The 115,343-nt window shown below is 71.4% G+C and carries 89 protein-coding genes and 1 pseudogene (2 of these 90 running past the window's edge); 51 read left to right on the top strand and 39 right to left on the bottom strand.

The annotated features are described in order from the left end of the window. Window positions 1-584, top strand: partial view of an aldo/keto reductase gene (locus tag WME85_RS21955; RefSeq protein WP_437840669.1) — the 3' portion only. 406 nt of this gene lie to the left of the window's left edge; 584 of the gene's 990 nt are visible here — the last part of the coding sequence; its start codon lies off the left edge, out of view; the stop codon is at window positions 582-584. A gap of 78 nt (window positions 585-662) precedes the next feature. Here the strand turns inward: WME85_RS21955 and WME85_RS21950 are convergent, their stop codons facing one another. Continuing rightward, window positions 663-1,889 (bottom strand): SUMF1/EgtB/PvdO family nonheme iron enzyme, encoded by a 1,227-nt coding sequence (locus WME85_RS21950; protein WP_437840668.1) that lies wholly within the window; start codon window positions 1,887-1,889, stop codon window positions 663-665. Between the two features lie 126 nt (window positions 1,890-2,015). On the opposite strand from WME85_RS21950, the gene WME85_RS21945 reads away from it, so the two are divergent. After that, window positions 2,016-3,614 (top strand): metallophosphoesterase family protein, encoded by a 1,599-nt coding sequence (locus WME85_RS21945; RefSeq protein WP_437840666.1) that lies wholly within the window; start codon window positions 2,016-2,018, stop codon window positions 3,612-3,614. Here the strand turns inward: WME85_RS21945 and WME85_RS21940 are convergent, their stop codons facing one another. Further along, window positions 3,615-4,847 (bottom strand): amidohydrolase/deacetylase family metallohydrolase, encoded by a 1,233-nt coding sequence (locus tag WME85_RS21940; RefSeq protein ID WP_437840664.1) that lies wholly within the window; start codon window positions 4,845-4,847, stop codon window positions 3,615-3,617. It abuts the gene before it with no gap. A 519-nt stretch (window positions 4,848-5,366) separates the two neighbouring features. Here WME85_RS21940 and WME85_RS21935 point away from each other — a divergent pair. From WME85_RS21935 to WME85_RS21910, 6 genes and pseudogenes are all read left to right on the top strand, one after another. Next, window positions 5,367-6,599 (top strand): vWA domain-containing protein, encoded by a 1,233-nt coding sequence (locus tag WME85_RS21935; RefSeq protein ID WP_437840662.1) that lies wholly within the window; start codon window positions 5,367-5,369, stop codon window positions 6,597-6,599. Window positions 6,600-6,707: 108 nt separating this feature from the next. Beyond that, the gene (locus WME85_RS21930) at window positions 6,708-8,003 is read left to right on the top strand and encodes a BMP family lipoprotein (RefSeq protein ID WP_437840660.1); all 1,296 of its coding nucleotides are present in this window, start codon (window positions 6,708-6,710) and stop codon (window positions 8,001-8,003) included. A gap of 89 nt (window positions 8,004-8,092) precedes the next feature. After that, a pseudogene (locus tag WME85_RS21925) lies at window positions 8,093-8,524 on the top strand (ATP-binding cassette domain-containing protein); the annotation flags it as partial. Window positions 8,525-8,698: 174 nt separating this feature from the next. Continuing rightward, window positions 8,699-9,556, top strand: a complete 858-nt coding sequence (locus WME85_RS21920) for an ATP-binding cassette domain-containing protein (protein ID WP_437842341.1) — start codon at window positions 8,699-8,701, stop codon at window positions 9,554-9,556. Next, entirely contained in the window at window positions 9,553-10,647 is a 1,095-nt protein-coding gene (locus WME85_RS21915) for an ABC transporter permease (protein ID WP_437840658.1), read from the top strand. The genes WME85_RS21920 and WME85_RS21915 overlap by 4 nt, the downstream gene beginning before the upstream one ends. Beyond that, window positions 10,647-11,666: an ABC transporter permease gene (locus WME85_RS21910; protein ID WP_437840656.1), complete on the top strand. Its 1,020-nt coding sequence runs from the start codon at window positions 10,647-10,649 to the stop codon at window positions 11,664-11,666. The genes WME85_RS21915 and WME85_RS21910 overlap by 1 nt, the downstream gene beginning before the upstream one ends. On the opposite strand, the gene WME85_RS21905 is transcribed toward WME85_RS21910, so the two are convergent. From WME85_RS21905 to WME85_RS21895, 3 genes are all read right to left on the bottom strand, one after another. Continuing rightward, window positions 11,651-13,051, bottom strand: coding sequence for a DNRLRE domain-containing protein (locus tag WME85_RS21905; RefSeq protein ID WP_437840654.1), 1,401 nt, complete (start codon window positions 13,049-13,051; stop codon window positions 11,651-11,653). The genes WME85_RS21910 and WME85_RS21905 overlap by 16 nt on opposite strands. A 357-nt stretch (window positions 13,052-13,408) precedes the next feature. Continuing rightward, entirely contained in the window at window positions 13,409-14,248 is an 840-nt protein-coding gene (locus WME85_RS21900) for a hypothetical protein (protein WP_437840652.1), read from the bottom strand. Between the two features lie 323 nt (window positions 14,249-14,571). After that, window positions 14,572-14,793 carry a hypothetical protein gene (locus WME85_RS21895; protein WP_061614183.1) on the bottom strand — a complete coding sequence of 74 codons (222 nt, stop codon included), beginning with the start codon at window positions 14,791-14,793 and terminating at the stop codon, window positions 14,572-14,574. A gap of 410 nt (window positions 14,794-15,203) precedes the next feature. Here WME85_RS21895 and WME85_RS21890 point away from each other — a divergent pair, with 410 nt between their 5' ends. Further along, window positions 15,204-16,235, top strand: a complete 1,032-nt coding sequence (locus WME85_RS21890) for an STAS domain-containing protein (protein ID WP_437840650.1) — start codon at window positions 15,204-15,206, stop codon at window positions 16,233-16,235. A 76-nt stretch (window positions 16,236-16,311) separates the two neighbouring features. After that, complete coding sequence (gene gnd / locus WME85_RS21885) at window positions 16,312-17,295, top strand: phosphogluconate dehydrogenase (NAD(+)-dependent, decarboxylating) (RefSeq protein ID WP_437840648.1); 984 nt, start codon at window positions 16,312-16,314, stop codon at window positions 17,293-17,295. A gap of 136 nt (window positions 17,296-17,431) precedes the next feature. On the opposite strand, the gene WME85_RS21880 is transcribed toward gnd, so the two are convergent. Then, window positions 17,432-19,330 carry an inositol monophosphatase family protein gene (locus tag WME85_RS21880; RefSeq protein ID WP_437840647.1) on the bottom strand — a complete coding sequence of 633 codons (1,899 nt, stop codon included), beginning with the start codon at window positions 19,328-19,330 and terminating at the stop codon, window positions 17,432-17,434. Between the two features lie 56 nt (window positions 19,331-19,386). Beyond that, complete coding sequence (locus WME85_RS21875) at window positions 19,387-19,704, bottom strand: LysR family transcriptional regulator (protein WP_437311376.1); 318 nt, start codon at window positions 19,702-19,704, stop codon at window positions 19,387-19,389. A gap of 104 nt (window positions 19,705-19,808) precedes the next feature. Here WME85_RS21875 and map point away from each other — a divergent pair, with 104 nt between their 5' ends. Further along, the gene (gene map, locus WME85_RS21870) at window positions 19,809-20,558 is read left to right on the top strand and encodes a type I methionyl aminopeptidase (protein ID WP_437840645.1); all 750 of its coding nucleotides are present in this window, start codon (window positions 19,809-19,811) and stop codon (window positions 20,556-20,558) included. A 51-nt stretch (window positions 20,559-20,609) separates the two neighbouring features. Here the strand turns inward: map and WME85_RS21865 are convergent, their stop codons facing one another. After that, on the bottom strand, window positions 20,610-21,101 hold the full coding sequence (locus WME85_RS21865) for a hotdog fold domain-containing protein (RefSeq protein ID WP_437840644.1): 492 nt from the start codon (window positions 21,099-21,101) through the stop codon (window positions 20,610-20,612). 194 nt (window positions 21,102-21,295) lie between these two features. Next, window positions 21,296-22,921 (bottom strand): protein kinase domain-containing protein, encoded by a 1,626-nt coding sequence (locus WME85_RS21860; RefSeq protein WP_437840642.1) that lies wholly within the window; start codon window positions 22,919-22,921, stop codon window positions 21,296-21,298. Window positions 22,922-23,113: 192 nt separating this feature from the next. On the opposite strand from WME85_RS21860, the gene WME85_RS21855 reads away from it, so the two are divergent. Then, entirely contained in the window at window positions 23,114-24,370 is a 1,257-nt protein-coding gene (locus WME85_RS21855) for a dicarboxylate/amino acid:cation symporter (RefSeq protein ID WP_437311372.1), read from the top strand. 130 nt (window positions 24,371-24,500) lie between these two features. Further along, entirely contained in the window at window positions 24,501-24,857 is a 357-nt protein-coding gene (locus WME85_RS21850) for a nuclear transport factor 2 family protein (protein ID WP_437840640.1), read from the top strand. Here the strand turns inward: WME85_RS21850 and WME85_RS21845 are convergent. Beyond that, window positions 24,848-24,970, bottom strand: a complete 123-nt coding sequence (locus WME85_RS21845) for a hypothetical protein (RefSeq protein ID WP_437840638.1) — start codon at window positions 24,968-24,970, stop codon at window positions 24,848-24,850. The two genes, WME85_RS21850 and WME85_RS21845, sit on opposite strands and share 10 nt — an antisense overlap. A 133-nt stretch (window positions 24,971-25,103) precedes the next feature. Between WME85_RS21845 and WME85_RS21840 the strand changes: the two genes are divergently transcribed. After that, on the top strand, window positions 25,104-25,607 hold the full coding sequence (locus WME85_RS21840; RefSeq protein WP_437840637.1) for a hypothetical protein: 504 nt from the start codon (window positions 25,104-25,106) through the stop codon (window positions 25,605-25,607). Window positions 25,608-26,081: 474 nt separating this feature from the next. On the opposite strand, the gene WME85_RS21835 is transcribed toward WME85_RS21840, so the two are convergent. From WME85_RS21835 to WME85_RS21820, 4 genes are all read right to left on the bottom strand, one after another. After that, on the bottom strand, window positions 26,082-26,477 hold the full coding sequence (locus WME85_RS21835; RefSeq protein ID WP_437840636.1) for an SPW repeat domain-containing protein: 396 nt from the start codon (window positions 26,475-26,477) through the stop codon (window positions 26,082-26,084). Between the two features lie 474 nt (window positions 26,478-26,951). Continuing rightward, complete coding sequence (locus WME85_RS21830; protein ID WP_437840635.1) at window positions 26,952-28,058, bottom strand: alpha/beta fold hydrolase; 1,107 nt, start codon at window positions 28,056-28,058, stop codon at window positions 26,952-26,954. A gap of 16 nt (window positions 28,059-28,074) precedes the next feature. Beyond that, the gene (locus WME85_RS21825; protein ID WP_437840634.1) at window positions 28,075-29,100 is read right to left on the bottom strand and encodes a M23 family metallopeptidase; all 1,026 of its coding nucleotides are present in this window, start codon (window positions 29,098-29,100) and stop codon (window positions 28,075-28,077) included. Window positions 29,101-29,302: 202 nt separating this feature from the next. Further along, window positions 29,303-30,706, bottom strand: coding sequence for a DEAD/DEAH box helicase (locus tag WME85_RS21820; RefSeq protein ID WP_437840633.1), 1,404 nt, complete (start codon window positions 30,704-30,706; stop codon window positions 29,303-29,305). A gap of 459 nt (window positions 30,707-31,165) precedes the next feature. Between WME85_RS21820 and WME85_RS21815 the strand changes: the two genes are divergently transcribed. Then, window positions 31,166-32,380 (top strand): hypothetical protein, encoded by a 1,215-nt coding sequence (locus WME85_RS21815; RefSeq protein WP_437840632.1) that lies wholly within the window; start codon window positions 31,166-31,168, stop codon window positions 32,378-32,380. A gap of 516 nt (window positions 32,381-32,896) precedes the next feature. Next, entirely contained in the window at window positions 32,897-36,307 is a 3,411-nt protein-coding gene (locus tag WME85_RS21810; RefSeq protein ID WP_437840631.1) for a UvrD-helicase domain-containing protein, read from the top strand. Window positions 36,308-36,437: 130 nt separating this feature from the next. Here WME85_RS21810 and WME85_RS21805 read toward each other — a convergent pair whose 3' ends face one another. Together WME85_RS21805 and WME85_RS21800 are read right to left on the bottom strand one after the other, a co-directional pair. After that, window positions 36,438-37,808, bottom strand: a complete 1,371-nt coding sequence (locus WME85_RS21805; RefSeq protein ID WP_437840630.1) for a hybrid sensor histidine kinase/response regulator — start codon at window positions 37,806-37,808, stop codon at window positions 36,438-36,440. Between the two features lie 438 nt (window positions 37,809-38,246). Beyond that, entirely contained in the window at window positions 38,247-40,232 is a 1,986-nt protein-coding gene (locus WME85_RS21800; RefSeq protein WP_437840629.1) for an SEL1-like repeat protein, read from the bottom strand. A gap of 123 nt (window positions 40,233-40,355) precedes the next feature. On the opposite strand from WME85_RS21800, the gene mgtE reads away from it, so the two are divergent. After that, window positions 40,356-41,789, top strand: a complete 1,434-nt coding sequence (gene mgtE / locus WME85_RS21795) for a magnesium transporter (protein WP_437840628.1) — start codon at window positions 40,356-40,358, stop codon at window positions 41,787-41,789. A 33-nt stretch (window positions 41,790-41,822) separates the two neighbouring features. Beyond that, window positions 41,823-42,113, top strand: a complete 291-nt coding sequence (locus WME85_RS21790; RefSeq protein ID WP_437840627.1) for a SelT/SelW/SelH family protein — start codon at window positions 41,823-41,825, stop codon at window positions 42,111-42,113. Between the two features lie 156 nt (window positions 42,114-42,269). Here the strand turns inward: WME85_RS21790 and WME85_RS21785 are convergent, their stop codons facing one another. Together WME85_RS21785 and cysK are read right to left on the bottom strand one after the other, a co-directional pair. Further along, entirely contained in the window at window positions 42,270-43,259 is a 990-nt protein-coding gene (locus WME85_RS21785; RefSeq protein ID WP_437840626.1) for a serine O-acetyltransferase, read from the bottom strand. Between the two features lie 7 nt (window positions 43,260-43,266). After that, window positions 43,267-44,259, bottom strand: coding sequence for a cysteine synthase A (gene cysK / locus WME85_RS21780; protein ID WP_437311357.1), 993 nt, complete (start codon window positions 44,257-44,259; stop codon window positions 43,267-43,269). Window positions 44,260-45,059: 800 nt separating this feature from the next. On the opposite strand from cysK, the gene WME85_RS21775 reads away from it, so the two are divergent. The 7 genes from WME85_RS21775 (at window position 45,060) to WME85_RS21745 (ending at window position 54,425) form a co-directional block, all read left to right on the top strand. Beyond that, entirely contained in the window at window positions 45,060-46,361 is a 1,302-nt protein-coding gene (locus WME85_RS21775) for a hypothetical protein (RefSeq protein ID WP_437840625.1), read from the top strand. Between the two features lie 205 nt (window positions 46,362-46,566). After that, a complete protein-coding gene (locus WME85_RS21770) occupies window positions 46,567-47,499 on the top strand; it encodes a hypothetical protein (RefSeq protein WP_437840624.1) in 933 nt (310 codons plus the stop codon). 586 nt (window positions 47,500-48,085) lie between these two features. Next, complete coding sequence (locus tag WME85_RS21765; RefSeq protein WP_437840623.1) at window positions 48,086-49,288, top strand: IS110 family transposase; 1,203 nt, start codon at window positions 48,086-48,088, stop codon at window positions 49,286-49,288. A gap of 902 nt (window positions 49,289-50,190) precedes the next feature. Continuing rightward, on the top strand, window positions 50,191-52,278 hold the full coding sequence (gene ligD, locus WME85_RS21760) for a DNA ligase D (protein ID WP_437840622.1): 2,088 nt from the start codon (window positions 50,191-50,193) through the stop codon (window positions 52,276-52,278). A gap of 181 nt (window positions 52,279-52,459) precedes the next feature. Beyond that, the gene (locus WME85_RS21755; RefSeq protein ID WP_437840621.1) at window positions 52,460-53,092 is read left to right on the top strand and encodes a hypothetical protein; all 633 of its coding nucleotides are present in this window, start codon (window positions 52,460-52,462) and stop codon (window positions 53,090-53,092) included. Between the two features lie 152 nt (window positions 53,093-53,244). Beyond that, the gene (locus WME85_RS21750) at window positions 53,245-53,844 is read left to right on the top strand and encodes an RES family NAD+ phosphorylase (RefSeq protein WP_437840620.1); all 600 of its coding nucleotides are present in this window, start codon (window positions 53,245-53,247) and stop codon (window positions 53,842-53,844) included. A gap of 155 nt (window positions 53,845-53,999) precedes the next feature. Next, window positions 54,000-54,425 carry a hypothetical protein gene (locus WME85_RS21745; protein ID WP_437840619.1) on the top strand — a complete coding sequence of 142 codons (426 nt, stop codon included), beginning with the start codon at window positions 54,000-54,002 and terminating at the stop codon, window positions 54,423-54,425. Between the two features lie 57 nt (window positions 54,426-54,482). On the opposite strand, the gene WME85_RS21740 is transcribed toward WME85_RS21745, so the two are convergent. The 3 genes from WME85_RS21740 to WME85_RS21730 all read right to left on the bottom strand — a co-directional run bounded on the left by WME85_RS21740 (window position 54,483) and on the right by WME85_RS21730 (window position 58,419). Then, window positions 54,483-55,517 carry a hypothetical protein gene (locus WME85_RS21740; RefSeq protein ID WP_437840618.1) on the bottom strand — a complete coding sequence of 345 codons (1,035 nt, stop codon included), beginning with the start codon at window positions 55,515-55,517 and terminating at the stop codon, window positions 54,483-54,485. A 106-nt stretch (window positions 55,518-55,623) separates the two neighbouring features. Then, the gene (locus WME85_RS21735; RefSeq protein ID WP_437840617.1) at window positions 55,624-56,232 is read right to left on the bottom strand and encodes a DUF4360 domain-containing protein; all 609 of its coding nucleotides are present in this window, start codon (window positions 56,230-56,232) and stop codon (window positions 55,624-55,626) included. Window positions 56,233-56,574: 342 nt separating this feature from the next. Beyond that, on the bottom strand, window positions 56,575-58,419 hold the full coding sequence (locus WME85_RS21730) for a M14 family zinc carboxypeptidase (RefSeq protein WP_437840616.1): 1,845 nt from the start codon (window positions 58,417-58,419) through the stop codon (window positions 56,575-56,577). Between the two features lie 77 nt (window positions 58,420-58,496). Between WME85_RS21730 and WME85_RS21725 the strand changes: the two genes are divergently transcribed. From WME85_RS21725 to WME85_RS21700, 6 genes are all read left to right on the top strand, one after another. After that, window positions 58,497-59,522 (top strand): extensin family protein, encoded by a 1,026-nt coding sequence (locus WME85_RS21725; protein WP_437840615.1) that lies wholly within the window; start codon window positions 58,497-58,499, stop codon window positions 59,520-59,522. A gap of 489 nt (window positions 59,523-60,011) precedes the next feature. After that, window positions 60,012-60,983, top strand: coding sequence for an alpha/beta fold hydrolase (locus tag WME85_RS21720; protein WP_437840614.1), 972 nt, complete (start codon window positions 60,012-60,014; stop codon window positions 60,981-60,983). 90 nt (window positions 60,984-61,073) lie between these two features. After that, window positions 61,074-62,117, top strand: coding sequence for a hypothetical protein (locus WME85_RS21715; protein WP_437840613.1), 1,044 nt, complete (start codon window positions 61,074-61,076; stop codon window positions 62,115-62,117). A gap of 8 nt (window positions 62,118-62,125) precedes the next feature. Next, window positions 62,126-63,118 carry a zinc ribbon domain-containing protein gene (locus WME85_RS21710; protein WP_437840612.1) on the top strand — a complete coding sequence of 331 codons (993 nt, stop codon included), beginning with the start codon at window positions 62,126-62,128 and terminating at the stop codon, window positions 63,116-63,118. Between the two features lie 212 nt (window positions 63,119-63,330). Next, complete coding sequence (locus tag WME85_RS21705) at window positions 63,331-63,861, top strand: pyridoxamine 5'-phosphate oxidase family protein (RefSeq protein WP_437840611.1); 531 nt, start codon at window positions 63,331-63,333, stop codon at window positions 63,859-63,861. Window positions 63,862-64,292: 431 nt separating this feature from the next. Further along, window positions 64,293-65,408: an AI-2E family transporter gene (locus WME85_RS21700; protein WP_437840610.1), complete on the top strand. Its 1,116-nt coding sequence runs from the start codon at window positions 64,293-64,295 to the stop codon at window positions 65,406-65,408. 38 nt (window positions 65,409-65,446) lie between these two features. On the opposite strand, the gene WME85_RS21695 is transcribed toward WME85_RS21700, so the two are convergent. From WME85_RS21695 to WME85_RS21680, 4 genes are all read right to left on the bottom strand, one after another. Beyond that, window positions 65,447-67,069: a tetratricopeptide repeat protein gene (locus WME85_RS21695; protein WP_437840609.1), complete on the bottom strand. Its 1,623-nt coding sequence runs from the start codon at window positions 67,067-67,069 to the stop codon at window positions 65,447-65,449. Then, window positions 67,044-68,372: a hypothetical protein gene (locus WME85_RS21690; RefSeq protein ID WP_437840608.1), complete on the bottom strand. Its 1,329-nt coding sequence runs from the start codon at window positions 68,370-68,372 to the stop codon at window positions 67,044-67,046. Before WME85_RS21690 ends, WME85_RS21695 begins: the two co-directional genes overlap by 26 nt. An 81-nt stretch (window positions 68,373-68,453) precedes the next feature. After that, the gene (locus WME85_RS21685; RefSeq protein WP_437840607.1) at window positions 68,454-69,197 is read right to left on the bottom strand and encodes a hypothetical protein; all 744 of its coding nucleotides are present in this window, start codon (window positions 69,195-69,197) and stop codon (window positions 68,454-68,456) included. A gap of 76 nt (window positions 69,198-69,273) precedes the next feature. Beyond that, window positions 69,274-70,185, bottom strand: coding sequence for an Fpg/Nei family DNA glycosylase (locus WME85_RS21680; RefSeq protein ID WP_437840606.1), 912 nt, complete (start codon window positions 70,183-70,185; stop codon window positions 69,274-69,276). Between the two features lie 109 nt (window positions 70,186-70,294). Between WME85_RS21680 and WME85_RS21675 the strand changes: the two genes are divergently transcribed. The 3 genes from WME85_RS21675 to WME85_RS21665 all read left to right on the top strand — a co-directional run bounded on the left by WME85_RS21675 (window position 70,295) and on the right by WME85_RS21665 (window position 75,623). Continuing rightward, on the top strand, window positions 70,295-72,469 hold the full coding sequence (locus WME85_RS21675) for a type VI secretion system Vgr family protein (RefSeq protein WP_437840605.1): 2,175 nt from the start codon (window positions 70,295-70,297) through the stop codon (window positions 72,467-72,469). A gap of 32 nt (window positions 72,470-72,501) precedes the next feature. After that, complete coding sequence (locus WME85_RS21670) at window positions 72,502-73,575, top strand: DUF2169 domain-containing protein (protein ID WP_437840604.1); 1,074 nt, start codon at window positions 72,502-72,504, stop codon at window positions 73,573-73,575. 74 nt (window positions 73,576-73,649) lie between these two features. Beyond that, a complete protein-coding gene (locus tag WME85_RS21665; protein ID WP_437840603.1) occupies window positions 73,650-75,623 on the top strand; it encodes an SIR2 family protein in 1,974 nt (657 codons plus the stop codon). 9 nt (window positions 75,624-75,632) lie between these two features. On the opposite strand, the gene WME85_RS21660 is transcribed toward WME85_RS21665, so the two are convergent. Further along, window positions 75,633-76,387, bottom strand: a protein-coding gene (locus WME85_RS21660) for an IS5 family transposase (protein ID WP_437833949.1) whose coding sequence is annotated in 2 segments (ribosomal slippage) — window positions 75,633-76,063 and window positions 76,063-76,387 — 756 coding nt in all. Because the reading frame shifts where the segments join, the coding sequence is not laid out codon by codon here. Window positions 76,388-76,512: 125 nt separating this feature from the next. Next, entirely contained in the window at window positions 76,513-76,803 is a 291-nt protein-coding gene (locus tag WME85_RS21655) for a hypothetical protein (RefSeq protein WP_437842660.1), read from the bottom strand. On the opposite strand from WME85_RS21655, the gene WME85_RS21650 reads away from it, so the two are divergent. Then, window positions 76,769-77,191: a hypothetical protein gene (locus WME85_RS21650; RefSeq protein ID WP_437840602.1), complete on the top strand. Its 423-nt coding sequence runs from the start codon at window positions 76,769-76,771 to the stop codon at window positions 77,189-77,191. The genes WME85_RS21655 and WME85_RS21650 overlap by 35 nt on opposite strands. Window positions 77,192-78,234: 1,043 nt before the next feature. Then, complete coding sequence (locus tag WME85_RS21645) at window positions 78,235-80,994, top strand: Kelch repeat-containing protein (protein ID WP_437840601.1); 2,760 nt, start codon at window positions 78,235-78,237, stop codon at window positions 80,992-80,994. Between the two features lie 83 nt (window positions 80,995-81,077). Here WME85_RS21645 and WME85_RS21640 read toward each other — a convergent pair whose 3' ends face one another. The 3 genes from WME85_RS21640 to WME85_RS21630 form a co-directional block, all read right to left on the bottom strand. Further along, a complete protein-coding gene (locus WME85_RS21640) occupies window positions 81,078-81,380 on the bottom strand; it encodes a hypothetical protein (protein WP_437840600.1) in 303 nt (100 codons plus the stop codon). Between the two features lie 290 nt (window positions 81,381-81,670). Further along, window positions 81,671-82,839, bottom strand: a protein-coding gene (locus tag WME85_RS21635; protein WP_437840599.1) for an IS3 family transposase whose coding sequence is annotated in 2 segments (ribosomal slippage) — window positions 81,671-82,584 and window positions 82,584-82,839 — 1,170 coding nt in all. Because the reading frame shifts where the segments join, the coding sequence is not laid out codon by codon here. A gap of 484 nt (window positions 82,840-83,323) precedes the next feature. Next, on the bottom strand, window positions 83,324-83,479 hold the full coding sequence (locus WME85_RS21630; protein ID WP_437840598.1) for a hypothetical protein: 156 nt from the start codon (window positions 83,477-83,479) through the stop codon (window positions 83,324-83,326). A 279-nt stretch (window positions 83,480-83,758) separates the two neighbouring features. Between WME85_RS21630 and WME85_RS21625 the strand changes: the two genes are divergently transcribed. From WME85_RS21625 to WME85_RS21615, 3 genes are all read left to right on the top strand, one after another. Continuing rightward, complete coding sequence (locus WME85_RS21625; protein WP_437840597.1) at window positions 83,759-84,862, top strand: hypothetical protein; 1,104 nt, start codon at window positions 83,759-83,761, stop codon at window positions 84,860-84,862. 300 nt (window positions 84,863-85,162) lie between these two features. After that, window positions 85,163-86,839 (top strand): DUF2169 domain-containing protein, encoded by a 1,677-nt coding sequence (locus tag WME85_RS21620; protein ID WP_437840596.1) that lies wholly within the window; start codon window positions 85,163-85,165, stop codon window positions 86,837-86,839. Window positions 86,840-86,917: 78 nt separating this feature from the next. Next, entirely contained in the window at window positions 86,918-88,363 is a 1,446-nt protein-coding gene (locus tag WME85_RS21615) for a type VI secretion system Vgr family protein (protein WP_437840595.1), read from the top strand. A 72-nt stretch (window positions 88,364-88,435) separates the two neighbouring features. Here the strand turns inward: WME85_RS21615 and WME85_RS21610 are convergent, their stop codons facing one another. Continuing rightward, the gene (locus WME85_RS21610; protein WP_437840594.1) at window positions 88,436-90,367 is read right to left on the bottom strand and encodes a choice-of-anchor D domain-containing protein; all 1,932 of its coding nucleotides are present in this window, start codon (window positions 90,365-90,367) and stop codon (window positions 88,436-88,438) included. 72 nt (window positions 90,368-90,439) lie between these two features. Between WME85_RS21610 and WME85_RS21605 the strand changes: the two genes are divergently transcribed. From WME85_RS21605 to WME85_RS21585, 5 genes are all read left to right on the top strand, one after another. Continuing rightward, on the top strand, window positions 90,440-90,877 hold the full coding sequence (locus WME85_RS21605) for a hypothetical protein (RefSeq protein WP_437840593.1): 438 nt from the start codon (window positions 90,440-90,442) through the stop codon (window positions 90,875-90,877). A gap of 83 nt (window positions 90,878-90,960) precedes the next feature. Next, window positions 90,961-92,037 (top strand): pentapeptide repeat-containing protein, encoded by a 1,077-nt coding sequence (locus WME85_RS21600; RefSeq protein WP_437840592.1) that lies wholly within the window; start codon window positions 90,961-90,963, stop codon window positions 92,035-92,037. Window positions 92,038-92,077: 40 nt separating this feature from the next. Continuing rightward, window positions 92,078-92,776, top strand: coding sequence for a DUF3540 domain-containing protein (locus WME85_RS21595; RefSeq protein ID WP_437840591.1), 699 nt, complete (start codon window positions 92,078-92,080; stop codon window positions 92,774-92,776). A 61-nt stretch (window positions 92,777-92,837) separates the two neighbouring features. Next, on the top strand, window positions 92,838-93,209 hold the full coding sequence (locus tag WME85_RS21590; RefSeq protein WP_437840590.1) for a PAAR-like domain-containing protein: 372 nt from the start codon (window positions 92,838-92,840) through the stop codon (window positions 93,207-93,209). Between the two features lie 3 nt (window positions 93,210-93,212). Further along, window positions 93,213-95,294 carry a DUF2169 domain-containing protein gene (locus tag WME85_RS21585; RefSeq protein WP_437840589.1) on the top strand — a complete coding sequence of 694 codons (2,082 nt, stop codon included), beginning with the start codon at window positions 93,213-93,215 and terminating at the stop codon, window positions 95,292-95,294. Between the two features lie 296 nt (window positions 95,295-95,590). Here the strand turns inward: WME85_RS21585 and WME85_RS21580 are convergent, their stop codons facing one another. Then, window positions 95,591-96,214, bottom strand: a complete 624-nt coding sequence (locus tag WME85_RS21580) for a hypothetical protein (RefSeq protein ID WP_437840588.1) — start codon at window positions 96,212-96,214, stop codon at window positions 95,591-95,593. A 337-nt stretch (window positions 96,215-96,551) separates the two neighbouring features. Between WME85_RS21580 and WME85_RS21575 the strand changes: the two genes are divergently transcribed. Further along, window positions 96,552-97,847: an FG-GAP repeat domain-containing protein gene (locus tag WME85_RS21575; RefSeq protein ID WP_437840587.1), complete on the top strand. Its 1,296-nt coding sequence runs from the start codon at window positions 96,552-96,554 to the stop codon at window positions 97,845-97,847. A gap of 296 nt (window positions 97,848-98,143) precedes the next feature. On the opposite strand, the gene WME85_RS21570 is transcribed toward WME85_RS21575, so the two are convergent. Both WME85_RS21570 and WME85_RS21565 read right to left on the bottom strand, forming a co-directional pair. Beyond that, the gene (locus WME85_RS21570) at window positions 98,144-99,514 is read right to left on the bottom strand and encodes a hybrid sensor histidine kinase/response regulator (RefSeq protein WP_437840586.1); all 1,371 of its coding nucleotides are present in this window, start codon (window positions 99,512-99,514) and stop codon (window positions 98,144-98,146) included. Between the two features lie 279 nt (window positions 99,515-99,793). Continuing rightward, a complete protein-coding gene (locus tag WME85_RS21565) occupies window positions 99,794-101,077 on the bottom strand; it encodes a hybrid sensor histidine kinase/response regulator (protein WP_437840585.1) in 1,284 nt (427 codons plus the stop codon). Window positions 101,078-101,182: 105 nt separating this feature from the next. Here WME85_RS21565 and WME85_RS21560 point away from each other — a divergent pair, with 105 nt between their 5' ends. Next, complete coding sequence (locus WME85_RS21560) at window positions 101,183-101,797, top strand: response regulator transcription factor (RefSeq protein WP_437840584.1); 615 nt, start codon at window positions 101,183-101,185, stop codon at window positions 101,795-101,797. A gap of 113 nt (window positions 101,798-101,910) precedes the next feature. Here the strand turns inward: WME85_RS21560 and trxA are convergent, their stop codons facing one another. Next, window positions 101,911-102,228, bottom strand: a complete 318-nt coding sequence (gene trxA / locus WME85_RS21555) for a thioredoxin (RefSeq protein ID WP_437840583.1) — start codon at window positions 102,226-102,228, stop codon at window positions 101,911-101,913. Between the two features lie 193 nt (window positions 102,229-102,421). Here trxA and WME85_RS21550 point away from each other — a divergent pair, with 193 nt between their 5' ends. Beyond that, complete coding sequence (locus WME85_RS21550; protein ID WP_437840582.1) at window positions 102,422-102,940, top strand: peptidylprolyl isomerase; 519 nt, start codon at window positions 102,422-102,424, stop codon at window positions 102,938-102,940. A gap of 239 nt (window positions 102,941-103,179) precedes the next feature. Here the strand turns inward: WME85_RS21550 and WME85_RS21545 are convergent, their stop codons facing one another. The 4 genes from WME85_RS21545 to WME85_RS21530 all read right to left on the bottom strand — a co-directional run bounded on the left by WME85_RS21545 (window position 103,180) and on the right by WME85_RS21530 (window position 108,646). Next, window positions 103,180-104,934: an adenosine deaminase family protein gene (locus WME85_RS21545; protein WP_437840581.1), complete on the bottom strand. Its 1,755-nt coding sequence runs from the start codon at window positions 104,932-104,934 to the stop codon at window positions 103,180-103,182. A 444-nt stretch (window positions 104,935-105,378) separates the two neighbouring features. Beyond that, the gene (locus WME85_RS21540; RefSeq protein WP_437840580.1) at window positions 105,379-106,539 is read right to left on the bottom strand and encodes a hypothetical protein; all 1,161 of its coding nucleotides are present in this window, start codon (window positions 106,537-106,539) and stop codon (window positions 105,379-105,381) included. A gap of 234 nt (window positions 106,540-106,773) precedes the next feature. Further along, window positions 106,774-107,112 (bottom strand): DUF6209 family protein, encoded by a 339-nt coding sequence (locus WME85_RS21535; RefSeq protein WP_437840579.1) that lies wholly within the window; start codon window positions 107,110-107,112, stop codon window positions 106,774-106,776. A gap of 40 nt (window positions 107,113-107,152) precedes the next feature. Then, window positions 107,153-108,646: a vWA domain-containing protein gene (locus WME85_RS21530; protein ID WP_437840578.1), complete on the bottom strand. Its 1,494-nt coding sequence runs from the start codon at window positions 108,644-108,646 to the stop codon at window positions 107,153-107,155. A gap of 502 nt (window positions 108,647-109,148) precedes the next feature. Between WME85_RS21530 and WME85_RS21525 the strand changes: the two genes are divergently transcribed. The 4 genes from WME85_RS21525 to WME85_RS21510 all read left to right on the top strand — a co-directional run. After that, a complete protein-coding gene (locus WME85_RS21525; RefSeq protein ID WP_437840577.1) occupies window positions 109,149-110,795 on the top strand; it encodes a DUF2169 family type VI secretion system accessory protein in 1,647 nt (548 codons plus the stop codon). A 166-nt stretch (window positions 110,796-110,961) separates the two neighbouring features. Then, the gene (locus tag WME85_RS21520) at window positions 110,962-112,422 is read left to right on the top strand and encodes a type VI secretion system Vgr family protein (RefSeq protein ID WP_437840576.1); all 1,461 of its coding nucleotides are present in this window, start codon (window positions 110,962-110,964) and stop codon (window positions 112,420-112,422) included. After that, on the top strand, window positions 112,419-115,175 hold the full coding sequence (locus WME85_RS21515; RefSeq protein ID WP_437840575.1) for a type VI secretion system Vgr family protein: 2,757 nt from the start codon (window positions 112,419-112,421) through the stop codon (window positions 115,173-115,175). The genes WME85_RS21520 and WME85_RS21515 overlap by 4 nt, the downstream gene beginning before the upstream one ends. Before the next feature lie 57 nt (window positions 115,176-115,232). Beyond that, window positions 115,233-115,343, top strand: partial view of a DUF2169 family type VI secretion system accessory protein gene (locus WME85_RS21510; protein ID WP_437840574.1) — the 5' end (the start) only. It continues 2,253 nt past the right edge of the window; the window shows 111 of its 2,364 coding nt (coding positions 1-111); its start codon is at window positions 115,233-115,235; its stop codon lies off the right edge, out of view.

Raw genomic sequence — 115,343 nt, 5'->3', positions numbered from 1 at the left:
CGCGCGACCGCGACGGCGCGCTCCGTTTGCTCGATGACAGCCTGCGCCGCCTCGGGACAGACCACCTCGACCTGTGGCAGCTGCACGACCTGCGCGAGCTCGACGAGCTCGACGCGATCTTCGGCAAGCGGGGCGCGATCGAGGCCGTGGAGCAGGCCAGGGCGGACGGCCGCGTGCGCCACGTGGGGATCACCGGGCACCACGACCCGCAGATCCTCGTCGAGGCGATGCGGCGATATCCGGTCGACACCGTGCTCTGCGCGATCAACCCCGCGGATCCCGCGCGGCTGCCCTTCCTGACGACGGTCGTCGCGGAGGCGCGGCGGCGCGGCGTCGGCGTCATCGGCATGAAGATCATGGCCGCGGGCCGCCTGCTCCAGGATCGCGCCGCGAGCCCGGGCGAGCTCATTCGCTATGCGGCGAGCCACGCCGATACGGTGATCATCGGCTGCTCCTCGATCGCCGAGGTGCGCGAGAACCTCGGCGCGCGGTCCCTCCCCTTCCCCATGCCCCCCGCCGAGCGCGCCGCGCTGGAGGCGCGGGTCGCGCCGCGCGCCGGCCGCTACGACACGTTCAAGGCCTGATCGCCGCCCCGCTGCCCGGGCGTCCGCGACGGCGCGCCGATCGGCGAGGGCGAGCCGCGCTGGACGCCCGCGCCTTGGCTAGGGCGGCTCGACGTCCTTGCAGCAGCGGAATCCCAGGTGGTAGTTCGCGTGGCTGGCCTTGCTCATGAGCCGCGTCCCGTGCCAGTCGGGCGCGCGCCAGCGGCAGTCGTCGGCGTGGACATCCATCGACGAGAACGCGAACCAGCTGCCCTTCATCTCGGTGAAGCCCTTGTCGCCGCTCCGCGCGAGCTCCCCTGGAAGGATGGGCAGGCTCATGTGCTCGGCCACGTTGCCGTGCAGATCGAAGACGCCGAGGCTGCTGCGGCACGCCGGGAAGGCGCCGGAAGGATAGGTGTTGGAGCCGCAGCGGTCCCACCCGCCGCCCGGACAGCCCGGCGTGCGCGAGCTCTCGGTGCCGCAGAGGGCGTGGTTCTTCTCGGGACCATAGCTCCACACCCGCTCGCGCAGGAGGTTGTGGTGCCAGCTCGCCTCGTTCCGGGGCCGCTCCCACTCGTACTCGACGTCGGGCTCCCTGAGGGCGCCGGCGCACGCGCCCTCCCACTCGTGCGCATCGCAGATCCGCTTGCCGATCGCCCTGCACAGGAGCGCCGCCTCGCGCGCCCGGACGTGCACAACGGGGTACTCGCAAGGGATGTTCGGGAACTCGAGCTGATCGATGCAGACACTGGCGCTCTCCGCGGTCTGCCCGCGCGTCGGGTCGAAGAGGGGCACCATCCCCGGCGCGCCGCACGTCGGCTCGCGCGCGGGCTCGATGCCCGAGAGCGTCCGGACGCGGCGGCACTCGGACCGCGACATCGGATGGCGCGAGAGCGCGGGGTTGCCCTGGCCCAGCACGGCCGAGGCCGCGAAGATCGCCTCCACCTGCCGCATCGCCTCATCGGCGAGCGAGAGCTCGCGCCGCATCCGCCCGAACAGCCGGCGGCGCTGCTCGTCGAGCGTGCCTGGCTCGACGTCCTCGTCGTCCACCGTCAGCGTCACGCGCTCCGGCGCCAGCTGCGGCGCGCGCTCCCGCAGCGCGCCGGCGACGAGCGGCGCCGCGCCGCGCGCCGCCGGCATCGGCGCGAGCGCGCCGGTCCACGTGGCCCACGCGGCCACGGCCGCCCCGAGCGCGCCCGCGCCCGCGGCGACGGCCTTTACAGGCCCGCGCCCTCGCGCGAGCGCTGGCGCCGCGCGCACGCCGGTCGAGAGCGCCGGCAGCGAATCGCTCGGCGCGGGCGGTCGCGGTGTGGAGGCCGGCTCTCTCGGCGTCTCGGGGCAGGACATCGGCGCGCGATCTCGCGCTTACTGCTACGGGCATCCGTCGATTCCGGCAAATTTGATGACGCGCGCGGCCGCCTGCCCGCCCGAGCGGCGGCTTGACGGTCCTGCCCGGGGCACGTCAAATGGGCCATGGTGCGAAGGACGGCCCTCCGAGCCCTCTACCTGGTGCTCCTGCCGGTGCTCGTCCTGTTCGCGCTGCTCCTCGTCCCCGCCGTGGTCGTCGCGCGCCTCGGGAGCAGCGGCCGCGCGTGGCGGCCGGAGACATGGAAGAAGGTCTCCTACGGGAGTCGCTACTTCCGCTCGTCGTTCCGCGGGAGGCTCGGTGAGGTCATCGACGTCATCGACGTCGTCCGCGATGGCATGCTCCTGCTGTTCGGCGTCGTCGCCGTGGCGTGCCTCGCCGGCGGGCTGCTCGCGCTCCTGTTCGACATCGGGGTGCCGGGCTGGCTCTCTGCGTGGATGGCGGGGTCGCCCGTCTCGTTCCTCGCTTCCGATCTCGCGTGGTTCCCTGCGGGCGGCAGGCTCTCCTTCGGCGGCGGCGCCGCGCTCGCGCTCGTCGCTTGCGTCGCGCTCGTCGTGCTCGCCCTCGGGCTCTCGCTCTACGTCTGGCTCGCGTTCGCCCTCGGCGAGGCGACGCGCGTGATCCTGAGGTACGGCGGCGCGGCGACGCTCTTCCCCGACCCCGGGGACGCGATCCCCGGCGGGCGGCTCGTGCTGTGTCAGATCTCCGATCTCCACGTCACGGCGAACGGCCGCGAGCCCTACGAGATCGAGGAGGGCTCGTCCGCGTGGCCCGAGGGGGTCCCGCGCCCGGACACGGCCGAGCTGACAGGCCGTCTCCGGCGGCTCGTCGCGGAGATCGCCGCCATGAATCCGCCGCTCGTCGCGCTGACGGGCGACATGACGGATCTCGGGGAGGAGGCGCAGTGGGACGAGCTCGAGGCGGCGCTCTCGGGGATACCGGCCTCCTCGCGGGTGCTCATGGTGCCTGGCAACCACGATGTCGCCATCAACGTCGGCACGTCGCCCGATCCGTACCTCAAGAAGCGCGCGGAGCGCGAGCAGCGCTTCATCGACGTGCTCACCCGGGTGGAGCGCGGCCCCTTCCAGCCCCCCCTGCACATCCCGGCCCGCAAGCGGGCGCGGCGGCGGCTGCGCGCGATCGCCGGCCTGTACCCGCGGCGGCTCGAGCTCGAGGGCGGTATCCGGATCTTCGGGCTCAACTCCAACCGTTACCGGTCGCGGTTCGTGGGGTCGAACGCGATCGGGCAGATCGGCGGCGGCCAGCTCCGGCGGCTGGCGCGGGCGCTCCGGCGGGGATCCGGCCCCGTCGTCGTGCTCCTGCACCACCACGTGGCGCGCCTCGCGGGGCCGATCTCGCTGAACGACACGTTCATGATCGCCATGGATGGCCCGCGCCTCCTCGAGATGCTCGCGGCGTACCAGCAGAAGAACCCGAAGAAGAACAGCGCCCTCGTGCTCCACGGGCACAAGCACCTCGCCTTCTTCGGCCACTACCGCTCGAAGAGCGGCGGCCGCGTCAGCGTCTACGCCCACCCGTCGTCGACGCTGGGCCACGAGACGGACGGCCACCTCGACGGGGTGGCGCGGTTCGCGGCCATCCGGCTGACGGACGAAGGGATCTGGCGCGTCGAGACGCACCCGCTCCGCCCGGCGCGCGCGGCGACCGAGGCGCCGCCGGCCGCCGCCGAAGCGGCGGTGTCCTGATCACCGTTGCAGAGCTGGCCTGGCGCTGAGCCCGTCGCGATCCCAGAGCACCCGCCCGGCGCGCACGGTGAGCGCGCACTCGAGCCGCCGGTCGCCTTCGATGCGCGCGCCGCTCGTGTCGACATAGCCGTACCGCCCCGTCGCGAGGCGCAGCACCGCGATGTCGGCCGCCGCGCCCTCGCCGAGGGTGCCGAGCTCGGGTCTGCCGATGATCGCCGCGGGGGCCGCCGTGCTGCGGCGGACGAGATCGGGGAGCGACATGCCGAGATTCAGCATCTTGGACACGACGTTGACCATGTCCCCCATCGCTCCGTTCAGGCTCTGGAGGTGCATGTCGGTGCTGATCGAGCCCGGAAGGAAGCCCTGCGCGAGCGCCGGCGCGGCCTGCTCGAACACGAAGCTGCCGCCCCCGTGGCCGAGATCGAAGACGATGCCGCGCCGCGCTGCCTCGAGCACGTACGAGCGCACGCGGCCGCTGGCGTCGACGACCGGGGTTCGCCCCGGGATGTCTGCGTAGACATGCGTGAAGATGTCGCCCGGCCGGAGGTGCGTCAGCAGCAGCTCACGCAGCGAGAGCTCGGGCACGTGACCGCCGAAATCGACCATCACCCGCCCCCCTGACGCCCGCGCCGCCTCGACCGCCCGCAGCACGGGATCCCACGAGGGCCCGGCGTAGTGCGCGACCTTGACGCCGACGATCTCGTCGCTGTGCGCCCTCGCCGCCGCCGCCGTTCTGGCCGCATCCATGTCGCGGAGATCCTGCTCGGCGCGGCCGCCGCGCATGCCGCCGCCGACGATGTTGAGGAACGCCAGCACCCGGGTCTTCGAGTGCGCGATCGTCTGCGCCTTGAACAGCGCGACGTCGCGCCAGCCGGAGCTGCCCGCGTCCACCACGGTCGTCGTGCAGCTGCGCGGCGCGAAGCTGTCCGGCGCGACGGCCTGGTAGCTGTTGTTGAGGTAGGTGCCCTCCGTCGTCCCGAAGAACACGTGCGTGTGGATGTCGACGAAGCCGGGCACAACGATGAGGCCGGCCGCGTCGACCACGGCGTCCGCGCCCGCCGCGTCGATGTCCACACCGACCCTGACGATGCGCCCGTGGCTCACGGCGAGGTCCAGGACCCCGTCGCGGCCGTTCGCCGGGTCGATGACCCTCCCTCCCCTGATCAGCAGATCGTACTCCCGCGCTTGCGCGGGCGGGGCGGCGATGACCACCGCTCCGGCGACGGCGAGCACGGCAAGCGCGGATGCGCCCCGTGACCCGGAACGGCGCAGGCACGGCGGCGGATCCCGGCGCATCCCATTCACCTCCGCTCCGATCATGGTATCTCGGCCGCCGGCCACACAGTGGCAGGGTTCGATTTCTGACGGCCAGAGTTTGCCATCTGTCTGTGTTCCTGCTGTCGCCGAAATGGCGGGGATTCGACGGATAAACGGGAAAGGTCAGCGAGGGTCCTCCGCCTGCCCGGACCCCGGCGCTCCCGACTGCTCCCGCCCGCGCCCTGGGGTCGTGGACTGACGGCAGTGAGACAACGGACCACACAGCGCACCTGCTGGCGCCTTGCGACCACATCGCCCGGCAGCATCATTTCCGGACCACACGTAGACCAGCGGGCAGCTCCGTCAGCTATGCTACCCGGTCCACGCGATCATGACGCGCGCTTCGCGGCCGCGTTTGCTTTCAATGTCTCACGCACCATTGACGGCTCCGGCGCCCCATACTGCGCCGGACCGCGCTCATGGAGGATCCAGCTCATGAAATTACCCACGATAGCCTCTCTGTTGCTGACAGTGGGTGCGATCGGCGTCGCATGTGGGGGCAATGCGGCCAGCGACGGCGACGGGAGCTCGCAGGCCGGCTCCGGGAACGGGAGCGCGAGCACGGGCACGAACGGCGGCACGGGCGACGGGGGCGGGGGCGAAGGAAGCACGGGCTTCGGGGGCTTGCCGGACGTCGGCGGCGATCACACCTCGGGCGGCACGAGCAACGGCGGCTCCTCGGGCGCAGGCGGGGCGTGCGCCACCGAGACGGCCAGGGCCGACCTCGAGCCCGTCTACCTGGCCTTCGCGTTCGACGTGTCCGGCAGCATGGGTATGGGCGACGACCCCTGGCACGACAAGTCGCTCAAGTGGGATCCCGTCGTCGCGGCGACGAAGCAGTTCTTCGCGGATCCCCTGTCCCAGGGGCTCAACGCGTCGCTCAGGTTCTTTCCGAGCGAGGGCGACAACGACACGAAGTGCGACGCGGACACCTACTTGACCCCGGAGGTCCCGATGACGCCGCTGCCCTCGCCGGCCTTCGCCGAGGCGATCGACGCCGTCACGCCGGAGACGGCCGACGACTGGCGCGGCGGCACGCCCACGGTGTTCGTGATGCAAGGGACGATCTCGTACGCCACGGCGCAGCGGCAGGCGACGCCCGGGAGATACGCCATCGTCCTGGTCACGGACGGATATCCGGCGGGCTGCGGCTCGCGGTACAACCAGGTCTCGCTCGTGGCGGACGAGGCCGAGACCGCGCTCGCGGACGGGATCCCGACGTACGTCATCGGGGTCGCCAACCCGCCCATCGAGGGCGCGCCGGAGACCGTCGAGGACATGAACGATGTCGCCGTGGCGGGCGGGACCGAGCACGCCTACCTGATCGACACAGGCAACCCCGCTGCGACCGCGGCGGCCTTCAAGGCCGCCGTCGATGCGATCCGCGGCGCGGCCGTCTCCTGCACGGTCCCGATCCCGCCCGCGCCCGACGGGCGGACCTTCGACGCCCAGAAGGTCCGCGTGACGTACACGAGCGGCGACGACGAGGCGACCGCGCTCACCTACGATCAGGACTGCGCGACCGAGGAGGCCTGGCGGTATGACAGCGCCGAGAACCCGACGCAGATCGTGCTCTGCGACAGCACGTGCGCCGCGATCCAGGCGGACCCGGCGGCGGCCCTCGGGGTCGATTTCACCTGCGAGGACGTGATCACGATTCCACGGTGATCTCGGGGCGAACGCCGGTCGCCGCCCCGCGCGCCGCCGCCGGGGCGGCCCGGCCGACGCCACCGCAGTTTCTTGACACCCTGCGGCATTCCCGCCCACGATGCCGGGGTGACCCCTCGCCCGCTGAAATTGCCCGCGGCACACGCTGTCCCCCGCTCCGCCCCCGTCCTCGCCATTGCGCTGTCGCTGCTCGCCGGCGCCTGCAATCGCTCGTCGACGGGCTCCAGCCCAGCCGCCGACGGGTCCGCCGCCCCCGGCGCCCTGGCCCTGACAGGCGCTCCGACAGCCGAGGCCGCCCCGACCGCGGGGTACAAGGTCGGGATGGTGCTGGTCGGCCCCTACAACGACAAGGGGTGGAATCAGGCGCACTACGACGGCATTCGCGCGGTCCTCGCCAAGATGCCAGACGTCAGCTTCGAGTACGTCGACAAGGTGAACCCGGCGGACCGCCCGAACGTGAAGGGCTCCCAGGTCGCGGACGACCTCATCTCCCGCGGCGCCAGGCTCGTCGTCTACAACTCCGACGATTACAAGGACGACGCCCTCGAGACAGCGCGCAAGCACCCGCTGGTCACCGTCCTCCATGTCTCCGGCGACACAGCGTGGAAAGAGGGGAAGAACTACAAGTCCCAGGCGAACCTCGGCAACATCATGGGGCGCATCGAGACCGCCAAGCACATCTCGGGGTGCGCGGCGGCGCTCGGCACCGAGACGGGCAAGATCGGGTATCTCGGCCCCCTCGTGAACGACGAGACCCGCCGGCTCGTCACGGCGGCATACCTCGGCGCGCGGCACTGCTGGGAAACCTACCGGAAAAAGAAGCCGGAGGAGCTCACGTTCAAGGTCACCTGGATCGGCTTCTGGTTCAACATCCCGGGCGTCACCCTCGACCCCACCAAGGTGGCCGACGACTTCTACAGCAGCGGCTTCGACGTGCTCCTGACCGGGCTCGATACGCCAGAGGCCGCGCTGCAGGCGAAGAAGGCGAGCGGGGCCGGCAAGCAGGTCAAGTACGTCCACTACGACCACAAGGCCGGCTGCGATCTGGCGCCGGAGATCTGCCTCGGCGTCGCCTACTACAACTGGGCGCCGCTCTATCGCGACGCCATCGAGAAGTCGCGCGCAGGCAAGTACACGAGCGAGTTCGTCTGGCAAGGGCCGGACTTCCGCGACCTGAACGGCGAGGCGTCGGTCGTCGGCTTCGTGCCCGGCGACGCGCTGGGAGAGCGGAAGGCGCAGCTCGGCGCGTTCGTCGTCGCGCTCGCCAACGGGCTCGAGCTCTTCAAGGGACCGCTCAAGTTCCAGGACGGCACGGAGTTCCTGAAGGACGGCGAGGCCGCGACCCCGCAGCAGATCTGGTATCTGCCGCAGCTCGTCAAGGGGATCACCGGGCCGAGCAAGTAGGCCGGCCGCCCCCCGGGGGGTGCTCCATGCGGATCGAGATCGAGCGCATCACGAAGCGGTTCGGCCAGGTCGCGGCCAACGACGACGTGTCGCTGACGATCCAGGCGGGCGCCGTGCACGGCCTGCTCGGCGAGAACGGCGCCGGCAAGAGCACCCTGCTCCGCGTCCTGGGCGGGCTCCTCCGCCCCGACGCAGGCCGCCTGCTCTTCGACGGCCGCCCGGTCGCGCTCGCGAGCCCTGCCGACGCCCTCGCCGCCGGCGTCGGCGTGCTCCACCAGGAGCCGCTCGACTTCCCGCCCCTCACCGTCCTGGAGAGCTTCCTCGCCGCGAGGCCCCGCGCGCGCGCCGCGGGCCTCTTCCTCTCCCGTCGCGCCGCGCGCGAGGAGCTGCTCGCCCTCGCGGCGCGCTTCGGCTTCTCCGTGGACCCGGACGAGCAGGTCGGCCGGCTGACCCTGGGGGAGCGCCAGCAGATCGAGCTCCTGCGGCTCCTCTCGCTGGGCGTCCGCGCGCTCCTCCTCGACGAGCCCACGACGGGGATCTCCGCCGCGCAGCAGGACGCCCTGTTCTCCGCCCTGCGGCGGCTCAAGCAGGAAGGCAGGGCGATCGTCCTCGTGTCGCACAAGCTCTCGGACGTCGAGGCGCTCTGCGACCGCGTGACGGTGCTGCGGCAGGGCAAGGTGGCCGGGGAGGCGGAGATGCCGGCCGGGGCCGATCGGCTCGTCGCGCTGATGTTCGGCAAGGCGCTCGCGCCGCCGGAGCGGCCCCCGACGGCGGGCGACGGCGTCGCGCTCTCGCTCGAGGACGCCGGGGTCGGCGACCACCGGCTCGACCTCCGCGTCCCGCGCCTCGCCGTCCGACGCGGCGAGGTGCTGGGGCTCGCGGGCCTCGAGGGGAGCGGCCAGCGCCTGCTGCTCCGCGCCTGCGCGGGGCTGCTCCGGCCGCGGCGGGGCCTCGTCGCGATCGGCGGGGCCGACCTGACCGGCCGCCCCTACCCGGCCTTCCTGCGCGCCGGCGTGGGCTACCTGCCCGCGGACCGCCGCCGCGAGGGCCTCATCGCGGGCCTCTCCATCGCGGAGCACGTCGCGCTGCGCGCGCCCCGGCCGGGGCTCGTCCTGCGCGCGCTCGAGGTGCGCCGCGCCGCCGAGCAAGCCATCGAGGCGTTCCGGATCCGGGGGCGGCCGGAGACGCCGGTGGAGCTGCTCTCGGGCGGCAACCAGCAGCGCACCCAGCTCGCGCTCCTCCCTGCCGATCTCACGCTGCTCCTCCTGGAGCACCCGACCCGCGGGCTCGACATCGAGTCCGCCCGCTGGGTGTGGGAGCAGCTCCTCGCGCGGTGCCGGGCCGGCACAGCGCTCGTGTTCGCGTCGTCCGAGCTCGATGAGCTCATGCGCTACAGCGACCGGATCCTCGTGTTCAGCGGCGGGCGCGTCTCGCGGCCGGTCAGCGTGGCGGAGCTGACGCTGGACCGGCTCGGGCGGATGATCGGCGGCGAGCTCGACGAGGCCGCGCCCGCCCCGGCGGAGCTCGCGGCGACCGCGGGGCCCGGCCGATGAGCCCCGAGCCGGCCGGTCGGGCGTGGGCCAGCGCGCGCGCGGCGTGGGCGGCGTGGGCGGCGTGGATCCGCGCGGCCGCCGCGCGCGCGCTGACCCCCGCGCTGTCGCTCGCGCTCGTGGCGGGCCTCTGCGCCGTCCTCGGCGCCTCGCCGGCCGCGGTCGCCGCGAGCCTGTGGGAGGGCGCGTTCGGCTCGGTGGACCAAGCGGCGCGCGTGCTCGCCACGCTGGCGCCGCTGCTGCTCTGCGGCAGCGGCCTGCTCTTCACGTTCCGCGCCGGCCTGTACCACCTCGGCGTCGAGGGGCAGCTCGTCATCGGGGCCGTCTGCGCGACGGGCGCGGCGCGCGCGCTGTGGCCGGGCCTCCCCGCGGGGGCCGCGGTCGCGCTCTGCATCGCCGCGGGGGCGCTCGGCGGGGCGCTCTGGGGCGCCCTCACCGGCGCGCTGCACACGCGCGGCCGGGTGAGCGAGATCTTCGCGGGCCTGGGCATGAACTTCGTGGCGCAGGGGGCGGTGCTCTACCTCGTCTTCGGGCCGTGGAAGCGCCCCGGGGTCGCCTCGATGGCCGGCACCGAGCCGCTCGACAGCGCGCTCTGGCTGTCCACGCTCGGCGGCACCGAGCTGAGCCCGGCCGCGCTCCTGCTCGCGGCCCTCGCGCTGGTCGGGACCGCGGTGGTGCTCGGGCGGACGCACTTCGGGCTCCGGCTGCGGGCGGTGGGGCTGAGCCCTCAGGCAGCGGAGGTGCTCGGCGTCCCGGCGGCGCGGGAGATGCTCCTCGCGTTCGCGATCTCGGGCGCGCTCGCCGGCGTGGCCGGCGCCGTGCAGGTGCTCGGGACCTTCCACCGGCTCATCCCGAACGTCTCGAGCAACCTCGGCTTCCTGGCGCTGCTCGTGGTGATGCTCGCCGGCCGGCGCGCCGCGCTCGTCGCGCCGATCGCCCTGTTCTTCAGCGCGCTCAACGTCGGCAGCCTGAAGCTCCCGATGACGCTCGGCCTGGAGTCCTCGCTCTCGGGCGTGCTCCAGGGCGTGCTCGTGCTGCTCGCGCTCCTGTCCCCGTGGAAGGCGCGCGGCGCCGCCCGGCCGGAGGAGGCGTGATGGACGGGGAGGTCCTCTCGCTGCTCGCGACGGCCCTCGCGGCGTCGACGCCGCTCGTGTACGCGGCGGTCGGCGAGACGCTGGCCGAGCGGGCCGGGGTCATCAACCTCTCGGCCGAGGGCGCGATGATGCTCTCGGCCATGGTGGGCTTCGCGGCCGCCCTGTCGACCGGGAGCGTCCTCGCCGGCTTCGCCGCCGCGGCGGCGAGCGGGGCGCTCGTCGCGCTCGTCGTGGCGATCGGCGGCATCCACCTGCGCCGGTCGCAGATCGCGATCGGCTTCGTGCTGGCGATGCTCTGCGCGGATCTGTCGTCGGTGCTCGGCGGCCCGTTCGTGCGCGTGCCCGGGCCGACGGTGTCGGCGGTGTCGATCCCGGTGCTGCGGGACGTGCCGGTCCTGGGGCCGCTGTTCTTCCAGAGCGATCCGGTGGTGTACGCGAGCTACGCCCTCGTCGCCGGCGCGTGGCTCTTCCTTTACCGCACGCGCGCGGGGCTCCTGCTGCGGGCCGTGGGCGAGCAGCCGGCGGCGGCGCACGCCCGCGGGGCGCACGTGGCGCGGGTGCGCACGGCGGCGACCCTGGTGGGCGGCGCGCTCGTGGGCGTCGGCGGCGCGGCGTACTCGCTCGACTTCAAGGCCGGCTGGAGCCACCGCCACACCGCGGGTTACGGCTGGATCGCGCTCGCGATCGTGATCTTCGGCGGCTTCCACCCGGTGCGGGCGGCGCTCGGCGCGTACCTCTTCGGCGTGCTCTCGTCGATGGCGAGCCTCGGCCAGAGCGCGCTGCCGTCGGTGCCGACGCAGGTCTTCAGCGTGGCGCCGTTCGCGCTGATGATCGTGGTCCTCGGGCTGACCTCGAGCGGGCTGCTGGAGCGCCTCGGCGCGCTGCTGCCGGACGCGGCGCGCCGCCCGCTCTTGCGCGCGTTCGACGCGACGCCGCCGGCGGCGCTCGGCAAGCCCTACCCGGCGGCCGCCGAGGGCGCGGAGGAGAAGCCGCGGGGCGCGGATCAGGGCGCGAGGTAGCAGACCTCGAGCCAGGGGCGGTCGCGCTGGAGGGGGTGGTCGCTCGAGCGGTAGGACGTGCGCCCGATCGGGTCCTGCTCGACGAGGAAGCCGTGGTTCGGCGTCGCGCCGTCGACCCACGCCTGCACGAGCTCGGTCAGGTCCGCCGCCATGGCGTACGGCCCGACCCAGAGGAGCTCGGCTTCGACCGGCGCGTCGTAGCTCGCGGCGAAGCTGTTCCAGGTGACGGCGTCCTCGCTCCACGGCGCGGCGATGCGGTGGATGCGGACGCTCTGATCGCCGGGGCCATAGGCGGCAACGCCGAACTCGGCCGACGTGACGGTGGCCCCGGCCGGGATGCCGTCGAGCCCGAACCGGTAAAGCGCCTGCTTGTTGAAGCCGTGAGACAGGCCCGAGTCGTTGTAGGGGACGTGGCCGTCGTTGTAGTCGGGGAACGCCTCCCAGATATCCGCGTCCGCGACCTCGCCGGCGGTGCCTCGCTGCAAGGTGACGCACCCGCCCACGCATGCGTCGCCGCGGCCGTCCCCATCGCTGTCGAGCTGGTCTGCATTCGCGACGGTCGGGCAGTTGTCGCATGCGTCGCCGAGGCCGTCGCCGTCGCTATCGGCCTGGTTCGGGTTCCCGGCGTCACGGCAGTTGTCGATCTGGTCGCAGACGGCATCGTTGTCGCGGTCGCTGCCGCCGCGCGGACAGGGGTCGCAGACATCACCGAGGCCGTCGCCGTCGCTATCGGCCTGGTCCGGGTTCCTGGCGTCACGGCAGTTGTCGACCTCGTCGCAGACGGCATCGCGGTCGTGGTCGCCGCGCGCACAGGCATCGCAGGCATCGCCCACCCCATTCTCGTCTTGGTCGGCCTGGTCCGGATTGCTCCTGCCGGGGCAGTTGTCGCAGCCGAGGCCCGGGCCCTCCGGGATGCCGTCGCGGTCCCCATCGGGGCGCCCGATCGACGAGAGCCCGACGTGGTACCCGTCGCAGAGATCGCGATCCGCGCAGGGGATCGGGCCCGTGGCCGCGTCGAACAGGCACGTCTGCGACGAGCCCTCGTCCGACTGGACGTCGATGCGTACGAACCCGACGAACAGCGTCAAGCCGTTGACGAGATCGACCCGGACATCATTGCATGCATCGGGATCGTAGAGGGCGAGCACCTCGGGTTCGGTGAACGTCCGCTGGAGCGGCGCTTCATTGCATTCGCAGCCGCTGGTGCTCGCGACCGTGTCGAGGCGAGCGCCGTTCAGGTACAGCGCGAAGTCGCCGGTGCCGCAATCGGCGTGGTTGATGGTGAACGTGATCGCGGTGGTCGCCCCGAACGCCGTTCCGGGGAGCGCTGCGAGCACGAGGAGCAGAGAGCAGACGCGAGCAGCGCCTGTCCGGAGGTATCGCATGATCCGCCTTATATTCCTGCGTCTCCTGACGCACAATGCTCCCGGAGCTGGACGGGAGAAGAGCGGCCATGAAACGAACCTGCAATACCCGACGAGCTCATGAAGCACTGTGGACGATGGATTCCATGGTTCGGATGTGACCTCCATGGCGGATCCAGCGAGAACCGGGTTGGCGGCGGCAGCTGCGTGCGCCCGTCGAGAAGCCGGACGAGGCGGTGGAGGCAGGACCGATCCGGTCGGACTCCACGCGGAGCCTTGCGTGCGCAGGTCCGGAGGGGGCCGGACTGCATATCGGCTACAGGGTGACCTGGAACCGGTGGACGCGAGCCTGCGCGCCGCCTCGAACCGGCACGCGCGTCACGCCGATTTCGTCCTCCGCGCGGCGCGGCGGAGCGGCGCGAGCGCGGCCAGGAGCAGCATGACGAGCGCCGCCTTCGGCGTGGAGCTCCTCGCGAACGCGCAGCCCGACGCCTCGTGCTCGACCTGCAACACCTCGCTGCGCTCGCTCTCGTTGCCGGCCTCGTCGATCGCCGAGACCGCGATGTACACGTCGCGACCGACGTGGTCCTCGTCCACGTAGAGGAACATCGAGTCGCTCTCCAGCCACGCGTCCGGCTGCACCTTGGAGCGCGCTTGCTCCGGGGTGAAGCCCACGTACACGGCGTAGACCAGCGCCTCGGCGGGCGTGTGATCGTCCTCGCCTGGCGTCTCCAGGTCGAAGGTCAGCGTGGTCATGTCCCCGCAGCTGCTGGCGCCGCACGCGGGCTCGTTGGCGTGGAACTCGACGTCTCCGCTCGCGAGCACCGGCGCGCTCGGCGCGGAGTCGTCGATGACGTCCGAGGTCCGGACGAGGCGCTCGACGCCGGGCCTCAGGCGCAATCGGTACGTTGTATCGGGCGCCAGCGTCTCGGCAGGCCGAATCACGCTGTACCCAGGCGGGGCGACAGGAACGTCGGAGCCAGCGCCAGCGACGGAGGTGCCGGTAACGTCTTCGACCAGCAGGTGAGAGAGCTCCGGCAGGTCGCCCCAGATCACGATCGCCACATTGCGTGGCACCGTGGCGAGCTCTCCCTGGGCGCCGGCGCGCAGGAAGCCCTCCGAGACGCTGGTATCCACAGGGTCGCAGGCGCTCGCGCGCCCGCCGGCAGTCAACACGCCGAGCCCGATCGCGAGCGAGAGGCACGTTCCGAGGTTCATGCCGGAACAAGAGAGCAAGCGGCACGCCACGCGAGCGCGCGCCGCCATCCGGCCGGCGAGCGCCGTCGGGTCTGATCGCAGCGTCGCGTCCCGCCCGCGCCGACCCCGCCACGCCCGGGAGAAGCGCGCCTCTTCGACCTCGCACCTCCGCGAGTCGACCTCGGTGCGAGCGCGCCGGCTTCGATTCACGCAGCCCGGGCAGGCTGCGGGGTCGCATCCGAGCCCACCCGCCGGTCCAGTCAGGTCATGAAGTCATACCGAAACCTACTCGTGCCCGATCCGGTGCTGCGCGGACCGCCGCGCAGCGCCGGCTCGGCCTCGAATCAGCTGATCCCCATGGGCGCCCCGCCCTCGGCGACGAACCGATCGGCGATGTCCACGAGGAGCGCGTCGGTGGCAGGCTTGCTCTTCACGGTGACCTGCGTCTCGTCGGGCAGGAGCACGAACGAGCCGACCACCTTGCCGTCGAGCCGCACCTCGTGGCTCCCGCCGGGCGGAGCGGAGGCGACCTCGTAGACCTTGCCGTCACGTGCCTTGATCTTCATGCCCTAGCGGTAGCACGCAGCGCTGCCGAGCGCGTTCCCGCCGCGGCCGCGAGCGCGGCGGCACGCCGGCCTCCGACCGGGGCGAGCGCGCCTCGGCAGGCGGGCCGCCGCGGCATGGGCGGCGGCCCGGGCAACGACGACGCGACGCGACGCCGCGGAGCCGGCGCCGGCGCCGGCGGGCCGAGAGACCTCCCACCGCGAGCGGGTTGCAGGGTAAGATGCGGTCGCGCGCCGAGCGCGAGGAGTGTACACCGTGCCGAGATTCGATCTGGTCGTGAGCCCGTCGCGTGCATCGACGAGCCAGGGCTCTGCGAGGAAGCGACCCGGGAGACCGTCATGAGGCCGGCCTCCTCGCAGATCATCGAACCACGGACCGACGCCGCGGGCCCCCCGCTCGACGCCGATTGCTGATGTCGATGCCAGACTCTGGCCAGCCCTCCGAGAGCGGCGGCGGTGGGTGGATCGTCCTCGGCGTCCTGAACGAGATCCTCCTCAAGCTCGCGAGCCAGCCGGACCTGCGCTCGCTCTGGGAAGAGGTCTGCTCCAGCGCGCGCTGGATCGTCCCGTCCCAGCGGCTCTGCGTCGTGCTCGGCAACGAGGGCGGCGGCGCCCGGATCGCGGCGAGGTACGAGCGCGGCACCTTCGTGTACGGCGCGCCCGAGGGCGGCGGCGTCGTCGTGGACGCCTGGATGGTCGCGGCGCTGGAGGCGCAGCGCGCCGCGTGGTTCAAGGGGCCCTGGACCGAGGCGCGGGAGTCGGACCTCGCGCGCGCCTGGCTCCTCGCCGAGGACCCCGACGTCGTGTTCCACGTGCCGATCCAGGTCTACAAGAAGACCATCGGCACGATGCTCTTCGCGCTGGAAGACCAGCGCCAGATCGACCGGAAGGCGCTGGCGAGCGCGACGACGTACGCGCTCTACGTCGGCGCCACCTACACGATGCTCAAGAACTCGCTCGACCTCGCCGCCGCGAGCGCGCGGCTGCGCGAGCAGAACGAGGAGCTCGAGCGCGTGCAGATCGAGCTGCGCCTCCAGCTCGATCGGGCCCGCGCGCAGCACGAGGCGATGCTCGAGATGTCGACGCCGATCATCCAGGTGTGGGACAGCGTGCTCACCATGCCCGTGATCGGCACGGTCGACGGCGCGAGGGCGACGCGCATGATGGACGAGGTGCTCGGCGCCATCGTCAAGCACAGCGCCCGCTTCATGATCGTGGACCTCACCGGCGCGCAGGCGACCGACGCCTCGACCGTCGAGCACCTCCTCCGCCTGTTCGCGGCGACGCGGCTCCTCGGCAGCCAGTGCATCATCACCGGCGTCCCGGCGGGGATGGTCGCGAGCATCCTGGAAGCCGGCGGCAGCCTCGAGGGGATCCCGGTGTTCAGCACGCTGAAGAGCGCGCTCGAGCACGCGATGGGCGCCATCCGGCCAAAGCCGCGGTGACCGCCTCCGGGAGAAGCGCCCCGGACCCGCGGCGGCGCCCGTGGTACGCCCGCGATCGCAGACAGGAGCGTGAGAGATGAAGCTCGCAATGATCGGACTCGGGAGGATGGGCGCCAACATGGCGCGCCGGCTGATGCGCGGCGGCCACGAGGTCGTGGCGTTCGATCTGAACCAGGACAGCGTGAAGCAGCTCGGCGAGGAGGGCGCAGAGACGGCCTCCTCCCTGGGCGAGGCGGTGGAGAAGCTCGCGTCGCCGCGCGTGGTCTGGGTGATGCTCCCCGCGGGCGCCCCGACCGAGCACGTGGTCCAGGAGCTCGGCGAGAAGCTCGGCCCTGGCGATGTGATCATCGACGGGGGCAACACGTACTTCAAGGACGACGTGCGCCGCGCCAGGGCGCTCGCCCCGAAGGGCATCCGCTACGTCGACGTGGGGACGAGCGGCGGCGTGTGGGGGCTCGATCGCGGCTACTGCCTCATGGTCGGCGGCGCGCCCGAGGCGTTCTCCCTCGTGCTGCCCATCCTGCGGACGCTCGCGCCGGGCCAGGGCGACATCCCGCGCACGCCGGGCCGGAGCGCGGCGCAGGGCACGTCGGAAGAGGGCTTCCTCCACTGCGGCCCGGTCGGCGCCGGCCACTTCGTGAAGATGGTCCACAACGGCATCGAGTACGGCCTCATGCAGGCCTACGCCGAGGGGTTCGACATCCTGAAGAACGCGGCCACCCCGCGCCTGCCCGAGGAGCACCGGTACGACCTCGACCTCGGCGAGATCGCCGAGGTGTGGCGGCGCGGCAGCGTCGTCGGCTCGTGGCTGCTCGATCTCACCGCGATCGCCCTCACCGAGAGCCCCGACCTCGGCGGGTACAGCGGCTTCGTGCAGGACTCCGGCGAGGGCCGCTGGACCGTGATGGCCGCGATCGAGGAGGCGGTGCCCGCGGAGGTGCTCTCCTCGGCGCTCTACGCGCGCTTCCGCTCCCGCCACGATCACACCTTCGCCGAGAAGGTCCTGTCCGCGATGCGCCACAAGTTCGGCGGGCACCTGGAGCGCCCGACCGGCGGCTGAGCGGCGCCCCACCGGCCGACCTGGACACGGTCCGCGGCCGCGCCCCGGCGCGCCGGGGCGTCGCTCCTCCGGGGCACCTCTCATCCTCTTCAAGAGGTTTACGGATTTTCGGCAAGTTGCCGAAAGTATTATTAATTTAGCTGATGTCCCCGGTCCGGAAGCTCTCCGGTGGGTCGCACTCCTCGGGCTGCGCTCGCTGCCCCGCGGCGAGGAGCGCCTCGGCCAGGAGCATCGCATCGACCGGCCAGAGCTCGGGCGGGCGCCGGTGCTTCGCCCCTGCCTCGGGGAGCGGGCGGCAGGAGAGCACGAGGCGGCGAAAGCGATCCGGGACCGCGTCCCGGCCGTGCGCCGCCCCGAGCAGCGCGCCGGCGATCGCGGCGTTCGTGTCCGTGTCGCCGCCGGCCATCACCGTCTCGACGAGCCCCTGCTCGAGCGAGGGCGCGTGGAGGAGCTGATAGAAGGCGTTCTGCAGGGCGATCATGACCCAGCCAGCCTGGTGCGAGAAGCTCCGGGGCGGCGCGCGGCGCGCGGCTCCCAGCGCGGCGAGGACCGCGCGCTCGCCGCTCCGCCCCGCCTCGGCGAGGGCGGCCTCCCAGGCGCCCTCGACCCCGCCCCCGCCCACGGCGGCGGCGATCGCCGCGACGAACGCGGCGGAGGCGGCGCAGCAGACCGGATGGGGGTGCGTGAGCGCGCTTTCCTCGCGCGCCCAGGCCGCGGCCTCCTGCGGGCGGCCCGCGCCGAGGACGCCGAGGGGCGCGGCGCGCATCACCGAGCCGTTCGCCTCGCTGGTCGGGCTCGCGGCGGCCCGCGCGCGGTCGCGGCGCGCGCCCGGCGAGGGCGCGCCCGCGGCGGCGGAGAGCGCGGCCGCCGTGGTGTTGCCGATGTCGAACGGGCGAGAGCCGTACCAGTGCACGTACGCGTCGAGCGCGGCCTCGGCGACGAAGCCGCGCTTGCGGACGATCGACCGCGCCAGCATGAGCGCCATCTCGGAGTCGTCGGTCGGCTGCCCGGCGAGGGTGTTCCACGTCCCGCCGTCGGCGAGGTCCCGGACCCCGCCCGGGTACATCAGCTCGATCTGCTCCGCGCTCCGGAACTCGACGAGCGCGCCGAGCGCGTCGCCCGCGAGCTGGCCGAGCAGGCAACCCTGGGCCCGGGAGAGCGCGCCGGCGCCCTCGACGAGCAGGCTGCGGGACGGGCGCAGGAGCCCGTACGTCCCCTGCGGCGCCGGGATGCGGCCGTGGATGACGGCGCTCCACGGGCGCCGCGCGAGCTCCCGGACCACCGCGGGGGCGCCGCCGAAGAGGCGGCAGATCTCGCCCTCGCGCTGCGGGGTGTACTCGATGGGCGCGCCGTCGTCGTCGACGAGCTCGCCCCCCGCAGCGCGCACGAGGGCGTGCCCGGCCGCGTAATCCCAGCTCTGCGGCCGGCTGAGCGAGACAGCGGCGACGCCCTCGCCGACCGCGGCCAGCGCGAGCCGGTAGGCGAGGCTCGGGAGCGAGAGGAACCGCGCCGGGGCGACGCACCGGGCGTTGCGGGCCGGGAGGAAGTCGGCCGACTGCGAGAGCAGCACGACGGCGTAGCGATCGAGCGCGCCGCCGGCGAGCGAGGCCGAGACGGGGGCGCCGTTGCGCCGGATCGGCCCGGTGCCCTCCGCCCAGGCGATGAGATCGCCGTCGTCGTCGGGGTAGGCGTACGCGAAGACGACGCCGAGCACCGGCGTGCCCTCGCGCAGGAGGCCGATCGAGACCGAGGCGCCGCGGTAGCCGTGCAGGAAGGACGCGGTGCCGTCGTTCGGATCCACCACCCAGCGGTGCGACGGGTCCGCGCCGGCGACGGCGCCGGTCTCCTCCCCGAGGAACGCGTAGGGCGTGGCGCGGATCAGCGCCTCCCGCAGCAGGAGCTCGGCCTCCACGTCGACGTCGGCGTGCGTCCCGGCGCCGCGCGGACCGCCGGGGCGATGGAACTCCGCGCGGAGGAGCGACCCCGCGCGGCGCGCCGCCTCGACGGCCAGCGCGAGCTCAGCGTCGTAGCCCATGCCGGTCCTCTGGCTCCATGCGTTCCACGCGCTCCACGCGCTCCACGCGAGGCAACCTAGCCCAGGTCGGCGCGCCGGCAGCAGCCCGGGTCGAGGTCCCCGCCAGGCGGCGCGGCGCCGTAGCTGCGGAGGTCGGCGACGGCCGCGTCGACCTGCGCGACGATCGTGCGGGCGTGGTCGAGGAACGCGGCGCCGGCCGGCAGGAGGCGCATGCCCCGCGCGGTGCGCTCGAACAGCTGCGCGCCGAGCTCGTCCTCCAGGCCGCGGATCTGCCGGCTGAGGGGCGGCTGCGCGATGTGGAGCCGGCGCGCGGCGCGGCCGACGTGGCCCTCCTCGGCGACGGCGATGAAGTAACGGATCTGCGACAGGCTCACGCGCCCGATTCTACCGCGAACGCCGCCCGGGTGAGGAGCCGCGCGCGCGCGCCGAGATCAAAACAGTATTGGATGGTCTCGCGCGGCGCGCGCATACGCCTGGCATGAACGTGGACATCCTTGGGCCTCGCGCGTGCGAGGCGATGCGGCGCGCGGGGCGCGCGGCCGCGGCGACCCTCGCCGCCGTCGGGGCGCGGCTCCAGCCCTTCATGACGACCGCGGACATCGACCGGTGGGTGCGCGAGGACACGGCGCAGCGGGGCGGCCGCCCGAGTCAGCTGGGATACAAGGGCTTCCCGGCGGCGGTGTGCACGAGCCGGAACCACGTCGTGTGCCACGGGATCCCGCGGCGCGACGAGGTGCTCGCGCCGGGCGACATCGTCAACGTCGACGTGACGACGGAGCTCGACGGCTACCACGGCGACACGTCGGCGATGTTCTTCATCGGAGAGCCGAGCGCCGAGGCGCGGCACGTGGTGGACGTCGCCCGGCGCTGCCGGGACGCAGGGGTCGCGGTCGTGCGCGACGGGGCGCGGCTCGGCGACATCGGCGCGGCGATCGACGAGCTCGCGCGGGCCGAGGGGTGCAGCGTGGTCCGCGAGGTAGGCGGGCACGGCATCGGGCGGAGGATGCACCTGCCGCCGCACGTCGCCCACACGGGGGTGCGCGGCGCGGGCATGCGGCTCCGCGCCGGGATGGCGATCACGATCGAGCCGATGGTGAACCTGGGCTCGCACCGTATCCGCACGCTCGACGACGGGTGGACCATCGTCACGGAGGACGGCAGCCTCTCGGCGCAGTTCGAGCACACCGTGCTCGTCACGCGGGACGGCTGCGAGATCCTGACGCTCTGAGGGCGCGGGGGCCGCGAACAGGGCGCCCGCGGCGGCGCGGCGGTCGCTGCGTCACCTCCCCTTGGTCACCCATGCCCACACGAACTCGCACTCCATCGGCGTCGCGCCGCTCTCGTCCGTCACCGTGACCGCGACGGTCACGTCGCCCTTCGGCTGGTCCTCGAACGACCGGCGCTGCTCGGGCGTGAGGGTCGCGACAGCGCGCAGGCCGCCCTGGGCGCGGCGCTTGTAGTCGACCTTCATGCTGCGCAGGAGCGGCAGCTTGTCGTCGGGCAGGTTGACGGCGACGACGAAGCCGGTCGCCGTCTCGGCCAGGAGCCCGGCCGCGGCGGCGTGCACGCCGCCGATGTGGTTCTGCACCTTGCGCCCGCTGGCGAGCCGCAGCGCCACGCGCTCCGAGGTCACCTCGTCGAACTGGATCCCGGCGGTCCCCGTGAACGGCACCATGCGCTGGAACAGCACCGTCTGCGCCCGGGAGCGCAGGAAGGGTGGGAGCACCTGGAGCGGGGCGAGCGAGCGGGCGATGAGGTTCAGCTTGGACATGAGGGTCTCCGAGGGCGGCGAGCTTAGGAGGGTCTCCGAGGGCGGCGAGCTTAGGAGGGTCTCCGAGGGCGGCGAGGCGAGCGTGGGAAGCGCGGCGAGCTTAGCGCATGCGGACCGGGCGCCGCGCTCGGGGCGGGCTGCGCGCGGAGCTGCTGGCCGCGGAGCTCGGGACAGCGCTGCCGCCGCTGCGCCCTTCAGCGCCGCCGCCGCTGCGACTTGCTCACCGCGGCGGCGGCCTCTTCCTCGGCCTGCTCCCCCTCGGCGCGCGCCGTGTCCGTCTCGACGCGCAGCCTGCCCCGCCGGTCCGCGCGCGCCGTCTCGATGCGCTGGCGCTCGGCCGCGGCGGGCGGCAGGCCCCGGCCGGCCACCTTCGCCATGGCGAGCTCATGCCTGCGGCGATGGTGCTCGTGCCACCACCGCATGCCCTCGACCTCCTGCGCCCAGTCGTCCTCGTTCGCGGTGAACGCGACGAGGGCGTGGATGCCGAGGCCGATGGCCCAGAGCAGCGGGACCAGCGACACCCAGAAGGCGACGCCGAGCACGGCGCCGATCACGAGCAGCACCGAGTTGACGATGAAGTAAACGCCGAGGTGCCGGTAGAAGTCGCGGCGCTGGCGCCGGAGCCACGCGGCGCGCTCGGCGGCGGTGGCGAGCCCGGTCTTCTGCTCGGCGTCGCGCGCGCGCAGCGCCCGGCTCGCCTCGCGCACCGCCTCCGGGTCCACGCCCACCTCCTGGGCCGCGGCGAGCAGGTCGTCGAAGCCGAGGCGCGCGTCGCCCCGCGGCGCGCCCCCGTCCGCCGAGGCCTGGCGCTCGATCGCCCGCGCGAGGACGTCGCGCACCTGGTCGGTCGAGAACCGCTGCGCTGCGGTCTCCCCTCCCCGAGCGGTCTCCCCTCCCCGAGGCGCCTCGCTCGCCCTCGAGGCGGGCGGCGCGGAGTACGTGGACGCCGCCGCGGCGGGCGCCTCGCCCCTGCCGGCCGCCTCGAGCGCCCGCACGAGGTCGTCCATCGACGCGAACCTCTCCTCGGGGCGCTTCGAGAGGGCGCGCAGCACGACCGCGCTCACCGCGGGCGGCACCGAGGCGGCGTCGAGCAGGGTGCGATCGGCCTCGTCCGTGAGGATCGAGGCGACGACAGCGAGCATGTCGCCGGCGCCGCGCCAGGGCAGCCTGCCCGTGAGGAGCTCGAACGCGAGCACGCCCCACGCGAACTGGTCCGCGCGCCCGTCGAGCTCCCCGCCGCGGATCTGCTCCGGGGCCATGTACACTGGCGTCCCGAGCTTGACGCCCAGGGCGGTCAGCGTCGGCAGCGCGGGCGCCTCGGTCGAGGCGCTCGGATCGGCCTCGCCGGCGGCGCGGCGGGCGATGCCGAAGTCGAGCACCTTGATCACGCCGTCGTCGCGGACCATCACGTTCTCCGGCTTGATGTCCCGGTGGACGAGCCCGCGCCGGTGCGCCGCGGCGAGCGCGCGGCCGACGTCGGCGAGCCAGGCGACCCGGATCGAGCCCGGCACCTCGGGGCCGCCGATCGCGCTGCGAAGGGTGCGGCCGGCGACGAGCTCCATCACGATGAACGGCGTCCCATCGAGCTCGCCGACGTCGAAGATCGAGACCGCGTTCGGGTGATCGAGCGCGGCGGCCGCGCGCGCCTCGCGGAGCAGGCGCGCGGCGGCGTCGGGGTCCACGGCGCCGCCGGCGATGACCTTGACGGCGACGCGCCGGCCGAGCCGCGCGTCGTGGGCCCTGTAGACGCAGCCCATCCCCCCCTGCCCGATCGCGGCCTCGATCGTGTAGCGCTCGAACGAATCGCCCGGCTTCAGCATGGCCGGCGCCGAGCGTAATGGATCCGCGCGGGCTTGGACAGGCAGCCAGGGCCGCGGTCGGCCCGGGGGCGCGCGCCGCCGACGGAGGCGGGGTGCGGCGGCCGAGGAGGGCGCGCGGCGGCCGAGGAGGGCGCGAGCGGCGGGGCGAGAACTCGGCGGCTCACGGCGCCGCGGCTTGTGTAAGGTGGCGCCATGTCATCGCATCGAACGATGCTGCTCGGGGTCGCGGTCGGGGCAGCGGCCGGTCTGACGGCGAACGCGGTCGCGGCGGGCTCTCCGGTGCTCGGCTGGATCGTCGATCACATCACCTACCCGGTGGGCCAGATCTTCCTGCGCCTGCTGTTCATGCTCGTGCTCCCGATCCTGTTCTCGGCGCTCGTCATGGGCATCTGCGAGCTCGATCTGAAGCACGTCGGCCGGCTCGGCCTGCGGACGCTGGGCTACACGGCCGTCGTCTCGACCATCGCGGTGCTGATCGGCCTCGTCCTGGTGAACCTGATCCGCCCGGGCGACGGCCTGCCCGAGGCGGTCCGGAGCCTCGCGCAGGGCGGCGGCATCAAGGCGGCGACCGCGCCGGTCGACACCTCGCCGGTGGGGATGATCATCGCGATGGTGCCCGACAACGTCATCAAGGCGGCGGCGGCGGGCGACGTGCTCGCCGTCATCACCTTCTCGCTGCTCTTCGGCCTCGCCCTGTCGCTCACCCAGACCGAGGCGGCAGCGCGGCTCCGCGACGGCATCCAGGGGCTGTTCGACGTCTCGATGCGGCTCATCGAGGGGGTGCTCCGGTTCGCGTGGATCGGCGTGGGCGCGCTGCTCTTCACGATCACCTCCCGGATGGGCATCGGCGTCATGCAGCAGCTGGCGGCGTACGTCCTCACGGTGCTGCTCGGCCTCGGGCTGCACATGTTCGTGGTGTACTCGCTCTCGGTGCGCTTCCTCGGCGGGATGTCGCCGGTGGCCTTCTTTCGCGGGAGCCGGACGGCGATCGTGACGGCGTTCTCGACCGCCTCGTCGAACGCGACGTTGCCGACGTCGCTGAAGGTGGCCGAGGAGGAGCTGCGGCTCCCGCCGTCCGTGGCGCGCTTCGTCCTGACCGCCGGGGCCGCGATGAACCAGAACGGGACGGCGCTGTTCGAGGGGGTCACCGTGCTCTTCCTGGCGCAGGTCTACGGCGTCACGCTGACGCTCGGGCAGCAGGCGATCGTGATGCTCATCTCGGTGCTCGGGGGCATCGGCACCGCGGGCATCCCTGCCGGGTCGCTCCCCGTGATCGCGATGATCCTTGGGATGCTGGGCATCCCGCCCGAGGGACTCGGCTTGGTCCTCGGGGTCGACCGCTTCCTCGACATGTGCCGGACCGTGATCAACGTCGTGGGGGATCTGGCGGCGGCCGTGTACGTATCGCGGGACGCGCAGCCGAGCCCGCAGGGAGAGGCCGGGGGCTGAGCCGCCCGAGGGCGGTTCGGCCGGCGAGGTGGCCGCCTCGCGCCGCGCGGATCTCGCTGGCGCGGGCAGGCGGCCGTCGCGAAGCTTCCGCCGAGCTGAACTCCACGAGCGACGCTGCTGGAGGTTGGAGATGCAGAATCCTGAATTTGCTCGACGTTTTGCGCAGGAGTGGATCGCCGCCTGGAACTCTCACGACCTGGAGCGGATCTTCTCTCATTACACAGACGACTTCGAGATGAGCTCGCCGTTCATCGTGGAGCGGATGCACGAGCCTTCCGGGACGTTGAAGGGGAAAGCGGCGATCCGGCCCTACTGGGAGAAGGGGTTGGCCGCGGATCCATCGCTCCGCTTCGAGCTGGAAGCGGCGCTTCCTGGCGTCGATAGCCTCACGATCCTCTACCGGACGGCGTCCGGCCGCAGGGTGGCGGAAGTCGTGGTGTTCAACGAGCAGCGGCAGGTCATCAAGGGGCTGGCGCACTACGAGTAGGCGAAGGCCGCCTCCGCCTGGAGCTCCTCCTCGCCGCCGGGCGTGATCGGCGGCGGCAGGTCGCTCGACGTGCCTGCCGCGAGCGCGAGCAGGGCGACGATCTCACGGAACAAAAGAAAGCGAGCTGGCCCTTCCGGACCAGCTCGCCACCGGCGCGGCGCCGCGCACAGCGGTGCCGGGCACCACCCTCGACATCCAGCGCGACGCCGGTCATGCCGGCGATGGCGCTATCAGGCCGCCATCTTCATGCCCGGCATCATCATGCTCGGCATCATGTTCATCATGTTCGGCATCATGCCGCCCATCATGCCCGGCATCATCATGTTCGGCATCATGCCCATCATGTTCGGCATCATGCCCATCATGTTCGGCATCATGCCCATCATGTTCGGCATCATGCCCATCATGTTCGGCATCATGCCCATCATGTTCGGCATCATGCCCGGCATCATACCCATCATGTTGGGCATCATCGGCATCATGCCACCCATCATCGGCATCATGCCCATCATGTTGGGCATCATCGGCATCATGCCGCTCATCGGCATCATGCCGCTCATCATCGGCATCATGTTCCCCATCATCGGCATCGAGCTCATTGGCATGTTCATCATGGCTTTTTTCTCCGTCAGTGGTTTCGCCGATTTGAATAACCCCCTGCCGGCATGGGAGCAATATCGAACCCGGGGAGCGCGGCGCTTTCCTCCAGGGGAGCGGATGGGTGTTCGGACAGAGCGGACGCCCTGTTGAACGAAGCGGAGGAGCATCCACAATAGCGGCGGCTCCAGCCGCCGCCCCGGCTGAAAGCCCCCCGTTCGAGCGCCGTGCGTGCGTGTCGCGACACAGCAACGAAACACAGAGGTGCAGGAGCACAGCCGAGCTCGGCCTTCAGGTATTCTCGACCCGGGTCCCACCCCTCGATCTCCAGATAACCAGCGGATGAGCCGGTTCGGCTCCGCCACCGGGAATGCGCGCGGTGTGTGGCCGAGCTCGTCTGGAACGATGAGGCGCTGGCGCCAGCGTGGCGCGCCGGGCTCGCGGCGTCATTTTCCCTCACGGGTGCTCGATCGTCGCTCCCGTCACCGGATCGCGCAGCATGAGCTCGCCTCGGATTCGTCCTGTTCACCACCGCGGGGGCCGATTCTCCATGCCACAAAAAGCGCGCGGCCGGGTTTGTGCCCCGGCCGCCGCGCCGACTCGCGAGGATCGCTCACGCAGCCATCGTCACGAGAACGACCGGTGCTCCGGCCGGACGCCGGCTGCCGTCGTCGCGTAAGCCGAGCGGTAGTCGGTGATGAGCCAGACCAGGCCGACAGCCACGCCCGACACCAGGTAGAAGTTCCTCGCGGCGGACGCCTCATCGAAGTTGAACAGCCACGGCGCCGCGACGAGGAAGACGGCGACCGCCGCCTCGAGCCCGCCGTGAACCGGGAACGGGATGACCTTGGCGGCGCCCAGCGGGAACGCGGTGAGCAGCGTCATGGCAAGGTGCACCGCGCCCAGGATATAGCAGAGCGTCTCGGGCAGCCCGCTGAAGCCGAACAGCGAAGGGGCCAGCAGGAAAAGGGCCGCGACAGCATAGTCGATATATCCATGAACTCGAGGCGACAGGATCTTCATGACCGACTCCTTGAAATCAATATTTGATTCGATCGATTGCCTTCGTCGGCCAGGGAGGCTGCAAGGCGCATGCCGCAGAGTGGCTCGGCGGCACGGATCCGTCCGCCCGGCGAGCTCAGCGAGCACGTCACTCCTTCATCGCGAGGAGGCATCGCGAGGAGGCGTCGCGATGCGCCATCGCGATGCGCCATCGCGATGAGCGTCGTCAGACGGCCGGCGCTGGCCCGGCGCGCGGGCGCTGCGCGCCTCGACAGCAGCGCTCCAGGGCCCCTGAGCGCCGCGTCGAGCCGACTGGCCCCCGGTCGCGACATCTCTTCATGTGGCACATTGCCCCGAGAGCGCTCACCCGCCCCATGACATCGTCGCTCGGCGCTCCCGGAGCTCCGTGAGAGGGCGTGTTTTCCTGATTGTCCAGCGCGCTCGCCCGGCAGCTCGGCCTGAGTCAGCGCTGTGGCGCCGGCGTGAGGAGCGTCGTCAGGGCGCTTGCTCGAGGAACTTCACCAGCGCATCCCGGTACTTCTCGAACGCCTCGACCTGCGGCAGGTGGCCCACGCCGGGGAGCTCGACGAGCCTGGCGCCGGGGATCGCCTGCGCGGCCTTCTTGCCCAGCGTCGTGTAGTCGCCGAGCGCGTCCGCGGCCTCCTTCGGGGCCCAAGCCCGCCCGAGCGCCGTCCGGTCCCGCAGCCCGATGACGAGCAGCGTGGGCGTACGGATGCGCGGCAGCTCGTAGACGACAGGCTGGGTGAAGATCATGTCGTACGTGAGCGCCGAGCACCAGGCGACGCGCGGGTACTCGGGGTGCTCTGTCCAGCCCGCCTGGACCTCGATCTGGCGCTCGTACTCGGGCTTCCAGGCGCCGTCGTAGTAACTCTTGCGCTGGTAGTCGCGGATGCTGTCGCGCGTCGCCTCGAGCTCCTGCTTGTACCAGGCGTCGATGGGGCGGTAGGGGACCACCGTCTTCCAGTCCTCGAGGCCGATGGGATTGACCAGGATGAGGCGCTCTGTGCGCTCGGCGAACATGAGGGCAAAGCGCGCGGCGAGCATCCCTCCCATCGAGTGACCGACGACGGCCGCGCGCTGCACGCCGAGGGAGTCGAGCAGCGCGCGCGTCGTCTCGGCCAGGCCGTGGAAGCTGAACTGGTAAGCAGCGGGCTTCGTCGACTTGCCGAACCCGATCTGATCGGGCGCGATCACCCGGAAGCCCCGCTCGGTCAGCGCGCGGATCGTCGGCTCCCAGTAGGACGCGGAGAAGTTCTTGCCATGGAGCAGCAGCACCGCGCGCCCGTTCGGCTTTTCGGGCTGCACGTCCATGTACGCCATGCGGAGCTTCTGGCGTTGCGACTCGACCTCGAGGTACCGGACCGGATAAGGGTACGCGTACGACGTGAGCTCCGGATCGAGGCCCGCGGCGGGCGCCGCCGCTGGAGGCGCGCCAGGCGGCGCCGCAGGCGGGCCGCTCGGCGGCTCTGCCGGGCGCGCGGCGGGCGGCGCCGCGGGGCGGGCCGCCGGCGCGCACCCGGGTGCGGTCGCGAGCGAGAGGAGGAGCGACGCGAGGACACGAGGGAGCGAGAGCCTTCTCAAGGGGAGACCTCCAGGGTCACTTCGCGGGGGCGGACACCAGGAGCTCGGGATCGACGCGCGTGTCGAAGAGGTTCATGCGCCAGTCGAGGTGCGCTCCGTTCGTGCGGCCGGTCATCCCGACGGTCGCGATGACCTGACCCTGCTTGACCTCGTCGTTCACCTTCGCGGCGAACCCGTGGAGATGGATGAACGTGGAGGTCAGTCCATGACCGTGATCGATGATCATCGTGTGACCGCTCAGCGGGAGGTCCTTCTCGACGAGCACCACCTTGCCGCAGGCGGGCGCGCGCACCGCCGTCCCGACGGGCACGGCGATGTCCACGCCCCAGTGGATCCCGCCGTCGGTGCCGTTCAGGACGCGCGGCTGGCCATACCGTGAGGAGATCGGGCCCTTCGAGGGCCAGATGAAGCCGTCCTTGTAGCAGTTCTTCTTCGTGTACTTGCTCCGGATCGCGTCGAGCTTCTTCTCGGCCTGCGTGAGCTTCACGCGCGTCGCCATGTCGAGCTTGACCATGTTCTCCGGCAGGTGGTCGACCTTGTCGACCTCGAACGTGCGCTGCTCCACGTCGAAGAGCTTCTCGAGGACCTGCCCGTCGTCGAACGTGATGGTCAGCTTCTCCTGCGCCGGCGCGTTGCGCGAGAAGGCGATTAGGAACTCCCCCTCGTCGCTGACGGTCACCCGGTGGCCCGGGAACGCCATGCGGCGCAGCTTGCCGTTCAGCTTGGCGCGGAGGAGCCCTCCCTGGACGGCGCGCCCTTCCACGGAGAGCCGGCTGTCGTCGGCCGGGGGTGCCCCGGCGTCGGCGGAGGCCGCGCTCGCGCTGGCGTCGGCCGCCGCGCCGGCGTCGGCGGCTCCGCCGGGATCGGCCGTCGGTGCCGCGCTCGCCGAGGCTGGCGCGCTGGCCGACGCGGGCGGCGCCGGCGAGGCGTCCGGCGCCGGATCGGCGGAGGCCTGGACGCTCGCGTCGGGGGAGCCCGAGGGGGCACCGCGATCACACGCAGCTACAGCGAGCAGGCTTACAAGGATGGCGGAGACGCGCATGGCCGCGATCGTGCCAGAATTCGCGTACACCGACGAAAATAATGTGGGTGTGTGAGATGCTGGCGTGCGCCGGTGCAATGACCGGCGTGCTGCCGCTCGACATCTCGCCCTCGTCAGCGAGCGTGATCCGCCGTGCGAGCGACAGGCTCGCCACGCCAGCTCGAGGTGAGCGCGGCGCGGCGGGCTGGCGGGGGTGCCGGGTTCAGTTCTCGACGCGCGGGGTGTCGTGCCGCGGCTGCGGTCGCCCCTGGGGCATCGCCTGCCCCTGGGGCCGACCTTGCCCCTGGGGGGCCCGACCTTGCCCCTGCGCCTGGGGCCGGCCCTGCCCCTGCAACGGCGGCCGCCCTTGCGGCCGGCCCTGCCCCTGCGGTCGGCCCTGCCCCTGCGGCCGGCCCTGCCCTTGCGGCCGGCCTTGCCCTTGCGGCCGGCCCTGCGCTTGCCCCTGCGGCTGCGACGCGGGCCTGGGGTCGGCCTGCACGCCGGCGAACCCGGGGCTGGCGAGGATGGGGAGGCGCTTCTGGATGAGGCGCTCGATGTCGGCGAGGTACGTCCGCTCCTCGCTGTCGCAGAACGAGAGCGCGACCCCCGACGCCCCGGCGCGCGCCGTGCGGCCGATGCGGTGCACGTAGCTCTCCGGGATGTTCGGCAGGTCGTAGTTGATCACGTGCGAGATGTCGTCGATGTCGATGCCGCGCGCCGCGATGTCGGTCGCGACCAGCACGCTCGTCGTCCCCTGCTTGAAGCTCGCCAGGGCCCGCTCGCGGGCGCCCTGGGACTTGTTCCCGTGGATGGCGACGGCCTCGATGCGCGCCCGGCTGAGCTGCTGGACCACGCGGTTGGCGCCGTGCTTGGTCCGGGTGAACACGATCGCGCGGCGGAGGGCGGGATCCTTGAGCACGTGCTCCAGCATCGCGCGCTTGTCGGACCGCTCGACGAAGACCACCCGCTGGTCGATGTTCTCGGCCGTGGTGGCGACCCGCGCGACCTCGACCTTCACCGGGCGGTGCAGGATGCTGTTCGCGAGCTTCTGGATGTCCGGCGGCATCGTGGCCGAGAACAGCAGCGTCTGGCGGCGCTCGGGCAGCATGGCGAGCACGCGCCGGATGTCGTGGATGAACCCCATGTCGAGCATCCGATCGGCCTCGTCGAGCACGAGCGTCTCGAGCCGCCCGAACGGGGCGATGCCCTGCGAGCAGAGGTCGAGCAGCCGGCCCGGCGTCGCCACGAGCACGTCGACCCCGCGGCGCAGCGCCTCCATCTGGGGGCGCTGCCCGACCCCGCCGAAGACGACCGCGGTCCGCAGCCCGAGGTTCTTTCCGTAGGTGATGAAGCTCTCGCCGACCTGCGCCGCGAGCTCGCGCGTCGGCGTGAGCACGAGGACGCGGAGCCCGCGCTGGCCCGGCGCGCCCCCCTGCGCGAGCCGCTGCAGGATCGGCAGCGCGAACGCGGCGGTCTTGCCGGTCCCCGTCTGCGCGCACCCGAGGACGTCATTGCCCTCGAGGATCGGGGGGATGGCCTGCTCCTGGATGGGCGTCGGGGCGCTGTACCCCTCGGCTTCGATGGCGCGGAGCAGCGGTTCGATGAGCTTGAGATCGGCAAATTGCATGGACACTGGGCTCGCCAGGAGCCCCTCCTGAGCAGGGAAAGAAGCGCCGCGGGCACCGCGCCCTCAAACGCAGAGGGCTCGATCACGGAGAGCTGCCGCCCTGCGCCTCCTTCTTGCGTGGAGGCTGCGAGGCCCACTTGACAGCGACCGAGCACCGCGACCCGTGCCAGGTCAGTCCGAGGCCGCGACTCTAGTACGAGGTGGTGAGGAAGTCGAGCCGCGACCGCGCGTCTGGCCTAGCCTAGCCTAGCCGCGCGAGCGGGTTCCGTGCGCTCCGCGCCTCGTGCTACACCCGCGCGCCGGGGGCTCGCGCGCGTCGCCTGGCGCCGCGTCGCTCAGCTTTCCCGATCTGTCCATTCGTTTGCAGCTCCTCCGCAGCACGCCATGGCCGAAACCGCCGAAGCCTCGAAACCGCCGGCCCAGGCCGGGCACTCCGCTCCGAAGCACGCTGGCCCGCCGGTGCCCCGCTCGCGGCGGCGGCGCTGGATCCTCGGCGCCGTCGCCGTCCCGGTGCTCGCCGGCGCGGGGCTGTGGACGGCGGTGCACCGGATCCCGTGGATGGGCCCGCTCGTCGCGAACGGCCTGCGCTCCGTGATCGGGGCCGAGAACGTGACCGCGCTCGAGGAGACCGCCTACGCGGTGGAGGATCGCGTCCACCGGCTGTGGCGCGGGAGCGAGCCGCCGAAGACGTACTGGGAGGTGCCCGAGCCGGCGCCGGAGCCCCCCGCGCCCGCCGCCGGGGCGGACGCCGCGGCGGCCCCGGCGGTCGTGACGGCGGTGTTCCGGCCGAAGGACGTCGGCCCCTCGCACGCGGCCTGGCCCGCTCCCGGCGACGGGCGCTGGGTGCCGATCGTCGACCGCGCGCTCGCGGTCGACGATCGGCACCCGCCGCGCCTCTACAAGACGCTGATCCACCCGGATCCGCACCGTTCGTGGGCGGAGCTGTTCGTCGTGGCGGTGGATCTCTCGGCGGTCGACGTCCACCTGATGGCCGGCTCGCGGGAGCCGGCGGCGACCACCGAGGAGGGCAAGACCTACGAGCGGCGCGCGAAGGTCCCGGAGGCGCACCAGGCGCAGCTGCTCGCGGCCTTCAACGGCGGCTTCATGACCGAGCACGGCCAGTGGGGGATGCGGGTCGACGACGTGACCCTGGTGCGCGCCCGGGAGCAGGGCTGCACCGTCGCGCTCCACCGCGACGGGCGGGTGCAGATCGGGCCGTGGAGCAGGCTGGCCGCCGACGAGGGCAGCATGCGGTGGTGGCGGCAGACGCCGAGCTGCATGGTCGACGAGGGCGAGCTCCACCCGCTGCTCCGCGCGCCCGAGGTGCGCAACTGGGGCGCGACGCTGGACGGCAACACGGTGATCCGCCGCTCGGCGGTGGGGCTCGACCGCGAGGGCAAGGTCCTCTTCGTCGGCATCAGCAACCACACGACGGCGGCCGCGATCGCGCTCGGGCTGCGCCACGCCGGCGCCGCGGCCGTGGCGCAGCTCGACGTGAACTGGTCGTACCCGAAGTTCCTGCTCTACGAGCCTGGCGAGGGCGGCGCGCTCATGCCGGTCGCGCTGGCGAGCGGCTTCGAGTTCTCGGAAGACGAGTACATCCGCAAGCGCTCCCTGCGCGATTTCTTCTACCTGACCCGCAAGGCCCCGGTCCCGTCCGCCGCGACGCCGTAACCCCCTCGCGGCGCGCGCCGCGGCCCCTTCCGGACCGGGCGCCGCGCTGACGGACGAGGGGGCAGACCCCCCCATCGCAGCGCCGTCGAGGGCCTCGCGGCCGCGTCCATCCCCGTCGATGCGCGCCGCCGCGCCGCCGCGCCGCGGGCCGCTGGAGCCGCGCGCCGGGCGGCCATTGCCTTCATCGCGTCCTCACGACCCCAGGACGACTGCAGGGGAGCAGCCGACGTGAGCCGCACACCGGGAGCAACATGCCTGTGCCCCCTCCAGGCAAGCCCATCGAAGCCCATTACGATCAAGCGTCATCATTTGCCAAACAAAGACCTTTTCAAGGGGTGCATCAAAGCGCATTGAGAAATACGCGACTATTTCCCAGGCAAAAGCATCCTTCGCGACGCGTAGCTCATTCCGTTTATCTGATTGAATTTTCCGGCCATTCTTCGGCAAAAACGACGTGATCCGTGATTGACAGCGTGAGGAAGTCCGATAGGTAACGACTCCTGACGACGGTCCACCATGCGTTTCTATGCCGACCTCCACGTGCACTCGAAATACTCCCGGGCGACGAGCGGCGATTGCGACCTTGCGCACCTGAGCTACTGGGCTCAGCGCAAGGGCATCGCGGTGCTCGGCACCGGTGACTTCACCCATCCGGTGTGGATGGCCGAGCTCCGCGACGGCCTCGTGCCCGCCGAGCCCGGGCTCTTTCGCCTGCGAGAGGACCGCGAGCGCGCGGTCTCGGAGCGGCTCCCGGGCGCCTGCCGCGCGGCGACCCGCTTCATGCTCTCGGTGGAGATCTCGACGATCTACAAGAAGGGAGATCGGACGCGGAAGATCCATCACCTCCTCTACGCGCCCGACTTCGACTCGGCGGATCGGATCGTCCGCGCGCTCGGCAAGGTCGGCAACCTGACCGCCGACGGGCGGCCCATCCTTGGGCTCGACTCGCGCCACCTGCTCGAGATCGTCCTGGAGTCGGGCGAGGGCTCCTACCTCGTGCCGGCGCACATCTGGACTCCGTGGTTCTCGGTGCTGGGCTCGAAGGCCGGCTTCGACGCTGTCGAGGAGTGCTACGGCGATCTCGCGCCGCACATCTTCGCGCTCGAGACGGGGCTCTCGTCGGACCCCGCCATGAACTGGCGCATCTCCGGGCTCGACCGGTACCGGCTCGTCTCCAGCTCGGACGCGCACTCGCCCGCGAAGCTCGGCCGCGAGGCCACGGCCTTCGACACCCCGGTCGACTATTTCGCGATCCGGCGCGCCCTGGAGACCGGCGAGGGCTTCTGCGGCACGGTGGAGTTCTTCCCGGAAGAGGGCAAATACCACCTCGACGGCCACCGGAAGTGCAATGTCGTGCTCTCGTCGGCGGAGACGCGGGCGCTCTCCGAGGCGTGCCCCGTGTGCGGGCACCCGGTGACCGTGGGCGTGCTGCACCGGGTCGAGGAGCTCGCCGATCGCGAGGAGGGGGCGCGGCCCGAGGGCGCTAGCGAGTTCCGCAACCTGGTGCCCCTGCCCGAGGTGCTGGCCGAGCTCCACGGCCTCGGCGCCTCCAGCAAGGCGGTGCAGCGGAGCTACGACGCGGTGCTGTCGCGGGTCGGCCCCGAGCTGTTCCTCCTCGGCGACGCCCCGCTCGAGGACATCGAGCGCGCCGGGACCCCCCTCCTCTCGGAGGCGATCGCGCGGATGCGGGACGGGCGCGTGATCCGCGACGCGGGCTACGACGGCGAGTACGGCGCGATCCGCGTCTTCCAGCCGGACGAGCTGAAGCAGCGCCGCGGGGGCGGGCTCCTCTTCCAGGAGGAGCCCGCGACCCCGGAGCCGCCCGCGGCATCGCGTCCGTCCACGGGCGAGCGCCCGCCGGAGGGGGCGCGCTCGGCGCGCTCATCTGCCGCGGGAGACCCCCCTCCGGCGCGCCGCGGCCGGGCGCGCGCCGATGCAGGGCCGCGCCTGGCGTCCTCCGGCGGGGCGCCGTCGTCCTCCGGAGCGCAGCCGTCTTCCGGCGCGGCGCTACCGGGTGACTCGCCCCCGGCGCCGCCGCCCGACGATCCGCCGGCGGGCGGCAAGGGGCTGCTCGCGGCGCTCGACCCGGAGCAGCGCGCCGCGGCGGAGGTCGCCGAGGGCGCGTTGCTCCTCCTTGCCGGGCCGGGCACCGGCAAGACCCGCACGCTCACCCATCGGATCGCGCACCTCGTCGTCGACCTCGGCGTGCCGCCCGAGCAGTGCCTCGCGATCACCTTCACCCGCCGCGCCGCCGACGAGCTGCGGGAGCGCCTCGCCGCGCTGCTCGGCGAGGCTGCGGGTCGGGTGCCCGCCATGACCTTCCACGCGCTCGGCCTGTCGCTGCTCCGCCAGCACGCGGCCGGCGGCGTCGCGCGCATCACGCCGAAGATCGCCGGCGACCAGGAGCGGACGGCGCTGCTCGCCGCGGCGCTCGGCGTCCCGGAGCGGCGGGCGGCCAGGCTGCTCGCCGACATCGCCGCGCTGAAGCGGACCTACCCGCGCCACGCCGACGCGCACGCGCTGCGGGAGGGCGCCTCGCCCGCCGGCGGCGAGCTCGACCGCCACGTCGATCGCGCGTGGAAGGTGTACGAGGACGAGCTCGCCGCGCGCGGGCTCCTCGACCTCGACGACCTCATCGGCCACGCGATCCTCCTGCTGGAGGAGCGGAGCGACGCGCTCGCCGCCGCGCGCGCGCAGGCCCGGTACCTGTCCATCGACGAGTACCAGGACATCGACGAGCGCCAGTACCGCCTCGTGCGCGCGCTGGTTCCCCCCGGCGGGAACGTCTGCGCCATCGGGGACCCGGATCAGGCGATCTACGGGTTCCGCGGCGCCGACGTGGGCTTCTTCTTCCGCTTCCAGCAGGATTTTCCAGCAGCACGCGTGATCCGCCTGAAGCGGAATTACCGCTCGTCACGCCCCATCGTCGAGGCAGCGCTCCAGGTGATCGCGCCCTCGCCGACGCTCGGCGCGCGGGAGCTCCTGCCGGACGGGCGGAACGCCGGGAGCGTGGAGCTCGTGGCGGTCCACGATGCCCCCACGGAGCGCGCCGAGGCGGAGCACGTGGTGCACACGGTCGAGCGGATGCTCGGGGGCTCCACGTTCTTCTCGATGGATAGCGGGCGTGTGTCGGCGCCGCACGGCGGTGGGGAGTACGCCTTCTCGGACTTCGCGGTGCTCTACCGGACCGAGGCGCAGTCCGAGGCGCTGCGGGAGGCGTTCGCGCGCTCCGGCATGCCGTTCCAGCGGCGGTCCGAGCGCCGCGTGGCCGAGCGGGCGGCCTCGGAGGCGCTCGCGCGGGCGCTAGCCGGCACCGCGCCGGGGCCGCTCGCGACCCGCCTCAAGGCGGCAGCGGCCCGGCTGCGGGAGGAGGTGGCGCAGCCGCCTGCCCAGCCCGGGCCGGACCTCGCCGCGTCCGTGGAGGGCGCGGCTCCGGAGGGCGACACGGCGCGCCTCGGCGAGGCCGAGGTGGACGCGGCGCTGGAGCTCTTGCTCCCGCTCGCGGAGCGCTGCGGAGGGGACCTCGATCGGTTCCTGATCGAGGTGGCGGTGAGCTCCGAGGTCGACGCGTGGGATCCGCGGGCCGACCGCATCTCGCTCCTCACCTTGCACGCGGCCAAGGGGCTCGAGTTCCGGGTGGTCTTCCTGGTCGGGTGCGAGGACGGCCTGCTCCCGCTGCGGTTCTCCGGCAGGGGCGAGACCGACATCGCCGAGGAGCGCCGGCTCTTCTACGTCGGCATGACGCGGGCGCGAGAGCGGCTGTTCCTCACCCGCGCCTTGCAGCGCGCGCGGCACGGCAAGGTGGTGGAGACCGAGGTCTCGCCGTTCGTGCGCGAGGTCGAGGAGCGGCTGCTCCTGCGGATCGGTCCGTCGCCGGAGGCGCACAAGAAGCGAGCCGGCGCCGACCGACAGATGAAGCTGTTCTAGCTAGCGCGGTGCTCGGGCGGGAAGAAGATGAATCGCCGAGACGCCAAGGACGCCAGGAGAGAGAAGATAAAGAAGAGAAAGCTCTCTTGTCCTTCTCTTCTCTCTTGGCGTCCTTGGCGTCTCGGCGGTCTTATTCATCTCGCTCTCCCGCGCCCCGGTCACCGACCAGCTGCGCGATCGTCGCCGCGAAGCGGCCTGGATCCAGGGGCTTCGCGGCGTACTCGTCGTATCCTCCGTCGATGGCGCGTGCGCGGTAGTGGTCCCCTACATACGACGTCACGGCGATCGCACGGATGCCGTGCACCTTCGGATCGGCGTGACGGCGGATGGCGTCGATCAGCACGTAGCCGTCCCGCCCCGGCATCCCTATATCGCTGATCAGCACGTGGAGCTCTCGCGAGGAGAGCAGCTCGAGCGCCTCCTCGACGGACGCCGCGCTCTCGACCGTCGCCTCCGCCCGGGTGAGCATGCGGGTGAACAGCTCCCGCGTGTCGTCGTCGTCGTCGACGAGGAGCACGCGCACGTGGCGCAGCGTGGTCTGCTGCTCCGGAGCCGCGAGCCTCGCGGAGTCCGTCCCGGACTCACGGAGCGGCAGCGTCACCGTGAACGTCGCGCCGCGCCCCTCGCCTGCGCTCTCTGCGGCGACCGTGCCGCCGTGCGCCTCCACGAGGTACCGCACCACCGCGAGCCCCAGCCCCAGCCCGCCGTCCTTGCGCGGGGTGTCCGTGTCCTCCTGCCGGAACCGCTCGAAGACGTGGGGCAAGAACCCGCGCGCGATCCCCACGCCCGTATCCCGGACGACGATCTGCGCTCGCGCGCCGGCGCGCTCGAGGCGCACGTCGATCCTGCCCTCCGCGGGCGTGAACTTCACGGCGTTCGCCAGGAGGTTCCACACGACCTGCTGCAGGCGCGCGGCGTCCCCGGTCGCGTCGCGCGCGGGGTCGTCGACGTGCAGCGCGATCTCGACCCGCCTCGCCTCCGCCGCAGGGCGGACGCTGTCGATCGCGGACGCGACGACCTCGCCGAGATCGATGTCGTCCGCGCTTATCCGCATCTTGCCGGTCACGCACCGGGACACATCGAGGAGATCCTCGATCACCCTCAGCTGCACCGAGGCGTTCCGCCGGATGACCTCCAGCGCATGCTGGACGGTCGCCGCGTCCTCGCGAGGATCGCTGACGATGTGCGTCCACCCGAGGATCGCGTTGAGCGGCGTCCGCAGCTCGTGGGAGAGGACCGCGAGGAACTCGTCCTTCGAGCGACTCGCCGTCTCTGCGTCCGCGCGGGCCGCGCGCTCCAGCGAGAGGAGCCGCTCGCGCTCGGCCTCGGCGCGCTCGCGATCCGCCAGCGCCTGCCGCAGCGCGCCCTCGAGCTCCTTGCGGTACTCGAGCTCTTCCTCCAGCGCCCGCGCCCGCTGCTGCAGCTCGCTGACCTCGAAGGGGACGAGAGGCGGGGTGGAGATCGCGCTGCCGCCCGACGAAGGATCCCTGAACGTCTGCATCGTCGCCCTCCACACCGGGATCTCCCGAGCACGATCCCAGGACGCCGGCAGAAGGAGCCAGGCGTGTCTTGACGGCTCGTACGGTACGTTAACCCATCCTGCGTGACAACCCTCTATGAGCTCCAACGATGGTCAAAGGTGGATGATCAACGTTCAACGCCGATCCGTGCCCGGCATCGCTCGACGGACGTGACGAACGGACCGGAGCAGGTCAATCTCGAGCATTCTCCTGTCCTGTCGATGACATACGCGCGGCGCTCCGACTCGCCAGCTGAGGCGCTGGCGCCCGCTGTCCGCCAGCGTCTCACCGGCAGGATGTGACTGGGACGAAGGGGAACGCCTCGAGGCGTTGTTGGACACGCCACCTCGCCGGCGCGCGTCTCGGCCCGCCGGCGGGCGGGAACACAGGGCTCAGCGCAGAGGGGCCGCCGCGCTCGCCTACTTCGTCGCGCCGCCGAGGCGCTTCTGGCTCGCGCACGCCGCCTTGTCCTGCGTCCGCGAGCACTGCTCCGCGTAGAAGGCGCGCGCGCGCTCCTTGTCCTTGCTCTCCAGGAGCGGACCGAACGCGTCGCACGCCTTCTTTTCACGCCACTGCGTGCAGGCCTTCTCGTAGAGCGAGAACGCCCTCGCCGGGTCGGCCGGCACCCCGTCGCCCCGCTGCCAGATCTCCGCGGCGCGCAGGCAGCCGCCGGTGCCGCACACCTTTTCGTAGAGCGCCGCGGCGCGCGCCATGTCCTTCGGGATGCCGGTCCCCTTCTCGTACATCGCCGCGAGGCTCATGCACGCCTCGGCGCCGAACCCCTTCTCCGGACACCCCTTCTCGAAGAACGCATAGGCCTTGGCGACGTCCTTCGGGACGCCGTCCCCCTCCCCGTACACCGAGCCAGCGGCGTTGCAGGCGCGCATGTCGCCCAGGGTGCAGCCGCGCCGGTACGCGGCGATCGCCTTCACGCCGTCCTTCGGGGCGCCCTGCCCCTTGCGCAGGATGTCGCCGAGCTCGACGCAGTCGTCCGCCTGGCCCCCTTCGCACGCGCGCTGGAGCACGCCCACGGCCACGGCCACGTCCTTCGCGGCGAGCTTCCCCTCGACCAGCATGTTGCCCAGCGAGCTGCAGCTCGGCCCGTGGCCGAGGTCGCAGCCGCGCCGCAGGAGCGCGACAGCGCGCGTCGCGTCCTTGGGGAGGACCGCCTGCGGGCCCTCCCGGAGGTACCACTCGGCCGCGCTCCAGCACGCCCAGCCGTCGCCCAGCTCGCACGCCTTGTCGGCGTACTCCCGCACCTTCGTCCGACCGGCCGCGTCCGGCGGCACCTTGGCGCTCACGATGTCGCGCAGCTGCTGCTTCCCCCGGGCGTAGCAGGCCTGCGCCACGCCGGCGCTGCACGCCTTCTCGAACAGCTCCGCCGCCCGCGCGTCGTCGCGCGGCAGGTCCTTGCCGCTCAGGTAGTGGATCCCGAGGTGATAGCAGCTCCCGACATCGCCCTTCCCGCACTGCGCCGCGCACGCCCTGGAGTCCGCGGGATCGCACAGGTGCGTCGGCGCGAACGACGGCGGCGAGCACTTCGCCCCGCTCAGCACCGTCCCGGCCGGGCACGGGCTCGAGAGCGCCGGCAACTCCTCCTCGGCCTGCTTCGCCGCCGGCTCGGGGGAGGCCGCCTTCTTCGAAAGCAGCGGGACGAGCTCCAGGCGCAGCGGCGCGTGGCAGCGCTCCGTGGGCGCCTGCGCGTCGACCCTCGCGGCCCGGCACGCCTCGAGCTCCCCTTCCTTGCTCGTGGTGCCGCCCTGGCTCGACGACGCCGCGGCCGCCCCGACCGCCGCGAACACCTGATCGACCGACCGCGCCGCGCCGCGGCCGCCCGGCGTCATCGCGAACGCCCCGAGCAGCGCGGACCGCACGAAGTGCGTCGCGCCGTCGCAGTTGCCCGAGAGATCCTGCGCGGAGACGGAGGTGACGGTCGTCGCCATCTTCCCCGTGGGCACGAGCGCCACGTCGATCGCGTTCGCGTTCGCGCCGGCGCCCTCGATCGCGGTGCTCAGCGCCACGGCGCCGAACGGAGCGTTCGCCTGCATCTCCGCAGGATTTGTGAGTTGAATTACGCTCTCTCTCCGGGTCACGCCGGCGAAGGAGTAGGATCCTGCGAGCTTGCACTGCGCGAGGAGCTTCAGCGTCGTGCAGTCGTACGAGACGACCGCGACGCCCTCTTTCATCGCGAGCTCGAGGTCGGAGCGGCGGGTCGTGAGCCAGTCGACGATGAGCGGCTCGGTGTGCCCGATGGCCGCGCACCCGCCGCTGCTCGCGCTGGCGCTGGTGGCCGGCGAGGCGGTAGGCCGGGGAGGATGCACCACCACCTCTGGATCCAGGCCCGGCCCGCAGGCCGTCGCTGCGAGCGAGAGACCAACCACGCACATGTCGAAGGCGCGTTTCATTGCGCCGACAGAACCATGAGCCGTGGGGTCCGGTCAATATGGCGAGCGCGGCCGAGCGCAGTGTCGACCGGCCAGGCCGGCCGCGCCGGGCTATGCTCGCGCGCCCCCCCGCCCGGAGCCGTCATGAGCACGTCCAGGTCCCAGGAGAGACTACAAGAGAGCCTGAGCCTGGTAACTACCCTGCTCGAAAAGCAGCGCGTCATCGAGACCCTGACCCACAAGCAAGAAAGCAAGAACAAAGAGCTCGTCGAGTCGCTGGTACACCGTCAAAATCTCGCCCTGCTGCAGAGGAAGCTCAGGGATCTGCACCCGGCGGACCTCGCCCACATCATCGAGGTGTTGCCCCAGGCAGACCGCCTTGTGGTCTGGGCTGAGCTCGAGCCCTACCGCGCCGCACAGGTGCTTCTCGAGGCGTCGCGCTCGGTCGGCGACTCGCTGGTCGAGGCGACGGAGCGCCGCCGGCTGGTCGAGGTGCTCGGCCAGCTCGACCCTGACGAGCTGGCCTATGTCCGCGAGTCGATCGACCCGGATATCGTGGCGGAGGTCTACCACTCGCTGGACGCCCGGGAGCAGTCGCTCTTCCGGTCGACGGTGGCGTATCCGGAGGAGTCGGTGGGCCGCCTGATGAGCCCGGAGCTCGTCTGGGTGCGCGACACATGGGACATGGGCGGCGCGCTGGAGGAGGTGCGCCGGCGGGCCGAGCTGCCGCCGCGCACCGAGACGCTGTTCGTCGTCGACGCGCGCCACGTGCTGCGCGGCGCGCTGTCGCTCAAGGACCTCTTGCTCCGGCCGCCGGGCGCGTCCGTGAGCGCCGTCATGTCGACGGACGTCGTGAGCTTCACGCCGCAGGATCACGCGAGCGACGCGGCCAAGGCGTTCGAGCGTTACGACCTCATCGCCGCGCCGGTGGTGGACGAGCGCGGCAAGCTGGTCGGCCGGCTGACCGTGGACGTGGTGATGGACTTCCTCCAGCGGCAGGCCCAGAGCGAGGCGCTGCGGCGCGCGGGCCTCTCGGGCGAGGAGGATTATTTCGCGCCCGCGTGGACCAGCGCGAAGAACCGCTGGCTCTGGCTCTTCGTCAACCTGCTCACGGCGTTCATGGCGTCGCGGGTGATCGGCCTCTTCGAGAGCACGATTCAGGATCTCGTGGCGCTGGCTGCGCTCATGCCGATCGTGGCCAGCGTCGGCGGCAACACGGGCAATCAGACCGTGGCGCTGATGATCCGCGGCCTCGCGCTCGACCGCATCACCCGGGCGAACACGCGCCATCTCCTGCGGAAGGAGCTCTTCGTGAGCCTGATGAACGGCGCGGTGTGGGGCACGGTCGTCGGCCTCGTCGCCGCGGTGCTCTACGGCAGCGTCCCGCTCGGCCTCGTGATGGCCGCGGCGATCCTGCTCAACCTGGTCGTCGCGGCGATGGTCGGCTGCGCGGTGCCGCTCGTGCTCCACCGCCTCGGCCGCGATCCGGCTCAGGGTGCGAGCGTCCTGCTCACGTTCAGCACCGACAGCATGGGTTTCTTCATCTTCCTGGGGCTCGCCCGGGCGTTCCTCGTCTGAGCGCGCCCCGCCGGCCCGCGCTACGCTGGGTCGATGGACACCGCCCCCGCGCCGCCGCGTCCGCTCGTGGTCATCCGTTACTGTCCCAAGTGCCGCTGGCTCACCCGCGCCGCCTGGCTCGCCCAGGAGCTGCTCATCACCTTTCCGGACGAGATCGACGTGCTCCTGTCCCCTGGCGAGAGCGGCATCTTCGACGTCCTCCTCGACGGTTCCCTCCTCTTCTCGCGCGCCGCCGCCGAGCGCTTCCCCGAGCCCAAGGAGCTGAAGCAATCGCTCCGCGACCGCATCGCCCCCGCCCGCTCCCTCGGCCACTCCGACCGCTGATCCCATCTCTCCCCCCTGCTCCACGCTCGCCAGAGAGGTGGTCGCCCGCACAGGAGACGGGCCCAGATCGGCGTTTTCGGCGCGCAGGCGGACTCCAATCCGCCGAGCACCGAAAACGTCGAGATGGGCCCGTATCCGAAGCGGGCGCCCACCTCTCTAGATGTCGAAGTCGAGGATGGCGGGGTCCAGCTCGGCGCCGTCTGCGGGCGGGCCCTGCGAGGGCGAGGCGACGCGGAGCCGCGGCGCCTCGATCGCCACGCGCTGGCCGTCGGCGACGCTCTTCGTCAGGAACACCGAGCCGCCCACCACGCTCCCCTGCCCCAGCACCGTCTTGCCGCCGAGCACCGTCGCGTTCGCGTAGATGGTGACCTCGTCCTGGACCGTCGGGTGGCGCTTGATCCCCCGCGCGCCGCGCGAGTGCTGGGGCAACGAGACGGCGCCGAGCGTCACGCCCTGGTAGAGCTTGACGTGCGCGCCGATGTCGGTGGTCTCGCCCACGACGACGCCGGTGGCGTGATCGATGAAGAAGCTGTCGCCGATGTTGGCGCCCGGGTGGATGTCGGCGCCCGTCTTCGTGTGCGCCCACTCGCTCATGATCCGGGGCATGAGCGGCACGCCGAGCAGGTACAGCTCGTGCGCCACCCGGTGCACCGTCACGGCGAGCAGCCCTGGATAGGCCAGGATGACCTCGTCCATCGAGGCGGCCGCGGGGTCGCCGTCGTAGGCCGCCTGCACGTCGAGCAGGAGGCGGCGCCGGACGTCCGGCAGCCTGCTCACGAACACCCGCGCCACGTCGCGCCCGCGTTGCCGGCACTTCGGGACGTCGAGGCGGCCCGCGTCCACGGTCTCGTCCTGGAAGCACAGGCAGCGCTCGATCTGCCGCTCCAGCTTGGCTTGCAGCGTCGAGACCAGCGTGCCCACGTGGTAGAGCAGGTCCTGGTCCGAGAGGTCCTGTCGCCCGTGGTAGCCCGGGTAGAAGATCTGGAGGAGGAGATCGATGATCTCCGTGATCTCCTGGGGCGACGGGGTGAAGCGCTTGTTGATGTGGTGACCGCGGGGGTCCTCCCGGTAGCCCGCGATCAGCGCCTCGACGATGCCGTGCAGATCGCCCGCTGGGACAGGGGCGTCACCACATTTGTCGCTCACATCGACCTCACGAGGCCTTCATGCTCTCGACCTCGGCAAACATGCCTTCGAAGAGGGGCCCCGACAGGTAGCGCTCGCCGGCGTCCGGCAGGACGACCGCGATGGTCTTGCCGGCCCACTTCGGATCGCGCGCGAGCCTGGCCGCCGCGGCCATCGCCGCGCCGCACGAGACGCCGCAGAGGATGCCCTCCTCGCGGGCCAGGCGCCGCGACATCGTGATCGACTCCTCGTTGGAGACGGCCTCGACCTGGTCCACGAAGGAGAGGTCGAGGTTCTTGGGGACGAAGCCGGCGCCGACGCCCTGGATCTTGTGCGGCGACGGGGTGAGCGGCTGGCCGGCGAGCGTCTGCGCGATGACCGGCGAGTTGACCGGCTCGACGGCGACGGAGTGGAGGGCGCGGCCCCGGACGCGCTCGAAGTAGCGGCTGACGCCGGTGAGCGTGCCGCCGGTGCCGACGCCCGCGACGAAGACGTCGACGTTGCCGCCGGTGTCCTCCCAGATCTCGGGGCCGGTCGTTGTCTCGTGGATCGCGGGGTTCGCGGGGTTCTCGAACTGCCGCATCAGGACGTAGCGACCCGGGTCGGAGGCGGCCAGCGCCTCGGCCCTGGCGATGGCGCCGTTCATCCCCTGGGGGCCAGGCGTCAGGAGCAGCTTGGCCCCGAGGGCCACGAGCACCTTGCGGCGCTCCATGCTCATCGTCTCGGGCATGCTGAGCACGCACTCGATGCCGCGCGAGGCGGCGGCGAAGGCGAGCGCGATGCCGGTGTTGCCGCTGGTCGCCTCGACGATCGCCTTGCCGGGGCCGAGCAGCCCGCGCTTCTCGGCGTCCCAGACCATGGCCGCGCCGATGCGGCACTTGACCGAGTACGCCGGGTTCCGCCCCTCGATCTTCGCCAGCACGGTGGCGGCCGCGCCGTCGGTCACGCGGCGGATGCGAACGAGCGGCGTGCGGCCGATGCTCTGGGTGTTGTCGTCGTAGACGTGGGGGTAGTTGGTCATGGGGGTCGTGCCGGTGAGAGGGAGGAATGAGGAGATCCAGAGGCGCCCCGCGCTGTCAAGGCCCACGTGCGCTGCCCCGCGGTCGCGCTGCATTTCCAGAGCGCGGCGCCGCGTCCCGACGCGCCGTCGAGCGCGCCGGCCGCGCGAGCGCCTGCTCGCCCGGCAGGCGCTCGCGCGGCGAGCAGGCGAGAGCGGGCGGTAGGCCGGCGGCGCGCCATGCGAGGGCCGGGCGGCCTCGCGCGTGACGGCGGCCATGCCCCTCTTCTCCTCTTCCTCTTCCTTTCATCGCCGGCCGCCACCCCGTGGTGCCGCGGCGACCCGTTGGACCTGCAACGGCCCGCGCCGGGAGTCAGGTGCCGGGACGCGTGGTGGTCAGTCTGCCCATGAGCCGATCTTTGCCGTGATCTTGTATTGGAAGACGCGAAGTCGCTTACGCGCGAAGAACAGGAATCATCCCTGCCGTCGTATGAAAGGACCGGACCGAGGAGCAGGCATCGCTCCAGCGCCACCGCGCGCGTCCGCCTCTGCCCAGGCATTTCGGTTCTCGGACGCGATGACGCGACGCGGCCAGAACGCGCCTGCTGGCGGGATAAAAGCTTGCCAAGGTGCGTCATTGTCGACGCGCTCACGTCTGACGGAACACATGTACCCACAGCGGGTCGCGGCGACGTCACGGGCACCGCAAAGCCTCGTGGGCGCCCGAGCAAGTAAGGTGATTTCCTGAGGAATCCGCGAACCATGTCCATGGGACTACGTCAGACCATGTCCCCCTTCTTGACGTGCGTGGATGTGAGCTTATCTTGCTGAATTTGGCGCTTGCCCTGCGTGGCATACGCCTCGCATCATGGCTGAGCATGTTCCCCGCTGAGCCCAACCGCGCGGAGGTCCAACTGCCCCACGAGGATGATGAGCCTACTTTAATTTTCCGTCGTGCCCCCGCGCCGCCCGCGTCGCTCGCGGGCCTCGCGATGCGCGTCGAGGCGCCTGCGCCGGTCATGGCAGCTCCGACGCGGCGCTCCACATCTCGTCTGATCGCGCTGAGCGCGGGCGCTGGCCTGAGCTTCGCCGCGGTGCTGGGCGCGCTCGTCTCGGCGCAGCTCGGGGCGGCGGGGTTCGATCTCCGCGCGAGCTCGGTGCTCCAGCCCGCCGCGGCCGCGGCGGCCGTCCTGCGCACCAGGGGAGTGGCCGAGCCGGTCGAGGTGAAGGCAGAGCCGGCTGCGCCGGTCAAGGCGAAGGTGGAAGCGGCCGCGCCGGCCATCGCGCCAGAGGACCGCGCCGACGCGACGCTCGATCGCGCGGCCGTGATCCCCATCCCGGACGGGATCATCACCATCCCGGCGTCGTTCTCCTCGCCCGACGGGGCTTACGATCTGGTGGTCCATTTCCACGGGGTCAACGACGTTGTCCAGGCGGGGTTCGATCGCGCGGGGCTCAACGCGGTCGTGATGATCATCAACATGGGCATCAGCTCGGCCGCGTACGAGACCCGGTTCTCGATCCGCTCCTATCTGCCGGTGCTCCTCGCCAAGGCGCAGACGGCGCTCGAGGCGCGGGGGTTGCGCGACGCCCGGCTCAGGCGGGTCGCCCTCTCGGCGTTCAGCGCGGGGTACGCCGCGGTTCGCGGGCTCCTGAACCAGCCCGGGTTCTCTGACAAGGTGGACGCGGTGCTCCTGCTCGACGGCATCCACACCGGCTACATGCCGCTCGACCACAGCCTGGACATGGAGCGTCTCAAGCCGTTCGGGCGCTTCGCCGAGCTGGCGGCTTCCGGCAAGAAGCTCATGTCGATCACGCATTCGGAGATCATCCCGAACGGCGACTATGCCGGCACCCACGAGAGCACGGACGCACTCCTCAGGCTCACGGGCGCGCAGCGCGCTTCGGGCGAGGGCGCCGACGCGCAGGCGGTCTATGAGCTGACAGGAGGGGCGAGCGAGGCGCGTCCTCGCTTCTTGCCGCTCTCCGAGGCGCACAAGGGCGCATTTCACGTCCGCGGCTATCCGGGCACGCAGAAGCCAGACCACGTGAGGCATCTGACGCGCATGGCCGAGACGGCTTTACCTGATCTGGTCCGCTACTGGAGCGAGAACCCCGCTCGGTGATCTCCGACGGGGGCGACTCGCGGGCGCGCGAGCCGTCGAGCGGACGGTGTATTACGGAGACGGTGTCGTCTTCGTTCGAGATCTCGTCGCGACGCTGTTGCTGAGCGCGTGAATCGCGACCGCTGCTGCCGGCGGCGGCGAGCGGTCTTCCCTGCCCTCTCGTTGGCGCTGGCTCCTGCGATCGTCCTCTGCTACCGGCGGCGCGATGGGCAAGCCGGACCTGTTCGCAAAGCGAACGTTCGTCGAAGAGACGGAGCGCCTCACCGGAGGCGCAATCACATGGCAGGATCCACCGGAGATCCGGCTCGAGAAGGTGCAGAGCGACGGCTTGCTCCTGATCCACGGCCCGGATCTCCTGGCGCAGCTGACGCCGCCGTGGCCTTGCGCGCGAGGCCACGAGGAGGTGATGGTCGAGCTGAAGCTCGCCGGCGATCACGTGGACCGGAAAGCGGTAGAGAGGGCCCTCTTGCGGCGACAGGCGAGGCAACTGCAGCGCGTGGAGGGGGAGCAGACTCCGTCCTGGCCGGGCCACGAGCCGCTCTGGTTGATCGCGCCGCATGTGCCGGAGTGGCTGGGACAGGCCTACGCGCCCGCGCGCTTCGCGCCCGGCTGTTACCGGGTCGAGCCGCTGGGGCATTGCTTCGTGTGGGTCGCGGCGAACGAGCTCCCGCTGCGGGACGAGCTGGTGGCGTTCCTGGTCGCCCGCTCCGGTCGAGCCCTCGACGAGTTCGGCCGGTGGGTCGCTGGACGTCGACCGATCGAGTGGGTGCTGTCCATGCTAGAGTACCTGGCGATGTCAGCGACGACGCGTGAGGAGCTCCTGTGGAGGTTCGGCAAGGCCGAGGACCCCGAGGTCGAGGCCCGGCGGCAGCGCATCCTCGAGGTGCTGCTCGAAGCGAGCCCGCAGGTTCAGGAGCGGCTCATCGAGAAGGGCATCGAGAAGGGCATCCAGAAGGGTATCGACGAAGGCCGACTGAAAGAGGCCCGCGCTGCCCTCCGACGCGTGCTCGCGCGGCGGCAGCTCGAGCTGAGCCCGGGGGACGACGCTCGCATCGAGGCCTGCGTCGAGCTGAAGACGCTGGAAAGGTGGCACGACCAGGCGATCACCGCCGCGAGCGCCTCGGAGGCGCTGCAGTAGCCGCTCCCGGCACCCCGTGCGCGCCGTGCCGCCCTGGCGCGACGACGCCCCCCACGAACGTCCCGTCATCGCGCACCACGATCGGACCGCTTCTCGCAGCGACGATGAGGCGCGCCCCTCCGCGCTGACGCGCTGAACGTTCTTGCAAAGATCCTCTAGAGCGACAAACGGGTTGAAACCACGAGAAAAAGCAGGAATTTCACAGGGAGGCGGGGAGGCGGGGAGCGAGAGACGGCAGGAGAAAGAACTTCATTTTTTTCTTCCTCCCCGCCTCCCCGCCTCCCTGTGAAAATTCTTCGGGTTTCAACGTGATAGATGGGATGAGGCAGCCCAAGGGGCGCCTGGACCCACGATGCCGACCGCACCGACTCGAGCTTCTGCTCGACGCATTCGCGCGGCGGGGCCTGCGAAGACAGCCCGCAGCACCGTGGAGGTCGGCCAATCGGCAGCAGAACGAGCTGGAGCGCGCAGGAAAGAGCCGCTCGGAGCAGCAAGCAACGTGGCCGACCTCTCGCCTGCAGGGTTGCCTGCGGGCACCCCCACGCGTTCGAAGACGCAGTCGACGGGGGCCCAGGAGAGGTCAGCCATGCGAAGTGTAGCGCTGGATCTGGGGGTCAACGAGATTTCGTTCTGCGAGGTGGCGGGCGGAGCCGTGGTGCTACGACGCACGGTCCGCTCGCTCGATTCGCTCCACGATGTCCTCGGTCCGTCGTCCTCGCCGGCCCGGGTGGCGATCGAGGCGTGCCGCGAGGCCTGGGTGGTTCACGACAAGCTCCGCGACTGGGGCCACGACGTCTTGGTCGTCGACACCACGCGAGCACGTCAGCTCGGCGTTGGCCAGCACGGCCGCAAGAATGATCGCCTCGATGCCGAGGCGCTGGCGCGCGCCGTCGAGCGCGGGGGCATTCCGCTCGCTCACGTGCTGTCGCCCCACCGGCGAGCCATACGCCACCAGCTGGCCGTGCGACGCGCGCTGGTCGAGACGCGGGCCCAGTATGTCACCACCGTGCGCGGCATCCTGCGCGCCTGCGGACACAAGCTCGCGACGTGCATGACCGAGGATTTTATCGCGCGGCTGAGCGAGGCCGCTTTGCCAGCCGAGACCCGTCGGCTGGTCGGGCCCTTGGTGACCGCGCTGGAGGTGCTCAACCCCCAGATCGCGCTGGTCGATGCCGCGCTCGAGCAGCTGTGCGCCCACGAGCCGGTGATCGCGCGGCTGACCACGGCGCCCGGTGTGGGGCTGGTCGTCGCCGTCGCGTTCGTCTCGGTCGTGGATGAAGCCAAGCGCTTTCGCCACCCCCACCAGCTCGCCTCCTACCTGGGTCTGGTTCCCTTGGAGGACACCACCGGCGGGCGCGACAAGCGGCGGCTGGGCTCGATCACCAAGCAAGGCAACGCGTACCTGCGCACGCTGCTGACGCAGGCCGCGCACACGATCCTGCGACACAAGAACAAGAGCGGCGACGACCCGCTGCGTCGATGGGCAGATGCCATTGCCGAACGCCGAGGTCGACACATCGCGGTCGTGGCGCTGGCGCGGCGGCTGTCGGGGGTGCTGTGGGCCATGTGGCGTGACGGCACGCTCTACGACGCGCAGAGCGCAGCGGCTGCCTCGGCCAAGGGCCTGCGCCTGCAGGCGCAGTCGCTCGAGCAGCAGGCACAGGCCATGAAGCGAGCCACGGTCAAAGCGCGCCGCCGGCAGCGGTCCATCGACAAGGGGCTCGACGCCGCCGCGGCAGCGGCCCCATCGAGGCCGACCTCGACCTCAAGGAGGGCCTCGATGAACTGACTTCCCCCACACGGGGGACATGCGCCACGAGCGCGCCACGCCAGGAGCGTGAAAGAGGGCTACGTGGATGAGCGCGGGAACACCGAGGGCGCTCCGCCTCTGGGTCGAACACGCCGTTTGATAGATTGCGCCTCCACGATCCCGTTTCGGACCCCAGCGTGCATCCAGGCCACCAAGGCGACTGCCGGCCTGAGAATGCGGATCGTCGATTGAGCCACAGCTCGCTCCTGCGGACGCGACGCCGCGCTCCAGCCCAACCGTAACGACGCCCGCCAGGGCGAAGGGAGACGTCCATGCCGAAACGACCTGCACCGACCACACCGAGCGCTACCGCTGCCGAGCCGAAGCCGGCCAGCTGCGGAAAGAGAGCGCTCAAGCCCTTGACCTCAGGGCTGCCTCATCGTCGGTGTTCTAGTCCGTCCTGACCCGAGTCGACACCGTCCGTGCAGTCCTGCGCAGGGGTTCATTCCACACTCCATGAGGAGTCTGAGAACCACGCCGCAGCCCGAGAGCCTGTGCGCCGGAAGCCAGGGAGTCGGCCGCGACAGCGGCAAGCCGCCTGCCGGAGCCCGCCTGCAACGACGCGAGCGTGGCAGAACGCATCACGCTGGGGCGCTCATGCCGGACTGAGCAGGATGCACCGTGAAGCGAGAGAGAGCGGAGCGCCGGCAAGGCAGAGATGCCATTCCGGTATCGAACTTGCTTTTCCACCATAAAAAGGTGGTGGTGCGACGATGGTCGGACAAAGACAGGCGCGAATCGCGGCGCGGCGCACCCAGGACGAGCGGCCCGCGACCCTTCCATCCCGCCGGAGGCGCGGCGCAGGCGCGGCGGACGCGGACAGCCCGCGCTCGACTGCCGCGAAGGGACAGACGGACGGCGCCGCAGCGCCGCGCCAGACCTTGACCTACGCGGATGCGCTCGAGGGCGCCCGGAAGGGGCCGTTCCCGGACGAGGTGGAGCCCCAGCTCGCGACGCTGGTCACCGGGCCGCCCCAGGGCGAGGGATGGCTGTACGAGGTGAAATTCGACGGCTACCGCATGCTCGCGAAGCTCCGCGGCGGCCGCGTGACGCTCCTGACCCGCCGGGGTCAGGACTGGACCGAGCGGTTCCCGGGCGTGCGCGACGACCTCGCCCGCCTGCCAGCACGAGAGGCAGTGCTGGACGGCGAGATGGTCGTGGTCGGGCGAGATGGCGTGACGGATTTTCAGGCGCTCCAGAACGCGCTGAGCGACGGGAACGACGGGCGCGAAGGACGCCTGATGTACTTCGCTTTCGACCTGCTGTACCTGGACGGACGCGATCTCCGCGGGTGCGCGCAGGTCAGCCGCAAGCGGGCGCTCCAGGCGCTCCTCGCGGAAGTCCCGGAGGAAGGGACTCTGCGCTACACGGAGCACCTCGAGGAGGACGGCGCCGCCGTCTTCCAGCACGCCTGCAAGCTTGGCATCGAGGGCGTCATCGCGAAGCGGCCGGAGGCTCCCTACCACAGCGGGCGCGGGAACAGCTGGCTCAAGGTGAAGTGCGGTCGACGCCAGGAGTTCGTGATCGTCGGTTTCACCGAGCCGACGGGAGCCCGCCAGGGCCTCGGGGCGATCCTCGTCGGCGTGAACACGTCAGGCAAGCTCGTCTATGCAGGAAAGGTCGGCACGGGCTTCACGAGCAAGACACTGACCACCCTGCGCCGCCAGCTCGAGGCCCTCGAGCGCGCGAAGCCTGCCTTCGAAGGGGCGCCGCGCATGCGCGGCGTGCACTGGGTGGAGCCCAGGCTCATCGCAGAGGTCCACTTCTCGGCGTGGACGCGCGACGGCCGGCTGCGGCATCCCTCGTTCGAGGGGCTCCGCGAGGACCGCACCCCGGAGTCGGTCACCGTCGAGCGCGAGCAGCCGCCGCCCGAGCTTCCGCCGAAAACGTCGGGCGGCCCGTCGCGCAAGATGCCGGGCAAGTCAGCCGGCGTGTCGAGGAAGGCGGCAAGCGCGGCGCCGGGCAAGGCGGCAAGCGCGGCGCCAGTCACGTCAGCGGGCGTGTCGAACAAGGCGATCAGCAAGACGACGAGCGCAGCGCCGGGAAAGGCGTCGCGCGGCGGCCGGAGCGGCGGGGCGGAGAGGGTCGAGGTCGCCGGGGCGCGGCTGACGAACCCCGACAAGGTGCTCTATCCGGCCCAGGGGATCACGAAGCTCGCGCTCGCCAACTACTACGCTCAGATCGCCGATCACATGCTGCCCTATGTCGCAAACCGGCTGCTCACCCTGGTGCGCTGCCCCGAGGGCCAGGGCAAACCGTGCTTCTTCCAGCGACACGAGGCCGAGGGGCTCTCCGAGGCGATCCGGCGGACCACCGTCGAGGAGGACGACGGAAAGCGCACCTACCTCTACGTCGAGACGTCGCAAGGGCTCGTGTCCCTCGTGCAGATGGGGGCGCTCGAGATGCACATCTGGGGGAGCCGCGCGGACCGGATCGAGCAGCCAGACATGATGGTCTTCGACCTCGACCCCGCGCCGGAGCTGCCGTGGGAGCGCGTGGCGGACGCCGCGAGGACGGTGCGGCGCCTCCTGGAGACGCTGGGGCTGCGGAGCTTCGTCAAGACGACCGGCGGCAAAGGGCTCCACGTCGTCGTCCCGATCGAGGCGCGCAGAGGCTGGGACGAGGTGAAGCCGTTCACGAAGGCCGTGGCCGACGCGCTCGTGCGCTTCGATCCGTCGCGGTACATCGCGACGCTGTCCAAGGCCAAGCGCACCGGCAAGGTCTTCGTCGATTACCTGCGGAACGGACGCGGGGCGACCGCCGTGGCCCCCTACTCGACACGGGCTCGCCCCGGCGCCGCCGTCGCGACCCCGCTCTCGTGGGACGAGCTCGACGCGCCGCTCGATCCGACCTCGTTCACGATCGACACCGTGCCGCAGCGGATCGCGACGATCCCCGATCCATGGACGGAGCTCACCAGCGTGCGCCAGTCCATCACGAGCGCGATGATGAAGCAGGTCGGGCTCTGATTCCCCTCGACCCGAGCCCCGGCGATCCAGGAGCCGGTGAGCAGATCGAAAAAGAGAGCGTCCAGCGACACAGGGAATGCACTCACTGACGTTCCGTTCAGCATGATCGAATGACGCAACATGGCGGCGAGCGCTTGGTTGACGGCGCCGCACCCGCGCTGCATCGTCCAACGGGTCAGCCATGGCCAAGGACCGGAGCTCCAGCGCGCTGGCGGAAATCGCGGAGCGACTCCACCAGTTCGACGGTGAACCGCTGCGGGTCGCGTTCCTGGCGCGAGGCATCGACGCGCTCACGCAGGTCGCCGAGCGGCTCGATCAGAGCGAGCTTGGCGAGGTCGTCGCCTCGCCCAGCAATGCGGACGCCCTGGTGACGGCGCTCACGCAGCCGAGCGCCGTCGGCCTCTTCTCCGCGGCGGATCCGCTCACGCCGGCCCGCCTCCGCGGCCTCCAGGCGCGCGACGCGCTCCTCGCGGCCGAGGGAGGGACGCTCACCGCGGAGGAGGTCGGCGAGGTGCTCCACCTCTCGACCCAGGCCATCGAGACGCGGCGCGCGGCCGGGAGGCTCCTCGCCGTGGACGTCGGCCGTCGCGGCCCCCTCTACCCTGCATGGCAGTTCGCGGACGACGGCGTGCTGCCCGGGCTGGAAGAGATCCTGGCGCTCCTCGAGGAGCATCCGCCGCTGGCGAAGATCCGGTTCTTCCTTTCCGGCAACCACCGCCTCGACGGCGAGCGGCCGCTCGACCGGGCTCGCCGCGGCGACCTCGATCCCGTGCGGCGCGCCGCGCGCACCTTCGGCGAGCACGGCGCGGCCTGAGAGCGCCCGGCGATGACGAGGCCGCCGCGCTCGCCAGGGTTCCCGGCGAGCGCGCTCCGCCCACCGCGCGACGGCAACGAAGGCTCAGGGCGTGAGCCGGTCGCCGCGCGCACAAGGCATCCTGTCGTCCGTTCGTGCAGGGCAGAATCGATATGAAGACAACGCTCGGGCCTCACCCGGATCCGCCGGTCGACCTCGCGGCGCGGCCGCTTCCGGTCACCCTCTTCCGGCGGTGCTGGTTCCGGGTTCATCGGCTCGCGCACGACCCGCTCTTCTTCGGGCGCTCGGGCGACAACCGCTTCGACGCGCCCGCGGGAGAGTTCGGGGTGCTGTACGCCGGCAAGGACGAGCGCTGCGCCTTCATCGAGGTGTTCGGCCACGCGACCGGCGTGCGCTTCGTGGAGCAGGGCGAGCTCGCCGCGCGCGGGCTCGCGCGCATCGCGCCGAGGCGGCCGCTCCGGCTCGTGAACCTCGCGGGAGGAGGGCTCGCGCGGCTCGGCGCCGATGCCCGCCTCACCTCGGGGGAATCGTACGCGGCCGCTCACCGCTGGTCGCTCGCGATCCACGAGCACCCGAGGAGACCTGACGGGATCGTCTACGCCGCGCGGCACGACCCGAGCCGCCTTTGCGCCGCGCTCTTCGAGCGCGCCAGCGCGGAGCTGGAGGTCACCCAGCTCGGCTCCCTCGCGGATCCGGCGCACGCGGCGCTCCTCGCCAGGCTCCTGGATCTGTACAGGTTCGGGCTCGTCTGAGCGCCGGCGAGCGCGCGGGGTCGCGGCGCCCGCGGGGCGCTCGCCGGGCACGACGCGGCGGCGCGCGCGAGCCCCGCGATCGAGCGCGCCGGCACAGCCGGTGCTTCCCATGAAAGGAGGCGCGCGGCGCGCGTGGCCGAGCGGCCCGGGGGGCGATGAAAATCAAGAATCTGCGGCTGGAAACAGGCTATCTCGTGGAGCCCATTCCGCTCCAGAGAGGGATCTCGATTCACCAGATCCAGATCGCGACGATCGGCGGAGAGGGGACATGCCGCGTCCAGCTCTCGCTCGATCCCAACCGCTGCACGGTCGACAGCTTCGGCGAGGCGAAGGTGTGCACGAAGGTGGCGCCGGTCCACCTGGAGGCGGACGTGGAGATCCTCGAGGAGTGCGATGAGAAGCAGCTGCTCGCCCTCAAGTTCGACGGGGGCAATGGTCCCGCGCTCCGGCTCGCGCTCCTGCCGCTCTGCGGCGCGGGCAAGGAGGCGATCCTCGCGCGGCTCCTGATCTTCGGGGAGGGCGGTGAGCTCATGGCCATCCTGCCGATGCAGGGCTGGTCGGCGGGCTGCGTGGTGGTGTGAGCGTGGCATCGCGGCACCGCCGCGCGCGCGCCGCCTGAGCCCGGAGACGGGCGCCGCTCAGGCGCCCTGCGGACCGCTGCCGCCGGGCCCGAATGGACCGGGCGTCCCGCCAGCCACACCGGCAGGACCCGGGCCGTGGGCGCCAGGAGCGCCAGGCGGCGCGCCATGCCCGGGAGCGGCCCCGTAGGCGCCGGCGGGCGCGCCATACGCGGCCCCAGGCGGCGCGCCGTAAGCGCCGTAGGCGGCGCCGGGGGCAGCTCCAGGGGGCGCGCCATAGGCGGCGCCGGGGGCTCCAGGAGGCGCGCCGTAGGCGGCGCCGGGAGCGCCGTAGGCGGCGCCGGGAGCGCCGTAGGCGGCGCCGGGGGCTCCAGGAGGCGCGCCGTAGGCGGCGCCGGGAGCGCCGTAGGCGGCGCCGGAGGCTCCAGGAGGCGCGCCGTAGGCGGCGCCGGGGGCTCCAGGAGGCGCGCCGTAGGCGCCGGCGGGGACGCCATGGCCATGGGCGGCACCGGGCTGGAGCCCCGGGGGCGCGCCGTGGGCACCGGGCGGCACGCCGTACGCGCCAGCCGGCGCGCCGTAGCCGCCCGGCTGGGCCCCCGGGAACGCACCACCGTAGGCGCCGGGCTGGGCCCCCGGCGGCGCGCCGTAGGCCGCCGGCGGCGGATAGCCGCCGAGCGGCGCAGCGGCGGCGGGCCCCTGCCCGGGCGGATTGGCCGCCTCCATGGCGACACGGCGCGGATTGGCCGGATCGTAGCGCACCGTGACGATGCACCCCGGCTGGATACGAGGGGCCGCCAGCACCGACACGAGCGCGACCGTCTCCACCTGATAGGGCGGCATGCCCGGCGGCATCACCTCGAGGAGCAGCTTGAGGCTGTAGGAGTCCTGAGCGCCCATGGACACCTTCATGCCCGTCTCCTGGTACTGCAGCACGCGGGCCGCGCAGGAGACGCCGATCCGGAGGAGCTGCTGCTGCTCCTGCTGCTGCGCCCTGAGCGGGCCGAGGACCTTCTTCCAGACCCCCCAGAGGATCGCCGCGGTGATCCCGAGCGGCAAGAGGACGCTCAGCACAATGATCAGCAGGGTGGACGTCATCCCGTCAGCGTACCAGGCCGGCCGCCGGGAGCACCAGCGCATCGACGCGCTCCGACACTGCGCGGCGCCCGCGCGGCGCCGCGGTCACGAGGCGCCGTGACGATCCTCAAGGGCCAGGGCAGCGGCGGTACGTGAGGCCATACTCGATCTGGACCTGGACGTCGGTGGTGTCGTTCGTCAACACCCCCGAGCGCGCCGGCGCCAGGCGGTTGGTCACGTACAGGCTCGTCTTGATGTTGAGCGGCCGCACGGTGCCGCACTCCGACCAGACCGTCGTCGCGAAGCTGTCCGTGCGCGAGAAGTTGTTCGTGAAAGGCCCGATCATGCTCCACGTCACCGGACCGGAGGTGAGCGGCGACCCCGAGAAATAATACGATGTCTCGTGGAGCCCCTGGACGCTCGGCTCCAGGTCGGCGAACCCCCGGTACGTGGCGTCGAAGACGGCCACCTGCCACCCCGGCTCGAACCGCAGGTCCACCGCCAGCTGGCAGAAAGAGCGGTTCGCGCCGCGGGCGGCGCCCGGGCCGGCCTGAGCCTCGAACTGATCGAAGATGATCGTCAACGCCTTCTGATCGGGGGAGATCACCCCCGCAGCGGAGCCGACAGGACATCCGCTGCCGGCATACGTGAACGCCTCGATCCGCGCGTTCTGCGCCAGCGCGGGGAAGGCGAAGAGGAATACCGAAGAAAAGACGAACGCCCATCGCAGCAACATGCTCGCCCCCTTTCATAGACTGACGACATCGCGTCGTCGTCGTGCGTCGGCGCCAGCGCGCGGTTCGCGCTATCGCAGGTCAGCCGACATGTCCTGATGAGGATGCGATGGCGGCGCGCTCCGCGCAACCTGCGCGGCGCACGCTCACGCACGCTCACCCTGAACCGGTATCGGCGCCCGCCCATGGCCGGGAACCGCGGAGCGAAGCGGCGCCCGCGGGACTCGCGGACTTTCGACCAGAACGCGGAGTCCGACGAAAGGGGAAGACACGGCTCCTCGGGCCACGGCGCCCCGGCGCGAACACCGCTCTCGAGGCGCGCTGCCTGAAGCGGTGGACCGCGATCACGGGAGCGGCGAGGCGGCGACGCGGAACACCGGCACCAGATTCACACGCTCGTCCCAGGACGGGTGGCGCCGGTAGAAGAAGTCGAGCCGAGCCCTCGAGTCCTTCGCGAACGCAGGGTCGCGCAGGCGCGCCTCGAACTCGGCGCGCAGCGCCGGATCGGCGGCGAGCATCCTGCGGGCCTCCTCCTCGGCGACGTAGGCCTCCATGTACTCCTTGCGCTCGAAGGCGGCGTTGAAGAAGCCCCAGGCCACGAGGGAGTCGGGCGCGAGCGGCTCGAGGAGGTGCAGGACGAGCGGCGCCCGCGGCTGCGCGATCGGGACGAAGAGCGAGCCGCTCGGCAGGTCGTACCGCTCCGGCCGGAAGGCGCCCTGGAGCTTCACGGGCGTCCGGCCCTCGAAAGAAGGCTCGAACGACACGGCGTCGGCCCGGAACGCCTCGACGGCGAAGCCGGGGCGCGCCCCGGGCAGGAGCTGGTAGCGCACCCCGTGCAGGCGCAGCTTGTCGGCCACCCAGGCCGCGTGCGCCGCCGGGACGACATAGCCGGCCGCGGGCGCGGTGACGGTCAGGCCCGGCTCGATCTGGTCGAACAGGGGCACGCGCCAGATCTCCGGGCGCGCCTCGTCGTAGCGCGTCCACGTGCCGCCGGAGATCTCCGAGGGGCGCTTCTCGTAGGCGAACCCGCGGAACGGGAAGACGCGCGAGACAGGCGACGCGCGGTGCGTGAGGGCGAAGGGGGCGCCGGCGAGGCGCGCGCCGGCGGCGTCCGCGCGATCGACGGCCGCGCGGAGGGCGCCCGCGCCGGCGGCGACGCGCTCGAAGAGCGCCGCGAGGAGGTCGTGGACCGCGCGGACCCGCGCGGGGTGGGTGGCCCAGCTGTGCGTCTCGACGAGCACGCCGATGCGGTTGCGGGCGGCGCTGTAAGACTGCGAGTAGCGCGGCGACCCGGGCGTGGCGGAGATCCCCGATGCGGGGTCGTCGTCCTCGCGGAACGACGGGTAGAAAGGGAGCGGGAGGTGGCCGAGCGCCGAGAGGCGCGCCTGGAGCGCCTCGGAGAGGCCGCGCGCCTCGGCGTCGAGGCCGCCGGGGTGCGGCGCCGACGGCTCGACGATGACCGCGACGTCGTGCTGGAACTTCGCGCCGTCGGTCGTGTGCAGGTCGACCTGGACCACCGGGTCCCAGGCGTCGAGGAGCGCCAGCATCGCCCGCATCTCGGGCGACTCGGCCTTCATGTAATCGCGGTTCAGGTTGAGGTTCTGCGCGGTGGTGCGAAAGCCCATCTCCTCGGGCCCGCGCTGGTTGGGCCGCTGGTTCCGTCGGAACCGCTCGTGGCCGTCGACGTTGAACACCGGCACGAAGATCGCCGTGGCCGCGGAGAGCGCGCCCGGCGCCATGGCGCCGTCGAGCAGCTCGCGGAGCGCCCAGAAACCGCCGTCCTTGCCGTCGATCTCGCCGGCGTGGATGCCACCCTGGAACAGGATCACCGGGCGCCGCTTCGCCCGGGTCGCGGCCGGGTCGAGCGCGCCGTCGGCGGAGGCGGCGATCGCGAGCATGGGCCTGCCCTCGGGCGTGGTGCCGAAGCGGACACAGCGGGCGCGGCCCGGGTAAGCCTGCTCGAAGGCGCGGCACAGCTGCTCGACCTCGGCGTAGCGGCCGGTGCGCTGGAAGCCGGTCCGCTCCGCCTCGGTGACGAGCGAAGGCGGCGGCGCTGGCGGCGCGGGCGCCCTCCCGGAAGCGCCGGCCGGCGTTGCGGGCGCGGGCGCCTGGCAGGCCGTCACCAGCGAGATCAGCGCGGTTCCGCGGCGAAGGACGCGGCCAGGGAGCGCGGCGCGGGGGCGACTCATCGCGGGAGTCGACCAAATTCCGCGCTCAACGGCAAGGCGTGCTCCCTCCGTCCGGCGCGAGGTAAGCTCCGCCGAGGATGAGCGCGCTCCCTCCCCGCCGTGCGCTGGCCCTCGGGGCGGCCTTGATCGGCGGCGCGGCGCTCCTCACGCCGCTCGGGATCGCGTCGCTGCGCCGCAGCGGGGCGGAGCGTGTCGAGCCCCCGGCGGCGGGCCCGGCCGCGTCGGCCAGCGCGGCGGCGGCGCTCGCGGACGCCGGGGAGCTCCTGCTGGAAGACGGCGGGGCCAGCTCGCTGGCCGACGCCGGGGCCGGCCTGCTGGACGGCGGCGACGCGGGGGCCGCGCCGTTCGAGAAGCCCGCGTGGTCCGCCGCGTCGCGCGCGGCCACCTACGGAGGGCTCTCGAGCGACGCTTGCGACAGGGAGATGAAGCGCCGCGGGATCCCCCACGCCCCGGCGGCGCGCGGCGCCCCGCTGGTCGACCGGCCGGTCCGGCTCACGGGCGCGCTGCACGGGGTGACCTTCCGCGGCGACGGCGTGGCGAAGCCGAGGTCGACCTCCCCGTTCGACATCGCCGATTGCCGGCTGGTCCTCGCGCTCGACGACCTCGCCGCCTTCCTGGCCACGCGCGGGATCGTCGAGGTGGTGCACTTCAGCATGCACCGGCCCGCGCCCGCCGGCGCCGTCGCGCCGAAGAAGAAGAAAAAGGCGCAAGTGAAGCCGCAGGCGAGCAAGAAGACCCCGAAGGGCGCTGGCAAGGCGGGGAAGCCGGGCGGGCGCCCCCCGAAGAAGCCGGCGCCAGCGCCCGCGCGGCCCAGCCAGCACGCCCTCGGGCTCGCCATCGACGTGGCCGCCCTGGTGAAGGCCGACGGCACGCGGCTCGAGGTGAAGGCCGACTGGCACGGCGCCATCGGCGCGCCGCCGTGCGGCCCCGGGTCGGAGCCGAAGGTGGCCACCCCTCAGGCCATCGAGCTGCGGGAGATCGTGTGCGCCGTCCACGCGAGCGGGCTGTTCAACGTCGTCCTCACGCCCAATGCGAACGAGGCGCACGCGGACCACTTCCACTTCGATATCAAGCGCGACGCGCACTACTTCCTGGTGGAATGAGCGGCGCCTCGCGCGGGGGATGCCGCTCGGCTGCATTGGCCTGCTGGCGCGTGACGGGCGCGGAGAGAGAGAAAAAGCCGCCCGGAGCGCCAGGAGAGAGGCTCCGGGAGAGATGAAGAGAGGCTCAGTTGCCTGCGTTCGCGCCGGTGGCCCGAGCGCGCCATGGCCCGCGGCTACACAGCCTCACCGCGATCGCGCTGCGCCCGCACAAATCCCATGACAGCGTTGTTCGGCCCGCGTCCCAGCGTGGCGCACGCTGGCGTCCGCCGACCTACACTGAACGCGAAACACGCTTCGCGGCAAGAAATGTCACCGCCTGCAGTGCAGACGTGATCGGTGTGCAATCTGGACAGATGCGAATCTTCGTGCAAACTCTGCATGAAGAACATGTCGATCACGTGTCGCAGTCATGTTCGCGTCTTTTCCGCTGGCGAGGTCCACTGGCAAGAGTGGTGCCCTCCCCGGAATGGCGGCGCGGACAGGCGCCCCGTGGTCCTGGTTCACGGACTGTCCGATAGCTGTAGGACCTGGAACCGGCTCGCGCCCGCGCTCGCGGCCGGAGGGCGCCGGGTCGTCGCGCTCGACCTGCCCGGGCACGGCCACTCGGCGCGGCCCGACGCGCCCTACACGGTCGCATGGTATGCGAACGTGGCCGCGGAATGGATCCGCGCCCTCGGGTTCAGCGATTTCGATCTGGTCGGGCACTCGTTCGGCGGCAGCATTGCGATGTGCGTGGCGATCGAGCGGCCCGGGCGGGTGCACCGCCTCGGGCTGGTCGCCGCCGGCGGCTTCGGGAGCGAGGTGGCGCTGCCGCTGCGCTTCGCCGCCGTGAGCGGGCTGCTGGAGCTGGCCGCGCCGGTGCTCATGGGCGTCGGCACCCACGCGGGGATGCTGGTGCTCGGCGGCAACTTCAACGCGGAAGAGCGCAAGTACCTCGCGCGGGTGAACGCCCGGCCCGGCACGGCGCGCGCCCTGTCGCGCACGCTCCGCCACGCCGTCGACCTGCGCGGGCAGCGCGAGCACCTCCTGGACATCGCGCACCGCCTCCCGGAGATCCCGCCGCTCGCCGTCTACTGGGGCGACCGCGACCCCGTGATCCCGGCGCGCCACGCGGCGGACGTCGGTCTCTACCTCGAGGGCGTGACCGTGCGGCGCTACGCGAAGGCAGGGCACTACCCGCACCGGGAGGCGGTGGCCGACCTCGCCCCGGATCTGCTGCGCTTCCTCGACGAGCCGCGGCCCACGCCGCGCCTTCGACCCGGGGCGCGCGCGCCGCGCGCGGCGGCCGTGCCGGTCGCGCCGCAGGCGAGCCCCCGGTGGCAGCCCTGGCCGGACGCCCCGATCAGGCAGTGGGCGCAGCGCTCCCTCTCACCGCTGCTCCGGCCGACACCGCAGCACGCCCGCGACGACTCCGCATCTCCCGCCGACCTCGGCAGCCGCCCGCCGCCCGTCCCCTGCTGACGCCGCGCCGCCTGCGGTGGCCGACGCCGCGGCCCGTCCCCTGCTGACGCCGCGCCGCCCGCGGTCGCCGACACCTCGGCCCGTTCCCTGTTGACGCCGCGCCCCCCGGTGCGGTTCCCTCGGGCGCCGGTGCAACTCGAGTGTGAGACCTGCGGCGCCTCGCTGCGCATCGAAGCGGACCAGCGGACCGCTGTGTGCCCCTATTGCGCCTCGCCGTCGGTGGTGGAGAGGCCGCCCTCGAACGACCGCCCGGACCCGCACTTCGTCCTCGGCTTCACCACGACCAGGGAGAGCGCGCAGGGCGCGGTCAAGGCGTGGCTCGGCAAGCGGAGCTTCTTCGTGCAGTCCAGCGTCAAGAAGGGGACCATCGACGCGATCCGCGGCGTCTACACGCCCGCTTACCTCTACTCGGCCATGGCGCAGTCGCGCTACGCCGCGCAGATCGGCGAGGACTACCAGGAGACCGAGACCTACACGACGACCGACGAGAAGGGGAACTCCGTCACCCGCACGCGCACCGTCACCAGGACGGAGCACCGGCACCTCGAGGGCCAGCACGCCACCTACGTCATGGATGTGCTCGTCGTGGCGTCCCGCGCCGTCCCGAACGCCGAGCTCGAGGCCGTGGAGCCGTTCGACCTCCGCCCGATGCGGCGCTACACGCCCGCGGTGCTCAGCGGCTGGATCGCCGAGGAGCCGACCATGACCCAGGACGAGTGCTACGCCCTCGCGCGGCGGGAGGCGCTGGAGAAGATCGGCCGCGACCTCGCGGGCTTCATGCCCGGCGACAGCCACCACGGCCTCACCTACGAGACGCGCCTCGACCGCGAGACGCTCGAGCTGCTCTACGTGCCCCTCTGGGTGCTCGCGATCCGGCACGACCCGCGCAAGCCGCCGATCCGGGTCCTCATCAACGGCCAGACCGGGGCGATCCACGGCAAGGCCCCCCTCTCCTGGGTCAAGATCGCCCTCGCCGTGCTGCTCGTGCTCCTCCTCATCGCGGCGCCGTTCGTCCTGTCCATCGTCCTGCCGGCGGCGCGCGACCGCGGGCAACCCGAGCGGCGCGGCGTCGCGCGGCCGTCGGTTCCCGCTGCCGCCCCTGGCAGGCCTGCGTCGACCGGAGGGGCGCGATGAGCCTCGACATGGGGACCTCCACGGCCGTCGCGCGCTGCTGCGCCCGCTGCCAGGGCCCGCTCGAGCCGGGCGACCTGCGGTGCGCCGTCTGCGGCCTCGCCGCGCCGCTCGACCGCGCCCCGGCGCCGCAGCGGGTGCAGGTGCTGCGGTGCACCGAGTGCGGCGCCGCGGTCTCGTACTCGGCCGAGGCGCAGGCGCCGAAGTGCCGCTTCTGCGGGGCGGTCACGCGGCTGGAGCAGCCGGTGGATCCGGTCGACCAGGCCGACTGGCTGCTCCCGTTCGGGGTGACGCCCGAGCAGGCCGGCCAGGCGCTGCGGCAGTGGATGGCGGCGCTCGGCTTCTTCCGGCCGTCGGACCTCGCGCACGCGGCCACGGTGGAGGGGCTGCGCCCGATCTGGTGGGCGGGCTGGCTCGTCAACGTGGACGCCCTGGTGAGCTGGACGGCGGACTCCAACGCGGGCGCCCGGCTGAGCGCCTGGGCGCCGCACGCCGGACAGGCCCAGCTGCCGTTCCGCGGCCTGCTCGTGTCGGCGTCGCGCGGGCTCTCGCTCGAGGAGTCCCGGGAGCTCGCGCCCTCCTTCCGGCTCGACCGGATGGTGCCGGCCGCGCACCGCGCCGAGCAGCAGCTCGGACCGCCGGACGCGGTGCTGGAGCAGTTCGACGCCCAGCGCTCGGCGGCGCGGAAGGTCCTCAGCGAGCGGATCGCCGCGACGGCGGAGGACGCGCTGAAGCAGGGCGCGATCCCCGGGTCCACCTTCCGCAACGTGCACGTGGCGGTGCTCCTGCGCGCGCTGGAGACGCGGCGGGTGGCGCTGCCGTCCTATGTGCTCGCCTACCGCTACAAGGGGCGGAGCTACCGCGCCGTGGTGCACGGCCAGGACGCGGGCCGCGTCACGGGCGCCGCGCCGATCGCGTGGGGCAAGGTGGCGCTGGTGATCGCCGGCGCGCTCGCGCTCGTCGTGATCGTCGTCGCGGCGCTCGCGCTCTCCCGCGCCGGATAGCGCTTCGCGCCGCGCGAACACCCGTGGTTCACGGCGAGTCGCCGGCGCGCGACCGATGCGTCGATGTGGCGGAATGCCTCGAATGCGCGCCCGGTGCGGCGCAGAACGGTCGTGAGAAGGGCCTGAGTCTCCCCTTCCCTCGCGTGTTCCCTCGCGTGAACACGCGCTGGTCCAGATCTCGCAACTGCCCGCGGAACCCGAAGGAGGAGAACATGGAAAACGGATCGCGAGAGAAGCTGCTGGAGATCCTCAAGAAGTTCCGCAACGCGATGCTCGTCACGCAGGCCAGCCACGGGACGCTGCGCGCGCGTCCGATGGCCCTCGTGAAGGTGGACGACGGGACCGGAGACATCTGGTTCATGACGAGCATCGACTCGGGCAAGATCGACGAGATCGAGACGAACCCGGAGGTGAACGTGACCCTCCAGGAGCAGCGCCGCTACCTCTCGCTCTCGGGCCGCGCCTCGATCGTGCGGAGCCGGGCGAAGATCGACGAGCTGTGGTCCGAGGAGGCGAAGGTCTACTTCCCGAAGGGCAAGGAAGACCCCCACATCGCGCTCATCCACGTGAGCCCGCGCGAGGGCGAGTACTGGGACAACGAGGGCACGGCCGGGCTCAGGTTCCTTGTCGAGGCGGTCAAGGCCTACGTCAGCGGGACGACCCCGAAGACCGACGCCAGCCAGCACGCCACGGTGCCGCTCAACGGCGGGGCGCCGAGCGACAGGATGACGTCTGCGCGGTAGCGGCGCCCCGCCGGCGCGCCGCGCCGGCCCGCCGCGACGCCAGGAACAGCGCGGCGCCGCGCCCCCACCGGCGTGGCGCCGCGCCGCATGCGACATCGCGCCGCACGCGCCCCGTGCGGCGCTCCTGGGTCTGTCCCCTTCCAGTCCAACCGACGAGTCCAGTCCTACCGACGAGCCCGCGCGTAGCAGATCGCACCGCCGCGCGCAGGCTGGCCTCACGTCCGCGCTCATCGAGGGCCGCGGGGCGTGGTCGCGCCACGCAGGTGGGGGCGCGGCGAGCCCATGAATCCCGCGGGGGCTGCGCGTCTGCCCTCATCGCGCGCGGTGGAAACCAGCGGGACGGAGCTGGCGCATCCCTTGCTTTTCACGGAATGACCCGTGCGCTCTGCCTGGAAGGACGTGGCGCGGGAACCCGGCAAGCGAGGTTTGGCATGGCGATCTTCACGTTATCTCGTCGAGCTCAGATGGTGATGATCGCGGCAGCGTCCGTCGTGGTCATCGTCGGCTTGCGCTACGCGGAACCGTTCCTCGTGCCGGTGCTCTTCGGGATCGCGCTCGCGGCGATCTCGTCGCCGATCGCGAGCTGGGTGACCCGCCGGGGGCTCCCGCCGGCCGTCGGGGCGCTGGCCGCGCTCGTTGTCGACCTGGGAATCCTGGCCTTCGTCGGGGCGGTGGTGACCATCGCCGGGGTGGAGCTGGAGGAGAAGGTGCCGGCTTACCTGGCGCGCGCCTCCGAGATGACCGTGGCGATCGCCGCGACGCTCACGGAGCGCGGGCTGCCGGTGAACCCGGAGTTCCTGTCGAAGACGCTGCACACGGCGTCGCTGGTGCCGCTGCTCGGCGGCGCCGCGGTGACCGTCGCCAGCGCGGCGTCGAACCTCGGGGTGGTGCTCCTCGTGGTCTTCTTCGCGCTCTGCGAGTTCGCGGGGGCTGGCGCGAAGCTCCGGGCGGTCATCTCGGACCCCGGGCGCGGGCTGGAGCACGTCGACCGCATCGTGCGGGAGGTGAAGAAGTACCTCGTGGTGAAGATGCTGACGAGCCTGCTCGTGGCGGTGCTCGCCTACATCATGCTGACCGTCCTGAGCGTGGACCTGGCGCTGCTGCTGGCGTCGAGCCTGTTCGTCCTGCACTTCATCCCGAACATCGGCGCGGCGGTCGCGACGATCCCGGCCGTGCTCGCCGCGCTGGCGAGCCAGGGGCCCGGCACCGCGGCCATCGTGGCCCTCGGGTACCTCCTGATCAACCTGCTGGTGGGCAACGTCCTGGAGCCGCGGGTGCTCGGGCGGACGCTGGGGCTGTCGCCGCTCGCCGTCCTCCTCGGGATGCTCTTCTGGGGCTGGCTCTGGGGGCCCTCGGGGGCGCTGCTGTCGGTGCCGATCATGATGGTCGCGAAGATCACGCTGGAGAACGTGGAGGGGCTCTCGTGGATCGCGCGGCTGATGGCGCCCGCGCCGGAGGAGGGCGAGGCGACGCCCATCAGCGAGGACACGCCGCCGCCGCCGTCGCTGCTGCGGCCGAGCGTCGCGGGGGCGCGGCGGTCGGGGTAGCCCAGGTCGGAATCATCTGCGGCGAGGCCGCCGGTGGCCTACCGTGGGGAGTCCGCGGACGAGAGGGCCTCCAGCCTGCGCAGGATCTCTTTCGCTTCAGGAAGGTTCGAGGCGCCGAGCTCTTCAAGTATCTCGACGCCCGCTCGCACAAGCGGCAAGCCGTGATCGAATTGCCCTTGCTCGGCTGCCAGTTGACCGAGCATGACAAGCGATCCCGCCTGGACCTCCTTGGCTCCAAGCTCCTCGCTGAGCTTCAGTGATTCGCGCCACAACTCTCGCGCTTCAGCGTGATGGCCTTCAAGCCACGCGACGGAACCAAGCTCGTGTAGCACGACCGAGCAATACACCGCATTTCCCATCTCCTCGCCAAGCTTCAACGATTCGCGCAAACGCTCGCGCGCCTCCGCGTAGTCGCTCTGCTGGATCGAGAGCGTCGCGAGCTGGAGCAGTGATGCGAATCGACCATTCCAGTCCCCGAGCTTGTCGCTGATCATGAGAGACTCGCGCACAAGCTCTCGCGCTTTCGCGTAGTTACCCATGCGCTTCTCGATCACTGACAGATGATGTAGCGTTCTGGACCGCCCTACCTGATCTCCGAGCTGTTCGCTGAGCCTCAGTGATTCTTGCGCCAGCTGTAGCGCTTCCGCATGATTGCCGAGGCGCAGCTCGATGGTGGACAGCTGGTACGTCGATGCCGCCCGGTTTCTCTGGTCTCCGAGCTGCTCGAACAGGTCCAGGGCCCGTCGTGCAAGGTGACTCGCGGCGTTCAGATCGCCTTGAATCATTCGGACGTGGGCGATCTCTTCGAGGAGCGCCGCAATCATGGGGAGATCGCCGCTCGCTTCGCACAGGTCTAGCGCCGCATGAAAGCGCGCGAGCGCCTCGGCGAGGCGACCACGTATCCGCAGCAGCAAGCCATCGATGAGCGCACGTCGAGCATCGCCGGTTCGGGCGTCTGGATGCTTCATGTCGTACTCAGCGAGCAAGTCCGCTGCTTGGTCGACATGGCCGAGCACAACAGCTTCATGCGCAAGCGACAGCAGATCCCTCGGTGCCATCGTCACGTCTGGGTTGAGACGGACCGTCGAACCGGAAGTCGCCGCCGACGAGCGGAGGGTTTGCTCCAGGAGCGGCTCCGCTCCCTCCCCCGGCTCCTCGGGAAGCCAGAGCCCAGCGAAGTCGCAGAAGTCCGGCGCATCACGCTGCAGCGCGAGCGCCGCTGCGGGATGGACCACCAGCACCCAGGGCAGAGCGAACCGGCGCGCGAGCTCGTCCCGATGCACGTTGAGCTCGGCGCAGATCCTGGCGGCATCGTGCGCCTCCTCGAGATGCGTGAGCATGAGCACCGACGTGTCCGCTGAAGACGTGCACACCTCCTCGAGGAGCGTACGAACCGATCGAGCGCCAACAGAAACGAGCCTCGCGACGCACAGCTTCGGCACCGCCGCGCCAGTCGCCGCAGCGAGCGCTTCACGCTGCGCAGGCCGCCTGATCTCCACGACGGCCAGCACGAAACCTCCTCCGGCAGACCACTCGAGGAACCGCCGGTAGGCAGCCCCACGCTCCGGTCCGAGGATGCGCTCGAAGCTGCCGGGCGCCGCTTCATCGCCCGGCGCGGCGGGCTGCTGTGCTCCGCTAGCGGAGGAGGTCGTGGCGCGCATTCACGAACTCCGGGATCTCGGCCACGAGCGGGTGGACGTCGTACCAACCATCGCCGTTGTACTTGAAGGCCAGCCGGTGGAAGAGCACGTCCATGCACGCCTTGTCCGGGAAGATCTGCTTGTCCCGAGCGAGCTTGACGAGCGCGTCGAGCCAGCCATTTGCGTTGATGAGGTCGCGCATCCGCTGCCGTCGCGACGCCACCGCCCGCTCGACATCGGCCCTCGTGATGACCGTACCGTGCGCCATGTAAGCAGCCTGGCTGACGAGGTCGAGCAGCTCCCGTACCGCCCCGCCGCTCGCTGCGATCAGGCGATCGCGAGCTTCCGGCTCCGGAATGACCGTATCGAGGTCCATCCGGAGGGAGAGCGCGTGTTCCATGAGCTCCCGCCCGGGGCCGTCAAAGGCGTCGTATTCCTGGTCTGACCGTCGCAGCCGCACCGTGTAGAGCACGTGACAGCTGTACAGCGTGTCGAGCTGGGCAGACTTCGGCTGCAGCAGCAGGCCGATCGGCGGCGTCAGCAGGAGGTTGCTACGCAGCTCACGCATCCTGTCGGCGCCCTGCACGAGGAGCCGGTCGATGACGTCCGGCTCGTAGCGATCCAGATTGTCGACGATCACCAGAAGATCGCGGTCGCCGAGGAGCCCGCGCGCCGCGTCGAGGAGCTCGTTCACGCTCTGCAGCAGCGTGCCGGGATACTTGCGCAGCACCTGCTTGACCTCGGTCCGGTATTCGCTCTCCTGCTTGAACAGCGCCTTGAGTGAACCGAAGAGGCTTCCAAGGAACGGCAACTCCGCCTTGAGCTCCATCCCTGCCGCAGCCTCGGCGTTGAAGTTCTGCGCCCACTTCGTCGTGCGGACGACCTCATCAAACCATCCTGTCACGCGCTTCAGCAGATCGGCCGGCAGCGGCGTCCCCCGCTCGCGCATCTTCTGCTCGACGGCTAGCGCCATGTTGAGCAGCAGATCCTCGCCCTCGATGCGGAAGGGATCCATCTCGACTGTCGCCTCGATGTACACCGGCTCATACGCCTCGCTCAGCCGCTCGGTGAGCCGGAGGATCTCGGTGCTCTTGCCCGCCCCACGATGGCTCACGAAGGTGGCGTGGACGAATCGGTCGTGGGGTCGCCACTCGAGCTCCTTCTCGAGTGCCACCATCGACTGATCGCCGCGTGCAAGCGAGAAATCCTGCCAGCGCGGGTCGTCGGTCGGGAGCGGCACGTCCGGGTCGCAGTTGCGCACGACGTCCCGGAGCGTCTTCGCTCGAGCAAGAGGGGGCGGAGGACGGCGGACGAGGTTGGACATGGGGCGTCGGGGCTCCCGCGCCAGCGTAGTCCAAGATGCAGGCGGAGGCACCAGAGCTGCGCGGACGCGGCCCCGAGCCCGTCAGGGCGCCGCGGCAGCCGCGGTCCCGAAGACGCGCTCGTGGCGGGCGCTCACGTGGCAGCCCATGCACGACGCGACCCGGCCGGCGGACGTCACCTCGCCCGAGGGCGTGACCGTGCCGTAAACCCAGCCCGCGTCGGTGCCGGGCGTCTCCGGCGCGACCTTCAGCACCACGTAGGCGCCCGCGAAGCGGGAAGCGCGGTAGATGCGCTCGCCGTCGCGCACGTAAGGATCGAAGTGGTCCGGTGTGCCGGAAGCATCGTTCGACGACGACGGCGGGGGCTCCGGAAACTCGGGGGCCTTGTCCACGAGCTCGGGATGGTAGCTCTCCTTGACGAGCACCTGTCCGACCGGCTGGGAGACCGGCGCTTCAGTCTGCACGAGCGGATAGGTGTCGTGGTTCCTGGCGAACACAGAGTAGAGCTTGCGAGCGTGGCCGCCGTCTTCGGCGTCGCTCATGCGGGCGCGCCCGGGCAGCGGCAGGCGGCAGAGCCAGGGCGCCCAGCGGAGCTCGTCGTCGACACGGCCCCAGGCCTTGTAGTCGCGAAACGCCGAGGCGATGAGCGGGACGAAGCGGGCGTCGATCTCGGCGGCCGCAGCCGGCGTCGCGGAGGGCGCCGCCGTGGCGGAGGACGAGGCTGCCGACGGAGGACTCGTCGCGCCCTCGGCGTCCGGTGAGGTGGGTTCGTCCAGCGAGTGGCTGCACGCAGACGCGAGCACGAGAAGGAGCAAGGCGTAGCGCATGAGGCCGATCGTACGATCGAACCGACCGGAAGTTCTGGACCTCGTGCGCCGCTCCGCACGCTCTCCGCGACCGCGATCACGGCGCCGGCGGCGATGACCCGGCGGGCGGCGATGACCCGGACGGCGACGGCTCGGGCGACGGCGGAGCGGCGCGCGTCGGCTGGCAGCGCGGACAGAAGTAGGTCGACCGCATCATCGTCCCCTGCCGGCGCATCTGGACCGCGGCGCCGCAGTCGTAACAGGCGCGCCCCTCGCGGCCGTACACGGCGACCGGCCTCCGGCCCCGGTCGAAACCGGTGCGCGTCGTGCGCGTGTGGAGGTAATGCCCGGTGGGGCCCCGGTACGCGCCAGCAGGATCCCGCGGCTCGACGTTGGCCTGCAGGAGCTGGCGGCCGAGGTCGATCATGGCGGAGAGCTCCTCGTCCGAGTACGCCCGCACCGGGGCGAAGGGGTCGAGCCGCCTCCGGAAGAGGAGCTCGCTCTTGTAGACGTTGCCGATGCCGGCGACGACGCGCTGATCCATGATCGCGACGCCGAGGGGCACGTCGTCGAGCGCCCGGAGGCGGCGGAGCGCCTCCGCGGCGTCGAAGCCGTCGGCGAGCAGATCCGGGCCGAGGCTGCCGAGGAGCCGGTCGCCGCGCACGGCGCTCGCGCGGAGCAGGCGCACGATGGGCGCTCGAAAGCAGACGGCGACGTAGCCCGGGACCGCGAGGATCGCCGTCGCCGTCGACTCCGACCGCTTCCAGCGCTCGCCCTCCCGGTACAGGTGCCACGCGCCGCTCATGCGCAGGTGCGTGTGGAGCACGGTGCCCTCGTCGAAATAGATGAGGAGGTTCTTGCCGCGCGCCTCGACGCGCTCGACCCGGAAACCGACGAGCCGATCGCACCGCCGGTCGCTCCGGGGCAGCTCCAGCGCGAGGACGCGCGCGCCCTCCAGGGCAGGGCCGAGGGCAGCGGCGATCCGGAAGAGGGTGTCGCCTTCAGGCATGAGCGTCTCCGGATGCTCTTGGTGCGGCGCGGCCGGATCGCAAGGGGTTTACAGCCCGAGGCGAGCTGGGCTCTCATGGCCGGAACCCCCGACGCTCTCGAGGCTCTCCATGGCAGCCACCATCGTCCGCGCAGCGCTCACGATCGACGGGCTCCCCACCCCCCTCGCGGTCAAGGAGCTCGCCGGGACGGAGGCGATGTCGGAGCTCTATGGCTTCGAGATCACCGTCGTCTGCGCCGATACATGCCTCGACCTCGACGCGCTCGTCGCCGAGGCGGCCGTGCTCACGCTCGAGCGCGGCGGCGCCGCGCGCCACATCCACGGCATCCTCAGCCGCTTCGAGCAGGTCCACACCGCGGCGCACGAGGCGGCCTACCGCGCCACGCTGGTGCCGGACGTCTGGCTGCTCGACCAGCGGTACGACTGCCGCGTCTTCCAGGGCGTCACCACGGCCGAGGTCATCGAGCGCGTGCTGAAGCTCGGCGGCATCCGGCGCTGCGAGGTGGTGCTCCAGCGCCGCTACGAGCCGCGCGACCTCTGCGTCCAGTACCGCGAGTCGGACTGGGCGTTCCTCAGCCGCCTCATGGAAGAAGACGGCATCTTCTACTACTTCGAGCACACGGACGCCGGCTCGACGCTGATGATCTCCGACACGGCCTCTGTCCACTCGCCCATCGCGCCGGAGGAGCTGCGGTATCGCCCCGTGGCGGGGGCGCTCCACACGGGCGAAGGAATCGATTCGTGGAGCTTCGCGCAGCGGGTGCGGCCAGGGAAGGTCACGACACGCGAGGTGCCGTTCGAGAACCCCGCGTCGGTCGTGGACAGGGCGGCCGAGAAGGGCCGCCACACGGATCTCGCCGTGTTCGCGTATCCGGCGAGCCCCGCGGCGCAGGACCGCCTCGACGCGCTCCAGGCGACCGCCGCCGTGGGACAGGGGCAGGCGTACTCGGTGCGGCTCGCCCCCGGCGCGCGGTTCCGGCTCGAGGACCACCCGCGGGAGAGCTTCAACGCGGAGTACCTCGTCACCAGGCTCCACCACGCCGTGCGCCCCGACGCCAGGGAGGGCTATCTCTGCACCTTCGAGTGCGTGCCCGCCGGCGTCGCGTTCCGCGCCCCGTGCAGGACGCCGAAGCCGCGCATCGCCGGCCCGCAGGCCGCGACCGTCGTCGGGACGCAGGGCGCCGAGATCGAGACGGACAGCGACGGGCGGGTGCGGGTCAGGCTGCACTGGGATCGCAACGGCAACGACGCGGAGAACGCGTGCTGGGTCCCGGTCGCCCAGATGGCGTCGGGGGCCGGCTACGGGGCGATGCACATCCCGCGCGTCGGCAGCGCCGTGCTCGTCGAGTTCCTGGACGGCGACCCGGATCGGCCGATCGTGACCGGCCGCGTGTACACGGTCGTCAGCCCCTACCCCTACGCGCTCCCCGCCGAGAAGACCAAGTCGACCCTGAGGACCCAGTCCACCCCCGGGGGCGGCGGGTACAACGAGCTGCGCTTCGAGGACCAGGCGGGGCGGGAAGAGGTCTACCTGCGCGCCCAGCGCGACCTCCGCGTCGAGGCCCGGAACGACGCGAGCCGCAGCGTCGGCGGAGACGACGCGCTGTCGGTGACGGGCGCGCGGGCCGTGACCGTGGGCGGCGCCGAGACCGTGACCGTCGCGGGCGCGCGGGCCGTGACCGTGGGCGGCGCCGAGACCAGGACGGTGGCGGCCGATCAGACGACCACGGTCGGCGCCGACAGCTGGGTCTCGGTCGCCGGCGACCACACCGTCGCGGTGACCGGCGATCGGCGGGACATCGTGGCCGGCGATCGCAGCGCGTGCGTCGGCGGTGACGCGTCCGTCAAGGTCCGCGGCGACCGCACGGTCACCGTGTCGGGGAGCCAGGAGGTCACGATCCTGAGCGCGGAGTCGAGGAGCGTCGCGGGCAACCACACGCTGTCGGTCGGCGGCACGATGCAGCAGGTGATCGACGGGCACTGCTCGCTCACCGCGAGCTCGCTGGAGTGCGGGATCACCGACGGCGCGCTCGAGGTGACGTGCAGCGGCGCGGTGCGCGTCGAGTCGGAGCAGGAGATCCAGATCGGCGGCCCGAACATCTCCCTCTTCGCCGACTCGACGATCCGGATCCGCGCGCAGGACATGATCGTCCTCGAGATCGGCAACGCGAAGGACGCCAGCACGAAGGCCGCGCGGATCGAGATCACCGCGAGCGGGATCTACGTGACCAACGGGACGGCCACGGAGGAGCTCACCGGCGGGACGGTGCGCCTGAACTGCTGAGCGCGGGGCGCGGCGGAGAGGCCCGGAGATCCGTGAAGCTACGCAACGAGACAAGGCACCCGGCGCTGCTCCTCAGGACGGCGTCGTCGCGCAGCGACGATCACATGCTGGGCTGCGTGATCGCGCGGCCCACGTACCGCGTCGCGGGCGGCGCGCTCGTCGCGACGCCCGACGACCCGTGGCCGATCTCGAGCGCGCCCGCGCCGACGCCCCTCGGCCAGATGCCGGGGGACAAGCCGTTTTACATGGGCGGGATCGACGTGCTCCTCGGCGGGAAGGTGCGGCAGCCCGGCGGCGCGGCGAGGCCGCGGCTCGACGTCGAGCTCGAGGTGGGGAGGAGCTTCCGGCGGCGGATCGCCGTCCTCGGCGACCGCGCCTGGGTGCCGGGCGCCGGCGGCAGCCTGGTCCCGAGCGAGCCGGAGCCGTTCGTGTCCATGGAGCTCGGCTACGAGCGCGCGTTCGGGGGGACGTGCCCCACGGACTACGGCCTCGACATGCCGTTCACGCCGAACCCCGCGGGGCGAGGGTTCTACCTCGACGCGAAGAACGCGCTCGGCAAGCCGCTGCCGAACCTGGAAGACCCGGGCCGGCTCCTCACGGCGTTCGGCGACAGCCCGGATCCCGTCGGCCTCGGGTACTACCCGGGCGCGGGCGCGCTCCGCGTGAAGGCGGCCACGAGCGCCGCCATGCCGAGCCCGAGCCGGCTCGCGCCCGGCAGGACGCCCGAGCTCACGGTGCGGCACACGGACATCCTGCCGACGCTCTTCAACATGGGGCACCCCGGCATGATGATCGAGGCCGGCGGCGAGCCGAAGCCGGGCGACGGGATCCGGCTCTCGCACGGGCTGCGCGGCGGCGACCTCGCGTTCGCCATGCCGGCGCTGCGGATGCACGTCCACGTGCAGCTCGAGGAGCGGCAGTACGTGTTCCCGATGCACCTCGACCAGATCGGGATCGTCGCCGGGGAAGGTCGGGTGTTCTTCTCGCTCCGCTGCGTGTTCGAGTACCGGGTCCGCAAGGAGGAGCGGCGCTCGGTGACGCTGTACGATGGAGCGGCGCCCGGGGTGATCCCGGGGAGCTACCGCGTCGTCCACGAGGACGGCTGAGGGCGCGAGCGGAGCGCGGTGGGGGCCGGTCAGGAGAGCCGGCGCGCGGCGGCGGGGTGACCGAGGAGGACCTGATGGAGATCGGATTCGATGACATCCTGCCCTACCTCGCGAGCGCGTACCGGCGGGGCGTGCTCGCGCCGTTCATCGGCTCGGGGATGAGCAGGCCCGCGTGTACGAGCTGGCTGGACCTGCTCCGGGGGCTCGCCGACGCGACGGGGGTCGACGTGCCCGCGCACCTCCGGGAGGCCGGGACCGACGCGAGGCTGGACACCTCGGAGCTGTACCGGCTCGCCGACAAGGCGGTGCTCGGGCTGGCCTCCCTGGAAGCGGAGGCGCGCGCGGACGCGTACCGCGAGGCGCTGAGCCAGGGCGGCAAGCCCGCGGGCGCGTGCGACGTCCCGGCGCAGACGGCGGCGCTCGCGCGCTGCACCTGGCCGCTCGTCCTCACCACGAACTACGACGACCTGTACGTGGTGAGCCGGATGCGGCAGTCCGGCGCGGGCGAGATGGCCGCCGTGGGCCGGACGGGCGCGCCCTCCCGGGAAGCCAGGCGGGACGAGACCGACGCGCCCGAGGTGCTCGGGCGGAGCGTCGAGGACTGCCACAAGGTCCTCCGCTCGCTGGAGTCCCCGACGCGGCCCATCCTGTGGGCGCTGCAGGGCTTCCTGGGCGGGCAGGCCGCGGGGCTCGACGTGCTCGAAGAGGAGCTCGTCCTCGACGCGCGGCGCCGCGCCGAGCTCGCGGGCCAGGTGGTGGCGGGCTACCAGCAGTACCAGCACGCCGTCAACGCGCAGCCGCACTTCCGGCGCGCGTTCGCGGAGGTCCTCTCCCGGCGATCGCTGCTCTTTCTCGGCTCCGGAATCCTCGAGGACTACCTCATCAACCTCTTCGGAGAGATCGCCCACCACTACGGGCCTGGTCCCCACCCTCACTTCGCGCTGTTCTCCGCCGACCGGAGGGCGACCCTCGACGTGCGCTTCCTCCAGACGCGGCTGGGCATCGCCCCCGTGTTCTACAAGGACTACGCGGAGCTCCCGGAGCTGATCGGCCGGCTGACCGATGCCGTCGGGGAGCGCAGGGCGCCGGCGACGTCGGGGGGCGCGCCGGCGACGTCCTCGGGCGCCGTGAAGGCGCTGGGGGGCGCCGTGAAGGCGCCGGTGGCGTGGATGCCGGACGAGCTGGGGTTCAGCCTGTCCGAGGGCGCGACGTGTCCCCCTGACGGGGCGCGGAGGCTCCGGCTCCGGTACGCGCCGCTCTCCGTGCCCGGCGCCGGGGACGGCCGCGCGTGCGTCGTCGTCAGCGTGGGCCGGACGCTCGCGGACAACCGCCCGCTCCTTGGCTCACAGGCGAGGGACTTCCTCGACAGGGCGCGACAGGCCGGGCTCGTCGCGGACACGGCGCCCGGGGGCTGGCGGCCGCTGGACGGCGCGCCGTCGTACGCCTTCCGGTTCGGCGACGCGCCGATCTTCGGCGTCGCCGCCCGCGACCGCCGACCGGAGCCGCCGCGCGCCGCCGGGGACGACAGTCCGGAGGACAGCCGGGACCTCGGCGTCATCGCGGAAGCGATCTGCGCGACCTTGCGCGCGGTCGACGCCGCGGGGTTCCGCCGCGTGCACATCGGCCCGGTGGCCTCGGGGAAGCACCGGCTGTGGCACCCGCTCCACCCGTTCGTCCAGACGCTCGCCGGCTTTCGCGAGTTCTTCCGCGAGAACCCGGCCGCGGGCATCGAGCACCTCGAGCACCACGTGTTCTCGCCGGCGATCTGGTTCCCGGTGGTCGCCGGCAAGGTCCCTGTCGCGGAGATGCTGTCGTCCGGCATGATGAAGATCTGGGTCGACATCCGGGACGCCGGCGGCACCTCGGAGATCTTCGCGGTGACCGCCTGCGGTCCGACGCGCGTGGGCGAGATCAAGGCGCTCTGCGGGCTCGCCCCGGCGCGGTGGAGCACGGAGATCCTGCCCCGGCCGAGCAAGGTCGAGCCGTCGAGCGCGGACGATCTGCTGGTGACGCCCACGTCGATCGTCGTCTTCTCGCCCCGGCGCTAGGTCCTGTCCCTAAAATCGGAGCCAGCAGCGGGCGCAGGCGAGCGCGACGATGGCGGCGTAGTTGCGGAGCGTCTTCTCGTAGCGCGTGGCGAAGCGGCGGGCGTTCTTGAGCAGGTTGAACGCGCACTCGATCGCGAAGCGCTCCTTGTACAGGTGCCGGTCGTAGGGGAGCGCGGGGATGCGGCTGGCGTTCGAGGGGATGACGGCGACCGAGCCCATCGCGGCGAGCTGGGCTCGGAGCGCGTTCGAGTCATACGCCTTGTCGGCGATGAGGCACCGCGGTGCGCAGCGCGCGATCAGCTCCGGGGCGGGCACGGTGTCGTGGCGCTGTCCCTCGGTGATCGCGAACTCCAGGGGCGAACCCAGGGCATCGACGATCAGGTGAATCTTGGTGGAGAAGCCGCCACGAGATCGGCCAATGCCTTGCCCCTCCGGCCCCCTTTGGCGCCCGCAGCATGCTGGTGGGCCCGGACGATCGTGGCGTCGAGGCTGAACCATTCCGGGTCGACACCCACCTGCAGCTGCTTCAGTAGCCGCTGCCACTTGCCGGACTTCGACCAGCGGTCGAAGCGGTTGAAGACGGTCTTCCAGGGACCGAACTCGCCCGGCAGGTCACGCCACGGGGCACCGGTCCGGAGGATCCAGAGCACCGCCTCCACGAACCGCCGGTCGTCGAACGCAGGACGTCCCCGTCCCGTCTCGCTCCGCAGAAACGCTTCCACCTTCGCCCACTGGCGGTCGTCGAGCTGCACGCGCAACGGCATCGTTGCTCCGCCTCAGCAGACCCGAGCCAGGCGGGCCAACTTTTCGGCTACCCACGATTTTAGGGACAGGACCTAGTTCCGTGTGTCAGAAGTCCCGCCAGGATTCCTGAGACGACGCGGCAGGGTCAGCTCGCGCGCCTCTGGCAGGACACGCCGAAGGTGGTGTTCTCGTCGACGATCGACAAGGTCGAGAGCGGATCCATGTCCACCGCGACAGTCCCGTCAGCGAAGGCGCGCTTGAGCGAGAGCCGCACCAGGCCGTCCTGCTGCGGCTCGACGCGCTCCTTTGCGATCGGGGGTCGCAGCACGTAACGCAGCAGCGCCTCCCTCGCCGCGGCATGGTGCGCACCGGCGCGCGTCTCGGGCGGCGCCGGGAACGACGTGCTGGTGGGCGACGGTGGGGACGACTTGCTCAACGGCGACGCGGGCAGCGACACCTTCTTGGAGAGCGGGGTGGACGATGCCTACGACTCCTCGAGCATCCAGCGCGGGGCGGGAGGCGACACGCTGAACGGCGGCACGCCGACGACGGGTACGCTGGATCGCGCCGACCATGGACAGCGCAGCGCCGATTTGACGATCACCCTCTGCACCGACCCTACCGAGCCGAAGGGGGGCTCGACCGCGCACTCTCGTGTGCTCGCCGAAGCGGGCGACGGCGCTCCACGACGGCATCCCCGGCTCGCGCCTCGTGGTGCTCGAGCGCAGCGGGCACATGGGCCATATCGAGGAACCGCAAGAGTTCGCCGGCGCGATCGCCGAGCTCGGCGCTCCGAGTACGCGCTGACTCCAGGCTGCGGGTGAGGGCGCGGGCAAAAAGGCGGCGCGCCGCGTGGAGGCGCGAGGTCGATGGCCTTCAAGGCTGCTCGCCATCCCGCTCCCGCGGCGCCGTGAGTGCGAAGCCGATCCGTCGAGCGAGCGCATGGCACGACAGGACCCAAGCGCGGGCGCCGCGATGGGGAGGAGGGGAAGCCTGACGCAGGTGCTCACCCCACTGTCGGAATCCGTCGATACCAGCAGCACCCCAGCGTTCCTCCCGCCGCCCAATGACACACGACGCGAGCTCGATAGCAGCACCGCGCCGTCGGCGCGTCGCGGGAGAGTCCACAGCAAGGCGGTAATGAAAGTCCACAAAGCCCCCCCGGCCTCCCGCCTCTCTGCTCGAATTCAGGGCTGATTCGCAGGTCTTCGACCTGTCCGGCGGATATCAGAACATCCTCTTTGCGCGAACCACTCACTCGCTGGAAAACCGCATGCCCCGCGCCCACCCTCGGCCGCGGCCCCCTCACCCTCGTGACGACCGCCAGCCAGGAAAACTCCGCCCCGAGCGCGGCGAGGAAGCCACGCCAGCGTGCGGCGCACGCGTGACATGTCACGCCTGAAGCGTGACATCGACCGTGACATGTCACGCCTGAAGCGTGACATGCTCCCCGCTTACATTGGACAAGCTGTCGGGCGACGGAGCTGAATGACGGAGCCATCAGACGCCCCAAAAGAGCCCTCTCCGGCTGGGCTCTTCACGATCGCACTGCGGAGGCGAGATGGGGGCGTGACAGGTTGCGGGAGGGAGGAGGAACGCTGGCTGGCACGCGGGTTGCGTACTGCAACCGACGCGTGAGGCTGTGCGGGACGTTTGCCCCCGAGCAGTCCATCGCCGGTCAAGCGAGGTACCAACCGCCAGGACTGCCTTCCGAACGTCATGAAGCCGGCCGTTCTGCTCGAGCCGGCGACGCATGCGCGGAGTTTATCGCAGCGTGCAGCGCTCCCGACCGCCCTTCTCGCCGTGCCCATCGCGCCTCCCCCGCAGGGGCGTCGATGGGATCTCTCTGAACCTAAGGAGATCCTTAATGCATGTCCGTATCCGGGCTCAAAGCCTACTATTCGCATGGTTCACATGGCTCACATCGCTCCTCGCCGGAGCGCTCTCCCTGGGCGTCCTCGGCTGCGCGAACGACAGCGCGCCGCCATCAGGCGACGATCTGCGCCTCCGCTTCCCTGAGCAGGCCGCACAGGTGCTCGAGGGCAGCAACGCGTTCGTCGCCGTGGACGACGGGTTCACGATCGCCTCGACCGGCGATTCGAGCCGCGGCCTCGCGGAGCTGTTCGAGCGCCGCGGCGGGCTGCACGCCAGCCTGCCCGAGCGCGGGGAAGGAGAGCTCCGCTTCCATCTTCCCGGCGGCTTCGAGGTGGGCGTGCGCGAGATCGACGCCGAGGGCGAGGGCGCTATCGTCGAGCGCGCCGTCGCGTACCGGCGGCAAGGCGGGACGTCGTTCTGGTCCGCGGTCGACGCCGGCTACGAGGAGTGGCTGCTGCTCGACGCGGGCGTGGCGAACGGCGACGCACCGGCGGCCGAGTGGGAGGTCAGCGGCGCGACGCTGCGACAGGACGGCGATGCGGTCGAGGTCGCCGGTGCGGACGGCGCGGCGCGGCTGCGCGTGACGGCGCCGGCGGCGTATGCGAGCGGAGGGCGGCCGGTCCCGGTGCGGCTCGAGGTGCGCGGCGCGAGGATCGCGCTCTGGGTCGACGCGGGCGGCGAGGAGGTGCTGGTCGACCCGATATGGGCGCCGAGTCCCAATATGAGCACGGCGCGCCGCGCCCACACCGCCACGGAGCTCGCGAACGGCCAGGTGCTCGTCGCGGGCGGGTTCGGTAGCTCCACCTTGAACAGCGCCGAGCTGTACGATCCGAGCACCAACAGCTGGGCGCCTGCCGGAACAATGACCTCGACCCGGATGTATCACACCGCGACGCGCCTCGCGGACGGTCGGGTGCTGATCGTCGGTGGGTCTGTCGGCAGCACCTACCTGGCGACCGCCGAGCTCTACAACCCGGCGACCAGCACCTGGACGTCCGCCGGAACAATGGGCACGGCCCGGAGGGCTCATACCGCGACGCGGCTCTCGAGCGGTCAGGTGCTGATCGTCGGTGGGAATTCCAGTGGCAGCACCTACCTGGCGACCGCCGAGCGCTACAACCCGGCGACCAACACCTGGACGCCCGCCGGAACGATGAGCACGCAGCACAGCCATCACACCGCGACGCAGCTCACGAATGGCAACGTGCTCGTCGCCGGCGGGCGCAACAGCGTCGGGACCGTGGGCAGCGTCGACATCTACGACGCGGTGAACAACACCTGGTTGCCGAGCCCGGCGGCTCCGGCAATGTCCGTCGCCCGCAAAGATCACACGGCGACACAGCTCCTGGACGGCAGGGTGCTCGTCGCTGGCGGCCTCACCAGCTCCGACGCCACGACGAGCATCGAGATCTTCGACCCGGGGTTGTCCAGCTGGACGACGGTCGCGCCGATGGGTGATGCCCGCTACTCTCACACCGCGACGCGGCTGAACGACGGCAGGGTATTCGTGGCGGGCGGCGCTGGCGCAGGAGACAACTACGGTGGTTTCTCGAGCGCCGAGGTCTACGATCCCTCGGACAATACCTGGGAAGAGGTCGTGGAAGACATGAGCACCATCCGCATCGAACACACGGCGACGCTGCTCTCGAGCGGCAAGGTGCTCCTCGCGGGCGGCTACGACTTCACAGGGCTGAGCGTCATGGAGACGTCGAGCGCCGAGCTCTACGACCCGAAGGGCAAGAAGTGGACGAGCCTCTCGCCGATGACGCACACGCGCGCCAGGCCGACCGTGACGCGGCTGAGCGATGGCCGGGTGCTCGCCGTGGGCGGCGCCCTGGGTGACACGAGCGCCGCGGTGTACAACCCGGCGACCGATGTCTGGACAGCAACCGGGCTGCTGACCGTGGAGCGCGTGGGTCACACCGCGACGCTGCTGGCGAACTCGAAGGTCCTGGTGGTGGGGAGCTCTGCCAGCCCCACGACTGCGAACGCCGAGCTGTTCGACCCCTCCACCAACACCTGGACGACCGCGGGCGCCACCACGGCCACGAGCCCCAAGCGCTTCGAGCACACCGCGACGCGGCTCCTCGACGGCAAGGTGCTTATCACCGGAGGGATACAGGCTGGCTCTAGTCCCGCGACCTATCTGAAGAGCACCGGGATCTTCGATCCCGTGGCCAACGCCTGGCTGTTTGGGAGCGCGAATATGTCGGTTGAGCGCGCAAAGCACGTGGCGGTGCTGCTCCAGAGCGGCAAGGTGCTCGTCGCGGGAGGCACGAACGCCACGTCATCTTCGCTGGATACAGTCGAGATCTACGATCCAGCAACCAATACCTGGACGTCTGCAGCCGCAATGCCGGCCGTCCGCAGCGACTTTGACGCGGTCGTGCTCAACAACGGCGACGTGCTGGCGGTTGGCTCGACCACAGTCCCCAGCGTGTACAACCCGGGATCGAATTCCTGGACGCATCTTACGGGGGAGACTGTCGGCTCCCGCGACGAACCTACCCTGACGAAGCTCAACAACGGCATGGTGCTGATTGCAGGAGGGAAGCAGTGGGGCAGTAGCACCGCCTGGGCGGCCTCGCTCCTCTTCGATCCCGCAACCAACCACCGCATCCAGACCGCGGACATGAAATATCCCCGTTACGGGCATGGATCGGTCTTGCTCTTCGACGGCAGGGTGCTGGCCGTCGGGGGCGTCGACAGCAGCGGCTCCGCCGTGTCGAGGCCTGAGTACTACACCCCCTGACGCTGCCCGGCGCCGGGGCCGACCGTCGCGGGGACCCTCGACCTCCCCTCGCGGCATGGTCGGCCCCGGAAGGGGCGGAAGGCTCAGGCCTGCTTGCGCGCCTCCGCCTCCTCCACCGCCTTGCGGATCCCCCGCAGCATCTCCAGCACCGCGTCCGCCCCGCCCCACGGATACGCCATCCGCAGGGTCCCCTCGAGCAGCGCGTCGAGCGACCCGCCGTCGGCCCCCGCCGCCCCCGCCGATCCGGCTATTACCGCCCAGCCTCGTTGATGCTCCAGCCCCTCGCATCGAGCATGCTGCGTGATGGTGAGGAGTTCTGCGCAGCGAAGATGGCCATCCTGGAGGGTGCTCGCTCCGCGTACCCGACGAGGGAGGACGACGTCCACGGAGCTATGTCCATGCATTCTGGTTAAGCGTACAGGATTCTCAAAAAAAGAGACTAGCACGTGGCTGCCACCATTCCGATCACCGCTCGGGAATTACCACCCATCGTTGCTCCCACGCCCGCCTCACGACGGGGTAGGTCCACCCGAGGAGCGGAGCAGCGGCGCGGGGCCGGCCACAAAATAGGCGACGAGGAGACCTGATCTTGGCCGACAGCCTCCTCGTCGTGCTCCGGTTCTCTTGCCCAAGAATCGAAGCGGTTGGTCCTCCCCCGCTTCCGCGGACAGTCTTACTATGCCGCGCGCGCGGCCACGTAGGTCTTCAATTCGACCTCGATCGGGCTCATGTAGGCGAGCCGTGAGTGCCGGCGTTTCAGGTTGTAGAAGTTGTCGATGTAGTCTCTGACCGAGGCGGTGGCGGCCGCTCGCGTCGGGTAGCGCTCGTACTCGACCAGCTCCGCCTTCAGCGTCGCGAAGAAGCTCTCGGCCACGGCGTTGTCCCAGCAGTCGCCAGCGCGGCTCATGCTTGGGATGAGCCCGTGGGCCCCGAGCACGAGCCGGTAGTCGTCGCTGGCGTAGGGGCTGCCGCGGTCCGAGTGGTGCACCAGTCCAGGCGCCGGCCTCCGCGTTCCCAAGGCGAACGCGAGCGCGGTGAGCGCCAGGGCGCGATCGTTGAACGCGCTCGCGGCCCAGCCGACCACGCGGCGCGAGAACAGGTCCAGGATCACGGCTAGGTACAGCCAGCCCTCGCCGGTTGGAATGTACGTCACGTCCGTCACCCAGACCTGGTTGGGCGCTCGAGCATCGAATTGCCGCTCGATCACATTCGGGGCGATCGGGCCGTTATGCCGCGAGTCGGTGGTGCGGCGGAAGCGCCGCTTCCTCCGAGCCGCGAGCCTCTGAGCGCGCATCAGCCGCTCGACCCGTTTCTTGCCGACGCGCATGCCGCGAGCACGCAAGTCGGCGTGGATGCGCGGACTGCCATAGCGGCCACGACTCTTGTGGTGCACGGCCCTGATCTGCGCGCTCAGTTGAGCGTCGGACTTGGCCCGCGCGGACTCCGAGCGCTTGGCCCATGCGTAGTAGCCGCTGCGCGAGACCAGCAACACCGCGCACAGCACCAGCACCGGGTAGTGCGCCTTCTCCGCGTCGATGAACTCGAACCTCACTCGTTTTCCTTCGCGAAGAAGGCCGCCGCTCTTTTTAGGATCTCGCGCTCCATCTCCAGCCGCTTCACGTCGCGGCGCAGCCGCTGCAGTTCTTCACGCTCCGGCGTCGTCAGCGCCCCCGGCGGGCCGTGGCCCGCGTCGGTGTCCGCGCGTTTGATCCAGTCGCGCAGCGACGTCTCGGTCAGGTCGAGGTCCTTCGCCACCTGACCGATGCTCCGGTCGCTCGCCTTTGCCAGCCGTACCGCCTCCGCCTTGAACTCGGGCGTGAACGCCCTCCTCTTTCTCCGTCCCATCCCTGCCTCCTGGTGCCGTCGGGGGTGTCGACGGAAGCGGGGGAGGACCACACGACTTCTTTCTTTCGGAGCCCGATTCCGCAGCCCGCGTGCTCGCTGTCTACGCTTCGTGGTCCGGGTTGCACTCGGTCACCACGCAAGACTCGCTTCCGACTGGCGGCCCTACCTTGGTCGGGCAGGAATTCAACCCGCTGGGTCGCTACATCAGGTTTCAGTTGGTGTGGACTTCACATGGCATCCTCCTGATCGAAGCTGTGCTTGGCGCACCGTAGGTAAAAGAAGCCGGAGCGCAGCACGAAGAAGTGTAGCGCAGCAAACCGAAATGGTGGGACCGCGAGCGTCGTGATGGCTCGGTCCTGGGTCGAAAGAGCGTGGTCCAGGCGGCGCCGAGCGCGCTATGGGGCGCATCGGCGTGCCGTGGGCACACGTGTCCGTCCGGGCGTTGGTCTGGCCCGGGAGGCGCGTCGCGAGACGCTATGCGGCGTCACCGGGCGCCTTGCGGCGCAGAACGGTGCTTTTCCAGTACGGTGGCCGCCGCGTGGACGCTGGGAGAGCGTGCTGAAACATCAGTCGGCTCGCCGAGCGCGGAGAGGAAGCGGGCGATGTTCCTTGGCTCGGTGACCATGGCGACGAGCTTCATCCGCCCCTTGCAAGCTGGGCACTCGAGGACATCGATCGCACATGTGCGGCGCAAGAGCTCGGCGCGGTTTGTCGACCGCTCGATAGCCGCCACGCTTGCGTTTCGGAGCGGCGTCATCGTCCGCCTTCGTAGGCTCTTCTGGCTTCGCAGGGCGCGGTCCGATGCGCTTGCGCGCCAACGTGGGCGACTTGCCGAGGCGAGCACGCCAGCGTACTTGACGGTATGAAAGCGCGGCGGCGGGACGCTGGCCGCGAGGCGGGCGCGGAGGTCCCTGCGTCCATGCTCGCGACACCCCACCCCGATCGGCTCGTGGATCTCTCGACTCCGGCTTTCGGCGAGCCGAGGTGGAAGGGGACGAAGCTCGTGCTCTGGAATCAGTTCGGCAACGCGTTCACCGGGGTACACTGCGCCGTCGGCACGCGCGCAGGCCAGCCCCACCACCTGTACACCACGGACCTCCACGAGGCGCGGACCGCGGGCGTCGCGGCCGAGGCCGAGGGGTATTTCTTCGTGGCGCGCGATCCAGGCATGAGCGGCACGACCGCGCTGCTCAGGGCGCGCTTCGGGCCGAACGCCGCGCGCGCCGCGACCTCGCGCTCGCGGAGCTCGGCCTCGGTCGCCGGGCCGAGGCCCCGAAGCGCGAGCGCCAAGCGCGAGCGCCCGGGCCGCGAGCTCGCGCAGCCCGCTGTGCGCGCGCCGCCGGTTGATCCCGCGCATCTCCTCGCCCAGGGCGACGTCGAGCCCGCGGCCGCGGAGCAGCGACAGCAGCGCGTGCCGCCGCTCGCGCGCCAAGAGCTCCTCGTCGAGGCTGGCCTCGACCCCCGCGGGGCGCGCCGTCAAGTTGGTGAGCCCCAGCGCCTCGCGCTTCAGGACGAGCCCCGCCGCCCTGGCCGCGGCCGAGAGCGGAGCGCGGGCCGGCGCGTCGATCTTCTGCAGGCAGCACGAGACGAGCGCCAGATCGCAGGGCGCCTCGGCCGTCGCCGCCACCATGCGATCCCCGAGCTCGCCGCAAGCGTGCAAGCCGACCGGCAGATCGTCCGGAGCGAACGCCAGCGCCTGCTCGAAGGCGTCGAACGCCACGAAGCGCGCGCGGCCCCCGGCGGCCAGCGCGGAGGCCGTGGCCACACGGTCGGACTCGCTGGGCGACGGAGGGAGGCGAGGGCGACGGGGGCATGCGAGAGCCGGGGGCGGGGCGAGGACTACCGGATCCGCGCGGCGCCAGGAGGGCGCCTCGGGCGCGTCGCTGGGGGGAGATCGCCGAGGCCTGAGCTCGGCTCAGATCGGTCGATGCGCTGGTTGCCCACGATCCGCGCGCCCCGCGCCGAGACCGGCGGCGGGAAAACCTCGGACGTCCATCCAGGGCTGGGTCGCTCGCCCCCCTGATACGCAGCGCTCTGCCCAGCTCTGGCTCAACGGCAGGCGGGCCTCTTCCCGCCGTTCCAGGGCGTCCGATCGGTGATCCGCGTCGCGCTCGAGCGCGTCGCCACGTCGTGCGGTTACGCGGTGCCGCTCCTGGCCTACGAGGGCGAGCGGGACACGCTGTCCAGGGCAGGTCCCAAAGGTGGGGCTCGACGTCTCCGAAACGTTTGGACTTCCTTCTGTGGAACGTGGTGTCAAGATGGATCCGGGGCACCCTGACGCCTCGCGGGTCAGGCGCCTGGAGAGACGACGAGAGGAGAGGAAATGAGCGGCGGGCTGTTCTCGAATGACGCGATCGCGACCGCACCGGGCTGCGCCGCCGCGGCCATCGCTTGGCGCTATCGGGGCCGTATCCATGCCACGATCGTGGTCAAAGCGACATTTTGCCTCGTGCCCGACGGCACCATGCGACGGATCGAGCCCGAGCGCATCGTCGAGCACGACGTCCCGCATCACGACAACCCGAGCAGCAGCACCCGAATCACCCGCGATCTGGCACCTCATCTGACCAAGGTCGATGTCGTCCTGACGGGACACGCCTACTCACCCACCGAAGCGCCTGCCCAGTCGGTGCAGGTGGGCTTGGCCGTGGCCGACGAGGGGCGCACGCTCCTGCAGAAGTCGCTCCTGGTCCGCCACACCGCGGCATTCCAGCGGATTCCTCTCGTGTACGAGCGGGCGTTCGGCGGGGCGGGGTATTTCGACAACCCCGTCGGTCTGGGGGCGCTTCCCGGTGACGGGGAGCCCAACCTCGTCGCGCCGGCCGGCCCGCGCAGGCCCGCGTGTCTCGGCCCGATCGGCGGGACATGGCCCTCCCGGCGCAAGCTCCTCGGCGCGTGCCAGCGGACGAGCATCGAAGCTCCGTTCGCGGATATCCCCGATGATTTTGCGTGGGAATACTTCCAGGCAGCGCCGCCCGATCAGCGGCTCGACCGCCTGCGCGGCGGTGAGTGGATCGTGCTCCACGGGGTGCGCCCCGGCGTGCCGCGCCTCGCCACGAGGGTGCCGCGCGCGCGCGGCCTCGCGAGCGTCTCCGGATTGACCGAGCACGGCCTCGCGGATGGGACGCTCGTGCTCACCGCGGACACGCTCCGTATCGACGCCGACGAGGAACGGTGCACGCTGGTGTGGCGCGGGCAACTCGCGTTGCCCAGCCGCTCGGCGCTCGCGTCCATGCGAGCGGCCGTGTCCGTGGAGGTCGAGGGGGAGCCGCGGTCATGGCCCGAGCGCTCGACGCCGGCTGCGAGGGCGCAGCCGGCGCCGATCCCCGCGGTCTCCGGCAAGTCGGAGGCCGGGGCCACCGCCGGCGCCGCGCGGCACGGCGGTGCGCCTTCGAAGGCGCGCCTGCTCCACACCGTGCCGCTGGAGGATGAGCCCGAGGGGGCGCCGCGCCCGAAGCCCGCCACGCTGCCGTTCCATCCGGAGCTGCCGCCAGCGATCCCGCCGGCGCCGGCGCCTCAACCTCGGCGCCGAGGACGCGAAGACCTCCTCCTCACGCAACCGTTCCCGACCGCCACGGGAATGGTGTCGCAGGGGCTGGAGCGCGGCACGCTGCCATTTGTGGTGAATCGTCCGTCTGACAGCGCGCCGCACCCCGTTCGCGGCGCATCTCCCGCCGAGATCGAAGAACCAGCGCACCGCGCGCCTGCCGCCGAAAGCGACGTTGCTGCCTCGGCGGCCGCGGAGCCTCCCCTGCCCGATAGCCCGCTGCAAGCGGCGCCGGGGCCCGAGGCGTCGCCGGCGGGCTCGGCGGTGTCCTCGAGCCCCGCGGAGCCGCGAGCCGCCGGGGCCGCGCCCAGGAGGGTTCATGCGGCGGAGCCGGAGGCCTTCTCCGAGGGTGAGACTCCGCCGCCGGCGCCGCAGCCACCGCCGCGAGCGCCGGAGGCTCCCGGTCGTTCGGTGGACGTGAAGCGCGTGCTCTACGGCCGCTTCACCCGGTGACGGCCATCGCAGCGGAACATCCGGCGAGAATTGCCGTATCGCTTGACGTGGTCGACCTTCCGCGGTCTCTTGATATCCATGTCGGCAAAGCACCCGCTCACCATTCGCCTGGAATCCGCGGCGTTCCGCTGCGATCCCCTGCGGGTCCGCACGCTCCGCGGCCGTGAGGCCATCTCGCAGCTCTTCTCGTTCCAGATCTCGATCCTGTGCCTCGATCCCGAGGGGCTGCCGAGGGACGAGGTCGTGGGCGCCGAGGCGACGATCGTCATGGAGCGGGACGGCGTCGTGCTCAGGCGTGTTCACGGCATGATCGCCGAGCTCGTGGATCGCCTGGAGGTCGAGGCGGAACACCGGAGCTACGATCTGCTCCTCGTCCCGCGCGCGTGGCGCCTCACGCTGGTCGAGACGCAGGAGATCTTGATGGATCTCACCATCCCACAGATGATCCAGCAGAAGATCGAGCTCGTGGGCCTCGCGTCGGATGTCCAGCATCGGCTCCTCGAGGCCTATCCGCCGCGCGAGTTCGTCGTGCAGTACAGGGAGAGCGACCTCGCCTTCATCTCGCGCCTCGCGGAGCACCTCGGGATCAGCTTCTTCTTCGATCACGGCGAGGAGCGCGAGGTGCTGGTGCTCACCGACCACATGGCGGGGTTCGGCGCCGTGGGCGACGGCGGCGACGTGGCCTTCCGGCCCAGGGGCGAGCGGCGCGACGTCTTCTCGCTTGAGGTGAAGACTCGCCTCATCCCGGCCGGGTACGTCGTACAGGACTACAACTATCGAAATCCGCGCATCGACCTGACGGCGCATCACGAGCTCCCCGCGGCGTACGCGGGAGGCGTCGTGGAGTACGGCACGCACTTCAAGACGCCGGAAGAAGGGAAATTCTTCGCCCGGGTTCGCGCCGAGGAGCGCCAGTCCACGCGCGATGTCTATGTCGGGGAGAGCGATATTCCCGCCTTCGGCGCCGGCCTGCGGTTCACGCTGGAGGGACACCCCCACGTGCAGGAGAGCGGCCTCCTGCTCGTCGAGGTCGAGCACGAGGCGAACCAGGTCGTGGGGGGGCACGGCGGCGTCGAGAGCGCGCCTTCCTACAGGAACTCGTTTCGCGCGATCCCCGCGAGCCGCGCGTACAGGCCGCCCCGGATCACGCCGAGGCCGCGGATCCACGGGCTGCTCAGCGGGGTCGTGGAGTCGAACGCGGTGGGGCGGCACGCGCGGATCGATCCGAAGGGCAGGTACACCGTCCAGTTCCATTTCGACACCGCGGCGGGCGGCGGCGCCAAGGCGTCGCGGCCGGTGCGCATGGCGCAGCCGCACGCAGGACCAGGCTACGGCATGCATTTTCCTGTCAAGCCGGGGACGGAGGTGCTGCTCGGGTTCATCGACGGCGATCCTGACAGGCCGATCATCCTCGGCGCCACGCCGAACGAGTCTGCGCCATCCCCGGTCACGGCCTCGAACGCGCACGTCAACCAGATCAGGACCGTGTCGGGCATCGTCGTCGAGCTCGACGATTACGTCTGAGCACGACGCGGAGCCCAGCGCTCGGCGCCTACATCCTCGGGAAGAGCGACGACCCCCGCTGGAGGACCGGGATCAAGCGCCGAGGTTGTGCTTTTTGCCTTTGAAATTCAGGCCATTGGCGTCCAAGCGGAGCCGACTGTCCTTGGTGTGTTGCAGCACGGCTTTACCCTGCGAGAGAATCACCGCGCCGGCGCCGCCTCGCTCCAGAGCGGCACTCTCCTGGTTTAGGACCAGCTGGCCGCCGTCCTTGAAGTTGAGCGTCAAGTCCGTGTCGGAGAGCTGCAGATATGAGTTTCCGGCAAGGACGGTGAACTTCTTGGCCTCGATCTCGATGCCGGCATGAGTGATGCGGAGCTTGTTGTCGCCCACGCCGAGCTCGATGTTGCCCTCAGCCTCCGTAGCGCCGACGTCGATCTGGAGCAACTTTGCCGCTTCGAGGAAGATTAGACTCGTGCGCGGCTCCTGCGCTGAACCCTCGCGGCGGCCGATCGCGATCGTATGCCCCTTGAGCTCGATCGTGCCACCGGTCTGGTGCTTGTTGGTCGACGCCTCGATCGAGACCTTTTCCGCGGAGTGCACGTTCACCGACTTGCTACCGAACACCTTCACGGAGCCCGTCGAGGCCGTGATGCCGACGTCGTCCCCCGCCCAGATCCCCGCGTCGACCAGACCGAAGATCGTGGGATACATGGAGACCAGGGCGAGCCCCGCCACGCCGTGGACGACGGTATACGCAGGGCTGAAGATCGAGATGCCGCCCGCCCCGAAGAGCGTGACGCCCGGGACCAGGGCGGCGGCGCTCAACCCACCGAGGACGGGGGCGGCTACGGCCGCGGCCGCGGCGGCGATCTCCAAGAACTGCTTTGCGCGCGGCGTCTCGGCGCGATCTTCCCAGTAGCTCTGCATCGCGTCCCAGGCGAGCTTGGAGGCGACGAGCATGTCAAACGCGGTGAAGCTGATTGCAAGGGCGTCAATCGTCCCAGTGTCTGGCGTGCTGTCGAACGTTGCACCGTCGTCCCGCGCGACCTTGACGCCTGCGCTGATGGTGACGCCGCCCTTTCCCGCCACGTACGCCGTGCCGTTCGAGCTGAGGATCGCTTTCCCGCTCGATCCTTGCTGGTGCAGCTGCGCGAAGCCGTCTCCAGCTTCGCCGCCGTCGGCCTGGAGAAAGACGTCTCCGCCCGCTTGCGCCAAGATACGCCCGTTGCGCGCGCTGAGGTAGATGTTCGAGTCGGCGTCGAGGCCGCAGCCGTCGACGTTCGAGAAGGTACCCGCCGGGCTGCTGGTGACGCCGGCCCCGAGGAAGAGGCGCGCGTGGTCGAACGGCACCTCGACCTTGAAGCGCTGTGCGTCCGCGTCCACGAAGTCGAGGTCGCTGGGGACGACACCGGTTCCCGAGAGCGATGCGGAGAGCGGCGAGCCCGAGAGGCGGAGCGTGGCCTGGGCGGGGCCGATCGCATCAGGCACGTAGGTGACCACTATCAGCGTCGGCACCGACGTGCTCGGCACCCTCGCGGGTGAGATCGTGAACGTGCCCCCGACCTCCGGGCTCAGCACGAGCTCGACGTCGCTGCCGGTCGCATTCGTGACGAAGAGCACTTCCACGCGGCTCTGCCCGACCGGCACGTCGCCGAAGGCGATCGCGCCGGGATCGATCGTCAGGCTCGGGATGGTCGTGCCGGAGAGCGTGCAGCGCCCGAGCTCGCCCGACAGGCCCGTCGCCGTCAAGGTCGCCCTGTGCGCGCCTTCGGCCGCGGACTGATACTGCAGGAACAGCTCGGCCTCTTGCCCGGCGTCGACCGTCGTCGTGTCGCCCAGGACGCTGAACTCGGCGGTGCCGGGATCGAGCGCGAGGCTTACCGCCTCGTCCGTGCCGTTCTGCACCACGACCACGCGCACGTCGGCCGCCCCCGCGGGCACGGGTCCGAAGCGCAGCGCGGCGGGGGAGAAGGTCAGTGAGCTCGCGCTGTCGGTGGAGGCGGGGTTCGGCTGGATCGACGTCATGGGCGCGCCCACTATGCCGGAAGATGGCCCCGGCCCATACCCCGAAGCGCGGCATTCTGCTATACGACCCCGATGGGCAGCCCCGAAGACGCCGAGAGCGCGATCAAAGCGATGCAAGAGGCCATGAAGGCGAGCGGCGCCGTGAACCCTGCCGAGCCGGGCGCGATGCCCATCGACTGGTCCACGGAGACGACGCCCGCTGCGGCGAACGGTGTGCAGGTCCTGCACTCGCCGCGCCAGTTCGCCGTCGTGTTCACCGACCACGCGCCGTTCCCGGGCCGCAACGCGCTCGATGGGCGCGCCGGAGCGGAGCGCGCGCGCGTGGTCTCCTCGCTGCGGCTCGACCCCGAGACGTATTTCCAGGCGCTCTGCGTGATGGCGTCGAACTGGAACCGCTTCGTGGAGGCGCACATTCCGCCGCAAATGCGACAGCCACGGTTCAAGCTGCTCGACGCCGGCGACGGGCAGCTCTACGGGATCAAGCGTCCCAAGGAAGACGACGGCGCGTGACGCGGAGGAGTGCACATTCCCCCTGGGCGCCCGGCGCCTCCGGTAGCATGGCGCGTGCGCCGGGCCGGCGCTGAGGAGCCTCGATGGCCGCAACCACCGTCGTCACGAACCGCGCTCATCTGATGGAGCTCTGCGCTCAGGGCAGGGCGCGGGGTGTGCGCGTCGAGGCGGTGGACCTCGCCGGCGTCGATCTGCGCGAGATGGACCTCCAGCGAACGCAGTGGGTGAGCGTGTCGCTCGCGGGGGCCAAGCTCGCCGGGGCGCGGCTCACCGGCGCGCAGTTCTCGGGGGTCGAGCTCGCCGGGGCCGACTTCAGCGGCGCCGACCTGGCCGATGCCCGGCTCCTCGGCGCAATCCTCACGCAGGCGCTCCTCGTGGACGCCAACCTGGAGGGAGCCGATCTGACCGGGGCCGATCTGCGCGAGGCGCGCTTCCTCCGCACGGACCTCTCGGACGTCACGCTCGCGGGCGCGTCGCTCGCCGGGCTGGATCTCACGACGTGCCGTGTGGGGAGCTCCGCGCTCGGCGCGGCCGATCTTCGGGGAGCACGCTTCTTTCTGGCGGACTTCAGCGGCGCGAACCTCACGACGTGCAAGCTGGACGAGCGCACCGAGCTCCGCCAGTGCCTGCTGGAGCGGGTCGAGGGCTCGGGTGTGAGCTTCCGTGGCGCGAGCCTCGAGGATGCCAACCTGTCCGACGCCAGGCTCGAGGGCGCCGATCTGCGCGGGGTCAAGGCGGGCCAGAGCTGCTTTGCGCGGGCCGATCTGCGGCGAGCCAAGCTCATGGGCCTCCAGGGCAAGCGCGCGGACTTCACCGAGGCGAGGCTCGATGGGGCCGATCTCTCGCAGGCCCTCCTCGAGGACGCCGAGCTCGTCCGCGTCATGGCGCCGGGGGTGCAGCTCCGAGGCGCACAGCTGGGTCAGGCCAGGCTCGGCAAGGCCGATCTGCGGGGCGCCTCGCTCGAGGGCGCCTCGCTTTCGTGGGCAGACCTGTCCCACGCGGACCTGAGCCACGCCACGCTGGCCCATGCCATCCTCGATTTCGCGAACATGCATCGCGCGAACATGAGCCAAGCGCGGCTCTCGGGCGCGAGCAGAAATGGCCTTCGCGGGACCGATCCAGACCGGGCGGCGGCGGAAGATTTCTCTACCAACGGGTGACGTCATGATGACAGGACATGGGGCAGCGCAGCGAGGAGGAGTGTCCGTCCAGCCCGTGGTCGAGGCGCTCGTGCTGGGCGTGGAGGAGGGGCGCGTCCGACTGCGCGGCGTTTCGCGCTCGGAGACCGAGTGGACGGCCCGTATCGCGGTGCCGGGTTATCGCCCTACGACGGGCGATCGCGTGCTCGTTCAGGAGGCGGACTCGGGCACCGTCTACGTGACGGGCGTCGTGCACGCCGCGCAGCCGTCCCAGCTCATGGCGCCTTCCGGGGCCAGGGCGACCGTCAAGGGGCAGGTGCTCGCGCTCTTCGATCCCGGAGGCGCGCTGGTCGCGAGCCTGGATGGTGCCACGGGCGAGCTGAGGATCTCCGCGACGTCCGATCTCGAGCTCTCGGCGCCGGCCGGCCGCGTGATCCTCTCGGCAGGCGTGGACGGGAGCAAGATCGAGCTGACGCAGGATTCGATCGCGCTGGCGAGCGAGAAGGCACGCGTCTCCGCGGGAGCGCTCGCGGTCGATGCCGTCAAGGCGGACTGGGCGGTGGGCCAGTGGGAGCTGCGCGCCGGCCGCGTCATCGAGCGCGCCATGGATGTGTTTCACGACGTCGAAGGGCTCCTCGAGACGCGCGCCGGGCGCCTTCGCACGCTGGTGTCGAGCACCCTCGAGCTGCTCGGGCGCCGGACGACGATCACGTCGGAGAAAGATACGCGCATCGACGGCGAGCGCGTGCTGCTCGGCTAGCGGCAGGAAAAGCAGGAGTGAGCGCGATGATGCCAGCGGGATCGAAGGGGGGGGCACTTGCATGGGCATGCCCGACGTGTGCAAGGTTCCGGCGCCGCCGGCCCCGCCCATTCCGATACCGTTTCCCAACATGGCGATGGTGAGCAACGCCACGGCGACCTCGACGAAGGTGATGATCGAGAACAAGTACGCTGTCGTCGAGATGTCCGAGATACCGGCCAGCACCGGCGATCAGGCGGGGACCGCGGGGGGTGTCGTCTCCGGGACGGTGGCGCAGAAGGTGGTGTTCAAGCGCGGCAGCTCGAAGGTCAAGATCGAGGGGAAGGGCGCCGTGTACCTCACGGCGCAGACGGCGCATAACGGCGCCAACGCCAACATGCCGGCGGGGCTCCACGACTCTCCCAGCCAGGCCAAGGTCCTGGTCGCGCCCTGAGCCATGCTCGATCTGCCGGTTCGCCGCAGGGAGACGGTGCCCATCGTCACCGATGGATCCATCGCCGCGGCCGTCCGCCCGTGGCAGCTCCAGCCGCCGCAGGACGCGCTCGTCGTGGTGGTCAAGAGCTCGATGACGATCGTCCCGGAGGGGATGGCCGAGCCGCTCCCGCCGGGCGATCAGGAGCCCCCGACCGGGGACGTGTATTTCGACGAGGATCCACAAGGGACCCTCTGGTACGCGTCCGACCATGCGCCTTTCAAGCCGAGCGCCGATATCTTGATGGTGGGGCACGCGTACGCGCAGCCGCAGCGATCCGGCGTCACGAACGTGCAGCTCGCCTTCGGCCGGGTCTTGCGGCTCTCGCTGGCGGCGCTCGGCGATCGGAGGTGGCAGACGAGCGGGCCGTCGGCGCCGAGCCCGTTCGATCGCATCCCGCTCCGCTACGAGCGGGCCTTCGGCGGGCCGGGGTACGAGGAGAATCCCGTGGGCAGGGGTGTCATCCAGGGGGGCGCCGGACCCTGGCTGCCGAACCTGGAGCGAGGGGACAAGCTGCTTCGCAGCGCGCAGGATCGCCCGGCCCCCGTGTGCTTCGCGCCGGTCCCCGCCACCTGGGCGCTCCGGGCTTCGCGGCTGGGCACGTACGACAGCACCTGGCTCAAGGAGCGATGGCCGTATTTCCCGCGGGACTTCGACTGGAGGTACTTCAACGCGGCGCCCCCCGAGCAGCAGATCGCCTATCCGCGCGGCGACGAGGACTTCTATCTGGCGGGCGTGCACCCCAGGCTCCCGGTCATCAACGGCAAGCTCCCTGGCCTCGCGCCCCGGGCCTTCGCGCAGCAGTCCCGCGAGGCAGGCGGCAAGCTCCGGGAGATCCCGCTGAACCTGGACACGGTGTGGTTCGACGCGGACGCGCTGAAGGTCTGTCTGGTGTGGCGTGGCATCCTCAATGTCACGCGTGAGGACGCGCCCGAGATAGCGCTGCTCTATGCGTGCATGGATGACGTTCATGCCAAGACGGCGATCGAGACCGTACAGCAGCGATTCCTTGCCCGGATCGAGGGCGAGACGGCTCCTCGGGTCTCGAACGCGCCGGGCCCCGAGGCCCCGCCGCCTGTCGGCAGCGCCGAGGACGGGTTCCTGGCGGGGCCGGTAGAGCTTCCGCCCGCGATGCCGAGGGAGGAGGCAGCGGCGCTCGTGGCATCCGGGGCCGTCCTGGCGGGCATGAGCTTTTTTCATTGCGACCTCACCGACATGGACTTTCGCGGCAAGGACCTCACAGGCGCGCGTCTCAGCGGTGCCAGGCTCGAGGGGGCGCTCTTCGACGGCGCGGATCTCGCGGGTGCTGCTCTCGACCGCGTCTCGGCGGCGCGCGCGAGCTTCAAGGGCGCAAACCTCACCGGTGCGAACCTCTCCGGCGCGAACCTGACGAATGCGACCTTCTCTGGCGCGAGGCTCGCCGATGCGACGCTTGCCGATGCCAGCGCTTCCGGGGCAGCGTTCGACGGTGCGGAGCTCGCGCGAGCCAACCTGGCCGACGCGACGCTGATTGGCGTCGTCTTCGACGGGGCCAGCGCCGCCGGCGCGACGTTCTCGGGCGCGGTGCTACGCCTCGCGACGTTTCGGCGCGCGATCCTCGACGACGCGCAGATGTATGATTGTTCGGCCGAGGAGTCGAGCTTCGACGACGCGTCCATGGCGCGGTTCAGGGCGGATGACGCGAAGCTGTCGAAGGGCTCGTTTCAGCGCGTCAGGGCGTCTGGGTGCTCGTTTCAGGCCGCCGAGCTCCGGTCGGCAAACTTCATGGACGCGGATCTGAGCGCAGGGATATTCTCGTACAGCGAGCTTGATCATGCCGTGCTCCATCGGGTGACGGCCAAGGGCGCTCGTTTCCGGCATGCCAGGATCTTCGGGGCGCATGCGGTCAAGGCGAACTTCATGGAGGCCGATTTCGAGAGCGCCGATCTGAGCCACGCCGATCTTCGTGGCGCGAACCTCTACTCGGCTGAGACGTTGAAGGCTACCTTGGATCAGACGCGCCTGGATCAGGCGCTCTTGGCAGGCTCGAAGCTCGCCAGGGGCTAGCCCTACTTTCGCAACGCGCGGTCCTGACGTTTAGGAAGGCGCTTGCTTTCCTGGCGCTGCGTTCTGTCGGCGTCTAGATGAAGAAAGACCTGGAAGCCAGCGGTCGAGCTCGAAGATGCGAGCAGCGCGCCGCTGTTCTGCATTCAGTTCGGGCGCGAGCGGGATCGTGGGGCGCCGTCCCTGGGCGCCCGTTGCGGTCCGGACCAGCGTGGCGCGGATGTCGCCGAGGCTGTCCATCATGGCGCGGGCGGAGGCGTCGGTGCCGAGGGCGATGCGTGCCAGGCTGACGCCGACGCTCACTCCACGTCGATATCGACCGGCCCCGCGGCGGGGAACGAGAACGGCTGCTGCTTGATCGCATGATCGATCCCCACACACATGCCGTTGGTGCAATCCTGGTCACCCCAGAAAGTTACATGCGCGGTTATGGTGCCAGCATCGAGCGCGACGAGCTTGTCGCAGGCTGGGGGGAATTCGCGGCTGTCTTGACACTCGGCGGGCAGATCATGGTGCTCGAGGACCCGGCCATCCCAGGTGAGCTCGACGCTCTCGTTCGGCCCGAGGGTACTCAGCTCGCTCGAGAGGCAATCGAGCGGGCCCTGGTCGTCGTTGTCCATGTACCACCCGCAGGTGGGCCACCCGGTCAGGCCGGGCGATTGCGGCATCGCATCGCCCTCGCTGACCCTGAACGCCCTCGAGCATTCGCCGTTGTCGTCGTAATAAATCGGCGTGGCGCGCTTGTTCGTGAGTTTGAAGACCACGTTCCCCGGCGACGCCTCGTCACGCAATTCGTCGCACTGGGATGAGGCCCCACCATCGCCGCCTTGGCCCCCCTCCCCGCCGCCACCGCCTTCACCGCCGCTGCAGCCAAGAAGCGCAATTCCCAAGAAGCTGAGCCAAACAACAAGATGATTTTTCACGGGGACGTACATAAACATGTTTCGTGCCATGTGTCAGCGAGCGTCTAACTAGCTGATTTTACAAGGATTTGACCCTGGTGGCGACGAACAGTCGTGGGCCAACGTGGGCCAGGACTGGCCGCGCTGCCCTGTGTGGCCCAGCGGGGCGCCCTCCGCCGCCGCGTCGCCCACGGTGAAGGTCCCGCAGCATCACGTGCGCCGCCCAGGCCTCGCGGCATGCCTCGAGCGCCACCCGGTCCGGCGAGGATGACGATGACGAGCGGGACCGTGCGCGATGGCCGGCGCATGGACACCGATCCTACCACGACGTGCTAAGCGCTCGGAGATGGCTTCGGGAATGGGGTTATTGCGCTGCACACCGCTCGCCCTGGTCATCGCTTGCGCGGCCGAGTCCTCGCGCGCGCCCGTCGACGCGGGCACCGACGCGCCGCCCGCGGGCACCGACGCGCCGCCCGCGGGCACCGACGCGCCGCCCGCGGGCACCGACGCGCCCCCACCGCTCCCGCGCGAGGCCGCCCTCGACGCGCGCTTCGTGAAGATCACGCTGCACCGCGAGTTCACCTGCGAGGGGGCGAGCTTTGCGGACTTCAATCACGACGGGGTGACGGATGTCATCGCGGGCCCGGATTGGTACGAGGGTCCGGGGTATGGCACGAGCCATCCCGTGTGGCCGAAGGAAGCCTTCGATCCGCACGGCTACTCGGATTGCTTTTTCGAGTTCCCCTACGACTTCGACCACGACGGGTTCACCGACGTCCTCGTCGTCGGCTTTCCGGGTGCGCCCGCGGCCTGGTACCAGAACCCGCGCGACGGCGACGCGCTCTGGGCTCGTCACGACGCGCTGCCGTGGCCGATCGACAACGAGTCGCCGCTGTTCGCCGACATCACCGGCGACGGCGTGCCCGAGCTCGTGCACATGTCGGGGGGCGTGCTCGGAACGTCGTCGCCCGGCGTGGACCCGACCGAGCCGTGGGTCTTCCGGGCGCTCACCGAGGATCGGGGGTACGGCAAGTTCACGCACGGCCTCGGTGCAGGCGACGTCAACGGGGACGGCGCGAGCGACCTGGTCGAGGCGAGCGGCTATTTCACGGGGAGCCCAGAGTCGCCCGACGGCTTGCCGTTCACGCGCGTCGAGCAGCCGTTCGGCGCCGGGGGAGCGCAGATGCCGGTGGTCGACGTGGACGGCGACGGGGACGCGGACATCGCGACCACGCTCGCCGCTCACGGCTACGGGCTCTCCTGGTTCGAGCAGATTCCGAACGCGGCCGGCGCTGCGTTCGTGGAGCACGTCGTCGTTCCGGGGACCACACCCGATGCCACGTCGAGCGTGTTCATGCACGAGCCGCACGCGCTCGCTCACGCCGACATCGACGGTGACGGGCTCCAGGACCTCGTGAGCGGCGAGCGCTTCTGGGGTCATGTGCCCGCCGGCACGCCGGACTTCGACGCGCCGGCCCGGCTCTACTGGTTCGAGCAGGCGCGAGCGGCGGAACGCGTCGACTTCCAGCCCGTTCTCATCGACGACGATTCGGGGGTAGGCACCCAGCTCACGGTCGCGGACGGCAACGGAGACGGCCGGCCGGACATCGTCATCTCGAACAAGAAGGGCGCCTTCGTCTTCCTACAACGCTAGAACACCTATCACGTTAAAACCCGGAGAATTTTCACAGGGAGGCGGGGAGGCGGGGAGGAAGAAAAGAATGAATTTCTCCCTCTTGCCGTCTCTCGCTCCCCGCCTCCCCGCCTCCCCGTCTCCCTGTGAAATTCCTGCTTTTTCTCCTGGTTTCAAAGCGGTTGTCGCTCCAGGGTGAGGATCCTCGCGCCCATCCAAGGCGGCCTCCCACCGGCGCGAAACACGGGCGGTGCTACGCCCCGCGGAACGCGCTGGCCCGGCCGCTCCGCCCGAGCCCCGGTCGCGGGACGCCGGGCTCACCCCGCGGGGCGCGCGTCCTCGTCCCGGACCGGCAGCGCGCAGCGGAACGTCGCCCCCTCGCCGGGGCAGCGCTCGGCCCACAGCCGGCCGCCGTGCGCCTCGACGATGGAGCGGCTGACCGCGAGGCCGACGCCGAGCCTCCGCGGCTTCGACGTGAAGAACGGCTCGAAGATCCGCTCGAGGTCCTCCAGGGGGACGCCCTCGCCCGAGTCCGCCACGGAGAGCTCGACGCGGCCCCTGTCGGCGAGGCGCGTCCGCACCACCACGCGGCGCGCCGCAGGCGGACGGCAGGCGACGGCGTCGAGCGCGTTGGCGAGCAGGTGGACGAGGACCTGCTGGAGCTGGCCGCCGTCGCCCTCGACCCGCGGCAGCCCCGGCGCGAGCTCGATCCGCACGGTCGTGCCCGCGACGAGCGCGGCGCCGGCCATGAGCCGATCCACCTCGCGGACGAGCGCGTTCAGATCCAGCGCGGCCGCGGTGAGCTCGCCCTCGCGAAGCATCGCGCGCATCCGCTGGATGACCTGCCCGGCGCGGCGATCGTCCGCCACGATGTCCTCGAGCGCGGCCCGCACCTCGGCGATGTCCGGCGGGAGCCGCCCGAGCAGCCGCTCTGCGGCCTGCGCGTTGCTCAGGATGGCGGCCAGCGGCTGGTTCAGCTCGTGCGCGAGCGAGGCCGCGAGCGCGCGCATCGCCGACACCTGGTCCCGCTGCGCGAGCTGCTCCCGGGCTCGCTGCACCTCGCCCTCGGCCGCCTGGCTCTGCTTGATCTTCCGCTGGAGGCGCCGGATCTCCGCGCGCAGCTCCTCCGTCCGCCGCGCCACCTCGGGCTCCAGCGCGGCGTGGGCGCGCGCGAGCTCCTCGTTCATCGCCGAGAGCGCCCGCCACGCCGCGCGCGCGGCGAGCTGCGTCCGCACGCGGGCCGCGAGCTCCTCGCGCACGAGCGGCCTGGTCACCTGATCGGCCGCGCCGACCTCGAACGCGCGCGCCCGGCTCGCCGGGTCGGCGAGACCGGTCACGAGGAGGATCGGGATCTCGTGCGTCGCCGGATCCGCCTTCAAGCGGCGGCACACCTCGAAGCCATCCATGCCCGGCATCGCCGCGGCGAGCAGGACCAGATCAGGCCTGTCGAGCCGGACCCGCTCGAGCGCCGTCTCCCCGTCGCTGACCAGCGCGAGGTCGAGAAGCTGGCCGTCGAGGGCCTGCGAGACGAGCTCGAACGCGCCGGGATCGTCGTCCACGAGCAGGACGAGCGCAGGGCGCTCCGGCGCGAGCCTCGTGCCGGATGCGAGCGGGCTCGCTGGTGTACCCAGCGCATCGCCGCCGCTGACCCCCTCATCGGTGTGGGCGTGGCGTGAGCGTGCTGCCATGGCGGTAACCGGGCCTGTGGTGTTCGTGGTGGGACGAAGACCCGTCGTCGCTGCGTGCCCTCGAGCGGCTGCCGCGCGTGGAGGTGCACCGCGGTCGAGGAAGGAGAAGCTCGGTCGGGAGGCGGGGGCGGAGCGGTCGCAGGGTCACGATCTGTGACACGCAGCCCCCACGGGCGGCAATGGGACCATGGTCCCATGCGGTGAGGTCCCGTGTGTCCGGGCGCACCGCAGGAGGTCGTTGCCGTGGCGATGTACCCCGCTGCCGCGCGCAGATCGCCGTCAGGACCACCTCGAGGGCCGCGTCTCCTCGTTCCAGACGGGCAGCGCGCAGCGGAACGTCGCCCCCTCGCCGGGGCAGTGCTCGGCCCACAGCCGGCCGCCGTGCGCCTCGACGATGGAGCGGCTGATCGCGAGGCCGACGCCGAGCCCCTGCGGCTTCGACGTGAAGAACGGCTCGAAGACGCGCTCGAGGTCCGCCGGCGGGATGCCCTCGCCCGAGTCCGCCACGGAGAGCTCGACCTGGCCTCCGTCGGTCCGACGGGTCCGCACCACCACGAGGCGCGCCTCCGGCGGGCGGCGAGCGACAGCGTCGAGCGCGTTGACGAGCAGGTTGAGGAGCACCTGCTGGAGCTGGATGCGGTCGCCCCGGACCCGCGGCAGGCCCGGCGCGAGCTCGATCCGCACGGTCGTGCCGGCGAGGAGCGCGGCGCTGGCCATGAGCCGGACCACATCGCGGATGAGCTCGTCCAGGTCGAGCGCGGCCGCGCTGAGCTCGCCCTTGCGGAGCATCGCGCGCATGCGCTGGATGACCTGCCCGGCGCGGCGATCGTCCGCCATGATGTCCGCGAGCGCGGCCCGCGCCTCGGCGATGTCCGGCGGGGCGTGCGCGAGCAGCCGCTCTGCGGCCTGCGCGTTGCTCAGGATGGCGGCGAGCGGCTGGCTGAGCTCGTGCGCGAGCGAGGCCGCGAGCTCGCTCATCGCCGACACCCGGTTCAGGTGCGCGAGCTCGTCCTGGGCCTTCTGCACCTTGAGCTCCGCGGTCCGGGTGAGCTCGAGCTCGCGCGCGAGGCGCTCGTTCGCCGCGCGCAGCTCCTCCGTCCGCCGCGCCACCTCGAGCTCGAGGGAGGCCTGGGCGCGCGCGAGCTCCTCGTTCTTCTCCGAGAGCGCCCGCGCGGCGGCGTGGATCGCGAGCTGCGTGCGCACGCGGGCCACGAGCTCCTCGCGCACGAACGGCTTGCTCACGTAGTCGACCGCGCCGAGCTCGAGCCCGCGCACCCGGCTCGCCGTGTCGGCGAGCACGGTCATGAACAGGATCGGGATCCCGCGCGTCGCCGGGTCCGCCTTCAGGCGGCGGCACACCTCGAAGCCGTCCATGCCCGGCATCACGGCGTCGAGCAGGACGAGATCCGGCGCCTCGCGCCGGATCTGCCGGAGCGCCATCTCGCCGTCGATCGCCACCGCGAGGGTGAGGAGGGGCTGGCCCGCGAGGGCCTCCGAGAGCAGCTTGAGGCTGCCGGGATCGTCGTCGACCAGCAAGACGATCGCGGGGCGGGCCGGCGCCATGGTGGGAGCAGATGCCAGCGCGTCGCCGCGCGCGTCAAGCGCCGCCGCGCCTGCCCGCTGTTGTTGACGCCCTCACCGGGTTGGGCGTGGAATGCGCTGGCTGCCATGGCGGAGACCGCGCCCACGGTGTTTGTGGTGGATGACGACCCCTCGGTGCTGCGCGCCCTGGAGCGGCTGCTGCGCGCGGCGGGGCACGCGGTGGAGGCGTACGCGTCGCCCGGCGCGTTCCTGGAGCGCGCCCCCTCGGAGCGGCCGGGCTGCGCGGTGGTCGACCTGCGCATGCCGGGCCTGGACGGGACCGAGCTGCAGGAGGAGCTGTCGCGGCGGGGGTGTCCGCTGCCGATCGTGTTCCTGACCGGGCACGGCGACGTGCCGAGCTCGGTGCGGGCGATGAAGGCGGGCGCCATCGACTTCCTCACGAAGCCGTGCGACGACACCGACCTGCTCGCGGCGGTGGCGCGCGCGATCGAGCGCGACGCGCGGGCGCGCGCGGCCCAGGGCGAGCAGCAGGCGCTCCGGACGCGCTTCGAGGCGCTCACCCCGCGCGAGCGCGAGGTGTGCCTGCGGGTCGCGCGGGGGCTGCTGAACAAGCAGATCGCCGACGAGCTCGGCGCGGCGGAGAAGACGATCAAGGTGCACCGCGGCCGGGTGATGGAGAAGCTCGGCGTCGAGTCCGTGGCGGAGCTCGTGCGCCTCGTGGACCGGCTGCAAGGGCCCTGAGCCGCGGCGCGCGGAGGACGCGGGCCGGCGGAGCGCCGCGGCGCCTCGCTCGGCCGGTCTCGATCGGCGCCGCAGCCCCGAGGGCGGCCGCTCATGGCGGCTCGGCGGCTAGCTCAGAGCCCGAAGTGCTTGACGATCCTGTCGCGCGACGCGAGGCCGACGAGCTGGTTCGCCTTCTCGCCGCCCTTGAACAGGATCAAGGTGGGCACGCTCCTCACGCCGAACTTCTGGGCGATCTTCGGCGCCTGGTCGATGTCGACCGCGAACACCTTGACCTTGCCTTGATACTCCTTCGCGAGGCCCTCGACGATGGGGGCGAGCTGCCTGCACGGCCCGCACCAGGTCGCGCCGAAGTCCACCATCACGGGCTCGCCGGAGCTCTTGATCATTTCATCGAACGTGGCGTCGGTGAGCGCAGGGATGTTTGCCATGGTCTCCTCCTTGATTGGCGGCCGGGCCGATGAGCGCGGCCTCGACGATGGGTCGACCTGCTGGAGTGCCTCTCGAGCAACGGGTCGGCATGAGACCGCGGTCTACAGCGAAGCGCCGCGCGGAGAAAGGCTGAACGGATGCCTGTCGCCGGCTCTTGCCGCCCGACCGCGCCTTCACCTACGCTCTCGCCCCATGGCCAACCCGACCGCGCTCCTCGAGACGTCCCTGGGCAACATCAAGGTCGAGCTCTACCTCGACAAGATGCCCATCACCGCCGGAAACTTCCTCAAGCTCGCGAAGAGCGGGTTTTACGACGGGCTGCACTTCCACCGCGTCATCGACGGCTTCATGCTCCAGTTCGGCTGTCCGAACAGCCGCGACCCGAAGAGCCCGCTGGCGGGCACCGGCGACGGGCCCGGCGGGGGCATCCAGGACGAGCACCCGGCCAACGCCAGGCTCTCGAACGAGCCCGGCACGCTCTCGATGGCCAACACGGGCGCCCCCAACAGCGGTTCGTGCCAGTTCTTCATCAACACGGTCCACAACGCCTACCTCGACTGGTTCACGCCCGGCCCCTCGAAGCACCCCGTCTTCGGCCGCGTGATCGAGGGCATGGATGTCGTGAGCAAGATCGAGAAGGCCCGCACCGACGGGAACGATCGGCCCCTGAGCCCGATCCGGATGAATCGCATCGTCGTGCAGGAAGCCTGATCAGCGCTGCCGCCGTGCCGCGTCTTCCACGGGCAGGAGGCGGCGAGAGCGCTGCCGGGCATGCCGCACCGGGGGGCGAATAGCCACGCGCACCTCAGGAGACAGAAGTCTCCTCACGCTCCGCCTCCCTCCTGGGAAGTGACGCTGCATCGCAGCGCGCCACGAGCGCTGCCTGGTCGGTCGCGCTGCCCGCGCCCACCACGATCGCCACCACACGCCGTCGGCCACCGCGCCGAGGGTCACGGGCTCACGATGGCCTCCTCGAACGCGTTCGTGGCGCTCTCGTGTCTCCACTGGATGCGCGCCTTGTCGTTCGCGCGAAGGAACGCGTCGCACCCGGCAGAGGGCGTCTCCCCGGGAGAGTCCGACGCGCACTCGTCCGCGAGCGCGCTGAAGTCGTCGCGCGTCTTCCAGAGGCTCTCGCCGGCGAGGAAGGCGTGCTCCAGGCTGGTCCTCGCGATCTTCTTGATCTGCGGATATGTCAGCCCCTGCTCCTCGACGGCGCGGACGTACTCGTGGGTGATGTCGATGCGCAGGATGCCTTGATCGTCCGTCGACAGCGCGACCGGCACGTTCTTCGCCATGTACTGCTTCAGCGGGTGCTCGCGGCCCTCGACGTCGAGCAGGGCGTCGTTGGACGTCAAGCAGATCTCCACCATGACGCCCATCCTGGCCATGTCGGACAGCAGATCGTCCGCGCCGCCGCCCGCCATCTCGCCGAGCGCGTCGACCCCGTGGCCGATGCGCTCCGCGTGCGCGATCTCCACGGCGTTCCGGATGTGATAGTCGAGCTCCATCTGCCCCTCCGGCGTCATCGGGAGCACGTCGGGGATGAGCTCTCCCGCGTGTAGACCGACGTGCACCGGCTTCCGGGTGGCGTCCTCCTCGTTGAAGCGATCGAGCACGCTCAGCGCCAGCATCTCGTCATTGTAGTAGCGCAGCGAGTTCGCGTTCTCCTCGGGCGAGACGAGGTTCACGCCCACGATCTCCGGGACGACCTGGGCGAGCTCGAAGGCGAAGACCCATTGCCCGAACACGTGCGCGCGCGTCCGCGTCCGGTTGGCGGCGACGAGGAAGCGCACGTCGACGTTGCACCCCGGGTCGGCCATCGGGGTGCCGCAGTCGAGCAGCGTGTCCGAGCCCGAGAGCGAGCTCTCGATGCTCGCCTTCGCGGCGTCGATGGCCGCATCGAACCCGGGATCCTCGAGGATCTCGGCGCGCTTCTCCAGGAGGTAGGGCTCGTCCCAGACGTCGTCGTCCAGCATCGCCGCCTCCGCGATGGTGCCCGCCGTGCCGGAGCCGAAGCCCTGCATGAGCTCGATATAGACCTGGTTGTTCTTCCCGGCCGTGGAGCGGACCTGCGCCACCATGTCGTCGCTGCGCGAATCGATGAGGACACCCCCGAACTTGCCGAAGGAGTCGAAGAAGTGCTGGTGGCCTTCGAGGAGCGTGCCCATGAAATCTTCCATGGACCACGCCTGAACGATGCTGTCGTACAGGGCCGGATCCGCGAGCGCGTTCAAGATGGGGACGTCGCCCTCCATGCAGGGCCCCGACGAGGCCACGAAGGTGGTCGTGTCGATGCAGGCGCCGTCGGCGGCGCCCCATTCGATCATGCTCTCGGGGGTGACGGCGCCCGAGGTGTGGCTGTGGAGATCGCCCCCCTTGGGCATCCCCAGCACGAACGCCTGAACGGCGTCGTGATCGTCGCGTATCTCCTCGAGCCGCTCGGCCACCTGCTCCTCGACCGTGCTGTCTGGACCGCCGCCGGTACCGCCGGTACCGCCATCGCCGCCGGTGCCGCCATCGCCGCCGGTGCCGCCTTCGCCGGTACCGCCATCGCCGCCGGTGCCGCCATCGCCGCCGGTGCCGCCATCGCCGCCGGTGCCGCCATCGCCGCCGGTGCCCCCAGTGCCGGTGCCAGGATCGTCCGAGCACGCGGGGACCGCAAGAAGAAGGCTCAAGAGGAATGGAACGAGGTGTCGGTGTTGCATTTCAGGTTCTCCGGTGCCTGCGAGGGGCAAGCAAGCTGTGCGTGGATCGAGTTCTGCGGCCGGGATCGGCCTCGCAGGCGTCCGAGCTTCTGGTGCCGCCCCGGACCAGGACCGGCCGCCTGCGAGTCGAGAGACGTACTCGCACCAGACGAGGCCGCCTATGGGACCTTGGTCCTACAGCGTCGTGGCCGTGCGCGGCGCGCGTGACATCGCTTGCGACGGAGACGTGGTCCTGGCTCGCGCACCGCACGGCTCCCGCCGTGGCGCTGGAGAGCATCGAGGCAGCGTGCGTCGCGCACGCGTGGGGAATGGGATCCTCGCCGGAGCGCGGCGATCCAGTGTGGTGAGTCGCTGGCGGCTCGCTCATGAGCCTACCAGCTCGGCGCGCCCCTCAGGCGCGGGACGGAGACCCGGGCCCGAGGGCCCCCGGCGTGCGCGGCTCGCTCACTGGGGAACGGCCGTGTCTCCGCGCTGCTCCACGTACTCCTGGCAGCAGCAGAACTCCGTCGTGGTGACCCGCGGGTCCGTCTTGCTGCCGCAGATCACCTTCTCGAGCATCGCCTGGAAGGAGCTCAGGTTGTCCTGCGAGGCGAAGAACTGGCCGCTCGTCTCCCCGGCCACGCGCGCGTACTCCCCAGCGATCGCCTTGCGTACCCGCTCGTGCTTGGCGGCGTCGCTGCTGTACTTCCCCGTGCCCATGTACATGTGCACGCGGGTCCCGGCCTGCGTGGCGACCTCGATGGCGCGGTTCGCGGCCTCGATGTCCTCCTGATCCTGACCCTCCGGCGTGAGGGAGAGTCCGCCCTCGAGCGGCTCGTCGCCCAGGAAGAAGATGTTGCGGACCGCGCCGGGCCGCCAGTCGAAGTGGGTGGAGATGTCCTCGATGACGCGTGCCGCGTCCTCCTTGCTCGCGTCGGCGCTGACCTGCGCCGCAGTGCGCCCCTTGAGGCGCGAGGCATCGACCTTGGCCGTCTGCGTCAGGTAATTGCGCACCGTCGTCGTGAACACCGTCTTGGAGAACGTGCCCTCGATGCCCAGGTACGTGGTCCGGAGGTTCGACGGGCACTTCGTCTTGGCGGAGTCGATGGCGGAGCCGACCACCTTGCTGAGCGAGTCGGCCTCGTCCCTCATCGAGCCGCTGGCGTCGATGACGACCACCAGATCGACCGTCGGGATGACCGTCTCGCCCTCCTCGACGACCGTTGTCGCCTCGGCGAGCTTCGGGAACTCAAGCTTCCTGCCCTTGCAGCTCAGCTCACCTCCATTCCCGCGGTGGGCGGACGCCACCCCGAGCTGCGCCGGTGAGGCCGTGCCCGCGGTGAGGCCGTGGGTGCTCTCCGGGACGTTCCATACATTGATGGCGAAGCGGGAGCTGGCCTGGTCGCCCTTGGTGAAGTTGAAGGAGAGGAGGTTCTTGAGGCTCAGGGTCCCGACGATGCTGTCATGGTACCAGAAGGCGGTCAGGCTGGGCCCGCGGCTCCCCTGGGCGCCGCCGAGCACGTGCGCGATGTCGACGTCGCCCGGCGGGCCATCGTACGTGAAGCACCCCTTGCCGAAGACGGAGCCGTCGGTGTCGAGGACGCGGAATGTGTAGCTGGTGCTCATGAGATGATTCTCCTGGATGTTCACTGCGTGTTGGTCATGACGAACAGGCCAGCTGTCCCGCGGCGCGATGGTGTCGAGTCGCCGCACGAGCACAGACGGCCTCATGTCGAGGAAGCCTCGACAGCGGCCAGATCATCCCCCCGAGGGCTCGCAACGAGATCGCGAGCGCGCGGGGGTTCGGATCTGGCATGGAGGTGCGAGCGCTTTGCACCTCGAGAGCCCTGGGTCTTCGCCTTACCCAGAGTCCTTCACGTCCAGCCAGTAGTTCTGGCCGTAGCGGCTATCCCAGGTCGAGCCGCCCGTGTGGTCGGTGTTGTGAAACCACAGCTCGATCCGGCTGGTGTTCGCGGGCACTTCCACCTCGCACGCTCCCGAGGAGACGTCGCCGGCTCCCGCCTCCCCGCTCGGATGAAACCGGAGGTGGGCGAGGATGCTCCACGCCCTCTGCCCGTGGCGCTCCGCCCGGCAATGAGGCAACCTCTCCGTGTCGTAGTCGATCTGGAAGGGCTCCCCCGCTCGAAGCTCGCCGCTCTGCTGATGAGACCAGTCGGACGAGAAGCTCACCGTAGCCATTGTCTCTCCTTTCCGCGCGTTCAGGACACCTGCGGCCCGCTCAGGCCTTCGGCCTGCTGCCGCAGATCACCTCTTCCAGGACGGACTGGAAGCCGCTCTGCGCGTCCGCCGACGTGAAGGACTTTCCGCCGGTCTCCTGCGCCACACGAGCGAACTCCCCCTGGATCTCCTTGTAGATCCGGTCGTGCTTCTTGGCGTCGCTGCTGAACTTCGACGTGCCCAGGTACGTGTGGACGCGCGTCCCGGTCTTCCTGGCGATCTCGATGGCGCGGGTCGCGGCCTCGATGTCTTCCTGATCCTGCCCTTGCACGGAGACGCCGCCTTCGAGCGCCTCGTCGCCCAGGAAGAAGATGCTGCGGGACGCGCCGAGCCGCCAGTCGAAGTGCGTGGCGACGTCCTCGATCGCCCGCGCGCCGTCCTCCCTGGGGTCGAACACCTTCTTCTGCTCGTCCGTGAGGTTCGCGGCGTCCGCGCTGGTGCGCCCCCTGAGCACCGAAGCGTCGACCTTCGCCGTCTGGGTCAGGTAGTCTCTGACCGTGGCGTCGAAGCGTGTCTTCTTGAACGTCCCTTCGATGCCCAGGTACGTGACGCGCAGGTCCGAGGGGCACTTGGTCTTGGCCGCCGCGATGGCCGCCTCGATCGTCTGGCTCAGCGCGTCCGCCTCGTCCCTCATCGAGACGCTCGTGTCGATGACTACGACGAGATCGACCAGCGGCGGCTTGGGGGGCTCGGGCGGCTGGGCGGGCTTGCGAGGGAAGGCGGAAGCGACGTACAGCCCCGAATTGTCGATGCGCGGCGCCCTGTTGCCCCCCACCGGGTAGAGGTCGTGACGCAGGTGCAGGGTCTTGTAGCCGGCCGCGTCGAGCCGCACGAGGCCCAGCACCGTGTCGATCGAGTTGGCCATGCCGCCGGGAGCCGGCTTGTTGGTGCCCTGCAGAACGCCGTTGACGAGGCTCAGCTGCGCGCTGGGCTGATTGCCCCCGGCGGTGTTCGGCGCGACGCCGCCGTTGACCAGCTTCCAGCCTGCCGGGCTGGCGGCGCTGCCGTCGGCGAGCGTGCCGGTGACGGTGACCGTCGTCCTGGCGTAGGTCAGGCCCGCGTAGATGTCGCTCAATCCGATGAACGTGTTGGCCCCCGCGACGCCGTCCTTGCCCCCGACCTTCGAGCCCTTGTAGCGGGAGAAGTCGAGCTCGACCGTGAAGTTGTTATGGGCGTTGGTGAACTCCCTGTTCGCCGTCATGCGAACCGCGTTGACGCTGGTCGATGCAAGGCCCACCTGCTCGTTCTTCCCGAACGAGGAAGCGCCGGTGCCGTCATTGACCGAGCCGAACGGGGCCTTGCCCCCCTTGTTCCAGTCGAAGGTGCCGAAGCCGGAGCTGACGCCGAATCGGATGCCGATCTCGCCGCCCAGCCCGTCGGGGATGTAGCGCCACTGGTTCCAGTCGCCAGGAGACCACCTGTACGCCGACGTGTCCCAGAAAACGAGGTCGAGCTCTTCGGCAGACGAGGATTGGGTCGTGGTGGTTTGTGACATGGAGCAGATCCTTTCGCGAGAGCGAGCTCGCTGTTGAGGCGTGCGAGAGCCGCGGTGTCAGCCTTGATGGCTGCGCTGCACCACGATGCGCTCCCCCGCTGTCTTGCGGTGCCCACCTTACGGTGCCCGTGGTCGCCGTCCATAGGACCTTGGTCCCATAGCGACCGGGGCGGGCGGCATCTACGACGTTCCCACCGGAATCATCCCCTGCATTCGTGCCTATCCACAGGCGATCAGCGGCGTCGGAGACGATGGATCGTCGGCTGGGACCGAGACCTCGGTTGCCCCGAAGCGCTCCACAACTCCCCGAACCGCTCCACGACTGCCGTGCGTCGAAGGCTGCCGCGGCGCCGGCGGCGACGGGCTGCCCGGCGGGCGAGGTGTGCAGCTCGACGGACAACACGCCAGGCACCTGCGGGCGCCGCGCCCGGCGGAAGAGAACAAGAACAACATGACGGGTTGACAGCGGCGTCGGCGAGGGGCTCTCATCGACGGTGGATTCATGGCGACGAGCAGCCCGCCGCGTGCCAGCGTGACGCCCCTCGGCGCTGCGACCGCCGCCGCCGTGAGCTGGCGGTTCAAGGGCGAGCTCCGGGTGACCGCGATCGTGAAAGCCACCTTCGCGTTCGCCAACGACACGGTGATGCCGCGCGTCGCGCCGCAGGAGATCGTCCGGGGGGAGATCCATCACGGCGCCATGCGGAGCGTCCGGCTCACGACCGATCTGGCTCCTCGCCTGCTCCAGGCCGACGTGCTCTGGACCGGCCATGCGCACGCGCCGCACGGCCGCCCCGTCGAGACGTTGCCTGTCCGGCTCGGGCTCTTCTCGTCGAGCGGATGGACGCTGCTGGACAAGACGCTGATGGTCCGGAAGCGGGGCGGCTTCGTGCGGCTCCCCGTCGACCTCGAGCACGCGTACGGCGGCTTCGGCTTCCCGGGGAACCCGTTCGGGGTCGGCTACGCGGAGGGCGAGCCGAACATCCTGGATCCGCGCGACGCGAAGCGCGTGGCCGGCTTCGGCCCGATCTCACAGGCCATGCCTGCCCGCAGGCGGCTCCTCGGCGCGACCCCGCGCGCCCTGCTCGAGCGCGAGGTCGCCGAGATCCCCGACGATCTCTTCTGGGAGTACTTCCAGGCGGCGCCGCCCGACCAGCGCACGCCCTTCCTGCGCGGCGACGAGTGGATCGTGATGGACGGCCTGCACCCGAGCGCCCCGCGCGTACGCATGCGCCTGCCCGGCGCGCGCGGCTTCGCGCGCGTCCACGGCCTGTCGGACCTCGGCGTGGATGAGCGCGAGGCGCTCCCGCTCAGCGCCGACATCCTGCGCATCGACGGCGACGAGCAGCGCTGCACCATGACGTGGCGCGGCAGCTTCCCCGTGCCCGCCGAGAGCGCGCTCGCTCGGGTGCGCATCCTGGCCGGCGTCGAGCTCCCGGGCGATCCGATCGCGTGGCCCGCCCCGGGCGCCGCGATCCACAGCGCCGCAGCGGCGGGCACGGGGCTCGCGCCCCGGTCCGGCGCCGATGACGGGGACGATGCCGCCCTGGGGGAGACCCTCGCGATGTCCTCCGAAGCGAGCAAGCGGCTCGACGGGACGGTCGAGCTCCCGGACAAGGCGGTCGCGCTGCTGCCAGCCGCGTCGACGCTGCCGTTTCAACCGGCGCCCGCCGGCGCGTCGCCGCTGGCGCACCCCGCGCCGCTGCCGCCCGAGGTGCCGCTCCGCAGGTCGGCGACGATGTCCCTGCCGAAGGACGTCATCGACCACGCCGCGCGCCAGCCGGCGACCCCCTTCGCGGCCGCGCCATCCCCTGCGCCGCAGGCCGCGCCGTCCCCCGCGCCGCCGGCCACACCGTCCCCTGCCCCGCCGGCCGCGCCGTCCTCCGCGCCGCCAGCCGCGCCGTCCTCCGCGCCGCCAGCCGCGCCGTCCCCCGCCCCGCCGGCGGCACCGTCGCCTGCCCCGCCGGCCGCGCCGTCCCCTGCCCCGCCAGCCGCGCCGTCGCCTGCCCCGCCGGCCGCGCCGCGCGCCTTCACCTGGTCCACGCCGCCTCCCGAGCCGCCGCCCCCCGCGCCGTCCGCCGGTCCGCCGAAGCGCCCCGCGAAGCTCGACGTGAACGCCCTCCTGTACGGCACCGGCAAGAGGCGGAGCTGACCCACCGATGCGCGCGAGGACCGGGAATGGACCACGGCGGCGCAGGAGCCCATCGCGGGTGTCGAGGTCGACCCCGCGCCCTCGGAGCACACACACCGCCGCCTGCGCGGCGCTTGCGCCGGATCGGCGCTCCAGGCCCGACCTGCAGTGACGCGGAGGACGAGCGATGAAGGAAGCCCCGGGCACGCTGAACGTTCGCATCGAGTCGGAGCGGGGGCCGTGGGACCACGTCCAGGTCCGCGAGCTGTCCGGGCGAGAGGCGATCTCGCAGCCCTTCTCGTTCGATCTCGACGTCGCGATCGACGAGGGCCACGAGCTCCCGGCCGACGCCGCGCCCGGCGCCGAGATCAGCCTCGTCCTCGAGTCCGACGGCGAGGAGATCCGCCGCGTCTCGGGCATGCTCGGCCCCATCCGGGACCGCCTCGAGCCGCTGGCCGAGCGGTCCACCTGTCGCCTGCGCCTCGTGCCGCGCGCGCTCCGGCTCACCCTCGTCGAGACGCAGGAGATCTTCCTGGACCGCAGCGTTCCGGACATCCTCCGGAGCAAGCTCGAGCGGCACGGCCTCGGCACGGAGGACGTCGAGCTGCGGCTGATCGAGAGCTACCCGGAGCGCGAGTTCGTCGTGCAGCACGGCGAGAGCGACCTCGCGTTCATCAGCCGCCTGGCCGAGCACGTCGGGATCAGCTTCTTCTTCGAGCACGAGGACGGCCGCGACAGGCTGGTCTTCACCGATCATCCGTCCGGCTTCCGCCCCGCCGCGGGCGCGGCGACGGTGCCTTTCCGCGCCCGCGGCGAGGCAGCGGGCGTCTTCGCCCTCGAGGTGACGACCGATCTGGTGCCCACCAACTACGTCGTGCAGGACTACAACTACCGCGCTCCGCAGCTCGACCTGACGGCGTACGCCGGCCTGGACTCGGGCGACGGCGGCGGCGTCGTCGAGTACGGCAGCCACGTCAAGACGCCCGAGGAGGCCCGCAAGCTCGCGCAGATCCGGGCCGAGGAGCGGCTCTCGCGCCAGCGCGTGTACGAGGGCAAGGCGAGCCGCGCGGCGCTGTCCGCCGGGCGGCGCGTGACGCTGCTCGAACACCCGCGCCTCCCCGGCCCCGAGGAGCTGCTCCTCGTCGAGGTGGAGCACGAGGCGCGCTTCCCCGCGTTCAAGGACACGGGCGAGCAGAGCCCGTTTTACAGGAACGCCTTCCGCGCGATCCCGGCCCGCGTCGCCTACCGGCCGCCGCGCCGGACGCCGAGGCCGCGCATCTCCGGCGTGGTGACCGGGATCGTGCAGCCGGGGCCCGGGGGGAAGACCAACGGGATCGCGCAGCTCGACGCCGAGGGGCGCTACACGGTCCAGCTCCATTTCGACACGGCGCAGCCGGGCGAGCAGAAGGCCTCGCGCCCGCTCCGGATGGCGCAGCCCTTCAGCGGCACGGGGCACGGGATGCACTTCCCCCTGCGCCCGGGCACCGAGGTCCTCGTGGGGTTCGCCAACGGCGACCCGGACCGCCCGGTGATCCTCGGGGCCATGTCCAACCCGCTCGCGCCCTCGCCCGTGACGGCGCGCAACGCCAACCAGAGCCGCATCACCATGGCCTCGGGCGCCATGCTCGAGATCTCGGAGAAGCAATGACGAAGCCCACGACGGTCGGGATCCACTTCCGCTCCGAGGCCGCCCCGGCCGGGGGGTTCACCGTGCTGGGGCTCCGCGGCGAGGAGGCGCTGTCGCGCCCGTACCGCTTCGAGATCGATCTCGCGTCGCCCGATCCCGCGCTGCCGCTCGACGACATCGCCGGCGCGGCCGGCGAGCTCGACCTGGCGGGCCGCGCGATCCCGGGGGTCGTGGTCGAGGTGGAGCAAGGCGGCGCGCTCGGCGCCGGCCGGTACGCCTACCGGGTCGCCCTCGCGCCGCGCGTCGCGCTGCTCGGGCTCGCGCGGCAGACGCGGACCTACCAGCGGCTCAGCGTGCCCGACCTGGTGGAGGCGGTGATCGCCGAGAGCGGCCTCGCGATCGAGGTGGAGCGGCGGCTCGAGGGGGCGTACCCGCCGCGCGAGCACGCCGTGCAGTACCAGGAGAGCGCGCTCGATTTCGTCTCGCGGCAGCTCGAGCAGGCGGGCATCAGCTACTTCATCGAGCCGCGGGGCGGGGCGGAGCGGCTCGTCCTCTGCGACCACCCGGGCGGCTTCCGGGGCGCGGTCGAGGCCACCATGGGCGAGGGGGAGGCCGCCCAGGTGCGCGCGCTGCGCTGCCGGCGCAGGCTGTCGCCGCGCGCGGTCGTGCTGCTCGACCACAACGAGCGCACGCCGGAGGTGCCGCTGCAGGCCGAGGCCGAGGTCGACGGCCGCGGCTTCGGGCTGCTCGTCGACGAGGGCGGCCCCTTCGCGACGCCCGAGGAGGGCGCCGCCCTTGTCGCCGCGCGCGCAGAGGAACTGCGCTGCCGCGCGGCCGTGTACGACGGCGCGATCGGCGCGCCGCTCGCCGCGGGCGCGCGCCTCGGGCTCTCGGGCCACTTCCGGGCCGACTGGAACCGCGATTACCTGGTGACGCGCGCCGTACACCGCGCCGGGGGGGGCGACGAGGGGGGCGACGAGGGGGGCGACGAGGGGGGCGACGAGGGGGGCGACGGGCCGCGCTACGCCTGCGAGTTCGAGGCGATCCCGGCCTCGACGCGCTACCGCCCGCCGCGCGCCACGCCGAGGCCGCGCCTCGAGGGAGCGATGGTCGCGCACGTCGACGCGCGCGGCCCGGAGGGCACCGCGGCGGTCGACGCCGAGGGCCGCTACCGCGTGGTGATGCCGTTCGACCTGAGCGGCGCGGCCGAGGGGCAGGCCTCGGTGCCGATGCGCCTGGCGACGCCCTACGGCGGCGCCGACGAGGGCATGCACTTCACGCTGCGCAAGGGCGCCGAGGTGCTGTGGACCGGCGTCGGCGGGGACCCCGAGCGGCCGGTGATCACCGGGGTCGTGCCCAACGCGAAGAGCCGCGTGGTGACGAGCGCCGACGAGGGGCGCGGCCGCATCCGGATGCCGAACGGGGCCATGGTCGAGATGGGCGGCGGCGCCGGGCGCCCGCGCGCTCGAGGGGCCGGCGGCGCGCCGGAGGCCTCGCGGGGCGGCGCCGACGGCGCGCTGCCGCTGGAGCAGCAGCTCGGCCAGGACGACATGACGACGACCGCGAGCGCCGCGGAGGACTGGATCCGCATCGCGGTCCCGCACAGCGACGGGAAGTACAGCTACCTGCGGTACGGCGAGCGCGCGACCGCGGCGGCCGGCACGTTCACCGAGTCCGCGCGGCTCGATCCGGCCGACGGGTTCGGCGACGGCGGCTGGACGTGGTCGAACCTCGACACCGGCTACAGCAGCAGCTCGGCGGACAGCGACAAGGGGAGCGCCGCGCACTTCGGCTGGGCCGCGAGCGACGGGGTCTACGATCACACGGACGGCAACCGCACGGTGGTGACCCAGGGGGACTACCAGTCGGTCACCACGGGCAACCGCACCGACGTCGTCCTCGGGAACTACCGGCTCGTGATCCCCAACCGGACGCTCGGCATCTACGACGTCGACTTCTACTCGATGACGTTCAGCAACGACTGGCAGGGCTGGCGCAAGACCCAGCGCAGCCACGTCTCGTCGGTCAACCTCACGTACGGCGACAACTCGAGCTTCTTCACCGGCATCAACTTCGGGATGAGCCTCGGCGGGAGCTACAACATCGCGGCGGGCGTGAACGGCAACGTCTTCCTCGGGCTCAACACCGGGATCACGGCCGGGATGGTCTGCAACATCGCGTACGGCCCGGTGCTCGAGTTCGGCAGCACGAAGAAGCTCACCACGGCCGACGAGCAGGACATCAAGGCGCGCTCCAAGGTGCACCTGCGCGTGCGGACCACCGACACGCCGGCGGTCGAGGCCGCGAAGCCGTGGGCCGCCGCGGTCGCGGCGGGCGCCGCGGGCGCGGTGTTCGGCGCGGGCGGCGCGGCCGCGGGCAAGGACGACCTCGAGAAGGGCGGCGGGCTCACGGGGATGACGTGGGGCATCGCGACGCTCGGGGCGCTCGTCGGGTCGTACCTGGTCCACAAGCTCGCGCACGCGAACCCGCTGAACGACGCCGAGCTGATCATCGAGCCGACCCAGATCCTGCTGCGCTGCGGCGGGCCGGCCGGCGCGACGATCAAGATCGAGCCCGCCGCGATCGAGCTCGCCTGCGGCACGAGCAGCCTCAGGCTCGATGCGACCGGCGTCGTGGCCACATCAGGGCTCGCCGCCCTGGAGCTGAGCCAGCAGAACCAGATCTCCAACCTGAAGTACGGCCCCAACAACATGGTCGCGGTCGACGCCGGGGGACCCATGCTCCGGGGGCTGCAGCAGCTTCAGTTCTTCTAGAGAGGAGAGGCCCGCGCCGCGAGCACGCGCGCGGCACGGCGCCCGTCGAGAGCTGTCATGAAGATCGTCAACCCCACCCCCACGACGTTCGCCGCCATCCCCTGGCAGCTCCGGCCCCCGCAGTGGGCCCTGTGCCTCATCGTGAAGGGCACCTACCGCCTCTCGCCC

The sequence above is a fragment of the Sorangium sp. So ce1153 genome, from assembly GCF_051521595.1.
GTDB lineage: Bacteria > Myxococcota_A > Polyangia > Polyangiales > Polyangiaceae > Sorangium.
The sequence above is the reverse complement of the archived record's forward strand: the minus strand, read 5'-3'. Positions and strand labels throughout refer to the sequence as shown.

Coding starts and splice junctions, on each gene's coding strand:
- WME85_RS21865 (WP_437840644.1), bottom strand. CDS start 21,101: ATGTCCAAGCTGAACCTCATCGCCCGCTCGCTCGCCCCGCTCCAGGTG.
- WME85_RS21725 (WP_437840615.1), top strand. CDS start 58,497: ATGAGCGCGCTCCCTCCCCGCCGTGCGCTGGCCCTCGGGGCGGCCTTG.
- WME85_RS21820 (WP_437840633.1), bottom strand. CDS start 30,706: ATGCAATTTGCCGATCTCAAGCTCATCGAACCGCTGCTCCGCGCCATC.
- WME85_RS21685 (WP_437840607.1), bottom strand. CDS start 69,197: ATGCGCTACGCCTTGCTCCTTCTCGTGCTCGCGTCTGCGTGCAGCCAC.
- WME85_RS21550 (WP_437840582.1), top strand. CDS start 102,422: ATGGCCAACCCGACCGCGCTCCTCGAGACGTCCCTGGGCAACATCAAG.
- WME85_RS21690 (WP_437840608.1), bottom strand. CDS start 68,372: ATGTCCAACCTCGTCCGCCGTCCTCCGCCCCCTCTTGCTCGAGCGAAG.
- map (WP_437840645.1), top strand. CDS start 19,809: ATGAACGTGGACATCCTTGGGCCTCGCGCGTGCGAGGCGATGCGGCGC.
- WME85_RS21600 (WP_437840592.1), top strand. CDS start 90,961: ATGGCCGCAACCACCGTCGTCACGAACCGCGCTCATCTGATGGAGCTC.
- WME85_RS21705 (WP_437840611.1), top strand. CDS start 63,331: ATGGAAAACGGATCGCGAGAGAAGCTGCTGGAGATCCTCAAGAAGTTC.
- WME85_RS21890 (WP_437840650.1), top strand. CDS start 15,204: ATGTCGATGCCAGACTCTGGCCAGCCCTCCGAGAGCGGCGGCGGTGGG.
- WME85_RS21915 (WP_437840658.1), top strand. CDS start 9,553: ATGAGCCCCGAGCCGGCCGGTCGGGCGTGGGCCAGCGCGCGCGCGGCG.
- WME85_RS21530 (WP_437840578.1), bottom strand. CDS start 108,646: ATGTCACAAACCACCACGACCCAATCCTCGTCTGCCGAAGAGCTCGAC.
- WME85_RS21810 (WP_437840631.1), top strand. CDS start 32,897: ATGCGTTTCTATGCCGACCTCCACGTGCACTCGAAATACTCCCGGGCG.
- WME85_RS21605 (WP_437840593.1), top strand. CDS start 90,440: ATGGGCAGCCCCGAAGACGCCGAGAGCGCGATCAAAGCGATGCAAGAG.
- WME85_RS21565 (WP_437840585.1), bottom strand. CDS start 101,077: ATGGCGCCGGCCCGCCCCGCGATCGTCTTGCTGGTCGACGACGATCCC.
- WME85_RS21585 (WP_437840589.1), top strand. CDS start 93,213: ATGCTCGATCTGCCGGTTCGCCGCAGGGAGACGGTGCCCATCGTCACC.
- WME85_RS21700 (WP_437840610.1), top strand. CDS start 64,293: ATGGCGATCTTCACGTTATCTCGTCGAGCTCAGATGGTGATGATCGCG.
- WME85_RS21735 (WP_437840617.1), bottom strand. CDS start 56,232: ATGTTGCTGCGATGGGCGTTCGTCTTTTCTTCGGTATTCCTCTTCGCC.
- WME85_RS21535 (WP_437840579.1), bottom strand. CDS start 107,112: ATGGCTACGGTGAGCTTCTCGTCCGACTGGTCTCATCAGCAGAGCGGC.
- WME85_RS21645 (WP_437840601.1), top strand. CDS start 78,235: ATGCATGTCCGTATCCGGGCTCAAAGCCTACTATTCGCATGGTTCACA.
- WME85_RS21800 (WP_437840629.1), bottom strand. CDS start 40,232: ATGAAACGCGCCTTCGACATGTGCGTGGTTGGTCTCTCGCTCGCAGCG.
- WME85_RS21665 (WP_437840603.1), top strand. CDS start 73,650: ATGGAGATCGGATTCGATGACATCCTGCCCTACCTCGCGAGCGCGTAC.
- WME85_RS21740 (WP_437840618.1), bottom strand. CDS start 55,517: ATGACGTCCACCCTGCTGATCATTGTGCTGAGCGTCCTCTTGCCGCTC.
- mgtE (WP_437840628.1), top strand. CDS start 40,356: ATGAGCACGTCCAGGTCCCAGGAGAGACTACAAGAGAGCCTGAGCCTG.
- WME85_RS21575 (WP_437840587.1), top strand. CDS start 96,552: ATGGGGTTATTGCGCTGCACACCGCTCGCCCTGGTCATCGCTTGCGCG.
- WME85_RS21745 (WP_437840619.1), top strand. CDS start 54,000: ATGAAAATCAAGAATCTGCGGCTGGAAACAGGCTATCTCGTGGAGCCC.
- WME85_RS21560 (WP_437840584.1), top strand. CDS start 101,183: ATGGCGGAGACCGCGCCCACGGTGTTTGTGGTGGATGACGACCCCTCG.
- WME85_RS21545 (WP_437840581.1), bottom strand. CDS start 104,934: ATGCAACACCGACACCTCGTTCCATTCCTCTTGAGCCTTCTTCTTGCG.
- WME85_RS21710 (WP_437840612.1), top strand. CDS start 62,126: ATGGGGACCTCCACGGCCGTCGCGCGCTGCTGCGCCCGCTGCCAGGGC.
- WME85_RS21680 (WP_437840606.1), bottom strand. CDS start 70,185: ATGCCTGAAGGCGACACCCTCTTCCGGATCGCCGCTGCCCTCGGCCCT.
- WME85_RS21920 (WP_437842341.1), top strand. CDS start 8,699: ATGCCGGCCGGGGCCGATCGGCTCGTCGCGCTGATGTTCGGCAAGGCG.
- WME85_RS21730 (WP_437840616.1), bottom strand. CDS start 58,419: ATGAGTCGCCCCCGCGCCGCGCTCCCTGGCCGCGTCCTTCGCCGCGGA.
- WME85_RS21835 (WP_437840636.1), bottom strand. CDS start 26,477: ATGAAGATCCTGTCGCCTCGAGTTCATGGATATATCGACTATGCTGTC.
- WME85_RS21695 (WP_437840609.1), bottom strand. CDS start 67,069: ATGCGCGCCACGACCTCCTCCGCTAGCGGAGCACAGCAGCCCGCCGCG.
- WME85_RS21905 (WP_437840654.1), bottom strand. CDS start 13,051: ATGCGATACCTCCGGACAGGCGCTGCTCGCGTCTGCTCTCTGCTCCTC.
- WME85_RS21860 (WP_437840642.1), bottom strand. CDS start 22,921: ATGCTGAAGCCGGGCGATTCGTTCGAGCGCTACACGATCGAGGCCGCG.
- WME85_RS21520 (WP_437840576.1), top strand. CDS start 110,962: ATGAAGGAAGCCCCGGGCACGCTGAACGTTCGCATCGAGTCGGAGCGG.
- WME85_RS21525 (WP_437840577.1), top strand. CDS start 109,149: ATGGCGACGAGCAGCCCGCCGCGTGCCAGCGTGACGCCCCTCGGCGCT.
- WME85_RS21935 (WP_437840662.1), top strand. CDS start 5,367: ATGAAATTACCCACGATAGCCTCTCTGTTGCTGACAGTGGGTGCGATC.
- WME85_RS21950 (WP_437840668.1), bottom strand. CDS start 1,889: ATGTCCTGCCCCGAGACGCCGAGAGAGCCGGCCTCCACACCGCGACCG.
- cysK (WP_437311357.1), bottom strand. CDS start 44,259: ATGACCAACTACCCCCACGTCTACGACGACAACACCCAGAGCATCGGC.
- WME85_RS21825 (WP_437840634.1), bottom strand. CDS start 29,100: ATGCGCGTCTCCGCCATCCTTGTAAGCCTGCTCGCTGTAGCTGCGTGT.
- WME85_RS21840 (WP_437840637.1), top strand. CDS start 25,104: ATGCCCGGCATCATCATGCTCGGCATCATGTTCATCATGTTCGGCATC.
- WME85_RS21850 (WP_437840640.1), top strand. CDS start 24,501: ATGCAGAATCCTGAATTTGCTCGACGTTTTGCGCAGGAGTGGATCGCC.
- WME85_RS21855 (WP_437311372.1), top strand. CDS start 23,114: ATGTCATCGCATCGAACGATGCTGCTCGGGGTCGCGGTCGGGGCAGCG.
- WME85_RS21675 (WP_437840605.1), top strand. CDS start 70,295: ATGGCAGCCACCATCGTCCGCGCAGCGCTCACGATCGACGGGCTCCCC.
- WME85_RS21620 (WP_437840596.1), top strand. CDS start 85,163: ATGAGCGGCGGGCTGTTCTCGAATGACGCGATCGCGACCGCACCGGGC.
- WME85_RS21945 (WP_437840666.1), top strand. CDS start 2,016: ATGGTGCGAAGGACGGCCCTCCGAGCCCTCTACCTGGTGCTCCTGCCG.
- WME85_RS21805 (WP_437840630.1), bottom strand. CDS start 37,808: ATGCAGACGTTCAGGGATCCTTCGTCGGGCGGCAGCGCGATCTCCACC.
- WME85_RS21765 (WP_437840623.1), top strand. CDS start 48,086: ATGCGAAGTGTAGCGCTGGATCTGGGGGTCAACGAGATTTCGTTCTGC.
- WME85_RS21625 (WP_437840597.1), top strand. CDS start 83,759: ATGCTCGCGACACCCCACCCCGATCGGCTCGTGGATCTCTCGACTCCG.
- WME85_RS21750 (WP_437840620.1), top strand. CDS start 53,245: ATGAAGACAACGCTCGGGCCTCACCCGGATCCGCCGGTCGACCTCGCG.
- WME85_RS21630 (WP_437840598.1), bottom strand. CDS start 83,479: ATGAAGCTCGTCGCCATGGTCACCGAGCCAAGGAACATCGCCCGCTTC.
- WME85_RS21770 (WP_437840624.1), top strand. CDS start 46,567: ATGGGCAAGCCGGACCTGTTCGCAAAGCGAACGTTCGTCGAAGAGACG.
- WME85_RS21895 (WP_061614183.1), bottom strand. CDS start 14,793: ATGAAGATCAAGGCACGTGACGGCAAGGTCTACGAGGTCGCCTCCGCT.
- WME85_RS21615 (WP_437840595.1), top strand. CDS start 86,918: ATGTCGGCAAAGCACCCGCTCACCATTCGCCTGGAATCCGCGGCGTTC.
- WME85_RS21570 (WP_437840586.1), bottom strand. CDS start 99,514: ATGGCAGCACGCTCACGCCACGCCCACACCGATGAGGGGGTCAGCGGC.
- WME85_RS21540 (WP_437840580.1), bottom strand. CDS start 106,539: ATGAGCACCAGCTACACATTCCGCGTCCTCGACACCGACGGCTCCGTC.
- WME85_RS21880 (WP_437840647.1), bottom strand. CDS start 19,330: ATGGGCTACGACGCTGAGCTCGCGCTGGCCGTCGAGGCGGCGCGCCGC.
- WME85_RS21515 (WP_437840575.1), top strand. CDS start 112,419: ATGACGAAGCCCACGACGGTCGGGATCCACTTCCGCTCCGAGGCCGCC.
- WME85_RS21755 (WP_437840621.1), top strand. CDS start 52,460: ATGGCCAAGGACCGGAGCTCCAGCGCGCTGGCGGAAATCGCGGAGCGA.
- gnd (WP_437840648.1), top strand. CDS start 16,312: ATGAAGCTCGCAATGATCGGACTCGGGAGGATGGGCGCCAACATGGCG.
- WME85_RS21900 (WP_437840652.1), bottom strand. CDS start 14,248: ATGAACCTCGGAACGTGCCTCTCGCTCGCGATCGGGCTCGGCGTGTTG.
- WME85_RS21910 (WP_437840656.1), top strand. CDS start 10,647: ATGGACGGGGAGGTCCTCTCGCTGCTCGCGACGGCCCTCGCGGCGTCG.
- WME85_RS21610 (WP_437840594.1), bottom strand. CDS start 90,367: ATGACGTCGATCCAGCCGAACCCCGCCTCCACCGACAGCGCGAGCTCA.
- WME85_RS21790 (WP_437840627.1), top strand. CDS start 41,823: ATGGACACCGCCCCCGCGCCGCCGCGTCCGCTCGTGGTCATCCGTTAC.
- WME85_RS21590 (WP_437840590.1), top strand. CDS start 92,838: ATGGGCATGCCCGACGTGTGCAAGGTTCCGGCGCCGCCGGCCCCGCCC.
- trxA (WP_437840583.1), bottom strand. CDS start 102,228: ATGGCAAACATCCCTGCGCTCACCGACGCCACGTTCGATGAAATGATC.